The sequence below is a fragment of the Arachidicoccus rhizosphaerae genome, assembly GCF_900107765.1.
GTDB lineage: Bacteria > Bacteroidota > Bacteroidia > Chitinophagales > Chitinophagaceae > Arachidicoccus > Arachidicoccus rhizosphaerae.
In genome coordinates, this window is sequence record NZ_FNQY01000002.1 from 57,672 (window position 1) to 172,265 (window position 114,594).

Genomic DNA, 114,594 nt, shown 5'->3' on the forward strand with positions numbered 1-114,594 from the left:
TTAATCTCCTGTCCTTAATAATTTAATTCCTTAAAAATCAACTGGCTTACCGCCAGATATTGTACCTTTAACTGCATAATCTTTTCGGTTTTTTAATTGGATGATGATTAAAATTTTATTCCTATGATTCAACGTATTCAGTCTTTTTGGCTGTTAGTGGTTGTGATACTGGCAGCGCTTTCCCTGAAATTTGGTTTTTATGTAGGCACCTGGTTAAATGAAGGTGTGCAGCATCCGCAGATCGTGTTAAACGGGCATAACCCTTCTATTTTGGTGTTTGCGGCCACGGTGGTGATCATTGTGGTGAGTCTGATTACCATCTTTATGTATAAGAACCGAAAACAGCAGATGTTGCTGTCGGTGGTGGATCTGATCTTAAGCCTGGGGTTATATTATTTTTACTACCAGGAGATTCAGGCGCATTATCTGCCGGGCAGCGGGACCCTGGCTTTGACCTCCGTATTTGTCTTTCTGATCCCGGTCTTTATCATTATGGCTATCCGGGGCATCAGCCGGGATATGAAACTACTTAAAAGTGCAGACAGGCTCAGAGGATAGTCGTCATTATCCTGTTGTTGTAATATTATTGTAATTAGCATTGATGCGGTCTTACAGGTCTCTGTTTTTGCATTTAATTAAAAGGAGCGCTCCAAAATTGTTTAAAAGTCTTTATTCATGAAACGTATTTTTATTTATTTAATACTTGCCACCGGTCTTATGATCGGCACCAATAGTGCTGCCATGGCCTGGGGGCTTACCGGGCACCGGATCATTGCTGAAATCGCACAGCGTCATTTAAGTAAAAAGGCCCGGAAAAATCTGGAGAAACTTATTGGCAAAGCGCCCCTAGCGTTCTGGGCCAACTGGCCTGATTATATTAAAAGTGATACCACCGATAAGTGGACGCAGACCGGAAACTGGCATTACGTAGACCTACCCGGGCATCTGGATAAAGAGGAATTTACCCATGATTTGGAAGCCCTACAGGGAAAAAACCTGTATACACAGATTCAGCAGATGGAAAGCCTTTTAAAAAATAAGGAGCTGCCACTGGAACAAAGACAGATAGCCCTTCGTTTTTTAATTCATTTTATCGGGGATTTGCATCAGCCCCTGCATGTGGGCAGAGATGAAGACGCCGGAGGCAATAAGATCAAAGTTACCTGGTTCGGCAAACCCAGTAATCTGCATACCGTATGGGATAGCGAGTTAATTGATTATCAAAAATGGAGTTATACGGAATATGCCACCAATATTGATACGGTTAACAAGGATGAAATCATGCAGATCCAGGCAGGTAGCCTGGAGGACTGGTTTTACCAGTCTCATGAGCTGTCTGATGTGATCTATGATAAAACCCCTGATGGCTCCAGGCTAAGTTATAGTTATAATTATTTGTTTTTCGACCGGTTGAATGCCCAGTTATTGGATGGCGGGTTAAGACTGGCCAGAATACTGAACCAGATTTTGGATTAATCAGCCCGGTTGATTCAGCGCTGAGTTGGATGCTGCGCAGTTTGTGCGGGATTATTAATGTGGAATATTAAAAAGGGGTAAACGTTAAAAGCTTACCCCTTTTTAATATTTTAAGTTTACAGAGCGTAATACTTTATTAACGGTCAAATTCATTATTCCAGTCAAAGGATAATTTATTGATTTTTTCCTGAACGGAATCTTTCAGACTTTCTTTAAAAGCCTTGTATTTATCTGCAAAATCATCATCTCCCGTCCCCAGGATCTGAGTGGCTAATAACCCTGCATTTTTGGAAGCGTTCAATGCGACGGTAGCCACAGGCACTCCATTGGGCATTTGTAAAATTGACAGTACGGAATCCCAGCCATCAATGGAGTTGGAGGATTTAATGGGCACTCCTATGACCGGCAGATGGGTCAAAGAAGCAATCATGCCTGGTAAATGGGCGGCTCCGCCCGCTCCGGCAATGATGACTTTTATCCCTCTGTCCGCCGCAGTCTTGGCATACTGGAACATTCTTTCCGGAGTCCGGTGCGCAGAGACAACCGTTAACTCATAAGGCACTTCAAAATGTTTTAAGATCTGCGCTGCATCCTGCATAAACTTCAGATCGCTGTCACTGCCCATGATTATGCCTACCAGCGCAGTAGGTTGTAAGTTATATTCTGCTGCCATGTTGTTTATTAAAAAGTTTAAGTTTTAATATATTGAAAATGAGGTATTTAATTAATTTCTTTTAGGCTTCTCGTCCTCATCTTCATCCTCATCGTCATCTTCGTCCTCATCATCTTCTTCATCTTCATCTTCATCTTCGTCCTCATCATCATCTTCATCATCATCTTCATCATCATCTTCATCGTCCTCCTCATCATCATCTTCATCTTCTTCGTCATCGTCATCGTCATCGTCCTCATCGTCCTCATCGTCATCCTCATCGTCCTCATCTTCCTCTTCTTCGTCATCCTCGTCATCGTCATCGTCTAGCTCCTCATCGTCCTCTTCTTCGTCTAGGTCTTCCACTTCTTCCTCTTCGGAATTTAATGCCTTTTCTGCTGTTGTTGATTGGGCTTCATCCTGTTCCAGATCTGCCAGTTCTTCTTCCTGGAGATTGTCGTCTTCCGGATTGTCATATGTCAATGCTGCGTCGGTTGCCTCTGGCTGCAGATGACTCAAATCAGGGTGCAGTTCGGCGTCTAAGTCTGAGGTCGCCTCCTGAAGGGCTTCCCGGCGTTCATCATCAGCCAGCTCCAGATCTCCGGTAGCATCCAAAGAAGAGGGATTGTCCGTATCCGGCCCTTCATCGAATTTACGGAATATGCCAAAATCGGCATTTTCTTCCGTAACTCTTTGTTGCTGGGTGGGTTCGATTTGTTCTGCCAGTACTTCTTTGATTTTTGGCAAATCGGAAGTGGTATTCAGCCCGAAATAATCCATGAAGCTTTTGGAGGTTTCATAGATGAGTGGTTTACCTGGTAATTCTTCATTTCTTCCGGAAATCACAATCAGTTCTTTTTCCAGGAGTTTTTGTACACTATAATCACTGTTCACCCCACGGATACTTTCTATTTCTCCTTTGGTAATGGGTTGTTTATAGGCAATGATGGATAAGGTTTCCATGGCAGCATTGGAGAGCTTTTTTAAGAATTTACCTCCGTTAAGCTGGGCGATCGTGGTATGGAAAGCCGGTTTACTTAAAAACTGCCAGCCTCCGCCACTTTGAAAAACTTCAAAGGGATAAAAATCTGAACTGTATTTTTCCCGTATTCCTTCCAGCGCGGTCTCTACCTGATCCAGGGTGATCTGTTCTTCCATAAACCCGAACGCGTTATTAATCAGATCGACCAGATCCAGATTCGTCAGCGGCCGGTCACTGGCAAAAATCAATGCTTCAATGTGGGGTATGATTTCACTTAACTCCATAACTTATCGTAAACTAAAACTGCAAGTCTAAAACTTGCAGTCTATAAAAGATTATAAATTGTCTATAACTAAAGATAAGGAGAAGATTTGATTTGAACGTTTTAAATCTTGCAATTCTGCTCCTTGCGTCCCGGAATTCCCCCCGCGCCTTTCTTATTGATTAACCCTGAAGGGCGGCTGCACCACTTACGATTTCGGTAAGTTCGGTGGTGATGGCGGCCTGACGGGCACGGTTATAAGAGATTTTCAGATTACGTAAAATCTCATTGGCGTTTTCGCTGGCCTTATCCATAGCGGTCATACGGGCACCATGCTCACTTGCCTGGGCGTCCAGTACGGCTTTATATAACTGAGTATTCAGGATTTTAGGCATTAACTGGGCGACCAGCTCTTCTTTTTCAGGATCGAAAATAAAATCTACGTTTTTCTTTCCGGCCTTTGCCTCAATTTTAGGAATCGGCAAGAACTGCTCTACGGCGTAGCGTTGAACGGCTGCATTGACAAATTCACTGTAAACAATATCTATTGCATCAAAAGTCCTGTCTTCAAAAGCCTTGATCGCTGCCTGTGCGGCCTGCTGTACATTTTCAAAGCTCAGGTTGATAAACAGATCCTTATAAGTAGCATCGGTTTGGTAACCGGCTTTGCTGAGTGCTTCAAAACCTTTTTTACCAATATTCCAGATCGTAACGTTGCCCTTATCCAGTGCTGCTTTATATTTGGTGGCAGCTGCATTTTTGGCGGCTTTTACAATATTGGCGTTGTAGGCACCAGCCAGACCGCGGTCGCTGGTAATAACAATCAACAATACTTTTTCCACTTCCCTGTGTTCAGCTAACTGAATATTTGATTCACCACTCAGGCTGCTGACAATATTACTCAGCACTTCCTGCAGTTTCTGGGCGTAAGGTCTCATTTGTGTAATGGCTTCCTGCGCACGGCGTAATTTAGCCGCACTAACCATCTTCATGGCTTTAGTAATTTGCTGTGTGGATTGCACAGACTGGATCCTAATACGTACTTCTTTTAATTGGCCTGACATGGACTTTGAATTTGGCTGCAAAAGTAACCAAATACAATCAATAAGACAAAATTTGAACCCATTTTCAGGGGGAGGGGCCGGCAATTTTTTCCACAAAGCCCATATTAATGTGTAATTTCTCTGATTATCTGTCTGTTTGAGCGGTATTTTGGTTCGTTTATTTGCCCTAAGACTACCTCTTTTTAGCTGATTACAAACAAACGACTGCTATTTTAGCAGCTAATACCGCTCAATAACCGTTAAAATGGCTGCCGCTTTTATGGGGTTGACTCCTTGGTCCGGCATTTATCCGGACCGTGGACAGGGTGGGGCTTTCCCCTGAAATCCCCTTTACAGCCCGGGTTTTATTCCCGAATTATTCCCTACATTTGCATCCCTGAAAACTGTCAATTTGGCCTGAAGGGGCAATCTGCATTGTTTTTGACTACCTTTTGGTAAGAAATGTATATTTTGGCACTTTCGGGCCTATAAAAAATCGAGATCTAAACATTTATAAAAAAAAATTAATGAAAGGCATATTAAGCAAGCTGCTCGGTGGCAATAAATCTGAAAAGGATGTAAAGAAGATTCAGCCCCTGGTAGCAGATATCAATAAGCAATACGAGCAACTTAGCGCCTTGTCCAATGATGAGTTACGTGCGAAGACCACAGAATTTAAAGCCAGGATCAAGGATTACCTGAATGATATTGATCAGACCATTCAATCCAAAAAGGAAGCCGCCGAGGCTTTACCTTCCGCTGATATGGTAGGCAGGGATAACCTGTACCGGGAAATCGACGAACACAAGAAAGATCGCGACAAGAAAATTGAAGAAATCTTAAATAATATATTACCCGAGGCTTTTGCAGTGGTAAAAGAAACGGCCAGACGCTTTAAAGAAAGCGAGGAGGTCGTTTCCAAGGCTACGGATCTGGACAGACAGCTGGCCGTTAAAAAAAGCTATATGCGTATTGACGGTGAAAATGTCACCTATAATACCAGCTGGGAAGCAGCCGGCGTGCCGGTGAGCTGGAATATGCTGCACTATGATGTACAGTTAATCGGTGGTATCGTGCTGCACCAGGGGAAAATCGCAGAAATGGCCACCGGTGAAGGTAAAACCCTGGTTTCTACCTTGCCGGCCTATTTAAATGCGCTGGCCGGAGAGGGGGTTCATATTGTAACGGTCAATGACTACCTGTCTCGTCGTGACAGTGAGTGGAACGGCCCCATTTACGAATGGCTGGGTCTGACAGTAGACTGTATCGACAAACATCAGCCCAATACACCTGCCAGAAGAAATGCCTATCTGTGTGATATTACCTATGGTACCAACAATGAATTTGGTTTTGATTATTTAAGGGATAACATGGTGCACAATCCTGATGAAATGGTACAACGCAAGCACCATTACGCCATGATCGATGAGGTGGACAGCGTCCTGATTGACGATGCCCGTACACCCTTGATTATCTCTGGACCTGTAGGCAAGGACAATTCTACCCAGCTGTTTTTTGAATATAAAGACCGGGTTTCTCAACTGGTCGCCCGTCAAAGACAGATCTGTAATAATTTTTTAATCGAAGCCAAAAAGAAAATTGCGGAAGGCAACGATGATGTAAAAGAAGGCGGTGGAGGTCTGGCGCTGTTCAGGGCCCACAGAGGTTTACCCAAAACCAGCAGCCTGATTAAATATCTGAGTGAACCCGGTATCCGTCAGAAATTACAAAAAGTAGAGAACTATCATCTGGCAGACCAGCAAAGAGAAATGCCTAAGGCAGATGCGGAACTCTTATTTTATATCGATGAGAAGAACAACACCGTTGAACTGACCGATAAAGGCATTAAAGCCATGACCGGTCTGAATGAAGATCCTACCTTTTTCGTATTACCTGATATCGCCACCGAACTGGCGCATGTGGAAAAGGATGAAAATCTTGCTGCAGAGGATAAAATGATTCGTAAAGAACAGCTCTATAATGAATATAGTGCCAAGACAGAACGGATCCACACGGTTCAGCAGTTACTGAAAGCCTATACATTATTTGAAAAAGACGATGAGTACGTCGTCATGGACGGTCAGGTGAAGATCGTGGACGAGCAGACAGGGCGTATAATGGAGGGCCGTCGTTATTCTGACGGGCTGCACCAGGCGCTGGAAGCCAAGGAAAACGTAAAGATTGAAGCCTCTACCCAGACTTATGCCACGGTTACCTTGCAGAACTATTTCAGGATGTACCATAAACTCAGTGGTATGACCGGTACCGCGGAGACGGAAGCAGCTGAGCTTTGGGAAATCTATAAACTGGACGTGGTCTCTATCCCCACCAATGTGCCGGTTATCAGACAAGACCAGCATGATTTGGTGTACAAGACGAAACGTGAAAAATATGGGGCTGTGATCAATAAGATCGTAGAATACCGTGAGGCCGGTCGTCCGGTGCTGGTAGGTACGACCTCTGTTGAAATCAGTGAATTATTAAGCCGTATGTTACGGCAAAAACAAATCCCACACAATGTACTGAACGCCAAGCAGCACGGAAAGGAAGCGCAGGTCGTAGCCGAAGCCGGTCTGCAGGGCGCTGTAACCATCGCCACCAATATGGCCGGTCGTGGTACGGATATTAAACTTGGTGAAGGCGTTAAAGATGCGGGTGGTCTGGCTATCATTGGTACGGAAAGACATGACAGCCGACGCGTGGACCTGCAGTTACGCGGCCGTGCCGGTCGTCAGGGTGACCCCGGTTCTTCCCTGTTCTATGTTTCTTTGGAAGATGACCTGATGCGTATGTTTGGTAGCGAACGTATTGCTAAAGTAATGGACTTTGCCGGTTATAAAGAAGGGGAAGCCATTGAAAGCGGTATGATTACCAAATCCATTGAAAGAGCGCAGAAGAAAGTAGAGGAAAATAACTTTGGTATCCGTAAGCACCTGCTGGAATATGATGATGTCATGAATAAACAGCGTACGGTGATTTATACCAAACGTAATCACGCGCTGTTCGGGGAAAGACTGGCCCTGGATATTGACAGTGCCTTTTACTATGTGGCAGAAATGCTGGTCGTCAATCATAAAGAGACCAATGATTATGAAGGTTTCCGTTTAAGCGCCATTGTTCACTTTGCGCTGGATACAAGGATTACGGAGGCCGCCTTTGGTAAAAGCAATATCAGTGAGCTGACCGAAGACCTGTATCAGGAAGCTTTTGAAAATTACCAGAAACACCGCGAAGAGATCGCTAAAACAGCGCATCCTGTCTTTGAAAACATCCGTAAAATTCAGGGAGACCGTATTGAAAATGTGGTGGTTCCTTTTGCCGACGGCAGAAAAGCCTTACAGGTTCTGGCGCCGATGCAGAAAACCCTGGATTCAAATGGAGAAGAGCTGGTCAACGCGCTGGAGAAAACCCTGATGCTGGGTTTTATTGATGACGCCTGGAAAGAGCATCTGCGTTCCATGGATGATCTGAAACAAAGTGTGAGAACAGTACAATACGAACAGAAAGATCCGTTGGTTATTTATAAGCAGGAAGCCTTTGGCCTGTTCTCTAAAATGAACAGCCAGGTGAATGTGGAAATCGTTACTTTCCTGTCTCATTCCAATATCCCGGTGGAAGTGCAGCAGGGTAATAGCAATCAAATTCATGAAGGTCATGAACAGAAAACAGATTTAAGCAAACTGAATGCGAATAAAGAGGCCGTAGATGCGGCTGGCAGTGATTACGCAGCGAATGAAAATGACTATTTCGATCCCAGCAGTCCGGAAAAGCAGCAGCCGGTAGTGGCCGCTCCTAAAATCGGACGCAATGATCCATGTCCATGCGGCAGCGGTAAAAAATACAAGAACTGTCATGGTAAGGATGCTTAAGGAGTTATTGTAAGCACATAAAGCCTGAAGCGCTTTTGAGCAGTTATAAAAAAGTGTTGTGTATTGTTTTTAATCGTTTAAGAACAATACACAACACTTTTTTTTGGGGCAGTGCGTAGGAGGTATTCATAAATTAAGCAATTCTTTTTGTAAATAATATTTGATATAATGTAAAGTTTATTTTACTTTTGTGGAAAATAAAGGATACATGAAAACACAATTATTGCCTTACCGATATAAAAAGCTGGGCTGGATTTTACTGGTTCCTTCCCTGGTACTGGGTCTGCTGAAATGGTATATCATCAATGACAAGCAGACGCTTACTTTTGTGGTGAATTTGTATTATAAAAATGTATTTTTTGATATCATTTCCACTGTGCTGATAGCCGGTATACTGGCAGGGGCTTTACTTGTTGTATTTTCCAAGGAAAAAACAGAGGATGAATTTATTGATCAATTAAGACTTTCTTCCGCCCTGTGGGCCATACTGATCAATTACCTGATCTTGTTTTTATGCAATTTGATTTTTTATGGTTGGAGTTTTTTAAATATTATTGCAATCAATATGTTTACGACCTTGTTGTTTTATATCATCCGGTTCCATTATTTGCTGATTCGCAGCAAGCACGCTTAAAGATGACCAATACCTTAAAAGTACAGCGGGCCATTAAGGACATTACCCAGGAGCAGCTGGCCCAGATCATTGGTGTCAGCCGCCAGACCATTAATGCCATCGAAAAGAAAAAATACGTACCGTCTACCGTGCTGGCGCTTAAAATCGCCCGGTATTTTGAAAAGCCGGTGGAGCACATTTTTAAACTGGACGCGGAGGATGAATAAAAAGGGAGGTCCTGCTCTTTTAATATGTCCAACATATTTTTCCTTTTTCTCTGCCAAAGTCCCGGATTTTTTGTCTATTTTGTTGCCGCAATTGTAAAGCACCATACTTTAAAGCATGACACAGATGACAAAAAAAGGGTTCTCAAAAACATGCCTGCTGCTGGCCACCATACTGCTGGCGCTTACAGGGATAACGCCCGGTTTGCAGGCCCAGGTGGCCAGGCGTCCCAATATTATTTTTATTATGGCAGACGACCTGGGCTATGGCTCACTGGGCTGCTACGGACAAACGAAGATTAAAACGCCCAATATTGACCGGCTGGCCGCCTCCGGCCTGAAATTCACCCAGTATTATGCAGACCCGATTTGCAGTCCTTCCAGATGCGGTCTGCTCACGGGAAAAGATATGGCCCATGCTTATATCCGGGATAACTATGAAATAGGCGGCTTTGATTTTACCGACGCCGGAGAAAGAGGACAGATGCCTTTGCCGGATAATACGGTGACCTTTCCGGGACTCTTAAGGCAGGGAGGTTATACAACGGCCCTGATTGGTAAATGGGGGCTGGGAGGACCTAATACTTCCGGTGTGCCGACCAGGCAGGGATTTAATTACTTCTTCGGTTATCTGGGACAGCGTCAGGCGCATAATTATTATCCGACGCATTTATGGCGAAATGACCAGAAAGTAATGCTGGGCAATACTTATTTTTCACCGCATCAGTCCTTTGCTAAGGGAGCTGATCCCAATGATATAAAAAACTACGCCAGGTACAGCGGCCGGGTTTATTCCTGCGATACCATGGCAGCCGATGTCCTTCGCTTTATCAGGGAACATACCTCCCGTCCTTTCTTTTTGGAGTTTTCCCCGACCATTCCTCATGTGGCTTTACAGGTGACTCAGAAAGCATTAGAAAGATATGAAGGACAGTTTGATGATCAGCCGATGCCGAATACGGGCTACCTGCCTTCTTTTCGTCCAAGGCAGACTTATGCCGCCATGATCTCCTTGCTGGATGATTACGTCGGGCAGATAGTAGCCACTTTAAAAGAACAGGGGTTACTGGATAATACCCTGATTATTTTTACCAGTGACAATGGCGCTCCGGACGGGGAAGGCGGCACACCGGCACGTTATTTTGAAGCCAATGGACCGTGGCGCGGGTATAAAGGCGATGTTTTTGAAGGAGGTATCCGGGTACCGCTGATTGCCTGCTGGCCGGGTGTTATTCAGGCGGGCAGCCAAACGGATCATCCAACAACGATTTGGGATATGTTTGCGACCTTTTGCGATTTATCCGGAACCAAGATTCCAGAAAACAGCTTTGCCGGCAGGGTGGAAACACAAGGGATTTCCATTGCGCCTTTACTCACGGGAAAGGGACAGCAAAGCACTCATGCGTATCTGTACTGGGAGCTGGCCAGCCGTCACAACGGGGAACAGGCGGTCAGGCTGGGGGACTGGAAGGGGATTCGCCTAAATGCCAAAGAGGATCCCAGTGGCCCTGTTTTACTCTATAACCTGAAAACAGATCCGGCAGAGAAAATTGATCAGGCGGCCGCTCATCCGGATATTGTGCAAAAAATAGAGCAGCTGATGAAAAAAAGAACTTTATCCCACTTGAATGAATGGAACTTTGAATATAAAACGCCCGGTTAGGCCGTACACTGCAGCATTGTATTTAAAGGACTTTACTGCTGCTTATTTAAGAGGATACAACTAAAGAACCAGGGCTACTTACATCTTCATGGCAGGAGGTAAGTAGCCCTGGTTCTTTAGGTTATGGCCTGGTTTTAAACTCCGGCTATAAAGTACTTTGGTCAGCGCTCGGGCCATAACTGGGAGGAAGCGGGATATTATTTAGTCTTAAATACACCCCTAACTGAGCCCTATGGTGGACAATCTGACAAAAACACATGCGCAGGGTGGCCAGTTTGGTATCTTCTGCAAGCGTTATATCGCCGTTGCTTAAAGTCCAGGTATCAATAAGTATGTCTTCGGTAGCCGACTGAATGGCCTCGTGCCCTTGCTGATAGGATTTGTCATATAAGGCCAGTACATCCTGGGTGGTGACTGCGTGAGTGGGCTCATAGGGGCTCGCTGCAAAGTCCAGTCCGCTGGTGTGAAGGACCATCGCCGCCCAGGCGGGCAGCTCTGCCAGGTGATTGGCCAGTTGCTTTACCGTCATGCTTTTGGGATGGGGTTGCCAATCATAAATAGTATCCGGGATACGGGAGAGCATTTCCCGGGTCGTCCGGTTTTCTTTTTCCATTTCTTTTAAAAGGACCGGGATATGGTCCAGGCTCGAAGGGCGGGTGGTGTTTTGCGCTGTTGATGCGGATTCGTTGGTAGCAAGGTTTGTCGCAATGTTTGTGCTGCTCATTTTTTTTAGGTTTAAAAGTGTTTAAATATCAGAAAGCCGGTCACCGGCTTTCTGATAACAAAATAAAACAGGCCAACTGACAACCCTATGGCAGTCTGATATCCTAAAAAAAATAAAAAAGGGCAGATTATAAAAAATCTGCCCTTTTTACAGCATGAGGCTGGATGCTTAGTTACATAAATGACCGGTTTAGTAATTTACCGGCAGGTTTTCCATAAAATGACTGATGGGCAGATGGTCGGTTTTTTCAAAGCCGGTGCCGGGCTCCAGTACCTGCAGGATGCGGTTAAGTTTAAAATCCCGGTAGTCCTGCCTTAAGTGACACCAGGCAAAAATATGCCAGCTGAAGGCATAGAAAATAAGGCCGACAGGTTCAATTAAGCGCAGGCTTTGCTGCTCTGACTTGTCTTTATATTGAATCTGCAGTTGCTGTTTATGGGCAATGGCGTTTTGCACTTTGGGGATAAAATTTTCCTGGAGCAGCCAGTTGGCACTGAACTGGAGCTGCGTATTTTCATCCAAGATGTCCAGCAGGTCCTGCTGGCTGCTTTTCATGACCGAGCGGATCTTGGTCATGGCACGACTGTACTGGTCTGCTGTTGCCTTGTCTGCCAGTGCGCGTACCATTTTTTCCATCAGTAGCAAGGCGCTGGACTCTTCCATGCTGAATGCCACCGGAGAGAGGAAAAAACCGGCAACAATAAAATAACCCCTGGGCGCTTCATAACTGATGGGTATGCCGGAGGCGCCCAGGGCCTTGATGTCCCGGTAAACGGTTCTCAGACTGATATCAAAACGCTCACTGATGGATTCTGCGGTCACGTATTTTTTGGACTGCAGTAAAACCAGTATAGCAAAAAGGCGATCTAATCTGTTCACGCAATCAGAGTTTTCCGGTTAATAAAAATCAGGTTTAGTTTTTACGGAAGGCCCATTTAAATAGCTCCTTCCAGGTGGGCTTTTTACCATACATTAAAATGCCGGTTCGGTAAATCTTGCCGGCAAACCAGGTGGTAATGATAAAAGAGCCGAATAGCAGCACGATACTCAGGGCCAGTTCCCACCAGGAGACCGCATCCGGTACGCCTTGTGTAACACGGGCCATCATTACGATAGGAGAGGTAAGCGGGAATAAACTCCCGAATACCGCAAGTCCGCTGGTCGGATCATTGACCGCCTGCATCATAATGACAAAACCGATAATAATCGGTAAGGTGACCGGCAGTGTGAGCCCCTGAGCATCCTGCTGTCCGTCACTGACAGAACAGCCGATAGCCGCAAATAAGGAAGCATAAATAAAGTAACCGCCCAGAAAATAAACAAAGAACATGGTAATGATGAGTGGATAATTAATGGAGCTGAGTGCCTGCATGACGCCTGCCATATCCGCTGCAGAACCGCCGGCGCCCATGGCTCCCGTGGCCACCATATGGGAAGCCTCGGGAAATAAAATAGGAATTAAGATGAGCCTGAGTCCGACACCCAGCACAATCCAGATGACAAACTGTAACAGGCCGACAGCGCCGATTCCCAGAATTTTCCCCATCATCAGCTGGAAAGGCTTGATACTGCTGACGACGATTTCTGCGATCCTGGAGACTTTCTCCTCCATGACACCGCGCATAACGGAAGTGCCGTACAGTAATAACACCATATAAATCAAAATACCGCAGAACACGCCAACGCCGTAGCTGACACCGGCGCGCATCCCCGAATCATTTTTATCGTTGATATTGACAAAATCAACCTTGTTTTCTGCTTTAGCTTTTTTCAGCAGATCCTGAGAGACAGGCAGGGCGTCCATTTTCAGCTTTTCCAGTCTGGCCTGGATCGCATCGGTGATGGTGCCGCGGGTCATAATGCCGATCTTGGTGCCGGTAACCAGATTGATCTTGTCATCCAGGCTGGCTCCTTTGGGCACCACGATATAGCCGTCTATTTCCTTGCTTTTCGCTTTTTGTTCAAGCTCAGAGCTGGCTACGCCGTTGGTAAATACATAAGTGACATCCTTGGAACTGGCCGCGATGGTATCTTTAAATAACCCCGCATCGTCCACTACCATAATTTTGGTTTTGGAACTGCTGTTCACGCTAAAGTAGAAAATAGCGGCATAAATGCCGAAAATCAACACCGGCAGGCCAATGGTGACTAACAGGAACGTCTTTTTCTGCACCCGGCTTAAAAATTCTCTTTTTAATACTAAAAATATCTTATTCATGATCACTAGAAGGTTTAGATGTTGTGGAAACTGCGGGTTACGGCATTGGTTCCGTGCACCAGGCGGATGAAAATTTCATTGAGTGAGGGCAGGATCTCTCCAAAATGCTGCACTTCAATGTTCTGATCCAGGAAGTATCTGAGGATATCATTACCGGTGCGGCCTTCGTTTATGCGGACAATCATTTTATTGCCGGCCTGGTTGACTGTTTCAAAAACCGAGGAAGTGGCACCGGCTGCTATTTCCCGGTCCAGTTTGATTTCATAAAGATGCTCCTTATACTGCTGACGGATATCCTCTACCTTTCCATCAAGTACTTTCTTACCCAGATTGATCAGGGCAATCTGATCGCAGATCTCTTCTACCTGTTCCATACGGTGGGTAGAGAAAATAATCGTGCTGCCTTTTTGGGCCAGCTCAAATATCTGGTCTTTGATCAGGTTGGCATTGACCGGATCCAGCCCGCTGAAGGGCTCGTCCAGGATAATCAGCTTAGGTTCATGTAAAACAGTAATGACAAACTGCAGTTTCTGGCTCATGCCCTTGCTGAGGTCTTCTACTTTTTTATCCCACCAGGATTGCATTTCCAGTCGTTCAAACCAGTATTTTATTTTAGCCATGGCCTCGGGCTGCGAAAGTCCTTTGAGCCGGGCCAGAAACATGGCCTGATCGCCGATTTTCATTTTCTTATACAGCCCTCTTTCTTCGGGCATATAACCGATGCGCTGAATGTCATTTTCCGGATCAAATTTTTTCCCGTCAAAAGTAATAGTGCCTTCATCCGGATAGAAGATACCCGTAATCATGCGCAGTAACGTCGTTTTGCCTGCCCCGTTTGGCCCTAAAAGGCCGAAAATCTGTCCCGGTTCTATGGAAAAACTGACATCATCGACTGCCTTTTGTGTCGCATAGTATTTTTTGAGGTGCGAAAGTTCAAGTATTGCCATTGTTTTTTAATTAGTTGAGGGGTTATAGGTAACGAAAATACCACAGTTTTTTGGCAAATTGTTAATAAATTGCTACACACCGTCATTTTTTTGTGATAAAGGTTGATTTTAAGGGATAAATGGTCAGTTTATGGACAGCAGCCGGGTTGTACGGTGGATATCAAAAAGAGACTTCCTTTACCGGTGGATGTTAAAAACACAAAAGGGCCGGATTTTAATCAAAAATCCGGCCCCATTTTTCCAATTATTAGTATGTCGTGTTCTCTAATTTCCACTATTGTCGCTATCCTCATTATCCAGTCTTAAAGGATAACCGTAAATGGCATCGCCATCCGGATAAATACCTCTTAACTGAATCAGTCCGGTGCTTTCCTTTAAGATCTTGCGGGCATCTTCTGCTTTATGAACGGTTTGTCCATCGATGCTGATGATGATAAAGCCGTTTTGAATCTTGGCTTTCTTAAAGGCCCCGTCTTTCAGATTGGTGACCTGCACACCGCCGTTAATGCCATATTTGCTGGCCTGTTCCGGAGTCAGGGTGACCAGGTCTGCGCCTAATTTGGAAGAGGAAGCTTCCTCGGCAGTCATTTGTTTATAAGTACCCAGGCTGTTTTTAAGGGTCAGTGTGCCCTGTAGTTGCTTGCCGTCACGCATATACGTAACATTTAATTTATCGCCTGGTTTTTTCTCGCCCATGATGGCGGACATCTGACCTGAATTATTAACAGGTCTGTCGTTGATGGCCGTGATGACATCGCCTTTTTTCAGGCCGGCTGCCTGAGCTGCCCCGTCTTCACTGACATCGCCTACATAAAGACCGGTGTTGTAATTGTCAATCTTGAGTTCTTTTTTCTGTTCATCGCTAAGGGTGGTAATATCTAAGAAAGTGATACCGATATAACCTCTTTGTACCGCACCATATTTGATAATGTCGTTGACGACTTTTTTGGCGATGTTGACAGGAATGGCAAAGGAATAACCGGTAAAGCTACCTGTCGGAGAGGCGATGGCACTATTAATGCCGATTAACTGACCATCCGTATTGATTAAGGCACCACCACTGTTACCGGGGTTGACGGCTGCATCTGTCTGGATATAGGACTCTATGGTCGTAGCACTGCCGTTGCTTTTGGATCTTCCAAGACCGATATCTCTGGCCTTGGCGCTGACAATACCGGCCGTAACCGTTACATCCAGCGTAAAGGGATAACCGATGGCAATCACCCATTGGCCTAATTTTAAATCATCACTGTTGCCATATACTAAATAAGGCAGATGACTGGCTTCAATTTTTACCACCGCCAGATCACTGCTGGGGTCTGTCCCGATGACGCGGGCTTTATAGGTTTTTTTATCACTGGTGGTCACGGTAATTTTATCCGCATTGGCTACCACGTGATTGTTGGTAACGATATATCCGTCGTCACTGATGATCACACCACTGCCGCTGGCTCTTTCGCCAGGGATGGTCTGTACTCTGGGCCCACCGAAGAAATCACCGAAAGGACTGTCATCCCCGAACAGATCCCCGAAAGGGCTGCTGGGCAGGTTATTGGTGACTTTTCTGGATTTGGTTTCTACTTTAATATGTACAACGGCAGGGGTAGCGGAAGCGCTGGCTGCCGTAAAGTCAATGGCGCTGGATGGCGCGCTTGATTTATCAAAAAAACTTGCATAGTTAGCAGGAAGCTTACCGGGCTCCTGGGTGCCGGCTGTTTGCATGCGCTGGTATTTGCTAAACCCCCATACACTTCCTATAGCAGTGGCTGCGCTGATAAAGACGACAAACAGTACATTTTTCCATTTCATCTGTTTATTATATTTTAATAGTTAATAAATCCCTTGACGCAGCATAAGTGAACCATTAACAGTTGACTTAACTGCAGCATCGAAGGGGCGGTTGCTTTTTCAATATTTAGTTTTGAACCTTTCATGGCAACTATCTGATCGTTGCTTGTAATGTTCATTGGACGATAAATTTACAGTCCAGTTCAATACTTGGCTAAGTGGGTTTTATTTATTAACAAAATATTTAATTGGTTCTCAATACTGTTAAAGAAAAATTCCTCGCTGAAACTTTCTGAAACCAATGATCATCCCAAAATCGGACAGGATTTGGTGTTAAAATAAATTAACCCTAAAAGCCACTTTATTAGCAAAGTTTTTATCCGCGCATATAAACATCCTACTGGTAATGTATATCTTGACACTTATCAGTAACCACGGTAGTTTCAGTCTATGAGATACTTTCAAATCTGAGCTAAAACTGAATAAATTTTGAAGATGTTTTCCCGGCCCATATTTATAAGCAGCTGTCAGCTGCTTTTTTACCAGAGGGTTGGGCAACTGTACAAATCTGGAAAATAAAAATTTTATCCATAAGTTTACACTATTATAAAAGATACCAAACCATTGTCTATCACCCTCAGGGATTTATGACGATGTGTTATCCGAACCGACAAAAGACAATTCAAGCAGATGAAAGGAAAAGTTATACGTAGGAAAAAGATTATTTATTTAGATAGTCCCAAAAAAGGAATCTGGGAGATTGGATTCGCCCTGAAAGTAGCCTGGCAGTTAATGTATAATATGCGTAAACTGCATAATATAGGTCCCGGCATCACGGTCTTCGGTTCAGCCAGGCTGGAAGAAGGGACTCCTTACTATGAAGCGGCGGTAGAATTTGGCAGAAGGATAGCGGCTATGAAGTTTACCACGATCACCGGTGGCGGCCCCGGTATTATGGAAGCCGCTAATAAAGGGGCCTTTGAAGCAGGCGGTATGTCTGTTGGGATGAATATTGTGTTACCGCATGAACAGCATGAGAATCCTTATCTGACCACTTCTGTTGTGTTTGAGCATTTTTTTACCAGAAAAGTATTGTTAGTCAAGCACTCTTATGCCTTTGTGGTCATGCCTGGCGGTTTTGGCACCATGGACGAATTTTATGAAATCCTGACCCTGGTACAGACAAAATCAGTAGACCGGTATCCCATTGTATTATTCGGGTCGGACTTCTATCAGCCTATCGTGGAACTGATGAAAGGATTTGCAGGGGCGGGGACCATTGCACCCATCGATATGGATCTGGTATTTATTACCGATAGCATTGATGACGGGATGGATTATATCCGCAAATTTATTAATAGTCATTACAATATCCTGCCACAAAGGCCCCGGTGGCGGTGGCTGGAAAGAAAAGAACCCAAATAAAACGGATGCACGGATACATAGATGCATGAGTACAAAAGCGTCCTGTCCTTTTAAAGGCCGCGCAGCTTTTAAAAGGACAGGACGCTTTAAGTTTTTTATCTAACGAAGCGTCTTAGATTAACTTTTCTGCCATTAAGTATTCCGCGATCTGAACGGCATTGGTGGCCGCACCCTTGCGCAGGTTATCGCTGACTACCCACAGGTTCAATGTTTTAGGCTGGGTTTCATCTCTGCGTAAACGGCCTACAAATACCTCATCTTTTTCATGAGCATTCAGGGGCATGGGATACTGGCCTTCAGCCACATTATCCTGCAAAATAACGCCCGGAGCTTCACTTAGAATCCTGCGAACCTCATCCAGTTCGAATTCATTTTCAAACTCCACATTGATGCTCTCGCTATGACCGCCGATTACCGGAATACGAATGGCCGTAGCGGTCAGACGAATGGAGTCGTCTCCCAGGATTTTCACGGTTTCATTGGTCATTTTCATTTCTTCCTTGGTGTAACCATTGTCTGTAAAGACGTCAATCTGTGGAATTACATTCAGATCTATAGGATGAGCATAGGCTTTTTCGCCGTCTTTGCCACTTCTTTCGTTAAAGAGCTGATCTACGGCTTTTTTACCGGTCCCGGTGACACTCTGGTAAGTGCTTACAATCACTCTTTTCATCTTATAGGCCTTGTGCAGCGGGTTGAGCGCTACCACCATCTGAATGGTAGAACAGTTGGGGTTGGCGATGATTTTATCTTCGCTGGTCAAAACGGAAGCGTTGATTTCCGGAACGACCAGTTTTTTGGTGGGATCCATTCTCCAGGCAGAGGAGTTGTCAATGACCGTAATGCCGGCTGCCGCAAATTTGGGTGCCCACTCTAAAGAAGTGCCGCCGCCCGCTGAAAAAATAGCCACTTCGGGCTTTTCGTCAATAGCCTGCTGCATGGAAATGACCTTATAGGTCTTGCCTTTAAAGCTGACTTCTTTACCCACACTTCTTTCAGAGGCTACAGGTAATAATTCTGTTACCGGAAAATTTCTTTCTTCCAGCACCTGCATCATTTTTGTTCCTACCAGACCGGTAGCACCGACTACGGCTACTTTCATTGTTTATTTTTTTTGTTATATAATGAGCGATTCTAAAATCGACAGGTAAAGAAACAGGGAATTATTCGATAGGGCACTTATGAAAAAAGCCTTCCTGATTCAGGAAGGCTTTTTTTATATTGTGACACATACCAAGTTCACCCTTCCTGTTTAGATGGTTTAATCTTCTTAGTATGTTTCTTTATGCTGTTCATTTGTGAGGCCAAAATTAAATGGATATCATCAAATTTTCAAATAAATTTTTAAGAAAATATAAATTCCTCCTGCCTTTTAATAATACCGCCGCCGATAACGGTGTCTCCTTCATAGAAGACGGCGCTCTGACCGGGGGCGATGCCTGCTGCCGGAGCCAGTAATTCTACCCGAACCTGATCGCCATCCATATATAAGTGCCCCATGGTGCCTTTATCCTTATACCTGATTTTTACCAGCACTTCCATGCCGTCTTGGACTGCCTGGTATTTTTGCCAGTTCAGTTTGCCTACGGTAAGTTCTGATTTGTCCAGATCGGACAGATCACCGAGTACAACGGTATTGGTGGCCGGGTCAATATGGGTGACATATACCGGATGTCCCATGGCTATCAGGCCTTTACGCTGGCCGATGGTATAAAACGGATAGCCACTATGCTGTCCTAGCTTTTTACCGGTCTTATCCACAAACCAACCGCCCTGTACGCGCTGCTCCAGCCCGTCCACCCGGCGCTTTAAAAAGCCGCGGTAGTCATTGTCCGGTACGAAGCAGATTTCATAGCTCTCGCTTTTTTTGGCCAGTTCCGGATAACCGTAATCGGCCGCCAGCTGACGAATCTCTGTTTTATGATAACCACCCAAGGGAAGCAGGGTTCTACTGAGTAAATCCTGCTCGAGTCCCCAAAGGACATAACTCTGATCCTTGGTCTCATCCAGGCCTTTGCTTAAATAATAGCGGCCATCCTCGCCTTTATGGATATTGGCATAATGTCCCGTCGCAATATAATCACAGCCTAGTGCGTTGGCTCTTTTGAGTAAGGCCCGCCACTTAATGTGGGTGTTACACATCACACAGGGATTAGGGGTACGACCGGCAATATATTCCTCCACAAAATTGTCGATGACAAAATCCCCGAACTCATCTCTGATATCTAATATAAAATGCGGAAATCCGTGTTGTACTGCTGCCTGACGGGCATCATTAAAGCTGTCCACATTGCAGCACCCTGTTTCCTTGGAACCGGAGCCGCTGCTGGCATAATCCCAGGTTTTCATGGTGATCCCGATCACTTCATAACCTTGTTTGTGGAGCATGAGGGCTACGACAGTACTGTCAATACCACCACTCATTGCCACCAAAACCTTTCCCTTACTCACTGTTTAAAATTTTTGCAAAGGTAAGATTATTGCCACAATTGTTGTTTGAATACCCGTCACAGCCTTGTCATAAAACTGATTTATGATATTTTTTGGATATGGGGATTTTATTATTCCGCGAGAAAAGATATCTTTGCATCATGGTAAAATGCTGACAAATAAGGAATTGTGATTTCATTATTTTTTACATTTTTCGCGTTTTGAGTGCTTTTGGCACGAATTTTTAGCTTAGAACAGATACATTGGATTATACAAGGGACGTGGGTATTTACATTCCAAACAAACTAAATTGTAAAACATGAAAAAATTACTTTTTTTAACAGTAGCGGGACTTTTTGGTGCCCTGACTGTGACTAATGCTCAAATCCAGAAAGGCAATCTGATGCTGGGCACTGACCTGGGAAGCGGGGTTGCTAATGCTGGCAACGGAAGCCTGTTTGGTCTTAATTTCGGATTAAACAGCGGTGCAGGATATAATGTCGGAATCAGCCCTAAAGTAGGCTATTTTGTCAAGGATAATTTAATGGTCGGTGGTGTTGTTAATCTTGGTTTCGACAAAGATGGTAAAGGCGATGGCGCCATTAAAACCACTACTTACGGTATCCAGGCATTAGGTCGTTATTATTTATCTCCAGGTGAGAAAGGCGTGGACAACCTGTTACAGCATGGCCGTTTCTTTGCGGAAGCCAATGCCGGTTTTGCAGGTAGCAATACCAAACCAGGTGTAACCACCAATGGTTTCGCCTTTGGCTTTGGTCCCGGCTATTCTTATTTTTTAACGCCTAATGTTGCCTTGGAAGGTCTGGTGAAATATAATGCAATTGTAGGCGGCGGTAATACGAATTACCTGCATTCTCTGGGGGTAAACTTTGGTGTACAGGTCTTTTTGCCTAGCGCCAAAGTGCGTTCCATGGTCAAAGACCCTTCTCAGCTCTAACAACAGACAAAACAAACCCTATACCTTGTACTGCTTAAGTTAAGGTATCTGGGATAAGCTGACTATAAACCAAAATCAATCAGGATACAGACCATCATTTTGATCGTCTGTTCCTGATTTTTTTTTGCTCAGAAGTGCATTCTGGCATAAAACTGGCGTTTTCTCAATTTTTACGGCGATTTGTACATTTTGTAGCAAAAAAATGTATATTGCTGCAAACATATTTGCCTCCAAATTTTAATTGACATTTTATGATTAAATTGCAAGTGATTGGAAATCTGGGTCGGGACTGTACCGTAAATAATGTAAACGGACGTACGGTGATTAATTTCAGCGTCGCCCATACTGAAAGGTACCGCGACAGCACGACCGGTGAAATGAAACCTAAAACCATTTGGGTGGAATGTGCTTACTGGACGGAGAAGACGGCCATTGCTCCTTATCTTAAAAAAGGAACGCAGGTATATGCGGAAGGAACGCCCGATACCCGTTCTTATACCACCCAAAGCGGAGAGAATAAAATATCACTTACCCTAAGAATTCATAATGTTCAACTACTGGGTTCCAGACCCAGTGATAATTATGGTCAGGAAGGGTCAATGGGACCTTCAGAGGGCTCAGGAGCCTCAGGATATAATCAGCCAGATAGCGGCGGGTCTTCCGGTGCCCAGAGCGGCAGCGGTATAGATTCAGCGGATGGCGATGATCTGCCTTTTTAAGTGACGGACAATATACGAAGTAAAAAACCTTAATGCCGACCTTGGCAAACGAACCTGTCCCGTTTTGTCGGTCCCTCAGGACCGGTTAAAGCCGGGCAGGTTCGTTGTTGTATCCGGGAGGAAACAACGCTTAGATGGCTGCCCCTGCTGCCAGTCTATTTTTTCTGCTCAAACTGCTCCACCAGGGCATTGATTTCTGCCTCCGTCACATTCTTTTTCTGATTATCCAGATTGATTACTTCCAGCAGCCCCAGTCCGCCAGGCGTTGCATGAAAGGTATTGACCAGCTCTAACTGATCACTGTGGTCAATGCCGCCTGTGGTGCTGTCCCAGCTCTCCAGTGTAGACAGGCAGCCGTCTGTGGGTGAATTGGGGTAAAAAGACCAGCCTTCAAAGAAGCTGCCATCCAGCGTGGAACCGTGAATGACAATATAGCGTCTGCCTATGGCTCCCGCCCAGAAGCTTTCCTGCATGGGGGCATAGGATTGCCAGGAAGGCGGTAATAACAATTTATAATTGTCTAGTTTGGTGCCGGTACTGTCATAAGGCAGGTTTCTGAAAAACACCGAATCTGCCTGGAAGGGTAAAATGGACTGCAGGGTCGGGGTGGGGCCGATGAGTTTATCGATGGACACCCGGGAGCCTGCAATTCTGTATACACCTTGCGGGGTGTTGCCATTCGTAATAAAGGAAGGCAGACCGCTGCCGGATCTGGCCAGTTGCCTGAATATTTTAAGGCGGCCATTTTTGTCTCTGGCAAAATGCCCGTCTTCATACTGGACGATGCATAGCCCGCTATAATTTCGGTCCCACCGCTGAAAGCTATAGACCGTTTTTTGGTGCCAGAGCTGCTGATATCTGAATAATTCAAGCACGGAGGGCGTAGGAGTGTGCTGGTCCGCCTGGTGATGCAGCAGATAACCGCGCAGCTGAATAAACAGGGGACTTTGGTTACTCTGTGCAAATTGTTTGTTGATCTGACCCAGTAAACGGTTGCGGTTACTAAGCGTGCTGTCGGCTCTGTAAGCGTACAGTGCGGCGATGGCAAATAATTTGGGGTCTCTTTCATAAGGCAGTACCTGTGATACCTGGTCTTTGAAGCCGGTCGGATAGATGCCATAGACGGCTGTCAGCAGCGCCTGCCGGGTAGAAGCGTCCAGCCGGTAATACTGTTCAAACATTTTCTCAAAGCCTCTCTGACTGTATTGATTTTTGATTAAAAACTGGGTAGCGGATAAACAGGCATTCTCAAATTTATAATCGGTATATTGATTCAGGGGACCGGAAAAAGTTTCTCTGATCGTTTTATCCATCAGGTAATTTTTAAAACTGTTTCTTCTGGCTGTCAGCACAAAATCGCTGTGGATGCCGGCCTTTTCATAATGGATAATACGGGGTACATACACCTGAGGGCTGTCTGTGGCCATTATAGGGCTGCTTACAGGAACCGTGGTCTGGGGGCGATTAATTCGGTTTGCGGGCGCCTGATTTACGGTGTCTGTGACGGGTGGCCGGGTGGTACTGTCACTCACCTGCGCCCTGGTAGCTAAAGGCAGCAGCAGGCAGGCGCTGACGATATAGATACAAATCCGGACAGAACAGCGCTGTAAGGCATGGCCGCTGGAATAAATGGTTTGTTTAAAAGGAAAAGAAGCTGTTATCTGTGAATCCATTACACGGTATAAATTAAGTGATGTTTTATTATTTGTCTAAGCGGTAAACTTGCTTTTAGACGGCTACATTTTTATCAAAATTTGTCGCTATTGGCACTCATCATCCAAAAATGCAGCCACAAAAGTACTATATTCAGCCGCCGGATGTGAAAGCAGGTTAAAATAAGGTGTAAAGCGTCGTAAAAAATACTGCACTTAGAAAGCGGTCTGCTTATCCTATCTTTGCTACTCAATTTATTATATATGCAAAGTTCTTATAGTTATCAGCAGCTGTCCATATTTACAAAGGCTGTATTTTTAAAAATAGGCTGTAATGATTCAGATGCTGATATTGCCACAAGGGTCCTGCTTAGCGCAGATATGCGGGGAGTGGACAGTCATGGTATTGCCAGGTTAAGCGGATATGTCCGCCTATGGGAGGCAGGCCGTGTCAACACGACTCCCGATATACGGATTGTGCATCAGACACCCTCCACAGCCGTGGTAGATGGAGACAGGGGATTGGGGCTGGTCGTTGCCCATGAGGCGATGAAAATTGCCATGGAGAAAGCAGAAAAGGTAGGTACGGGATGGGTGAGTGTAAAAAACAGTAATCATTTCGGGATTGCAGGCATTCATGCCATGATGGCCCTTGAAAAGGATATGATCGGCATGGCCATGACCAATGCCAGTGCCCTGGTGGCGCCCACTTTTTCTCAGGAAAGGATGCTGGGAACCAACCCGATAGCCGTAGCGATTCCGGCGGGTAAAGAGGCGCCTTTTGTTGCGGATCTGGCCACGACGACCGTGGCCAATGGTAAGCTGGAGGTCGCCTCCCGTAAAAAAACGTCCATTCCTGCCGGGTGGGCACAGGATAAGGAGGGACTGGCCAGCGAAGATCCTGACTGCGTCAAACAAGGCGGCGCATTATTGCCGCTGGGGGGAGACAGGACGCATGGCAGCCATAAAGGGTATGCTTTGAGCAGTGTGGTAGATATATTTTCCGCTGTACTTAGCGGGGCATCCTATGGCCCCTGGGCACCGCCCTTTCCGGCGTATATCCCCATGCCTGAAAATATGCCGGGCGAGGGGCTCGGGCATTTTCTGGGCGCCATGCGGGTGGATGCCTTTCGCAGCAAGGAAAGCTTCTTTGAAAATATGGATAACTGGATTAACCGGTTTAAAAATGCCAAACCGGCTAAAGGCCAGCAAAGAGTCCTGATACCAGGGATGCCGGAAGCTGAAAAAGAGGCAGCGTACCGTATAACCGGCGTGCCATTGATTGGGCCGGTGGTCGATGATCTGAACAACCTGGCTGGGAAGCTGGGGCTGCCCGCTTTGGATCAATAGCCGCTTTGCTCCGCTACCTGTCGGGACCTATAATCTGGCCATGATCAGAGGGCAGCCTGCGTAGGGGTGTGGGCTGTGGCATAATGTTTGTTTTGAATATGTACAAGCAATAAAACTGAAAATCAAACTGTTCTATTATGAAAATAAAAAAATATGTTCTTCTTGGCATGGGCGCCTTAGTGGCGGTTGCCAGCCAGGCTCAAAATTCCGATTATAGTATTCCAAGAGTGACGCCTTTTTCCGGCGTGAGTGATTACAGAACCTGGTCACTGGGTGCCTTTGGCGGCGTATCCCTGCCGGTTACCCCTTTTGGGAATGATTTTAAAAGACTGGGTATGGATCAGCTGAGTGCCATTTACGGCCTCAGCCTTAAAAAACAGATTTACCACGGGTTTGGCCTGCAACTGGATGTAATGCGGGGCCAGGTAAAGGGGCATAATAAGTCCGACCAGTACGCCTGGATTCTCCAGGATATGGGTGACGTGGTAAGAACTGCAGATAATTTTAAAACAGATATAGATCTGGCCACTTCCTTAAGCGGTGTTTTTACACTGGGAACGATTAACTGGCTCAATAAACAGGCTACGGTATTGCCTTATATCAGCGCGGGTGGAGGCTACATGCGCTTTCACACAAAAGTGGGAGCAGGCGATGATGCCTATACCTATGTGTCAAATAAGGGTGTTACGACCCAGACAAAACCCGATGCCAGCACGGCTTTTTATATTCCCGTGGGTGTAGGTGCTAAATTTAATGTGGCGACCGGTATTAATCTGGACGTTAGCTACCACGCTAATTTTGTAAACAGCAAGTACTTTGACGGCGTGGGAGCCAGCGGTCACAATGACCGTTTTTCCGGCGTGCGCATAGGAATCGAATTTGCGCTCGGCAACCGAAATAAACCGCAGCTTGCGGTCGTGAATGCGCCGGCGCAGCTAGCCATGGATTTATATGAACGCAATCAGGATCTTAAACGACAGCTGGATCAGGCAAATGAAGATAATAAACAGGCCGTTGAAGGGCTGCGTGGTCAGCTGGAAAACGCTAAAAAAGACAGTGATGGCGATGGTGTGGCTGATATTTTTGACAAATGCCCCAATACTGAAAACGGGGTAAGGGTGGATGGGGCCGGCTGTCCGCTGCCGCAACCCAAACAGATCATTAAACAGGAAAAAGTAGTGGTTACCCAGCAGGATCGTAAAATTGTGGATGAAGCCATTAAGGATCTGGAATTTGATTTAGGAAAAGCGACCATCCGTCCCAGCTCTTTCCCTAGTCTGGACAGAGTGTCTGAACTGCTCATCAATAAGAATTTTAGTCTGAAACTCGCCGGTCATACGGACAATACCGGCAGTAATGCCCTGAATATGCGTCTTTCCAAAGAAAGAGCGGAAGCCGTAAAAGCTTATCTGGTATCTAAAGGAGCGAACGCCTCCCGTATCGAGGCAGTAGGATATGGCAGCAGCCAGCCCATCGCCACCAATGATACTGCTGAAGGCAGACAGCAGAACAGAAGAGTAGAATTTACCCTTTACTAGACGTATAAGGTGTATTAGGGGATAAAAAAACAGGCATGGCGCCTTCCGGCTTTTTACCCGGCTAAGACAAATCAATTAAGACTGAGTGGCCGGAAACTTCCCCAAAAAGGGCAGCAGCATTCCAGTAGTAAACGCTGGCAGTGACTGCTGCCCTTTTTTGGGTAGCCGTCTACTTTAGGGCTAAACAGGCGTGTGCTGGACGGTGGCCTTCGGATCCTGGACGTAGATTTACATTAAGATTTAGGTCCTGGTGAGCATCGTTTTATAAACTGCTGCCTTTTGTTCTAAAGACAACCGTGCATATCTGGGAGAGGGAGAAGGCAATAACTCCGTGTTGGTAAAGGTAGGGAAACAACGTTTGAACTGTTTTTCTACAAAACGACTGGTAAAACAAATGCGTACCTGGGGGTGCTCTTGAAGGATTTTTGCAATAGCCTGATCATTATAGCGGATGATTTGTAAATCCTGATCCGCATTGCTGTCTTTTAACCGGTTGATTTGTAGTAGGATATCGGCAATCCCGATTCCTTGACGGGTGAGCAGCTCCCTTTTTGCTTTTGTATCCGGCAAGGGCTGGTTAAAGGCGATCTCCAGGATTTTCCAGAGCTGATTGCGTTTGGCACTATAAAACCACTGATTGTCCGGGTCCTTATGTAAGGTGTCAGCTCTGCCCGGAAAACTGCCCATCAATAAAATCTTTAAGGGATGCGGTACAAAAGGGGCATGTGGATGAGTCTCTATCTGCATCCCTTAAAGGTAGTTATTAAACAGGTTTTCGGAAGCGGTAATTTTTATTCATGTATGCTCCCTGTGGCAATTTTTTTTTTCAACAAGCGGCAAAAGCAGCTGTAATCTTTTTATATTTATTCTATGGAAAAACATCAACCTCATCTATTTATGTGCCTGATCGGCTGTAAGCCCGAGGGCAGGCATATTGAACAGCATGATATTTTTTTTGGCATCGCAGCGGACGCTGAGGGGCTTACCCGTCAGATGGAAGCTTTCTGGCCTGAGGGGGGTAAACTGCATCTGGACGCCTGGCGCCGGGTGACCCGGGTCGGCGATGTAGCCGTGACAGTTGAGCCAAGAACGCTGTCGCCGGACAAGGGAGGCAAGGCGAATGAACCGCAGGCCGCTGACCTACGCCAATTATATTTTATCAACATGGGAGGCTATCAGCCGGCGGTATTTGAAGAGTATCATTATAAGTTGCTGACGGTGCAAAAAGATAAGCCGGGGGCTATCCGGGCGGCTAAGCAGTCTGAGTTTTATAAACAGGCAGCAGGCTCTCATATTGACGATCAGTACGGCGTGGATATCGATGATCTTTACAACGTGGAGGACATTCTGGCCCCGGAGCTAAAGGAAAAATTTTATTTAAGTTTTCAGGATTTGCCAAAGGAGCAGCAGGAGGGTGACCTTCAGGATGACTGGCATATCGGATATACCAAGTTAAGTCAGCTGCAGAAAATTATTTGATTTTCAGGGTTTAATAAGAAAAACCTTTTGGTTGTAAACCGTAAGGAGGATGGAGGATTGTGCTAAATATTTTATTCACACCTGGGCAATTTACCAAAAAGCATGTTATATTTGCGGGCGGTTGATATTAAAAAATAATGCATCCATATAGCGCAAAAGCGAATAATTCCGTTAAATTGCCCTTACCGGGAGCAGGGCGCTTCATGGATATAAAATGAATTACAACAGGATTTAACCATACATGGCAAAAGAAGTAAAGAAAGAAGTAAAAAGAGAATTAGACCTGAGCATTAATACCGGTGTTCAGGGGCAATATAAAAACTGGTTTTTAGATTACGCCTCCTATGTAATTTTGGAGCGTGCCGTTCCTGCAATTGAAGACGGGTTAAAGCCCGTTCAGCGCAGGATCCTGCATGCCATGAAAGAAATGGATGATGGCAGATACAATAAGGTAGCCAATATTATCGGGCAATCCATGCAATATCATCCCCATGGGGACATGAGTATCGGAGATGCGCTGGTCAATATGGGACAAAAAGACCTGCTGATCGATTGTCAGGGTAACTGGGGAGATGTCAGGACCGGAGATCCCGCAGCGGCCTCCCGTTATATCGAGGCCAGGTTGTCCAAACTGGCCCTGGAAATTGCTTTTAATCCCAAAACCACGCATTGGCAGCTTAGTTACGATGGTCGTAAAAACGAACCCATCACGCTGCCCATGAAATTTCCGCTGGTGCTGGCCCAAGGGGCCGATGGTATTGCCGTAGGTCTTTCCACCAAAATATTACCGCATAACTTTATTGAACTCTGTGATGCATCCATCAAATATCTGAAGGGTAGAAAATTTGAGTTGTATCCTGATTTTCTGACCGGTGGCATGGTGGATGTCTCTCATTATAATAAAGGGAAAAGAGGAGGTAAGGTAAAAGTCAGAGCCATTATTGAGGAGCAGGACAAAAAAACGCTGGTGATTAAAAGTGTACCTTATGGCGTAACCACTTCTTCCCTGGTAGATAGCATTGTAAAAGCCAATGATAATGGTAAGATTAAAATTAAAAAAGTTACGGACGGTACCGCCCAGGAGGTAGCCATATACGTAGAGCTGGCTGCCGGTATTTCTCCTGATATTACCATTGATGCCTTGTATGCTTTTACGGATTGTGAAATCAGTATTTCTCCCAATGCCTGTGTCATTGTTGAAAATAAACCGCGTTTTATTACGGTCAATGAACTGCTGGAGACCTCTACGGAAAACACCAAAGGACTCCTGAAAAGAGAACTGGAAATCAAACTGGCAGAACTGGAGGAGAAATGGCATTATACTTCCCTTGAAAAAATCTTCTTTGAAGAGAAAATATATAAGGAACTGGAACAAAAGCATAAGAGCTGGGAGGTCGTTATCGATGCCATTGACAAGGCTTTTGATCCTTTTAAGAAGAAACTCAAAAGGCCTATTGAAAGAGAGGATCTGCTCAAACTGACAGAGAAACCGGTTCGTCGTATCTATAGACTGGACATCAATGACTTGATCGAACAGATCAAAACCATTGATGAAGAAATCAATCAGGTACAGTTTAACCTGGATCACCTGACAGATTTTTCCATCGCCTATTTTGAGAACCTGATTAAAAAATTCGGAAAAGGCCGGGAAAGAAAAACAGAGATCAAGGTGTTTGATTCCATTGAAGCCAAGCATGTGGTGATCGCTAATACCAAACTTTATATCAATGCCGCCGAAGGCTTTATCGGAACCAGTCTGAAGAAAAATGATTTTCTATGTGAATGTTCTGATCTGGATGATATTATCTGCTTTACCAAGGCCGGTGTGATGAAAGTCGTCCGGGTGGCGGATAAAGTTTTTATCGGTAAGGATATATTACATGCAGCCGTTTTCCAGAAAGGAGATGAAAGGACCACTTATAATATGATTTATGTGGATGGTCAGTCGGGTGTCAGTTATGCGAAGCGCTTTAATGTTACAGGCATCACCCGTGACAAGGATTACGATCTGACCAAAGGCTCCGACAAAAGCAAGGTGCACTATTTTACGGCCAACCCGAACGGAGAAGCAGAGGTCGTCCGTATCCTGTTAAGTCCTAACTGTTCAGCCAAGAAAAAAGAGCTGGATTTTGATTTCAGCACCCTTGAAATCAAAGGCCGGGGCAGTAACGGTAATCAGATCGTGAAATACCCGGTCAGATCCATTAAGCTGAAAGAGAAAGGTAAATCGACCTTGGAAGGCAGGAAGCTTTGGTTTGATGATAAATTCGGGCGCTTAAATACCGAAGAGAAAGGGCAGCTGCTGGGCACCTTTGATGATGAAAATATACTGGTTATTTATAATGATGGTAATTATGAGATTGTAGATACCGAACTCAACCAGCGCTTTGATGTGGAAAAAGTCCTGATGATTGAAAAATTTGATCCCGAGAAAATCATTACGGCTGTTTATCTGGATAATGATAAAAAGCAGTTTAATGTGAAACGGTTTAAAATTGAGACCTCGACGCTTAAATCAAGATTCAGCTTTATCAAAGACGGGGAGGGGAATTATGTGGAAGCCGTGACCATGGATGAGGAGCCGGTATTACAAGTGCAGATAGGACGTGGTTCTGCCGTGAGGGCGACCAAGTTTAGGATTGCCAATCTGGTGGAAGTCATGGGCTGGAAAGCCGTAGGCGCGAAACTCATGGATTTTAGTAAATCAGTGGCCATGGAATGGATCAGCCCCAAAAAATCAACGCAGGGCGGTGATGATCAGCCCAGCCTTTTCTGATAAAAGATAACGCCACCGATCCATTGCTGGCGTCAGCATAAAAAAGTCCGTTTCTGTAACAGAAACGGACTTTTTTATGCTGGACAGTTCTTGAAGCTGCGCCGCACCTAAGCATCTGTTTTGGGCGGCAGATCGTTTTGGGTGGGGGTTGCTTTGACCGGAATCAGCAAGGAGGCGGCAATGCTGACACCCACACAAAGGACGATTACGCCCAGGGAAATACCGATGGGTATATGGATATGGAAAAATTCAATCAGCATTTTAACACCGATAAAGATTAGGATAAAGGCGATTCCCTGTTGGAGGAAGCGGAACTTGTTGGCGGCGCCTCTAAGCAGGAAAAACAGGCTTCTAAGCCCCAGGATGGCAAAAATGTTACTGGAATAAATCACCAGTACATCGCTGCTGGAGAATTTGGCATTGGCACCGTCTTTCACCAGCGATACCACGGTCGGTATGCTGTCCAGGGCAAAGGCAATATCAGTCACCGCCAGCACGATAACGACCAGTGTTAAGGAGGTGAATAGCTTCTTGCCGTTTTTTTTGAGGGTATATTTTCCATTCGGATCCTCGTCGGTGAAAGGCAGCGTTCTTTTTACCCATTGGAAGAATTTGGAATCCATCATATTAAATTCATGAGATTCCTTCTGGATAAAGAGCTTTATGCCGGTATACAGTAAAAACGCCCCGAAAATGTACATGATCCAGTGAAAGCGGTCAATAAGGCCGATGCCTACGGCTATAAATATAATTCTAAATACGATGGCCAAAAGAATACCAACCAGTAAGGCCCGACCCATATCGGTTTCTTTTATTTTGAAAGCGGCAAATATGAGGATAAAGACAAAAATATTGTCAATACTCAGGCTCCATTCCATCAGGTAAGCTGAAATGTATTTAGTAGCTGCATTGGAGCCGTTTTCATACCAGATAAAACCCCAGAATATCAGCGAAAGACCGATCCAGAAAATGGTTTGCAGGGTCGCCTGTTTAATGGTCACCTCCTTGCCTTTTTTGCTCATGAGCCCCAGATCCAGCAGCAAGGCCAGGATCAGGACAACAGCGAAACAGCCGTAAATGATTTCCGTATGGGTAATGGTCATGGCAAATACGGTACTGATATGCGTTGACAAAGAGGATAGGGGTAAAGGGTTCATGTGGTAAAAATAGCTGTTTTATAAAAAAGTGGTAGAAAAAAATTGTCCTGCAAAAATTACCGATCGGAGGGATTTTACAAGTCAGGATGTGCGCCTCAGGTCCTCAGCGGCCGAGGTAATGATGCTGATTGCCTGTCGGATCTGCTGTGCCGTGGTAAATCTTCCCAGACTAAAGCGGATACTGCTTTGTGCCTGGGCCTCGGTCAGCCCCATGGCCAGCAGCACATGACTCGGTTCCTTGCTTTCGGTGCTGCAGGCAGAACCGCTGGAAACCGCCAGCTGCTCATTTAATCTGCCCAGTAATTGTTTGCCGGTGATCTGCTCAAATCTCAGATTGGCCACATGGCTCATTCTCTTGGTATGGCCGGGGATATTACTAAAGACGCCTGGAAGCCTCAGAAGTTCCGCTTCCAGCTGGTCCCTGAGCGCTTGAATGCCGGCCTCAACCTGCCGCTGTTCCGGCAGGGAAAACAGCCGCAGCGCTTCGGCCATCCCTACAATGCCAGGGACATTTAAAGTGCCGCTGCGCATACCCTTTTCATGACCGCCGCCCTGCATTTGTTCGGCGAGCCGGACACGGGGTGCTTTTCTGCGGACATACAAACCGCCGACGCCTTTAGGCGCGTAGATCTTATGCCCTGAAAAGGCCATCAGGTCTATTTGATCTTTTTGAACGTCGATGGGCAGCTTGCCCAGGGCTTGGGTGGCATCCGTGAAGAAAATAACGTCTCTTTGGTGACACAGCTGGCCAATGGCTCTTATTGGCTGAATAACGCCCGATTCATTATTGGCGGTCATGACGGCCACCATAATGGTATCGCTTCTGATGGCTTGTCCAAGCGCTTCCAGATCGATAAGGCCACTGCTTTGAACAGGCAGATAGGTGATTTCTGCTCCTCTCGTCTTTAGATAACGGCAACTGTCCAGCACGGCGGCGTGCTCGGTGGCAACGGTGATAATGTGCCGGCCTTTGCCGGCGTAGGATTCAAAGCATCCTTTGAGGGCCAGGTTACAGCTCTCGGTCGCGCCCGAGGTAAAAATGATTTCGGAGGAGTCTGCACCGATATGGCGGGCAATGCTCCCGCGGGCAGCCTCCACCGCCTCATGGGCTTTACGTCCATAAGGATGCGCACTGGCGGCATTACCAAAATCAACAGAAAAAAAGGGTAAAATCCTAGATATTACCCTTTCATCCACTGGTGTGGTTGCATTATAATCCAGATAGATCATCTATATTAAAGATTAGACTATGTTGGACAAATCAGTTTTATCCTTTTTTGACCTTGAATTCAATATTCCAATGGCTCCATTTGAGATTCACAACACCTGATTTTTGAAGTGAAATGGTAAATTCCTCTACCGAATCAGGATTTTTTTTCATCGGAACATCGACCCGCAGAAAATCATTGGACTGGTCGTAATTGGTACCCCATTGGTTCCAGAGTTTATTGAATATTAAAGTGGTGGTGGTTTCCCCTGGGATGGTATACAGGCTGTATTTACCGGCGGGCAGGCTTTTGCCTTCAATGGTAACATCCTGATTGATTTCAAAAACGGTTGCCTCGTTGGCACCGGTACGCCATACCTTACCATAAGGTACAATGGAGGTGATCTCACGTCCTTTTAAAAAGGGTCTTCCATAGACGATCTTAATGTCTACGCCAGATTTAGTGGTAATGGCTACACTGTCTTTCGGGCTGACTCTCTTTTTGGGTCCCTGAGCACTGGCTACCAGGCCGATACCAATGGCAAACAGGCATAACAACATTAATTTTTTCATTTGTAATATTTTTTTGTTTTAAAATGGCATCCTGAAAGCAGCTCCATTCTCCGGTTAGAAAGAATATTCGCCCACTTCAGGCAGTGAAGTTACTCAGTGAAATTACGGCAAAGATCTTAATGAAAGCTATAATGCAGCCTACTTTAAAAATATTTTAATGCAAGCAGGCCAGAGGCCGGCTCCTTATTTGAGATAACGCTTGATTTCCCGGTCCGTGTCCCGTTTTTTCAGCGTTTCCCGCTTGTCATGGAGTTTTTTACCCTTGGCAACACCTATTTCCACCTTCACCAGGTTCTTTTCATTAATGAAAATCTGTAAAGGTATGATTGTCAATCCTTTTTCTTTAATACTGGCTTGCAGCCTTTTTAGTTCTCTTTTGGTCAGCAGCAGCTTTCTGTCGTGAACCGGTAAATGATTATTGGAAGTTCCTAAATCATATTGCCCGATAAACAGTCCTCTGAGCCATAGTTCTCCTTTGTCAAACAGGCAGAAGCTGTCATTGAAACTTACCTTACCGCTTCGAATACTCTTGACCTCGGTGCCTAACAAAACAATGCCTGCAACATATTTATTTTCAATGTTGTAATGGAAATAGGCCTGTCTGTTTGCATGTGATGCCCCCATGGCTTTGAAAGTGGTTGTTGTCGAAAATAATATAAATATCGGAACTGTGACGTTGCTTAGAACCTTTGCCGGAGCAACTGGCCTGAGTCGGGTCACAGTTCTTAAGATATCTGGCTTAAAAATGTCTGGTAAAACCTGATAATTTGTACTTGTTAGTGCTGCATTCAGTGGGCGGCTGAGCCTATACTTTAAAATGACGCAACATAATGCTTAGTTTGTCCTTTAAGGAGATTCTGTCCGCAATAAAATCTAAAAAACCATGATCCAGCAAGAATTCACTTCGCTGAAAGCCTTTGGGCAGATCTTTACGGATGGTTTCCTTAATAATGCGCGGACCGGCAAAGCCGATCAGGGCACCCGGTTCAGCAATATTGATATCACCAAGCATGGCAAAGCTGGCCGAGACGCCACCAAAGGTCGGGTCTGTCAGTAAGGAGACATAAGGCAACTGGGCATCACTTAACTGGGAAAGCTTAGCACTGGTCTTTGCCATCTGCATGAGAGAAAAAGCGCTTTCCATCATTCTGGCACCCCCGGATTTACTGATGACCATAAACGGTATTTTCTGATTGATGGCATAGTCTACGGCCCGGCTGAATTTTTCACCCATGACACTGCCTAAAGAGCCGCCGATAAATGCAAAATCCATACAGGCAATAATAATGGGCGCTCCGTTCAGTTGACCGGAGGCTACCCGCATACTGTCTTTCAAATCGGTTTTGCTATAAATATCATCCAGGCGTTTCTGATAAGATTTTAAATCTGTGAATCCTAAAAAGTCCACACTTTTTATACCCGCAAAATGTTCTTTAAATTCTTTATTGTCAAATAATATCTTGAAATAATCCTCACTGCCGATTCTGTGATGATAGCCGCATTTAGGACAAACAAACAGATTCTCTTCCAGTTCTGAGGAGGTACAGATATAGTTACATTCCGGACATTTGCTCCAAAGTCCCTCCGGCACTTCCTTTTTCTCTGAAGTTGTCGTTTGGATATTTTTGCGTAATCTTTGAAACCACCGTTGTTTAGACTCTCCTTCCGATTTTTTATCGTCTTCCGGTATATAACTATTTTCTGATTTCAGTTCTTCTTCGCTCATATTTACTTTTAGATATGTTTCAGACTGACAAAATTAAGGAGTTTCCCCCTTTATTGGGCAAATTAAGGCTATTTGTTTTAATGGATAGCTACGAACAATTGTTATTTTTGGCCGGCCTGCTAAATGTGTAGATTTATTTACCCAGTTTTTTAAAATCAACGGCCTGCAGCGAACCGAACACGGTGGCAGCCTCTGACAGAACCGCTTTTGGAATGGCAATAACCATTTTACAAAATAGCTGTGATTCCTGCGTCTTTATAACCGCATTAAAGGTTTTAATCCACCGCATGACTTCTCCCAGACGGGTATAATCAAAATCCAGCTGGCAATCCACCAGTATTTGTTTCTTTATGATAGGTACCATTTGCAGCGAAAGGGCAGCCGCGGTTTTATAGGCATTGATGAGTCCAGGGACTCCCAGTAAGGTGCCGCCAAAATAACGTACCACGATAATGGCTACATCCGTTAGCCCTTTGCTGGTGATCTGGCCTAAAATAGGTTTACCGGCGCTGCCGGCGGGCTCGCCGTCATCGCTGCTTCTGAAAACCAGATTGTCCGGTCCCAGTTTATAGGCAAAGCAAAAGTGAACGGCCTTGCCGTGCTCTTTTTTCAGCGCTGCCTGTCTGTTTTTAAAGTCTTCCGGGCTTTTTACGGGAAAGGCATATGCCAGAAACTTACTGCCTCTGTCTTTAAATTCTGCAGTCGCCTCCTGGTCAATAGTGTAGAATGTCGTATCGGATGTCGTCATGAAGCTTCTAATGGATAAACGTTGTCCTTTGTTGTTTTTACGGGCACAAAATAGCTTATTTTATCCGCTCCCAGATAAATATCCCGGCGCAGTTCATAGTCAGTGAAGGTGGGTGCCGGGAGCCCCTGCCCGGTCGCCAGTCGGGTATTTGTAATTATCCGGCACTCATCCCACAGCCGGCTGTCCAAAAATGTTTGCAGCACACGCTGGCCGCCTTCAATAAACAGGCTTTGTATTTGTGCTTTATAACAATAAGACGTGATTTGATGAGCCAGATTTTTCTCAGGCTCCAGCTGCACATATTCAATAGGAGCGGAGCGGACCTCTGACCGGGCTAGGTTACCCGATTTGACAAAATTAAAAACGATAACCCGTTCAGTTCCTTTAAACAGGTTTGCCTGCTGGGGAACCTGAAGATGAGGATCCAGCACCATTTTAATGGGACTGGGGCCAGCATAGAGCCGGTTGTTTAAAAACGGATCATCTTTTAAGGCGGTATTTTTGCCGATTAAAATAGCGGCCGCTTCACTGCGCCATTTATGGACCCACCTGTTAGCCGTAGCACCGGAGATCAGCAAACGCGCTGAGGCGCCTGGCTGCAGGTTGGGCGCAATAAAATTGTCGGCCGTAGTGGCCCATTTAAGGATGATATACGGCCTTTTATTCGCATGAAAATTAAAAAAGGCCCGGTTGAGGTGGATACAGTCCGGATTCCAGGGGCCGTCCACCAGTACCTCAATGCCGGCATTTTTCAGTTTTTCTATGCCTTTACCAGCTACCTGGGCGAAGATATCTACGCATCCCACCACGACTTTGGGAATCCGGTGTCGGATGATCAGATCCGCACAGGGTGGTGTCTTGCCATGATGTGCACAGGGCTCCAGTGAAACATAAAGGGTTGATTGACTGATGAAGGGCTGATCCTCTTTTTTTACGCCTTCCAGACAATTCACCTCGGCGTGGGCCTGACCATAACATTGATGCCAGCCTTCGGACAGGATTCTGCCATTATGGACTAAAACGGCACCTACCATAGGATTGGGTGCTACATACCCGCGGCCCTTTTTAGCCAGCGAAATACAACGCTGCATATAAAGCAAATGATCAGAGGTGTCCGCTAACTTTGTCATAATTGCAAAGGTATTAATTGTTGGCTGATATTGCCAATAAACCAATGGCCCGCTGTCTTTTTGGGGCAACGGGCCATTAGTGTATAAAAAATGCAGGTCTGCCTGATTGGGAGGCCGCTTTATAATTTATAAAGCAGACCCACTCCTAAGATCGACTGTGTCTGTAATTTAGGTCCTTTCCCTACTACAGGTCTGTACAGGTCATCGTAGGCCAGGTTGAAATTCCAGGTGACGGCGATGGCCTTCGTCAGCTTGGCGGCAAAGGTATTGGTCATGAAAATATAAATATTTTGCGGGTCCTGCAGGTAATTGCTGTACAGTTCCAGATTACCCGTATAGGAGATGGTTTTGGTAATGTCCGCTGTATAACCCGCGTTCAGTAAAAAACCCAACTGGAATTTCATGGTTTTGCCAGTATCCACACCAAAGGCTCCCTGATCGGATAAGAAGTGGTCTGCTACGATCAGTGCTCTGGCTGCAACCGGTGATAAAAACAGATTGAAATTTTTAAAAGGTTTATAGGTAATACCCGGAGCCAGGGTCAGATAGGCCGGTGCAAATAAATTAGAACTTAAGGTCTTGGTCTCATTACCGTTTTCATCCTCCCCATAGGTATAGCCTTTAAATCCCTGCGTTCTCAGCCGAAATAAAGCGGAAACATCCAGTTTTGGATTTAAAGAATGACCATAGAGGGATACGAAGTCAATCAGGTCAGCACTTTTACGGCCATCCAATCCCGATGTTTTCAAATAACCATATTGTACATTTAAATTATTGGACCAACTGTTTTTGCCTTTCAGGTAGTCGGCGTACAGATTGACAAATGCGTTTGCGGAAAGCGCATCCGTACCACCGCCGGACCAGTTACCCAGGGAAGTCTGAGCGACATTGACGGACAGAGAACCGCCTTTATTCCAGTTTTTAGTAGAATCAAAGGTTCTGCCTGTTTTATCGATTTTGTTAGCCAGATCTGATTTAATATCCGTTCTGCCGTTATCCTGTGCCTGTGCCGCTGCAGCAGCCAGTAAAAAAGCGCCGATAAATAATTTTTTCATGAGTATGGATTTTGTTTTTCTAAGATTCAATGTTTATAATAACCAATAGCTAAAGCGTGCTGATTGCCGGGTTTCGCTATTGTAATACGGTCCTGAGTATCTGGTAGCTTCTTGCTTCCCGATAGTTTTCAAGATGCAAAGAAAAGAACTGTTGGTAATATTTCAAAAGAGATCGGCGGTTTATATTGCTGATTTGTACATCTTTAGCATGCGCCAGGTCTTTTATTTGCATTAACTGACTGTTGATTGCGGCAGCTTCTCCTTCCAGGTAGAAGCCGTGCTGGGGGGCACGGGCGACATATAATCCTTCCTGTAAGTCCAGCACGGGCGTACTGGCCTGATATCGGCCATGGAACCTGAATCCCAGCAGGGAGGCTAATTGCAGGCTGAATATCAAGGGGATATTTAAAATGTCCGCTGCCTCGTGCTGATCAATATATTCTAGGGTTTGCTCAATGGTATCAAATAAGGAGGTGCCTGATTCCTCTTCCTTAATGGTTTGGACGATCATCTCGATTAAATAGGTGGCGACCGCATTTTTCAAGACATCATAATAGAGGCTTTTATAGATATAAGCCCATTGGTATTCTTTGATGAACTGCAGGTGTTTAAGCGGATTCAGGTAGGCCTCCAGCTCCAAAATAGCGGCCGGCTGAAAGAAACTGATTTTGCCACCGGCTGATTTGCCGGCTGTTCTGACACCTTTTACCATATAACTCTGTAAACCAAAAAGTGCTGTGAACATGGTCACAATCAGACTGGATTCTCCATATTTAACGGTTCTCAGAACGACGGCCTTTGTTTTATGAGTCATTGTTCTGCAAAAATAGGCAATTTATTGATATGTCATATAAATTGAATATATAAGTAGGTATTTTCCTTTGGTTATTTATTGACCTGATAATCAGAAGACTTGTTTTTAACCGGGATGGAGGATAATATAAATTGACGGATATCCTCATTGCCTTTAATCATACTTTCTTTATCCATATAAATCATATGACCACAGGGGTATCCCTTCCAGGTGGTTCTGGCTTTAAGGCTGGGGGTAGTGGTGATTTGCCAGATGGTATATTGGGTATTGAAAAAATTACAGATGGAACCGTCATAATAGCCATTTTGTACGAATAGGTGCAAGGAAGGGTTTTCCTCCATGGCTTCGCGCAGTTGGTCGCCTGTCTGATTGCGATCAGAATCCCAGGGATAGACATGATCGGATAAAATCCAGTAAGGTACGTCTGTTTTAAAATTAAGATCATTACGCATATAATCATTGGCTGCGGGTGCGAATGACCTTGCCCAGGCCGGAATCTCTGCATTAAAGTCCGGACGATCGCCGGCATTTTTCTCATCAATGCCCAGATATCTGGAATCCAGTCTGCCAATGGTATAACCTTTATCCCGGAGCAGCTCTTTCCAGAAAAGACTTGTTCGGACATCCAGATTATTCTGGTCCCATACTTTTTTGGAGATACCCGTGTACCGTTCCAGCTGGGTCTCTATTGTCTGTTTTTCCTCATTTGAAATAGAACTGCCTTTGGCAATGGCAGGTAAGAGTTTATTTAGGGTGAAATCTTCCACTTCCGGTAGCATATCCGTTAAGGTCTTTTGCTGCAGATCGGCAGGTAGTTTTTTGAAATACCAGGCGGTGGCAGCATAGTAAGGGATATTCAGCGCTTCACTTACTGCGCCCTGGCGGTCAATACCCAGTTCAGTGGGGGAGACTAGTACGACGCCGTTTAAAAATACGCCTCTGGAAGGTTCCTGCAGCGCTTTTGAAAGACCGGATACCCGGGTCGTCCCATAACTTTCCCCGATCAGAAATTTAGGGGAAAGCCAACGGCTGTTGCGGGTTAAGAAAGTGGTAATCCAGTCGGCCAGGTAATCAATATCCTGATTGACACCAAAAAACTCACTGCCTTTGGCATCTTTATCTAAAATTCTGGAATAGCCTGTATTGACGGGGTCTACATACACAATATCAGTAGCGTCTAAGATGCTGTAAGGGTTCTGGCTCAGGCCATAAGGCTGAATGGCCCGGCCTTCCTCATCCAGATTGACCCGTACCGGTCCGGTATAGCCCAGCTCCATCCATAAAGAGGCAGAGCCCGGTCCTCCGTTAAAGGATATGCTTAAAGGCCGGTTGCTTTTATCTTTAATACCTTCTCTTTCGTAATAAGTATAACTTAAGGTAGCCACTATTTTACCGTCTTTATTCCAGACAGGCTGCGTCCCTTTATATACACTGTAAGTAAAACTCTGGCCATTGATGGTGGCCTGATGGTGCGTCAGAACAGCGGTGTCTTTTGGAATATTAGACTGTGCCCGGACGCTTGTTATCAGTAACAGGGCACCTGCCAGAAGCGTAGTAAGTTTATACATATTGAAAGGATTGAAAATAATCTTATGATATTGTTTGTACTGTTTTTGGAAAAAGTCGGTTATTACGGTTCAATGACTATGTAAATAGGCCGCCATACAAAGCCTCAGGCCCCTGAACTTAGCCATTGAAGACGGAAGGTATACAATTTTAGCTATACGCCGGGTATGATTTTTTTGATGAGCAGAGGACTTGCCAATGGATTACTTAGGAACACAAAAGAAGGACGGGCATGAGGCAGGGGGCAGCCGCTGGTTTTGCCGGTGGTTATTCTGAATGGTGGCAGCAAGGAATTTCAGGGGCCAGATACCGGTTCAGGCCCTGGATACAAACGATTGGCCGTTATTTAAAAAGGTTATATTTTATCGGGTTAGAATCAAAATGGAAGTTATCTTTACGTGCCTGAAAAAGGTACTTAAATTGATAACCCGGAAATAGGGATGTGGTTAGCCCTTTTCCATTTGACCATTAAAAGAAAAATAAAATTTCAGATGAAAGTAATGAAATTCGGTGGAACGAGTGTAGGACAACCTGACAGAATGCACCAGGTGGCCGCTACCGTTACCGAACAGAAAGAACCCAAAATTGTAGTGCTGAGTGCCTTAAGCGGTACGACCAACGCACTGGTGAGTATTAGTGACGCCCTTTCTGCAGGTGATAAGCCAGCTGCCAAAAAGATTATCGATGGCCTGGATAAACATTACCAAACTTTCATAAAGGGGCTTTTAAAAGATGCTGACTATCAGCAAAAGGCTAAAGCAGCCATTGCGGAGCATTTTGAATTTCTGAATATCATTCTGAAAATATCCTTTAGCGATGCCTTAAATAAAGATATTCTGGCGCAAGGTGAACTGATGAGCACCAAACTGTTCGCCATTTATCTGGAAGAACAAGGAGTGCCGCATCTTTGGTTGCCGGCACTTGAGTTTATGCGCATTGACGCCAATGAGGAACCTGATCTGAAGGCGATTAAAACCGACTTATCCAAGATCCTTAAAAAGCATTCAAAAGTCGATCTGTTTGTGACGCAGGGATATATCTGTAAGAACATCAGGGGCGAAGTCGATAATTTGAAACGGGGCGGTAGCGATTATACGGCTTCCTTGATCGCTTCTGCCATCAAGGCCAGTGTCTGTGAAATATGGACGGATATCGATGGTATGCATAATAATGATCCGCGCATCGTCAAAAAGACACGTCCTATTGAAGTTTTAAGTTTTGAAGAGGCAGCGGAGCTGGCTTATTTTGGCGCCAAAATCCTGCACCCGACCTGTATCTGGCCGGCGCAGCAGGCGCATGTTCCGGTCAAGTTACTGAACACCATGGCGCCTAAGGCAAAAGGGACGACCATTCAGGATAATGAAGACGGTATCGGTGCCAAGGCTGTTGCGGCCAAAGATGGCATCATCGCCATTAAGATTAAAAGCAGCCGTATGCTGCTCGCCTACGGGTTCTTAAGAAAAGTATTTGAAGTGTTTGAGAAATACCGTACGCCCATTGATATGATCACGACCTCTGAGGTAGCTGTATCGCTGACCATTGACAGCGATCAGCATCTGAAAGCCATCGTGAAGGAACTGGAACCTTTTGGAACGGTGTCCATCGATAAAGACCAGGCGATTGTCTCCATTGTCGGCAATGCGATTGTCGAGGAAAAGGCCGTTTTGCTCAATATATTTGAGACCATTAATCATATCCCCGTCAGAATGATCAGTTATGGCGGAAGCAGGCATAATATTTCCTTTTTAGTGCCGGCCTCCAGTAAAAATGAAATGCTGCAGGTTATCAATAAGGGGGTATTCGGGCTGGATTAATTCTGTATAAATATTGAATTTAATTATAGTAAAAAAGCGCCATCTATTATTAAATGTTGGCGCTTTTTTTATGGGAATATCCTAACTTCGCGCCCGATATGGTGGTCGGACCATATTGGTCCGGTTTAATTTATTCGAAAACTTAATGCATAGATGATGCGTTCTATCTTTTTTAAAGTCATTTTAGGTGGTGTGATCGCACTGGGAATCCAAACAACCACCCAGGCGCAGTATCAAAAGGAACAAAAGCACAAACATAATTTTCATCTCTCAGACGAGGGGAATTCAGTAGGGAAAAAAGGGGAATTATACCTGTCCTGGGGGTATAATAAAGAATGGTATTTGCCCAGCAATATCCATATTCATCAACCCGGCCTGGGCAATGATTATGTATTGTCCAATACCCTGGCCTCTGATCACCCTGGCTGGAATGAAGGCCTTTTCAACCGGGCATTTACCATCCCGCAGTACAATTACCGTTTGGGCTACTTTTTCAAAGATAACTGGGCGATTGAAGCCAATTTTGACCATACTAAATTTGTGGTTGCTGAAAATCAGTTATTGCATGCCAAAGGGATGATGAACGGGCAGCCGGTGGACACTTTTATTAATAATCGTTCCGGTTTCATGAAATACCAGCTGAACAATGGGGCGAACTTTCTGTTGATCAATTTAGTGCATAGAAAACATCTGACCAGTTTTGGTAAAAAATGGTTTGATGCGGCCTTATTGGTAAAGGGTGGGGCAGGTATCGTTATCCCACATGTACAAAATGAAATTGATGGTCATGCTAATAAAAAGGGATTTCAGTTCGGTGGATTTGATCTGGGCTTTGAAGCAGGCGTCAGAGCGACCTTCTTTAAGTATGCCTATCTGGAATTTACCGATAAAGTACTGGCAGCCCAGTATTATAATCTGAGACTTTATGAAGGAAGGGCCAAACAGTTTATTGCGACTGATGAAATGATTCTTTCCATTGGTGCCAGTATTCCGCTGAAAAAAGAGCACAGCAACTAAGGGGTTTATAAAATTTGCCTGACCGCCTTCCACCTGCTTTCCTTGTCCAAATGCTTATAGCGGCGCGGACGTAAAGGAAGAACGCTGGTTCAAGGCGGTTTTGTATTTATCCGTTCCCTTAACACCTGAAAAGCTTATATTTGTTAGGACGGGTATAGTCGCACTCGACTCTTTTTAATCCTAAGTGCATTTAATATGGGAGGATCAGACAATTCAAATATTTCCTGGGTGAACCGCCAGCAACCTGTTAGATGGGTGTATGATTTTGAACTGGCCGGGCGGGATCAGAAAAATGATCTACTGATGCTGACTTCCGGTGTTTTTCAGTTGCTGTTGCATAAAGGCAGTCTGCTGTTGACCGAAGAAGGTATTATCCTGCAAAATAAAGCAGGTCAGCCGGAGGCGCAAATCACTTTTGATCAGATGGCGACCATTTTTATGGGTTATGATGAGCTATATCCCGCCAGACTCACCAAAAACTTTGGTTTTTTTTGGGCCCCTATTCGCATTACGCTTACGAACCATCAACAGATTTATCTGATTATTTACGGAAGTATGGGGCTAATCATCAGAAATAAGTGGTGGTTTGAAAAATTGAAACAGCTGCTGGATACAGCGCGGTAACTGTAAGAAATCCTTGCTTTAGCCTGAAGAGTTTCCCGAATTCGTAACAGATTTGCTTTCTTATGTAGGAATTTTGCAGCCAAAATTATTCAACGTATGAAGCTAATCAATTGCTCCAGGATTGTTACGGCCACCCTTTTTTTGTTTTTTTCAGCATCTGTCTTTGCCTTTGAGGAGACTCCGGTAGGTTCCCTGAAAGGCCATGTCATTACAAAAGATGGTCAGCCGGCGGCTTATATTTCTGTGACTATAGAAGCCTTGCATAAAGGGACGATGACGGATGAAAATGGTAATTACAGTTTGCGCAGTGTGCAGGTGGGTGCCTGGACGGTTAAAGCCAGTGCCGTCGGTATTAAAGCACAAGCGATTACTGTAACCATTACGAAGGGTAAGACCAGTATTGTTGATTTTGCAATGGATGAGACCTCTGAACAGTTACAACAGGTAACCGTAAGTACGTTATCCAGGCAGCGCAGCACATCTTCAGCCCTGAGGATCAGTGAGCCGATTATAGAAGCCCCCCAGAATATTCAGGTTATCTCCTCTGAATTACTCAATAATCAGATACTGACGAATATGGCAGATGGGGTGTATAAGAATGTGAGCGGAATGACCAGAATAGAACATTTTGCGGATTTATATACCCGTATTAATACCAGAGGCTGGCGTGCCACCGCCTTAAGAAACGGTATGAATATTACAGGGGACTGGGGCCCGCTTAGTGAAGACATGGGTATTGTTGACCGTATCGAGTTTGTAAAAGGCCCGGCCGGATTTTTAATGTCGGTAGGGGATCCTGGAGGAACTTATAATGTGGTGACTAAAAAACCGACCGGCAAAGATTTTAACGGGTCTGCCAATCTGGTATATGGCAGTTATGATTTCTACAGAGCCGGTCTTGACCTGGATGGAAAATTAAATAAGAGCGGGAGCTTACTTTACCGTTTGAACCTGGTCGGGCAAAACAAGAATTCCTTCCGCAAATATGAATACAATGACAGATATGTGGTGGCGCCTGTCATTACTTATAAAATTGATGACAAGACAAGTCTGACAGCAGAGTATCTTTATCAAAAAGCCAAAATGTCTGACCTGGGAGCTGATTATGCTTTCTCCTTAGATGGATTCGGTACCTTACCCAGAGATTTTACAACCTCTGATCCGGGCCTGGACCCAACCAGCATTAATGATCAGAGCCTAACGCTTAATTTTCAAAGACAATTAAATGTGGACTGGAAATTTACGGCGCAGACCGGATATTTCTATTTCAGACAAAAAGGAGCGAACCTATGGCCCGCTTCTATCAATGAAAATGGAGATTTACTGCGTCAGGTGGGCATCTGGGATGCCAAGAGTATCAATAAATACGGACAGGCTTATTTTAACGGGGATGTACAGACCGGACAGGTGCATCACCGCGTGTTAATCGGTCTGGACTTAACGGACAAGGAATATATGGCTGACTGGAATCAGTATCATGATCTGGATGACGGGGATCATTTATTTGATGTTCATTCGACCGACTATCAGCCGCCTGTGAATGGTTATGCCAGCTTTGATTATACAACACCTTTAGAACAAAGAAGTATCGGTAGTGTGTATAATGAGTCCTATACCGGTTTGTATGTACAGGATGAACTGGGCTTTTTCAATAACACCTTAAGGCTTACGCTGGCAGGACGCTATACACATGCAGCCATTAATAATTACGGCGACTTTTTAACCAAAAACAGGTTTACACCCCGCATTGGCCTGGGATACTCGTTTACAGATGATTTTAGTGCCTATGCCTTATTTGATCAGTCATTCATGCCGCAAAGCGGTCAGCTGCGCACCGGCGCAGGCGTCCCTCCGATTCTGGCAAGCGACGCGGAATTTGGTCTTAAGAAAAACTGGGCGAGTGATAAGTTTGTTACCTCGGTTTCTGTGTATAGAACCAGCAGGGACCACGTTACGGCCAGTGATCCTACCGATCCCACTGGCGTGTATATGGTGGCCATCGGCAAGACCTTATCTCAGGGTGTGGAGTTTGATGCGAAAGGAGAATTATTGCCAGGATTATCTGCTGTTGTCAATTATGCTTATACAGACTCTAAGGTGACTAAGACCAGTGAAGGTGCCGGACTTAGCGTAGGTGATAAAGTACCTGGATTTGCTAAACACAATATCAATACCTGGTTGACTTACAAAGTAAAAAATGGCGTATTGAAAGGTCTGGGCTTTTCCGGTGGGTTTAGTTATCAGGCAGACCGGACTTCCTGGACCTGGACCAGTGATGCGGATACGGAAAGCTTACCGGATTATTTTAGGCTGGATGGCGGCATCAACTATGACCTGGGTAATCTGGGCTTTACGTTGAACGTATATAATATCCTGGATAAATACCTTTATTCCGGTGATGTTGGATTTTGGGAAGTTGGCGGCGTTGATAAAAATGTCTATTCCTGGCAGTCAGAACCGCCCAGAAACTTTAAGTTTAGCATCAATTACCGGTTTTGATATAACCTAGGTGCAAGTAGTTATTAAAAAGGGATGAATAAATGGTCGACCGGCGATTTATTCATCCCTTTTTTTATCGTAGTTTGGTAAAAGCTGCTCCTTTCTAATCAGGGGAAATAATGCAGATGAACCCTGCATCAGCTTATTTTCCGATGCCGATGCTCAGCTGAATACTGGGAGTCACCCCTTTTAATAAGTTGTGGAAATAAATAAATGGTTTAAGGGTGGCATTGCCGTATTTTACACCAAACATATTAAAACCAAAGCTGTTTTTCTCCAGAAAGTTGCCCTTTCTGTGTATCAGATAGCCAAGCGAAACAGGTAGATAAAAATCAAATGTAGGATTGATTGCTTTTTTATCCGTTACCGCAATGTAGGTGGCAAATAAAAAGTCATTCCGGTAGGTATTTGTTTTGCCATCTGCGTCTTTATCAAAGAAAAAATATGGAGTCCAGTATAACCCGAGGCCGTTATAGCTGTTGGCTTGATTGCGGTAGTGAAAATATATTGAAAGACCGGCAGAAGCAGAAGGCACAAAACTGTTTTTGATATTCTGGATGTCGGCAGATAATCCAAGAGTAATGGAGCTGGTTGCATTAGGCATTGTTTTAAGGTGACCAGAGAAATGTTGTGCATCGTCCAGACGGTAATGTCCATAGACATTATAGCGCCATCTGAGATGATTGGCTACTTTTTCAGGGATGGCGGCATCGATGCTGTCAATGAACCTGTCTACCAGGTCGGCTGAAACTATTTTATTTAAATCACTGACTGAGTTTAGTTTGAAAATCAACACTGCGGCTTTGAAGTCTTTACTGGTAGAATCAACCTTTGCAATAGTGATGGTGTCCATGTCGGGTTTAACCAGCGAGGTCTGACCATCCATTCTGTAATAGGTCTGTTCTCCGGAAGCAGGCTTCTGGTGGACCAGGATTTTGATGTTGCCGTTAAAGTCCAGATACTGGATCTTTTTTATGGTCAGAGGATTGTTTAAAGAGTCTTTTAGTGCCTCGTATGCTTTTTCCACCTGTTCAAATAATGGCCGGGTAGGCCCCAGTATTTTCAGCCCGGATTTTGAGCCGGGGTAGCTGTCCATCCTGGGAATAAAGAGCTGATTGCCATGTCCCAGGTCCAGTGTATAACCTTCCTTCTCTATCGCCTTATGGGGGAGAGCTAAGGGCTGTCTGCCTGTTAAAAGGTCTGTGTGGGGATCGAAGTATTGGGCCTGAAGTTGGGAGCAGGACATCAAAAGCAGGCAGGTGATAAATAATGGAACACTTTTCATTGTCTTTGAGTTTGGTGTTGAAATTTGATGGGTACTTAACTTTTATAAAAGCCGTTTAAAAGCGGATACTCACAGGGGAACTTCCAGAAGCGCCCTGATGACCGCTGATTACCTGGTACATATTGGACTGACTTTTTTTAGCAGATCCCATAGGGTACGGCTTACCAGGAAGGGCCAGGTCCGGAGCATTCATATTGATTTCTGCAATACTGATCACAGGCAATGGTTTGGGTTGCGGCTCTTGTTTTTTATGGTGATCAGCTTCATTTAAGCTAGTAAATGCAATAGGGTTTTTCCTGTTGTTCATTTCAGGGGTTGTGTTTAGTTGTAAGGGCTGGTTGGCGGCGGGTGAGCTGCTGTTAGCATTAACCGGAATCTGCCCTGTGTTTTCTTTTCGCACTTTTGTTAAAGCGAGGAGCCCTTGATCGTTTATCTGTTTTGATGCCGGGGCTTTATTTTCTTTCATTTTTGTTTTTTTGCTTTTGACCAGGGCCTTGAATGATGCTGCCTGTGTGGCCGCACTTGTTAGCCTTGCCCTATTGGAAGCAGATGCGGTTAAACTTTGTGGCAAATTGGCAGATCCTGCCATAGGCCTGGTTTTATGGACGGACGGTGTCTGAGCTGTACCTTTAGGTTGCGACTGCATGGTTAGCCGGGGAGAATTTTGAAGATGCTGCCCGGAAAACTCAGTCGTTAACCTGCCGGCAAGAAAGCCTGCCGCTAACAGTACTACGGCTGCAGCTGCCATTTTCCAGACAGGCAATAAGGACTGTTTATTGCGTTTTGAAGAGACGATGTCCTTACTAGGGCTATCCTTGTCATTTTCGACTGTTACTATTTCTCCTGGAAGTCTTTTTGAGAGTTTATCCCAACCTCCTTTGCTGTTATAGTCAGGATCTGATAATTCTGCCATTTTACGGCGGATCTTTTGATCCTTTTCTGACCAATCATTCGCCTGGTGATTACTATTTTGTCTGAATGCCATGATTTTCCATTTTAGTGATCATTTGTTGCAAGAGGCGCCTGGCCTTGCTTAACTGGGATTTTGAAGTCCCTTCTTTTATCTGAAGCAGTTCAGCAATCTGCTGATGCGACAGCCCTTCAATAACAAAGAGATTGAACACGACCCTGTATCCGGTGGGAAGTGCTGTTATCAGTCGCATGATTTCCTGGGCGGATAATTCATCTAGCGCGTCCTGAGATTCACTGATGAAGTTTTCCTGAAGATCTGCATAAACCATGGTCTGATGCTTTCTTAAAAACATCAGAGACTGGTTGACCATAATGCGTCCCAGATAGGCTTGAATGCTGCCTTCTCCCCGATATTCAAAAAGCTTTATTTTTTCAAAAAACTGCATAAAACCTGAAAGCATCACTTCTTCGGAGTCGTGATGATTGCCGATATATCGCCTGCAGACATTCATCATGACAGGAGCAAACCTTTCAAACAGGGCTTTCTGAGCCCATGGCTGATTGTTTTTACATTCCTGAATAATGGTAGTTGCTTCCAAGCGTTGTGTGTTTACAATAGATAAAATGCTGAAATCAAATAAAAGGTTGCCTGCGATTAAAAAAATTATTGCTGCATGGCATATTTTTTTGGTTTAAGTCCGATATGCTGTTCGAAGAGTCTGGAAAAATGGCTTAAATTACTGAAGCCAAGAGCATATCCTACTTCAGAGACGGAAAGGCGCCTGGCGCGCAGCAGACGGGCTGCTTCCTGGATTCTTAGCGTATTGTAATAAGCGTATATAGGCTTACCAAAAATTTGTCTGAACAATGATTTTAGTTTGGATACGCTCATGCCGGCGTTTATGGCCAGTTCCGAGAGATTCGGCGGCTGGTCAAGATGCAGGGTTAATTGATGCCTGATCTGATATATTATCTGGATGTCAGACTGATGAAGACGCTGCAGTTCAGCAGCCGTTCTGTTTTCAAGAACACTAAGCAGGCGGCATACTAATTCCTCAGCTTTGAGCTGCATAAAATAGCTACGAAACGGATCTGAGTGCTGATGATCTGTCACTTCTTTAATCACGGGTAATAGTTCCGGAAAAATCATTTCCTCAAAGATTAATGGCTCTTCATTTTCCAGCAGACGCTGTATAATCCTTGAATGCCCGGAGGATTTCAGTCGGTCAGAAAGATACGCGGTGTCTATTTCAATGTTGATGGTTCCGGTATGGGTGTGAACAGGTAAGAAAACGTCTGTCGCTACTTTTCTGGTCGCAATAAGAAAAGAAGGAGGCGTAAAATGACTGGAAAGGTCAGGGGTGGAACCAGGGGGTGGAAATACCTGTTGCAACTTAAATAGTAGCATTTTACCCGAAATGTCAATGTCGGCGTTTTCAATAAGCATATCACGCTTCAGACTGTAATTGAGGATCAGCATCCTTAGGTGGGAGTCCCAGTTATATCCTGTACAAAATCCCTGGCCGTATGCTTCAGGTATATTTAACCTGTTATCAATGACCTGGGAATTCATTTGGGCGGCTAACCGGCGCAGTACTTCAGGGATATTTGGACTTTTATTGTTTAAGTGGACCATTTTGAGTGTTTATTCCCGGCCGGATTTTTTATTCATTGATTCTGCTGATAGCTATCCACGGCCGGGCATTGGTGGATTGAAAATTGTCTTTTAGGACTATTAATTAACCAAATATAGCTATTTTGTTCTTAAAAGTGGGAATACCTTTGTGCTATAATTTTAAAATAGCTACTATGTTATTACTAGAAAATAAACAAATCGCCATTGTGGGAGCGGGGCCTGTAGGACTTACCATGGCACGGTTATTACAAAACGGCGGCCTTCAGGTAAACGTATACGAGCGGGACTTGGATGCGGACGCCAGGATCTGGGGAGGAACACTGGATCTGCACCTGGATTCGGGCCAGAAGGCTCTGGCGGCAGCTGGGCTGCTGGAACATTATTATCAACTTGCGCGACCGATGGGCGTTAAATTTGCAGGCTTCCAAGGTGATATCATTGCCACCAAAAGTATCAGTCCTGAGCATTATAAAGATAATCCTGAAATCAACAGAAATATCTTGCGGACGATGCTTTTAGAGAGCCTGCAGCCCGGTACGGTAAGATGGAATCATAAGGTGATAGCTGCAGATGAATACCAGGGACAGTGGAGGCTGGCCTTTAGTAACGGTCATACCACCGAGGCTGATTTAATTATCATTGCAGGTGGCGGAAGTAGTAAGATCCGGAGTCTGGTGACGGATGAAGCTGTCCTTGAAACGGGCAGTTTTATCATACAAGGAGATATTTGCAGCCCTGCAACTAATTTACCTTCATTTTATCAGCTATGTGACGGGCACCGCCTGATGGTCGCTAAAGATGGTCAGTTGCTGGTCGTAAATCCACTGAATAATAAAAGCCTGACCTATGGGTTCATTTTTCAACCACCTGCCAGTTGGCAAGCCGGCAAGGGTCTTGATTTTGCAAATACGAAGGCTGTCTCGGATTTTATCATCAACAGCCTTGAAGGTTGGTCTGAAATATTCCATAATCTTATTCGGAAAACTTTCAATTTTGTGGGCCTGCCCACCAGGGTATTGCCTTTAGAAAAACCCTGGAAAATAAATAGACCGTTACCGGTCACTCTAATTGGAGACACTGCCCATCTGATGCCGCCTTTTGCAGGAATGGGTGTGAATACCGGTCTTATGGATGCCATGATTCTTTCTGAGAATTTATTAAACCCTGAGTATAGGTCACTGGAGGCAGCCATCTCTGATTATGAAGAAAAAATGCTGCAATATGCCAGAGAGGCCATCCGGGAATCCAGAGAAAACGAATTAGAAATGCGAAACCCTGAATTTGATTTTAGGGATTTATTGTTTTAATAGCGTTTTGCTGACCCCTATAATCGTGGATGAGTGCCAGTAATTTAATGGGATACAACAAGGCGAAAGAAATGAGAAAACAATATTCATGAGCATAATTGAGATTATTAATTCAAATGAATGAATAAGGAGGTAAGGAATTGAAACTTCATTCGATATTGAAATTGCTTTTATCGCTTTTCTATTTTCGTCATGTGACTTAAGATGAGAAAAATTCTTAAAACCAATGGGGATAAAGCTTTTGTAGTGAATCTACTGATACAAAAGTCGAACTCTTTTTACAAGAATTTGGAATCCGAGGATAGGACAAAAGTCATTTTTGAATTATTCATTGGATACCGATGCTACCACTATAGGTTTACCTGTAACATTTTGATGCTTGGCGCAATTGCGACACCTAGGCTAAAAAAAACAATAGAAGTATCCTACTTGGGTAATTATACAAGCATAGAAGCATCTCATCTAACGGTTGTCAACCATAATTGTTCGTCGAGGTTTATATTCAATTCAATTTGTTCACAGTTAATTCTTATTAATTGTCCATTTTCAAAAAAATAGAGAATGTCGTCTCCATCATTCGGTTTGGATTGTGGCGCAATACTGTTATTTATTTCTCTTGCTGTTGAAGGGAAAAATGTAATTTCTGCTAAACAAGTATCATCGTTATAATGACTTCTTTCGTCTTGCTCAAAAACTTTAAAAAATGTCACAGTTTTATGTATTAAAATTAAGCTTGAAAAATCATTTTTGTTAATATGTTCTCTACTTGACTTTTTCCAATATAATTTTATTTCTCTGTTAGGAACATTGTATTCAAAACCAATGAAGTCAAAATCATTATGTAGGTCAAGATGCAGTCCTGCGATTTCTATGGCGTGATTGTCTTTTATGTCAAAATTAACTTTCATTGGAATATATTCTTTAAGTGATGTGTAATTTACTTTTTCTCTCTGTCATTGTGTGCATATTATTTTCTTTGCAATAGTCAAACAATTTTCAATTGAACCACTCATTGCCATATTTTCTGTTTCAAATTTATGAAGCCTATTTGCAATTTCCTGTTTGCCGGCTTTCGCTTTTATAAGGCTAAAAATTTCAGGAACGTAACTTCGATATTCGTCTCTTGGAGCAATATCGTTGATGCCAATTGGATCCCAGTCATACCAAAGTATATCGTCAATTTTTTTGTATAGTAAAACGTCTTTGGTGTCCTCTAAATTGTCTTTTAATCGCTTGTTGCGACTAAATAAAAGAATGACAGATTCTACTTCTTCTTCAAGTCTGCTGTCATCAAAATATTCTGTCGCTTTAAGCGCTAAACTTGCTATGTAGTGTCCGCTATCATAGTCAAATGGGTCTACTTGTCCAGAAGCATTGTAAGTTACTTTAGCAACAAGCTCCGCAAGTCTTAAATAATTTTCAGGCTTGTAGTTTTTGTTGTCAAGTCCATATACTCTAATTCTAGTAAACTGTACGTGTGCTTCCTTCCAACGGTCTTTGTTTTCAATAATTTGATAAAGTTCAAGAATTGAGGCTGGAATGTCTTTTATGTAATGGTTAAAACAGGATAGAATAAGTCCGGCCCAACCTGGTTTAATGTCGTGGGGTAGGTTCTCAAAAATCTGTTGTCCGATTTTGATGTTCGTTTTTATGTTATGATTCTCTGTCGTCATAAAATGATCGTTAACTCATTTATTCATAATAAAGATACACAAATGCTCTATATTTAGATACCTGGGTTTTCTTTCTTGATATACATCATGAAACGGACTTCTTGTATTTTGTAATGGTTAGTGTTTGCGTGCCTGCAAATTTCGCTAGTTTTACCAACCATGTGTCTTGACAGTTGAGTGACGAAGTACAAATCCGGTATCATTTTCCAGTCGACCAAATTCCTCTATACGCTTCTTGAAATGCTTATCAAGAAAATAGAGAAATGGAAGAAAAGTAAGGTTTAATGTAGCAGCAATAACTCTACAATGGACTTTGGAGGGTGTCTTTATTTCTCTGCAAATGGTAAGCAGTTTTGATGCACAGAACATATTTCAAGTGCCTCACAACCTAACTTGCTGTGTTCTGGTGAAACAATAGGCTGTTGTTTTACATTAAATCTCCAGAACTGCAATATAGAAAGCCAGTGTACAGACAAGAAAGTAGTAAGGCCGGCCAACTGCCCACTTCTAACTGTCCTTATTAAACCTTTTTTCGAATGTCGGTATATTCTATGTTTCGTTTCACGGGGGCAAAAGGTCAGTCTTTCGCTGAAACAAGATTTATAACCTCTCTTTCATTGAGGGTGGCATAACGATTCATTCCTTTGATGACTCTCTGATTTTTTTTCTTTAGTGTATCCTCAATAGAACCAATAAACAATCCGCCATTCAAAATTGATTTTAGCTTTATCGCTTTGCCAGTTTCTTGGATGAACTGAAATATTAACGATTCGGCAATTGTTTTGAAGTTGTAACATAGCATTTCATTTTTTTTGTTATCGAATACTAGAAATGCCAGAGATTGAAAAGAGAAAAAGGCTTTAACTTGTTGAAATTAAAGCCTTTGTGAAGTGACCCGGATTGAATCAATATCTCCGTTATAATTTAACAATTTGAGTCGTAAGGCGAGGCGGGAAGGACTATTCTTTATAGTTATTTATGTCTTCTTCTATTTGTTTTTTCAGATCGTCGGGCATCGGATCTGACACTAATTTCCCGGGAAGTTCGCCGTTTGGACTAAATTCATATCTCACATTATACTTTTCTTTGACGCCCGGGTATTTGTCCAATATTTTATCATAAATCCCTATTGCTTTCTCTTTTGCCGAGTTCTTCATTTCGGATTTCGCTTTTTCTATAGCCTTTTCAAGGTCTCCTAAACCTGTAATTTTTGCTTTAAACATTCCCATAATTTAAGTTTTAAGTTGTTAGAAAACTATTTACCAGGTGTCATCATTCTTTTTTAATTTAAAGGTTTCATACAGGAATTTTTCAAGAGAGGTATTCTCTCTAATTGCCTTACCGGATGTTCTATAATCCATCTTCCTGTTTCGACATAATAAATCATCTAGTGTAAAGTCGCTTGATGTTGCGGCGGCCAATATACCAGGAGTGCCGGACATTGCGTCTTTAAAATCCTGCATGTCAAAATACAATCCAGTTATAGTCACCTTATACTTATCCTGCTTAGTATTAATTTTAAAATTAAACTTCATTGGGAATTTAAGGGCTGCATTCATATTCATACCCCCTAGTCCGTATTTCTTGTATGGAAAATACATGTGAGTTATCAACCCGGTTATAATCCCGTCTGAATTCTTTACATCTTTCACAGACGACATCCCATTACAGATATCAAACAGGCGCTTTGATAAATCATTTGCCGAGTTGCCGGGAGCGCTATAAACCGCCTCAAACAATGACACATTATCCCTAATTTCAAAATACTGATATGGGCTTTTTTGCGCATTAACAATTAATGGAATAAGAAATAAAAAGAATAATATTTTTCTCATTGTGCAAAAAGTTTTTTGTTTTTGTTTAATATTTATTTTAGGTTTGTTAGCTAAATAGATTAGCTATGAGTAAAAAGAATGTTAAACCAAAATCCATAAAGAAAGTAAATAAAAAGAAAAGATCTATTTCTTCATATTGTCTATCTGCGCAATACGGCTCAATAATGCTTCTTTTTCATCAGAATAAAAAGTCCCCTTCATAGAGGATTTTATTTCGGCTATTTCGTTTAAAATGAACCCAATAACAACGTCTTTGGTGTCCATTGACTTTATTGCTTCTTTCCCCTCAAGCATTTCCCCCTCGCCCTTGATAAGCCAATCCATATTGAGTTCCGGAAATTCATTTTGTATTTTCGCTTGAGTTTTGGCGGTCATATTGTCGCCTAATTTATTGACATATCCCCTGGATAGGCCGCATTTTTTCTCGAATTTATCTTGACCATAAGGCAAAGATTCGATAAACTCTAAAATCCTTGATTTTATATTTTCCATTTTTTACGGGATATATCCCTTATTTTTGTTGAAAATTTATTTTATGTTCAGATTGATTAAATGGTTTTCCAAAAAATATGATACACTTAGTAAATCAGAAGCGTTTTGGATGGGGTGGTATACAGCCTCGGTATTTATTGTTATCCTAACAACCATCCTATATTTATTGCACCACTTTCTGCCTCCAAAATATTAGATCCATCCCATTTTTTTTGTTATGTACGCTACGATTAAAAGCGAGAGAATCCCTAATACCCATTTTGTAAGTTCGTGATCCCATAACTTCCCCCAAAAAGATTTAGGCTTATCTAATCGTTTTTTTTAGAATTATCCTGGTTAATATCTCCTTTAACGTCGCCCTCTGTATATATAGTAGGGCCTTCAAACTTGTTATGTCTGCTCATGTCTATATTTATTTGATTGGATGAAAAACTATTGTTGTTAAGCGCAATATGCCCCTTGTCGGATATCTCATAAATTTCGCTAACCTTATTAAGCGTAATGGGCTTAATAAGGTCGTTTCCTTTTAATAATTTTATTATTTTTCGCAACCTAAAATATGGGTATCTCATATCTGCAACAGATACGGATATCCTATCGTTATTGTCTTGCATTTTACTCAATATCGACATCAACTCTTCCTGCTCAATTTTCTTACTATATTCTTGTTCAGAAAATCCGCCATTATCTAAAAACGATTGAACATCTTCCCTGTCCGGTTTCAGTGATATAATTTTTCCGCCAAAAGTTGAATCTAAAATATACCAATCTTTTTCCTTTTGGATTGCCACTGCTGCATCCCAAATTTCAGTTTTGGGAACATTGAGAACCTCCGACATCTTAACATCGGTATTGATACCGGCTATGCTGAGCTTTAGAACCCTATCCCTTAAGTCCTCAAGCTTGTTAATTTCAATGTTATTCATCTTTAAATCAATTAGTTATAAATAGTTGCAACGTTGTTGTGAAAATATACCGTATTTTTATTTTAATTTACGGTATATATCCCGTATCTTTGCTATGCAATACAAAAATACGAAGGATTATGCTAGAAACAATAAATAAGCCAAAAACGAAGAAATCAAGAAAGAGCGTGCCTCTTACTGATACCCAGCTGGCGAAATTAAGAACATTCGTTATCAGGTACTCTACTCAAACAGAAGCGGCTTTAATGCTAGGAGTGGACAGAAATGTATTGAACAGGGTTTTGGCCTACGGATCTGGACACGAGACATCTATTAAAACGATTCTTAAAAACCTACCATCATGACCAGTACAGCAATAGCCAGAGAGATCCGGGAGATGAAAGCGCTTTTAGAAGCAAAGGATATGATCTCCGAAAAGGAAGCCGCCGACTTATTGGGAATGAAACTAAGCTCCTTAAGATCAAGAGTTTCCGAAAAGAAGTTTGAAGGGTTTTATATCGTCGGCGCCCATAAAAAGAAATTCTTCTATAAAAGCAAGCTATTAGGACTTAATCTATAAAAAATGGGGTACGTGCTACGAACACAATACCCCACAAAAACAAAGTTTATGGAAACAAAGATAGCAAAAAAACGAGAAATAGTCATTAATGACCGTGTTATTACATGGCAATCCGGGAAATGGACAATAGGAACCGATTACTTTACAATCGGAGACGAAAGTGTAAAGGTAGGCATCTCCGGTCAGGGTAACTGTATTCTGCGCCAAGGTTTAGAAAACGAAGCTGAGTATGAAGAGTTCGACAAAGAGATAGAATACTCCTTTGAGGATCTGGGGGTTTATTCTGAAATCTTCGAGGAAATGAGTAGAGAGGATGCCATCAGTGAAATTATTTCTTTAACCGTTGAAACCCTGAAAAATGCGTACTAAAACAGTTTTCACCCCTGAGCAGATGATTGAGTTTTACATAGAGGAGGCTAAACCAGTGTTCTGGATTCAGGATATAAGAATAGAGAATGAAAAAGCCGTCTTGGAGGTTGAAATGGAGTACCTAGGGATTAAACAGGGCTTAGTATTTATAAAGCCAGTACAGGAAGTTTTCACATATCCGATTTACACGGAGGAGGATTACTCCGACATGGAGTTTGAAGCCTACCGGTGGCTTGATAAAAAAGCCGAGGACTTTAAAAATCAAATCAGTAAAAAACTTTCCGAAACATTTAAAATCGAAATAGCAAAATGGAACAAATAATATCCAATTACGGCATGTTTGCGCTCCTTTTAATCATTGTAGCGATCGTTTATATCGAAGCCAGACACAATCCTAAAATGATGCAGCGGACTGCTGAAATCACAGCAGCCGACCGTACAAGTGTGTTAATCGCCAATATCAAGTCTCAAAAGAGAATGATTGACCTTAAAAATATGCTTGTAGAGATTCGGGCAACTTGTCTTTACAATAAGGCCACTACCAGACACGCAGAGGAATTGAATCGGAAAATCTGGGATGAATACCACGGACAAAGGTATTACCTCATTTGTACCGAACACCCGGAGGTCCCGCAATCACTTTTGCCTTTTTTAACCAACTAAAAAATATAAAATGTCAAACGAAAACAGACAATTAACGACAAAATCGCTCTTTGAAAGAGTGGACGTCAAGCAGAAATTCAAGGATTTATTAGGCAATCGTGCCAGTTCATTCATGACAAGCGTTTTACAGATTACGGCTCAAAATTCACTACTTGCAAAAGCCGATCCAATGAGCGTTTATCAGAGTGCAGCCGTTGCGGCTACTTTAGATCTTCCTTTGAATCAGAACTTAGGATTTGCTTATATTTTGGCCTATAACACCAAGCAGCCAGACGGTTCATACAAGGTTGTTGCTCAGTTTCAAATGGGTTATAAGGGATTCATCCAGTTAGCACAGAGAAGCGGACAGTTTAAGACCATATCCGCTGCCCCAATATATGAAGGCCAGCTGGTGGAACAAAATCCCCTTACAGGTTTCTTATTTGATTTCACAGCGAAAACATCAGATAAAATAATCGGTTATGCCGCTCACTTCGCCCTTTTAAACGGTTTTGAGAAAACCTTATACATGACTGTAGAGGAGCTGCAAAAGCATGGAATGAGATTCAGCCAGACGCTCAAAAAGGGTTACGGCCTATGGAAAGATGATTTCGATTCAATGGCTCAAAAGACAGTTTTAAAATTACTCCTTTCCAAGTTTGCGCCGCTTTCTATTGAGATGCAAAAGGCGGTTATCACAGACCAGTCAGTAGTAAATGACGCAGACACGGAGGATGTCACCTATGTTGATAATGACACTGTTACAATCGACAAGGAAGCAGAAAGAATCAGATTGTTAATCGAAGATGCCAAAACAATTGAGGACCTGGATAATGTTTTTGAGTTCGTTTCCGACGATCAAATGGATCTATTCCTGAGTAAGAAAGAGGAATTATCAAAGTTGTTAACTAACAAAAAATCAAAATAATGGACTTTTCAAATTTATTATTCCGTGCTTCCGGGGTGGGTTATTTAATGACCAGTCCTAAATTAAAAGCCGACAAAGAAGCCGGTAACTTGTCAGAATCGGCAAAAACAAACTGTATTGACGTCTATGTAAGCGCAAAGTACGGACGTAACACCGATATTCAGACCAAGTACATGACTAAAGGCAATCAGGTTGAGGAAGATTCAATTACCCTTTATTCCAGACTTCATAAAAAGTTCTACAAAAAGAACGAAGAACATCTGAAAAACGACTTCGTTATGGGTACACCAGACCTTTTTACCGGTGAATCCATCCATAACGCTCAAACTGTCATAGATATTAAGAGTTCCTGGGACTTATTTACGTTCCACCGAACCAACTCAAAGGATATCAATCCTATCTACTGGTGGCAATTACAAACTTACATGTGGCTCACAGGGGCAAAAAAAGCCTATTTGGCCTACTGCCTGGTAAATACACCTGTAGCCATGATTGAAGAAGAAAAAAGGCGCCTATTCTATAAAATGAACGTGGCTACTACGGAAGATCCCCTATATCTGGATGCCTGTGAAGCTTTGGAGCTTTCTATGACTTACGACGATATCCCCATTCAGGAAAGGTTAATTGAATACGAGATTCCCAGAGATCAGGATGCGATTAATTGTCTGGCCGGAAAGGTCATAAAGGCAAGGGCGTTTATACAGAAATATGAGGATCAAATGACGGCGTATATCAAACCTGATCTTAATTCATTACTTAAGAAAGTATCATAATTTTTTCACATAAGCAGTTTTGGTAACGCCCTTCCAGTCTTGGCGGGGCAAACCAAACTACAAAATTTTACCAAATGCAAACAATTGAAATCGTAGAAACCGGAAACGAACTGGTATTAGCCCAGGAAAAAGTAAACACCGGATTAGTGGCTTTTAACAACAAAAAATCAGAATTGGAAGCCCTGGCACAGTCTGCAGCCGAAATTACTATTAACGGTGTAGGCGATAAAGAGGGCTACAAATTAGCCGATGCCAAGCGTAAGGAACTCAAAAAAGAGCGTGTCTCTATCTCTAGTCAGGGTAAGGAAATGAGAGATACTATTAATAAGGTATCAAAAGATATAATTGAAAAAGAAAAGGAACTAATCGCCATCATCGAAAAGGAAGAAAAAAGACTTGTTGAGGAACAGGATAAAGTAGACGCTGAAAAAGAAAGAATCCGCCTTGAAGAAATCAGAAAAGAAGAAGAAAGGATTCAAAAAAGAGTAGATGGTCTCCGCCAGTACGGTTATGAAATCGACCTGTCCGCTTTAAAGTCTCTTTCTGACGAGGATTACAATCAACTCCAGGAAACCGCAAAAGCCAATTACGAGGCCGAGCAAGCCCGGTTGGAAGCTGAAAGATTGGAAGCTGAGAAAAAGGCCGAGGAAGAGAGGCTGGCAAGGGAAGCAGAGGCTAAAAAACTAGCTGATGAACGCAAAGAACTGGAAGAATTAAGAAAAAAGCAGGAAGAGGCTCAAAAGTTGATCGATGAACAAAACGCCAGAATTGAGGAAGAGGCCCTTAAGGTACAGCAGGAGAAAGAAAACGTCAGGACACGGCTAATTGCTTCATTGGGCATCCCATTCAATTATGTAGAAAACGCCTACATAGAGCAAGATATTAACGTTCGGGTTAGTGATATCAAAAGCCTGAACGATACCGAATGGGATGCCCTGGTAAATTCCGTAACCGAAAGAAAGATCATTATCGACCAGGAAAGAAAGGCTATGGAGGCAGAAATAATGGAACAAGCTAAAAAGAAAGCCGCCGCCGATGCATTGCAGGCCGAAAAAGACCGCAAAGCCGCCGAGGAACAGGAACGGCTAAGAAAAGAGGAAGAAGCCAGAATTAAAGCTGAACAGGCCCCGGATCGAACCAAGATTAACGAATACATAAAGTCAATCAAAGATCTGGAAGTTCCTGTAATGAAATCGGCCAACGGGAAAAAGATCATGGCTTCAATTCAGGAACTGGTAGGCAAGTTAACCTCTTATTCAACTGAAAAGGCTAATACGCTTTGACCCTGACAAAAGATATTATCGACCCATGGCGCCGGTTATTAGGCAAGAAAGGCGAACAGGTAAAGCTTATTTCTGACCATTCAGGGGTCTTAATTGTAGAAAACGATAAAGGGCAGCGGTTCGCAGTAAATTCAAAATACATCAAAAATGAAAATTAGTTTAAAAATAATGATTGGTCTGGCTTGTATTATAGCTGACATGTTCGCTACAAACTTCCTGACTTCATTAGTTACTTACCCGTCGGACATAACGGTCATTTTGGGGATTATAGGGCTTGCGGCTCTTATTTTAATAAATATTTTTTTAATCAAACTTTTAACAAAAACAAAATGAGAAAGACAATTTTCACATTGATTGCGGCTATTGCGCTGCTTGCATCATGCACCCGAATTGATGCCGGGTATGAAGGGATTTTAGTAAACCAGTATGGTACAGAGAAAGGGGTGTCAAATGTTCAGATCAAAACGGGTCGTGTGTGGTATAATCCATTCACTCAGGACGTGGTAGAATTCCCTTTGTTCGTAAAAACGATTGATTATTCAGCGTTTACCGTGAACGCCAAAGACGGATCTGTTTTCACTATCGATCCTACACTCAGCTATGCCGTTGTTCAGGGGAAAGCTCCTTTCATCTATGTAAAGTACAGAAAGGACTTAGACGAGATTACAACTACAACAATGTTCAACTACGTGAAAAACGCCTTTAGAATCCAGATGAACAAGTACACCACAGAGCAATTAATAAGCAATAGGCAGCAATTTGAGGACAGTGTAGAGGCAAACTTAGGAAAAACGCTAGAATCAGATGGGTTCAGACTTGAATCCCTCACATCTGGGCTACAATATCCAAAATCTATTGTCGAGGCGGTGGATGCAAAAAACAGAGCGGTTCAGGAATCCATGCAGGCGCAAAACCAACTAGTCAGGGATTCCATCAATGCCAGAAGGGAGGTGATTGTGGCGGAAGGAGAAAGACAGGCAAACCTACTCAGGCAATCATCCCTTACAAACCTGCTCATACAACAACAGTTTATTGAGAAATGGGACGGGAGGACGCCTTTATATGGAAACAGCCCGGTAGTATTCAAGAACGTTCAATAAGGTATTATAACTCCAGCAGCATGAAACATTGCCCGGGTCGCTTAATTGCGGCCATAGGGCGTACAAAGAATTGGTCAACCTAAAATTTGTCACTCATGTAACACACAGATCACTAATCCCCTATTTAATGCAACAATGAACAAGGGGGCGGAAAATTATTAACAAGTTGTGGTGAATATGTTTTTCAAACCCTGCCCTTTATTCCCTAACAATTCAATCTTTCCAAAATGAACCAATCATTACCACCGCCAAACTCGATTAAGTCCTTTCTGCTCAGTGAATTAATAAAAGGACACACTATTTCAGAAAAAACACAAAACTGGAATAGCTTCAGATCTAGACTATCCGAATTGAATCAGAAAATCACAATTTCCTTCAAATGGGTTGAATTTAAGAACTCATTCGGACACCCTGGAAGGTATAGAGTTCATTTCCTGGAAGAAACGGAAAAAGAAAAAGCAATTGAACTATATAAAAAGCTAGTAGAAACACCTGTAAAATTATAAAGATGGCAATAGTAATACACGAAAAGCAACTTGAAGATCTAATTTTTGAAGACATTGAAGAAACATTAGGGTCTACAATTGAATTAAAGGGTTTGCATCTTAATCTTGGATATTATATTTCAGCATTTAGGCAATTAAGGTTTGGCGAATACGGAATATCGGATATCATAACTATTGGTTTTGAAGAAGGGTCGATAATTGTAAATGTTATTGAGCTAAAAATAGTCCCCTTCAGCTTTGATCATCTATCGCAATTAGCACGATATGTCAAGGCAGTAAAGGAGATGATTAATAATTCTCCAATAAGGCGGACTGTAAAGATTTACGGAACATTAATAGTAGAGCAATTTCCTGTTAACGACAGCCTATATCTACCTTATATATTGTCTGACAACATAGCAATATATTCTACAGAATATGGACTAAGCGGAGTGAAGTTTAGTAAACTCCATAGTAATTGGGTTAGAGGTGAAGGCAAATTATCCATAAATGACACACTAAAAGAAGAGGATAAGAAGGAATTAAAAAAGATGCTTCAATGGTTTTACGCTCAATCCATTTACCAGATACCAGAATTCTCCAAAAGCGAATCAAACAACAAAGAAGGCCCATTTTAGAATTTTACCAATATGCCTAATAGAGTTTTAAGAGACTGGACAGATTCAGAAAGGATAAATGAACTAAGCGTAAATGCCGAATGCTTATTTGTTCGATTAATGATGAAAGCAGATGATTACGGAAATTTTAATGCTAATTCAAAATTAGTCAAGTCCTTATGTTTTCCGCTGAAAGATTTTAGAGAAGCCGACATTACCCGATGGATCCAAGAGTTGGAGACTTCCGGTCTGATCGCCTTATATGAAGCCGATAACAAAAAGTACTTACATATTATAAATTTTGGTCAAAGATTAAGAACAATGAATCCAAAATTTCCGCAATATATTGACAATCAACAAACAGGTAATCCATGTCCGCAACCCGCTGTCATTTGTCCGCAACCTGCTGTCATTTGTCCGCCTGAAACGAAACGAAACGAAGTAGAAACGAATATAGATACTAAAGTATCTATGTCGACTGTAGTCGACGAGAAAGCGCCCCTTCCATACGACTCTGTTGAAAAAACAAAAACCGGTATCTGGGAGTATCTAAAAACCGGACCAAAAGAAGCAGAGCCTTATGTCGACTTCTGGAATCTATTTGCCGCGGAAAAGGGAGTGCCTAAGGTCAGGGATATCACGAGGAAACGACGGCAAAAGTTAAAAGTCAGGCTTGGTGAGAAAAGCTTCAATTTCTGCAACATCCTGAAAATGGCCGGTAATTCAGAATTCCTGTTGAGTCATGGCTGGTTCGCTTTTGACTGGATCATCGAAAACGATTCAAACTATTTAAAAATCCTTGAAGGCAATTACCAACCAAAAGAAAAAAACGATCAGAAAGAACCCGTTAAATCCCCTAAAATCGTAAAAATCTAATGAAAGAACTGGAACAATTCGTACCGCTGCACTCGCAGGAAGTTGAGGAATCCGTCATTGGCATAATGATACAATCCCCCAATTTGGCAGCTGAGGCCTTCGATACGCTCGTTTCTGATTATTTCTATACAGATAGCTGCAAAAGATTTTTTAAGGGCTTAAAATGGCTGTATGACAGCTTAAACACAATCGACGTTATTTCGCTTGTAACGGCTTTAAAAAAACAGGGAACTATCCAGGAAGGTGATGTTTTTAATCTTTCCCAGATTGTCGGCAAAACAACGCCGCTTCAAAGCATATTCGATACTCATTCAAAAATGCTGATTGAGTACTACATGAAACGTAAGGTTGGCGATCTGGGAATAGATTTTTTAACAAAAGCTAAAGACGAGACTGCGGACGCTTTCGATGTTTTAAATGGTGCTTCGGTGGATTTAATGAAAGTCCAGGAGCAGGTAAGTAAAGGCGATGAGATTACGATTTCTCAATTGGTAGACCAGGTTTTTGATCAGATTGAACAGGCAAAATCAACCGGTAAAATCGGATTAGATACCAAATTTACCGCCCTGAACAAAAAAATAATGGGATGGGTTGCACCGGATTTGATCATTTTGGCAGCACGTCCAGGGATGGGGAAAACGGCGCTCATGTTATCAGCTGCTAAAAAACTGGCAATAGACCAAGGTATACCGGTAGCTATTTTCTCAATCGAAATGAGTTCCGGCCAGTTAGTTACCCGGTTACTTTCTATCGAAACTCAAATCTCTCATGAAAAAATAAGACTGGGCGACCTGAACGAACAGGAAGAAGATCTTTTGAACGAATCAGGCATAAGAATCTCAAACGCGCCTTTGCATATCATTGACAACGCAATGACAATCAGCGAGATTAGGACAAAATCAGTCATTCTCAAAAGAAAATACGGTATCAAAATGATTTTCATTGACTACCTGCAAATCATGTCAGGTATGAATGAAAAGAATAAAAACCGTGAAGCCATCGTATCGGAGATAAGCAGAGGCTGTAAGAGACTGGCAAAAGAACTTGAAGTTCCTGTAATGGCCCTTAGTCAGCTATCCAGGGGTGTAGAATCCAGAGAAAATAAAATGCCGATGCTGTCGGACTTAAGAGAATCCGGTGCTATTGAACAGGATGCAGATGAGGTTATTTTCCTGATGAGACCGGAATATTACGAAATAAACGAGGTAGAAATGGAGGGCGAAGTTTTACCTGCCAATGGTCTTGTAGTAGCTAATGTAGCCAAAAACAGGCACGGGTCACCCGGAAAAGTGGTTTTAGGGTTTACACCTCACTGTATGACATTCAAAGATCACGAAAAGAATATTCAGCCAATGGGTCAGTACGAAGGCTGGACACCAATACCACAAGAAGAAAACCCCTTTTAAAATGGAATTAGAAATACCAAAGAGATACAAAAATAAATCAGTAGCCCAACTCCTTCCGATCGCTCAAGACTGGTTCAATAAAATGATCAGGCTTCGGGACAAAAATAAGCCCTGTATTTCATGCGGAAGCTGGAATACGTCAGACGCAAGCCATTTTTATTCCAGAGGGAATTACCCCGGGATGCGATTCGTAGAGGACAATGTTCATCTTTCATGTGCGAAATGCAATAGGTTTTTACATGGGAACTTATTGGAATATCGGCGCCTTTTGATACGAAAAATAGGTATTGAAAGGGTTGAAAAACTGGAATGGATGTCAATAAGCAACCGAAGTAAAAAATGGACACGATGGGAATTGATAGTAATTATTCTGGAGTGCCAATCGAAATGCAAGATTTATGAACTATCTAATAATTAATTGTGACCATTGAGCTACACATGAACAATGAACTGGTCAGAACTTTTAAGCACCCCAAAAGATCAGAATGCCAAAAAGTTCGCAATCAGTGGCTTAAAGAAATCAAAAACTTAACAGGAATATTTTACATAATTATCAAACCATGAACACAACATTTTCATTCGCCAAAAGCATTGTTTACATCCGGAATGCAAAACTATTTCTGGAAGTGGCTTTAAAAGACAGAATCAATCCTATTGTCAAAATCATGATCAGGGCCTGGATAAAAAAGTTGGACTGGATATTAAATGACTTCACTTCTCGAATCAGCTATGAATCCAGTAAGGAATTAAAAGAATCGATGTTTAACGAAGATTCCAGTTTACAGGTTCAGGAAATCATGGATCAGGTATTTGACACCACACCTGAACAACGGGAAATTATCGAACAATTCATAATTGATTTAAAAGCAAATAAAGTACAAGTAGCATGAACTACACAGAATTGAAACTATCCTTTTAACCCTTAACTACAATTAAAAATGACACATGGATCACTCTTTTCAGGTATAGGTGGCGCCGAATTAGCAGCCGAGTGGGCAGGATGGGAAAATGTATTCCACTGTGAAATAAACCCATTCGGACGTAAAATATTAGACTATTACTGGCCAAAAGCAAAATCATATGCAGACATTAAACAAACAGACTTCACTATTTGGAGAAACAGAATTGATGTACTCTCAGGCGGATTTCCTTGCCAGCCCTTCAGTACAGCCGGGAAGCGAAAAGGCACAGAAGATGACCGCCATCTCTGGCCGGAAATGCTTAGAGCAATTAGAGAAATTCAGCCGCGCTACGTCGTGGGTGAAAACGTTCGTGGGTTTACTAATTGGCAGTCAGGATTGGTTTTCGACGAGGTGCTATCTGACCTGGAAAATGAGGGCTACGAAGTCGCACCGTTTTTACTTCCAGCTTGCGGTGTCAATGCCCCCCACAGAAGAGATAGAATCTGGATTGTTGCTTACGCCCCGGGCATCGGAAAACGACCAGGGCAGCAAGGCGAACGGGATGAAAGACGGGCAGAGCAGTTGGAAGTCACAAGGGCGGGGTGCGACATTGACAACCGTAATGAAGCAGGGTCTGTTACCCACGCCAGTAGTGATGGACACAAACCAAGGGGATTTAAAAAAGATAGATGCAAGGCGCGAGAAAGCGAAAGCGAAAGGCACAAACGGGAATGGATTTGGGATGACGGTCGGGGAATTAGCCAATCGGGGGATGCTCCCGACTCCGACAGCCCAAGATTTCAAACGGAGAGGCCCGAACAGCAAGCAACAAGGTTTGAGCAATACGGAGAACTGGACGGGCATGTTACCTACCCCGACAGCCCAAAATTGGAAAGGCGGCCGAACAAAAGAGGGATTAGAAGCAGCGGGGCGGAACTCCACCAACAGCCTGCCGGATTTCTTCGCCCAGACTGGCAAGACTTCCCAGCTGTCAGCCCGATTCGTTGCAAGTATGATGGGATTTCCCAAATCATGGTTAGAAATATAAAATCAGAAGTATATGCCACAATTAGAAAAGATTACACCGACAAAGATTTGCAAGAAGTGTGGGAAGCCTTTCAATCGGAGGAGATTCAATGGAAGATTGGAAGATTATACAAGATTCATGAGCCGACTATATTGCTCCAAACAGTGCAGCTATGTCAGACCCCCGATAACGCACAAGGGAAGTTTTCACCATTTGGCGAGAAAGCATCGCAAAGACTCATGCGAAAATTGCGGAGCCTTGGATCATTTGGATGTTCACCACGTGGACGGGAACTGGAAAAACAATTCAGTTTGGAATTTAATGACTCTCTGCCACACTTGTCACATGAAATTGCATTGGCGGCAATGGAGATCCAGGAAGAATCGGAAAGGTTCGCAACATGGCTCCGAAACGAATCAATAAAAGGTTTCGGCAACGCATGGGTGCCACAAGTTGCCTATGAGATATTCAAAGTTATTAATCAAATGGAATCACAAATAAACGTAGCGTAAAATGAAACTGAACATAACAACAACAGAAGGAATTAAGCAGGTAGATGCAATAAGGGTATTTGAACACCAGGGTAATAAATGGTTTTATCACATGGACGGGGCATTAATTGCGATCAGTAACTATGATTCAGGAATGCTGGCGGTATCTGGTGAACCAACAATGAAAGCAGCAAGATATCAGCTTAAAATAAATTTATCTATGGCAAAGCCCGGCTTTATAGAAAACGCGAAAAGGACGTTGGCTTTATTAAACATTTCTTACCCAGTAAATAATTAACCATGAATCAAAAACTAATCAACGACCTCAGAGAAGGCCGGATAGTCTTACACAACGAGCCAAAGAATCCGGAAGCGGTATGGAGGATTATAAAGGAAGCGTTTCCTACAAGCACAGCCGTTTTGGTCGGAGCGATAGGATTGGCTATTCTTATTTTTTTAAATATTTTAATTATCAAAAAATCAACAAAATGAAAAGAGTTCTAGTAATTATTGGCCTTATTTTGGCCGCAGCATCCTGCACCCGAATTGATGCAGGCTATGAGGGTATTTTAGTCAATCAGTACGGCTCAGAGAAAGGCGTATCAAATGTAGAAATCCGCACCGGACGTGTCTGGTATAATCCAATTACGCAGGATGTTATTGAATTCCCCTTGTTTGTCAAGACAATTGACTATTCAGCATTTACGGTTAACGCCAAAGATGGCAGCGTTTTCACCATTGACCCTACCTTAAGTTATGCAGTTATCCAGGGTAAAGCACCCTTTATATACGTGAAATACCGTAAAGATCTGGACGAGATTACACAGACCACCATGTTTAACTACGTTAAAAACGCATTCCGTATTCAGATGAATAAATACACCACCGAACAACTGATAAGCAATAGGCAGCAGTTTGAGGATAGCGTGGAGACAAACTTAGGCAAGTTACTGGCAGATGATGGATTCCATTTAGAAAGCCTTACATCCGGCCTTGTTTACCCTAAAAGTATAGTTGAAGCGGTGGACTCTAAAAATAGAGCCGTACAGGAAGCCATGCAGGCGCAGAACCAACTGGTAAGAGATAGCATTAACGCCCGCAGAGAGGTTATTGTAGCTGAAGGAGAAAGGCAGGCCAACCTATTAAGACAATCCTCTCTTACAAACCTTTTGATTCAGCAACAATTCATTGAGAAATGGGATGGTAGAACGCCTCTTTATGGCAGTATCCCGACAATTCTAAAAAGTAATTAATTCACGGGGGAGCAATCCCCCTTTAACCCCACAAACTTAAAACTATGGCAAAAGGAATCGAAATAAGAGTAACCCTCCGCAGTGGTGACTTAAGATACCATACCCTTCCGTTTGGCCTTAGAGATGCCGAAATATCTGGATGGCTGGACGATACTTATGGAGGTTGCGGGTGGACAAGTTATACAGAAATTATTAAATATTAATCGGCCACGGCCACAAAGCAAGAGAAATGAACGAAATAAAAGCAAAGGTATATACACTTTATACCGAAAATGGAAACTGGTTAGGCAAAGTGGTTTTAACCAGTGATGGGATGTTTGCAGGAGATACAGACTGGGGCAGCCTGTGCAATACATGGCCACGAACTGGCTGTGATGATTTTAGAGAGTTCATTTGCAGACTTAATGTTGACTACTTCGCAACAAAGCTTTACACAGGAATGTCTTTTATTCTTAATGGTAAAAAGTGCGAGCAGGCCTGTAAAAGATTTGCAGAAAAAATACTTCCACCGCTTCAAAAAGTATTGAAACAAGAATTAGAAAACGGAATTGATTGGTAACCGCCTCCGGCAAAACAAGTAAAATGCAAAAAGGAAAATACAAAATTTCTTTTGATCGGATATGGTTTGATAACAGGTGGGCCAGACCTTATTATAGCAGGCCGGATTCGTGGGTATTTATCGGAGTTGAGAAATGGTGGGCTTCACCAGAACACTTTATGTATCGCATATCTTTTTTCGGTTTTGCGTTGCACATATGGTTTAAAAGGGAATTTATCGTTGACCAGGCTCCGGCCACAAAATAGAGAGTATGAAGCTCAATAAAAAAGACCAACAAAATAGAGAGTATGACAACAAAAGAGACATTAATCGAAAAGATTAAAGAATGGCAATCAATCGAGGGATTAAAGCCGGTAAACGACAAAGGCTTAATTGCTTCATTTATTGACTTCATGTGGCCCAAAGATGAAAAGGAGTTTACTGATATGTGGATTGAATTTAATGGGGACGGATCATATTTTGGAAAGCAACTGACTATGACAGAAGATGCCCGGTACGTACGCCCTGACCCTCTTCTAAACTTTGAAATAAGTTATTCCACCGAACAGATATCAATTTATGATGGGAATCATAATGGCTTCTGGACTCCCGAATATATCAAACTGAAAAGAGGGGACGATAGTTTTTTACAACTCAGGGAAGCTATTTATAAAAGGATTGGAGACTTTACTGGTCTGAAATTAGATTTTAATATCACACATTAACCGTCCGCCATGACGTAAACTGGCATGCAAGATTATGGAACAAATTAAATGTAAATCATATCAGCTAAGGGATGAAAATGGCGGATGGTTAGGTCAAATAGTATTAACCGAGGATGGGATGTTTTCCAGTGTAACGGATTATGGTAATCTATCAAATGTGTGGCGACACGCAGGAGGTAAAGATTTCAGGGAGTTTATTATTAGTCTAAATGTCCACTATTTCGGCTCAAAATTATATACCGGGATGGCTTACATCCTGTATGGTAAAAAGTGCGAACAGGCTTGTCAAAAGTTTGCCGAAAAGATACTACCTCCTTTGCAAAAAGCATTGAAAGAGGACTTAATTAATAACCCAAATTGGTAACCACAAAACCTAAACAGATGACAAAAGAACATATAGTAAAAATACTCAATGACTATTCCCAGCGTGAGTACATTGATACAGGAATTGAAAGGGTTGTTTGCGAAATGTATTTTGAAGAAATAGCAGACAAAATACTAAAGATCCAATCCATGCCCAAAAAGGATCAAGAATCTATCGACAGAGTAGAAAGGTCGTTTTGGGCTAAACAAATGAGGGAGGGCGGATTATGACCGTTATCGAAATCCACTACGAAGCAAAGTGCAAGCAGTGCAAAGAATGCTATACCCTAAGAAGGAAAACATTTTGCGCTTACGGCCTTGAAAGTAAGAACTACTACGATATCCTGAAAAAAGGCAAGCCAATCCGGCAAAACGACAAAGCGTGTAAACATTTTAAATTGTAAAGTATGAACGACCCAAAAGACTATCTGGAAATGTTTGAGCCAGAACTAAAAAAGAAGCTCGAATCTCATGCTTTACGTGGCGAGGTATGCAGGGTAATGGAGGATTATTTAAAGCTACACATGCTTCAAGATGTCACAGAAAGACATGAATTTTTAAAAACACATTTAAAAAACAACAAATGCAATTAAAATCAATCGATCAATGCAAAGTGGGAATGACTGTGTACAGCCCTATTTATGGTGTCGGAAAAATAGAGAACGTTGAAACTGATTTTATATTCGTTTCGTTCCAAGAAAGCCGATACTATAACGAAAAGGATTACGGGCTTCCATTTTTCAACAATAATAAAAGCAGTTTGCTAATTCAACACCTATACATGGAGCCTGTGTTTTTATGTACCCGAGTTGGTGCAAAGCAAATAGGATATGTATACAAACCCATAAATCCAGAAAATGAAAAATTTACCAAAGAAAATATACCTACAATTGGGTGAGTTCAGAGACGATACTGATTTTCTCGATACTGATTTTGGAGAATTGACGGGCGTAACATGGGCCGATTCCGATATCGACGAGTACGACCAAGAGTATATCCATGAAGATGAGGTTAATAAGCTCCGCTCCCTCGTTCAGGCGCAAAAGGAGTTGATAGGGTTTTTGGACATATCAATTGTAAGGGGCTTTTTACTTGAAGAAAGTTTGAAAAAGGTAAAGGAATTACGTAACCAAATAAAAGAACTAGAGAAATGATGATAGGAAAATACACCAAGGCTTGCGACGTATTCAAACCAACTTACATTATTCAGGCGTTTAGTATGAGACTTTGCAGCAAAGAAAGGCCAAATGCAGGGGCATATCCATTAAGAGGGAAACTAAACCGATCTGTAAAAGTTCGACCTATCCGTAACGGATACAGAGAAGCCGCAAAGATTATTCAATATTACAAACACCCAAAAAAATACGGATACCAATGAGACAAATAAAATTCAGGGCAAAACGCCTAGACAACGGACAATGGGTAACAGGAGATTTAATTAACTTATAAATATTTATAACGATGAAAATATTAACACACAATCAAACAAAGCACGGAATGCGCAATCACCCATTATACAATATATGGGGTGGCATGATAGCTAGGTGCGAGATAAAAAGTAAAGGTAATTTCAAATACTATGGTGGAAGGGGTATAAAAGTATGTGAAGAGTGGAGGCTTAATCCAAAATCGTTTTTCGATTGGGCTTTAAATAATGGCTACAAAAAAGGTCTAGAAATAGATCGTATTGATGTAAATGGGGACTATGCCCCAAATAATTGCCAGTTTGTAACTCATAGAACTAATTGTCAAAAGAATAAAAGGAGACTAAGAGTAACGAATAAAAGCGGTGAGAGAAATATCTGCATATCAAAAAGCGGAACGTATGAGTCGTATGCATCCGTTGCTGGAATGCAAATTTATATTAAGTCATTTAAAACCATTGAGGAGGCTATTATCGCCAGAGACTCCGCCGAAAAGATAGGTAGCGTTTTCGATAACCCTAAATTATAAGCAATGACAGTAAACCCAAACGACCCCGTATTTCCATGTACAGAATATGGAGATACTGACATTAGTATCAGCACAGGCGTACCAATCAAACTGGAGATAGCAGCCAGATTCCATGCGGCGCTCCTTACCGATACTAATTACGGATACCAAGACCCAGAAGACAGGGCAAGGGTAGCGATGAGAGAAGCCGATGCCCTTATTAATGAATACAATAAACAGGAGGGGAAATGACCGAACAAGAACAAGCAATAGGCGAACTGGCACAACAGCATTACGAGCAGGAGCATATAAAGGCACAAATACTTGAATTACAGGACAAAGCAACAGCAGCATCCCGGGAGTGCATACACTACATGAGCGTTGACCATCAGGACAACAAAAAATACTTAGCAGCACTCCGGGAACATACAGAAGCAACAAAAGAGATTAACAAGTTAAAAAGCCTTTTAAAAGAGCAAAAATGAAAATATACATTGTAACAGACGGGTGTTATTCAGATTATAGCATCAGAGGCGTATTTACCACTAAAGAAAACGCAGAAAAGTTTATTAGAGCATATTCGTTTGATGAGCCAAGTATCGAGGAATATGAATCCGATAACCTTAATGAAGAGATCCAAAATGGAAATACCTGTTTTGTCGTTTTCATTGATAAGGACGGGAATAACGCCAAAGCAGAAAAATCAAACACAGATTATGGAGATTACAGAGACTATGTGGGAAAGGCATATATTGACGAAAAAAAATTCTTTGGCAACGACTATAGCCATAATGCAAGAATACGCAACACCGTTTGGGCCAAAGATGAAAAACATGCCATAAAGATAGCCAATGAACGCAGGATAAGGGTATTGGCAGAAGGTAGATGGAATGAGAAATAAGGTCACCCTGAAATAGGGTACCCTTAACCAGAAATTACATAAATTCACATCATGAAAAGGCATATATTAAAAGGAATAATAAAGGCGGAGGATAAGGTATTTTGCGAAGGGGATTATCTTACAATTGGTGACAATTCTCTTTCTGAATACTTTGAAGACAACCTGAACGGCAGAATTGTATCTGCAAGGTACTGGATTGCCGACAAAGAGATGCCGTATAATGATTTGCTAAAAACTCATATAAAGCAATTATACGGGAGTACAGATTATAGCCACGGCGTAGCATATTCAGAACATACCGGGTATCTGTGGACGGATGATGAAGCTAAAATTGGCGGCCATGATCTTGTTGAGGAACTGACCAGTCATGATACAAAATACTGCTATCTGGAAATTGATGAATATGAGGTAGGGGATGATACGCCAGATTAAAAAAGCCCCCTATTTGCGTAGTGGGCTTACTCATGTGACTTTGAGAGTTTGTTTCGAGCCGCCCAGGCATAGTCGTACTAAGGCCGAACAGCAATCAAAGATAAGGAATTATAAACGTTTGCCCCACCCATTCGTAAAATCCTCAAACTTAGGATTCTTTTTAGCCAGATCCTTATAATATTCACCCTGAAACGAGTTCATGTATTTTGCAACCGCTTCGGGGTTTTTATTTTTCAGTACAGCGTTCATCGTATTAGGCCCAAATATGCCATCTTCAATAAGATCGGGGTAATCCTTGCCTTGATGGTTTAAGATGTTCAGAGCGATTTGTAAATTACGAATAGCCCTACCTTTGCCCATATTTACGGACTGGTCAAATACTTCGTAGGCCACCGATTCAGGGAGCTTATCCAATTGAGCATAGTCCCAGTATTTTGCCTTGTAGTACGGCGCTGCCATTGCCCTAAGTACGTCATAGGGAAGGTTTTTAGGGAAGCCAGACTTTGTACGGTATTGATTTACAATTGCCCATCCCTGCCAATCGGGGTCCGCAACCCTGGTTAGGCCGAAAACAGTTTCTCCGCCCGGGTCGTTTTTGTCATTTGAGTAAAAGCCTTCTGTTTCTACTACTAGCTGCTGAAAAATTTCGTTGTAGGTCATCACACAAACATTTTAAAGATTAATTTTCTGAAATTCCAGCCCAGAGAAAGGATAAGCGCCACAATAAGCCATATAATCCATTTCCCCCGCTTTTCTGCTTTGGCCTGCCAGTTATCCCGGTCGGCGGTTATCTTTGAAATTTGCCCATCCCTGACAGCGATAGCGGCAAGATCTGGCACGGTGTCTGTCTTTTCGAGCCGTATTGTGTCCGGGGCGCATGGCTTATAGTTTCTTTGTAGCTGCTCAATCTTTTTTCGGTATGCATCTAACTGATCTTTTAACCCCTTGATGATGTTCTGACATGAAGTGTCGCCGGAAGCAGCAATAAGGGCATTTTCGTACTGCTGGTATAGGTCAAAATATGATTGCCGTAATCCGTTCAGGCTATCTGTAAGGTCAGGATTGTTTGCCTGCCTGTACACGGTGTCTGTTTTACCCTCTTTTGCTGTTACCGGGAACTTTTCAGCACACGCCCCGGCAAATAGTTGCGGGTTCCTGCCCTGTATCTGCGCCAGATGATTCTGGTCTTTTTTCAAGGTGCTGCAGCTGGTCAGCACCATTAAGGCCATAATACACCATCCTATGCCATCTCTTAACTTTCTCATTTCTTACTCTTTTTAGGCCTGATTCCAAATAATTTCCTGATAAACCCCCTTTCTTTCCATGCCTTATCAATCGAATCCCTTTTAGCCTGTGCCAGTGAGTCCGTATACTCTCTTTGCCGCTTCCAATAATCCGCTTTGTCGGGAACAGGGATGTATTTGGTTTTTACTTTCACCACGGCCACTGTGTCTGGCTGTTTATTAATCAGCTTATCAACGTTGTTTTTCAGGGCTTTTACTTTGCCCGGCAAGTCATTAGCCACGTTTTCCAGATTAGAGACAACACGGGCGTTTAATTCAGCCAGCGAATCCGCCACACAGTTAACCGAATCAACGGCTTTTAAAACAGAATCCGTTCTTAACGAATCCACCGCTTTTTTAATGGTCTCTTTAGTTCCCTGTCCTGTGCTGCTCAGGTGGGGCTGAAAACAGAATACTATACCTAAAAGCAGCCCGGGTATCTTTAGATTACTGTATTTCATTTTGAACTTTTTTATTAAGGTTATCAATAGTTTTTTTTGTCTGGTTAACGGTCATCATTGCATCCTCATACTTTTTTCTTCGTTCCCGTTCGGCTTTTTCACGCTCTAAACTTTCCTTTAGGCGGTCGGAGGTCATTTTATTGATTACTCCTTGCAGGGAATCTATCTTTATATCCTTCATTGCGCCTGAATTTCGGCAGGTAACAAGGTCGTTGGTCAATAACTCAATTTGCGCCTTTTTGGCCGCTTCCCCGCCGTTGTAAATGGCAGGGATAACGAACTTTACGAGTAACCACAATGCAGCCCCCAACATCAGCACAATAAAGAATGCCTTGCTTTTTTTGAAAACCTCGAATAGCCATTGTAGTTTTTCCATTCATGTTATATTGTGTTGGTTAGGGCATAAGTGTTAGGTTTAAAGCGGCCACCGGAGCAGGCGCCGGATTAATAGGAATTAAAGTTCTTTCTATAAATCAACTCATTAACTAACTCCATTGAGGTTCTATTAATCTGATAAGTAACAGCGTTATATATTTTATCGGTCAATAGTGGTGACAGATCTTGCATTCCAATAACAAGCTTTGTGCTGACAATGGTCTCATATGCCACTATTAATTTATTGTTGTAGCAGGTGAGTTCTGCATATCCGTAACCTCTATTCAAATCAATTACATATACGCGCACCCATTTGAGCATATCTGTTGATGCCCATAGCGTTAAATTATAACGGGAATTGTTTGGATCTGGAGCATTAACGTCTGATTTATCGCAGAATGCTTTTAGGTAAATTGTTTTACCATTAACTGTTATCCGTTCAATATCGAACTTACATGGTAGGTACCCATTAAACGTTCTATCAGTCGAGTGGCTGACAAAACTATTCGTTGAGATATTGAATTTATAGACCGAATGTAAATATGATCCGCCATCAAACCGGCAGGATAATAATATATCACCATTGAACTCAGTAACAACACATTCACTATCTCCAGTACGAGGTGTAAGACCTGAATAAGTCCAGTCTCCTGTAGGTGTTTTGTATAACAGGCCGGCTTCCCAATTCCCGGAACCTATTGCGGCCATACATGGGAGATAAAATGTGCCGTCATCGGTCTGAATACCATTGTTAGGAGCAACACCTATCAAATTATACCCAGATGCTGCCCATTTTGATTTTAGTGAAACTGGTGAACTCCAGGTTACGCCATCATCGTCAGAATAGATATATAAATGGTCGGATTCTGCTTTTGGAGATACATTTGCCGTTTTAGTAGGGTCAAGAATAGTCATTACATGCATATATATTCGACCAACAACCCCGTGCGCCCCAGTCCTGTCTACCACAAATGAAGGATTCATGGCCCTACCATAAGTTGAGGAATCGTAAGGGAATACCGGTATTACATCGTAGCCAGAACCGCCGGAAACCTTTCTTTTAATAAATACGTCAAATTCTCCTAAATCTCCTCCTCCCTGTGCATCTGTTCTGTATTCAGCAGCGACTAAAAGAGTGCTGTTATTTGTAAGGATGGCTGTAGGAATGCGTATATATGATTTCCCTGGAATATCGTCGGCTGCAAATACAATTTCAGAGCTGATGGGCGTGGAAGGATTTGCGGTGTTAAAAGTCGCTAGGCTATCCATTTTACTATTTGCGATTCTTGTCTCCTGCCCAGAAGTCAAAGACCCGGAAGAAGATGCTCCAGTATCTCCGATGCTTAAAATTCTGAAGTTCAGAGGGGGAAATGTGTCATTCCAGGAATACCCATAATATTTTGCGGTCGGGAAACTTTCTCTTGAAATGAAAGACTCCATATAATTTACATTGCTCGGCATGGACGCCATGCCTATTACGTTCATATTTGCGTCCCAAAATATTACTCCAGACGATGATGATGGAAAAGTAGAATATTTAATTTTGCTCCAGCCGCTGGGTAAAGCAATTATTGGGGTGCTTCTGTAATTAGGAAATGATGTATTTAGAGTTCCGTCGATTTTATAGAAACCGGCTAAACTAAATTGTTCCGTCGTGTATCCAATTCTGGCAACGGCATAGCCATTAGCCCTATGGATAGCATCTTCCGTATTTATGCCATCCTGGTAGGAAACAACCGGGTAATAAATATGACATTCAAAATCATTTTTCCGTGAAGTTACTTCGCTCATCACTGCATAAACTGCGGTGGGATAGTCAGTTGCCTTTACTTCGGTAAATGTTCTTTTACGCAGATTTGAATCCCCAGTAACGTATTTTAATAGCGTCAGGCTAGCATCATATAACGCTATTCCCGTAAAGGAGCTATAAGGAATCATTGCCCTTATAGTGTCAAATCCGGATATGTTAAGGAATACCGAACAACTGAACAAAGCATTTGCAGCAATTGCCCCACTTGATGTAACAGTTTTTCCATTTTGAGAAAGCACCTCTGAACTATAAACCATCTTACGCAACTTACCAGCGACCTTTGTTTTGTCATAGGTGTTGTTATCAAACATATCCTGAACCATATAGTAGTTCTTGGATAGGTCAACTCTGGTTTTAATATTCAATTTGAAATTATATGAATCTGCTGCTGTTTTGTTGAAGCTAAACCGAACATACACCGCATTTGGGTATTGGGTTTTTGTAACAGATTTCATGCCCACTGTACCATCGGTTGCAGCAGGAGAAATGAATACTTTTGATAAATCGTATAAAGCCAAACCATAAAATGCTGATGCTTGTTGATACCAGTCTATACTATCCCAATTTACGGGCAGCTCATAAAAGTCTAAAGCAGACGAATCAGCTTGTGACACAATTTCACCGGTCGCAAATTTTATTGCTGACCCAGACACTGTTAAGTCATCTGGAGCTAGAGATACTATGTCATATCCCTTATGGCTACTTTTTACGTCAAGGTTTACTTGCGGAGTGAAATCTTCGTTTTTTCTTGTTAACAAGGGTCCTTGGTCAGCGCCTAAAGCAGCTTCACTATCTGTGCTATCGAGGGAATTTACAATTTTGGTTGAGTTAGCGTTTGGCACAAACTCCCAGCTTCCGCCGCTTTTTCTGATAACGCCGCTTTTGCCGTCGGGAAGTGCGATCGGATCACCGTTACTGTCGAGGAAGTTCGTAAACGTCTGTTCCGCTCCGCTGGTATTGCTCACATCATACCCCTGCCCGTTTGCTTCTGTTCCTGTAGGAGAATCCGTTGGATGCGCTACGCCTAGGATGTTGGTAGCGGAATTAGCTTGTAAGGTTTCCAGCCTTATGCTTATAGGACTTCCTGACTGGCTGTCATAGCCGAGAATGGTGTCATTTGAGCTTGGCGTTTCTTTTACGGGGAAATCTGCATCCCACTGGTCTACTACAATTTTATCCCCTGGCTGTAATGTTATTTCAGTTGCCATATTTTAATCTTTAATTGGTGGTAATCCACCTGTTACATATTTAATTACTAGTGCTAATTTTCCTTGATCCATAACCCCTAAAACTGATTTAGGGTCGTTTATTCCTGTCTGGAATAGGTGTATTTCGTAGGGGTTGGTTGTGATCAACCCGCCGTCTCCGGTACAAGAAATGGAATACATCTGTACATTGTCGTAATTCTTATCCAAGGAAACGGAGTTCACTATAACATGACCTGCGTAAAACTCATCATGATTATCAAGATCTTTGCCTACCCAAAACATTGGCTGTCTGTTAATTTGCAAATTCATTATATCCCGATGGGTGAAACTATCACTCAGGTTGCATATACCTGTTGCTGTAAGCGTATAAGACAATTCCCCATAATAATTGCTAGCCCAGAAGGTATTTGGCGGTTTTGTGGCCTTTTTAACCTCTGCTGCTGTAGTCAAATTGAAATTCTGGCTGCCACACATTTTTTGCATGGCGCCCTCCTTACTTCCGTAAAGCATAAATCTGCTGCCTATCAAATAATTATCATCCATTATGCTGTATTATAGTGTTCGTAAAGATCATTTTCTGAATCCGGGTCATCCGCCGTCTGATCAGGCAAAAAGACCGGGTTTAATTCAATTGCCGTAATAGACTGTTCGCACTCTTTCACTTTGTATTTATTCACAAGCTGCATATACACGTTCGGTAATGCGTCCTGGTCGAATTTTAAAAGGTCGCCAAATCGTATAGTGTTTGACAGAACAGAAAACAAGACATGCGTTTGAGCGGACCGGTACAGCGACATATAATTTCTGACAACGTAATGAGTTAAAGACCTTGGAATTCCATCATCCTTGTAAATTCCTTCAGTAGGCATAAGAGAGCCGGACGGAATAAGCGTCCCTGTGCCAGATTGCGTAAAATCTATGCTGTTGAATAAAGCACCTGAGACAGATTCTTGTAATCCGCAATCCATGTAAACCTGCTGTTTATCCTTTTTTAGGGAAAAGTTTTTGCTTTGGCTTAAATAATTTGTCTCCCCGCTATCAGCGATACTGGTACTTAATACAACACTTTTATAAATAACCCCAGTTCTTTCTTTTACATTTGCGGATGTTATCCCGAAATCAGCCTTAGATAAGCAAACAGAATAAATAGGTATTCTAAGGGTGCCTTCATTTGGCATGGCGGGTATATCTACTGATATGCTCTGGGCTTTATTTGTTGACTGCAGCTGCATCCATATTGGGTTATATGTTCCGCCAAAAAACCAATTATTCCCTCCATTTGACGTGCCTATATCGTATGTCTTACCTGTTAAATCAGTAAATTTCATAATGCCGGAGAATCCTAGCGCTGGCGGTTCATCTGTAGAGCTTCCCCATCCGCTATAATCGGCATAAACTAAATTGTAGGTTACTTTGTATGACCACCCTTTATATACTTTTATCTCTTGCCACGTACCAAAAGATTGAAGACCGTAGTCCGTAGATGCATTCCAAGTTGCCGAAACGAGCGCACCGGAATTGCTTTCTGTTCTCTGGTTATTGCCTACTCTTTCTATCTCGTAGCCACCTGAGCCGACATAATCCCACTCAAGCGGACTCCACGGGTACATGTACGGCGGACCCGGAGTCCAACCTAAAAAGAATGGATTTTTTAATAGTCCGTTTTCTGTATTAAAACTGATATATGCGCTAACCTCCTTTGCTCCACGAAGGGATGATATTTGCTCATCGTCGGCAATCAGAAATTCAGATTGGGTGTCGGATGTCTTAAAATAGAGCGTCTTGAAAACAGATAGATCTCTATCGGATGGGCAGATTATATTAACCTCTGATCCGTCAATAAAACAATAAGCCGATAGTGAGGATATTATTTTTTCCGCAATATTATAAGCGGTATCTGGCCTCCCTTCGCTGGTATTAAACCCCTCTGCCGTTGCGGCTATTTGATCCAGAAATTCTACTCCTGTTAATTCCGGCGCCGATGGGTCTAATGTGTAGGGGGCGATTATGTTATACGTCAAGTCCGTTAATCCCGACGTTCCGGACGTTAACTGCTTTTTAATGTAAGGGCCTAATGTTTGCTGTCCGAATAATAATTGCGTAGAGGATGCATATACATTCGTTCCTTTCATTTGAGAGAAGAAATCCTGAGCGGTAATGCTTATTTCTGTTTTGAATGTACCAAAGCTCCTTGCCACCTGGTCGGGTACCACAAATCCCCAGAATCTGTCTATACCCGCTACCGAAATCCTTATACCCATTGTGGTATCGTCAATGACCTGCATATCCTGGACAAACAGTTGACTGTTTTCGTCACTTATGATATTCACAGTGGCTTTTGTTGCTCTGATTGGGTCAAACGGGTTGCTTTCGTCTCCCTGGGCAGAAATACTTACAGGAGACTCAGCGCCTATTAAATCTATAACATCACCTTCGTAGTCAGACAGAAATATATCGACTATACACGCTGCGCCCAGCATGTCATTAAAGGATATTTTATATTTAATATTATACATTATCTGTCGTAATCGTTTTGCGCCTTTATATTGGCCAGGCGAATTACATTATTTTCTATTTTACCGTCTACGGTTACGTTAACGGGTATTTCTTTTATCTGATTGGCTAGTCCTCCAGATACACTGTCGCCGCCGCTGTAAGACGCTGATGTTCCTGAATAAGACGGGCTGGATGGAGCGTAGAAATTATTTTGCGGGGTTATATTAGAGCCTACCGAAGAACTACCGCCAGAAGCGCCGCCAAGACCTTTATGCGCGAAAGACTGCAACGCTGCGCCTACCGCTATCATTGCTACGCCAATGCCTACCGCCGCCCAGGGATTTATGCTTTTAATTGCTGCTTCAAACGCTTCTTTTAGTGTAGCAAATACAGTCGCCTGAGCTACCAGCTCCTTACCAAAGCTTTCTATGGCGTTACCAAGACCTGCAAGGAATTCTGCGCCCAATCCTTTCCAGTCGCCGGACCCTAGCGCCTGCCCAACGCTTTCTACCAGGTTTATGCCCAGTTCTTTTGTGATTTCTGTTGCGGCGGTGGAAAGGTTATCTAATCGTTCCCTGTATTCGTCGAGTGCTTTTTTTAGATCCGCTTCCGGCACGTCAAGGCTGACGGGTACTTTAATATGTTGGCTCATGACAGAATTAACGCCTACCTGACGCAACTGCTGCACTAAATTTGCTTTGTCGGTACCAAGTAAATCCGCTATGTCTCCACCCTTACCTGATTTATACTGTCTGTATTCTTTTATAGCCAACTCGTTCGCGTCTTTATATACCGCGGCCATCTGTTCGCTTAAATTCTTTGCCTCTGGGTTGCCCTTAAATGATATAAGACTTACAGGCACTGTAGATTGAGCAATGTATAATTGCTTTTGCAGGTCCTTAATAGCCGTGGAGTCAAAAGGCTGCTTAAATCTTATATGCAGGGTTGATATTGCGTTTGATAATAATGACACCTGTTTAGTAGAGTATTCAATATTATCAATAACGCCGCCCTGAAATTGCCTGTCTAGGTCCTCTTTTGACCTGGATATTTTATCAAGCTCATCAGATAGCTTTTCTGTGTCTGTTTTTTTAGCTTTTGGAGTATTTGCCACCCGGTCGTTATATACCTTTAGCTTGTCATTAAGGCCATCGATTATTTTTTGTTGCTTCTGGAATGCAGGAGATGAAGAGTCTTCTATATTATCCCTTACCGCCCTTGCTTCTTTTAACTGTTCCTCTAATTTTTGCTTGTAAGTCTGTGAGCCTAATATAGATTTGTCTACTTCATTTCGATACTTAATTTGAGACTTAAAAAGACCGTCTATGCCAAGCTCCATCTTTTTCGCCTCTTTTACATTGTCTGAATATGCCTTCGTGGCATCATCTGATGCCTTTTTAAGGAGGTGTAGGTCTTTGTCGGTTTTCCCATTAAAGTAATTGTACACATCCTGCACATTATCACCTGTTCCGCCAGCTTTCAGATATTCTTTTTTGGCTGCTACTGCCTTTCTGAACAATTCCGGCTGCTGCGCTATCAGTTCAGCCTCTTTAGATGCCTGTTGTTGCGCCTGAGCTGCGAATCCCTCAGCAATAGCCTGATTCCTTAGAGCCGGGATTAAATCGTGGTTTATAACATCAGCCAGAGATCTGATTTTATCCTTTTGACCGTCCAGGTTTTTAGCCAATTGGGGATATAGAGTTATAAGCTGATTATACTTGCTTAATCTTACATCTTGCGCCACGCTCTCGTCTGTCATTGCGGCAACTAGCGCCCTTACAGTAGCTATATTATCGGTAACAGAACTTGCGCCCCTTTTGAATGCACTATCAAGGCTTTCCTGTTCTTTTTTTAGAGCTTCGGCTTTTTTCTTCGCTTCTTCCGCACCGGTTGCCCAGTTGTAAATTTCCCCGCCGTACTTGATAAGAACGGCAATGCCCAATCCTATAGCAAGATTGAGCGGATCAAAAGCTGCTTTTAATATCGAGGCGGACGATGCCGCCTTGCCTCCGCTAGCTGCGATTTCTTTATTTGCTGCCGAAAGCTCTCTATATCTGTTTATTAGTTGTGGTAAGTCATTGGCAAGTATCAGCGCTGCACGTCCGGGAGATATAAAAAGCTCCGCAACACCGTGAAGATTTCTATTCATCAGCTGTGATAGCGCCTTAGACCCGTTGCCGACATTAGTCATGCCTTGAGTCAGACCTTCTGTTGCTGTAGCGGCATCCTTGATAGGAGCGGCTATCCCGGATACACCACCCTTACCGCTCAATACATTGAAGTTTCTTTGCAGGTTAGCCAGCTTCGCACTTAGCCTGTCTACAGATGTGCCGTCTGTAGCCTCGCCAATAGCTTTCTGTGTTTTGACCATTTCAGCCTGAATAGCCTGTAATGAACTGACAGCCTTACTAGCACCGGCGGTTACACCGGTGACATTAACCTCTAAATCTGCACTTATTCTATTGTCGGCCATAATATCAGTTCATTTTCATCAGAAACCTTTTTAACTGTTCGGGTGTTAGCTTGCGTCCGCCATTTATTCGGTCAGGCTTACATATATCGTCTATGTCAAGATGCCACCAGCTTTGCGGGCTTTTGGGTATTTTTTTGGGGTCCGCAAAGGAGTTCATTATAAGCCATCCCAATTGTCTGAAATTAGCATCTAAGGTTTTTTGCACCCTCAGTTGATAGCCCTCCCATGCTGCCATAGCGGCGTTATACGGCATTCTTATATAGTCAGCCCACGACATCCCCATTTCGCCTAAAAAACACCTCCTTGCGGTTCCTATGGGATCATCGCTTTTTTTTTGATATTGTCGGCTGTCTTAATAAACTCCTTGTACACAAACATATTTGACAGGGCTTCGTCTACTTTGCGCATGGCTTTATACCCCTCCTCTGTTACACCTGATGAAATAACCCACCTGAAAACCTCATCATACGTGAAACCCTGTTCCTGGCCGGTTATCTCTTCCTCATTAGCTATTGCTGCCATGATGAGATTGGATATATTTCTGCTGTTAGCGGTACGATTGCGCTTTACCTTTTGTTCGTCACTCAATCCTTCGCTAACAGCAGACTCTTGCAGCAGATATGCCTGCACCTGCTCCCAGCATATCATACCAAAACTGAGTACCGCTTCTTTTTTGCCGATTTTAATTTTCATACTTAGGTTGTTTCGGGGTTTTCTACAATGGGTTCACCTATGCCCTCGAAAGTGGCGTTATAGGTCATATGCCCGTCAACGGGTGCGGCCTCCTGGTAGGACGTCAGTCTGCAATTACCTTCACGGTAAATGCTTCCGTCTTCGTTAGCCATCTTGACGGAGAAGATTTCGCCCGTAATAGATAGTTTCAAAAGCTGCTGGAAGCTAAACCGGGATGGTGCTGGGTTGCCTTCTTCATCTACGATAATAGCCTCGCCTGTTTGGGTAACCTCCCATGTTGCTGACCCTTTAGAGGTGCTGCTCCATCCATAATTACACTTATTGGCTGTTTTGGTAGTGGTACGGGATACATTGAAATTATCTCCAGTGGAGCATCCTACAACCGTATATCCAGTATCACCGGCTCTTTTAATTGACGTTACAACGGTGTCGCCGTCAATGTATACTTCTTCATCCATCGCTCAATTGTTTAATGGTGTGTGAAATTTGAATTACTTTTCTATAAACTTTTTTTGTGTCGCTTTCTTCTGTTAATGACTGGGAATTAACCCTCTTTGCTGAAATGCTTTGGAAATCAGGGAATAGATTAAAGTTTGATCCGCATGCCACTTTTGGCAGCAATATTTTTGTCACTTCCCCAGAAATCATATCGCATTGATACCTGCTATCTGTTGACCCTTTATCGAATTCAGTTACTATATCAACGGTAACCGTCAGATTATGCCCGAAATGCACCTTATCGGTACCGTCATTCCCGTTTATTCCAGCTATAACTACGTAGGGAGCGGGAGTAGATATATTAGCGTAATCGTCAAATACAGGGACGTTATTAGAGAGATACTTAACATTCCCGTTAAGTAGCCTGTAATATTCTGTCCTTAATTTGTAATCAGCATCTATCATAATCTATCTTTAAACCATCCACCAATCCTTTTTAATAGCGTATTTCTGAGTATCTTGTTTAACTCCTTTTCAAAATCTTTGGTGTTCTTAAACCATGCAGGAAAGAAAAAAGGCTTGGGTTTTATCCCGTGCAGATAAATCGATCTGGCAATCAAATAAGCCACCCTTTCATCCTCGGCGTCGTTGTTGTACTTTTTACCCGTTAACCTTTTTCTGGTCTTTACCGAATACACACCGGTTATGCCTTTCTTTTTAACCCAGTCCAGAACAGACGCCAAAAACTCTTCCCATGTACCCGTTGGCTTTCCTTTAAATTGGCTGGCGTATGCTTCTAATCCGTAATCAACCCTCACCTGACCCTTGGTTCCCCATTCGACCGACGGGGCGTATTCAACACCTACAAATACATCCTGGCTTAGCCCGTTCTTTTTGGGTATTGCCGTTATTCTTTGCATCAAGGTGCCATAATTGGTAGACCCGTTCGCCCTTACGTTATTTACAGCATCCCTTACAACGCCCTGCGCGGTATCTTCAACCAGCTCTTTAACTGATTGCTCCAATTCTTTTGGGATCTTTTTGATATTTAGAATCAAATCCGGCATCCCTTTAAATCCGCCTTTCTTCATCGCCGTCTCGTTAGGTATAACTTATAATCTCTTAACCCGACCTCTAAAACCTGCTGTATTACATATTCTTCTGAATCGATGTATGCTTTGTGTATTAATGCCTGGGGGATAAAAGAGGCTCTTTTCCTTATAATAACCTTGAATACATCGTTTGTTCCGAACTGCATTGCCTGTAGTACAATCTGTGACCTTTCCTGCTCATACGAACACCGGGTAGTCAAAACCTCCTGTTCACCTCCGGTTCCTGGTATAGTACCGCCGGTTCCGTCCGGATCTCCAGGAATTAAGATTTTGAATGTGATTTTTTTATATCCTGATCCAGCTTGCATACTTCTTTGTTTTTAACCAGGTCTTTAATGCAGTTCCAGCAAACGGTGTTTATTTTTTCTCCCTTCTTAACAGGCTTTCCGCAAAAAATAGTGTCCTTTAGCGCTAGGTAGATCATAACAACACCCTCCGTCTGAATTTTGCCAGCAAGTCACCGGAATTAAAAATCACCTCATGAAGGCTATCAATCGACTGATCTTCTCTTTTCCAGTAAGCCTGAGCCACCATCTTACAAATAGCCAGTTTTAAACCGTATGGAAGAGTGCTTGAATCAAACCCTACCTCCATGTCAATTCCCGGGTTTTCGTTCTTTGTGGCTTTAAACCTGTTGGCGCCTATTTTTTCAATATCACCGTCAATTACCGGAGTTAAAGGAAGCCATCCCTCGCCGTTGCCATCGGAATAAACCGTAATCGTTTTTAGTCCAATACCAAATCCTGTTTCTATTTCGGCGAACTCTTCGGCTGCCCGGCCCAGATCTTCTATTAACTCGTCATCGTCCGGGAAATCTACCAGGCAATGCCTTTTCAGATCCTCCAGACTTACTACGGGGTTTTGATTTGGCGTCTTTACCTCGTAGGTCACGATCGGCTCCTTTGTTTTTGTATATCGGCTTAACATCTTTTGTATGATAGGTCTTGCTGTACATAATTAAAATAAGGGGGCCGTAGCCCCCATTTTGTTAGGTAGTCTCGTCAAAAGTTACTTTAACGATGGCCTGGGTATCAGTAACCAACATACCGATTCTTTCCTCAGCACGGACCGTGATTAAGTTCTTAATGAAGTTGTCTCTTTCCTCGTATGACATCCTGATTTCAGGACTCATGCGGCTAATGAACTGAATGGCGCTTCTGTCGAATGCCAGGGCAGATCCTTTAGCCACATTGGGCGCACCGATAACAGGTACACCAGACAAGTACAGCTGTCCGCCGATGATGGAAACCGTACCGTTTGGCAGGTCATATTCACCGGAACCGTTAGCCTTGTTAAAGGCAATCAGGTTGATAACATCCCTGTGATTCATCAAGAATGCGGAAGGATTGAAATAGTTGTCACGAAGCTGACCGAAACCTGCATCGTATAACATTTCTACCGGGATTGTCTTATCGCCGTCATATGCCGTTGCATTTGCATTCAGCTTGTTGGTGATAAAGGTGTTTTCTGCCACGAAAAGGCCACGTTTGCCAGTGGTTAACTGCTGTGTGATGTAAGCGTATAGCCAAGGGATATCGTCAAACATTTCACGTGGAATACGGGTAATACCGGCAATCCATTCAATGTTTTCGGTCTCTTTGGTGAACTTGTAAGATACGCCAGGTTTTTCTGGACGGTCTGCGATTTCACCAGATCCATCCCACGGACCAACTGCGCCCAGTCCGCCATCTTCTTTCAGATAGCGAATAGAATCACTGGTAGTGGTGGAGTTAGGGAATAGGGTTCTTAGCCAGATAGGAGCAAATGGCGCCTGATACAATCCTCTACGTTCAGTAGTCAGGTCTGCATAGGTATCATCTGCGAAATTGGTAAACTCCATGTTTTCATCACCGGCCGCTTTGATATCCATGCGGAAATCATTAACGCTACCTGCTTTGATCTGGGATAATTTACCTTTGTTTTCTTTCAAGGCTGATTTTACCAGCGTATTGAAATTCTGGCCTTTTTCAGAGCCGCCGCCGAACATTTCGGATTTAGCGAACTTAACGCCCAGGTCCTCAATGTCCTTGTTTAGCTTTGTTAGCTTAGTTTCCAAATCGGTTTTTTCAGTAGCGGACTTGGTCTCGTTTTCGCCTACTTTTGTTTTCAGGGCTTCTACCTGATCGGTAAGAGCTTTCTTCTCGGCCTCAAAGACTTCTTTAGCCTTGGCTGCCATGCTTTCCGTAGCGAAGGATTTCACCTTCTCGGTTACATTCTCCAGCTGTTTTTCGATTGATAATTCTTCTGCCATGATTAATGGTTTAAAAAGTTTGTAATGGATTGTTTATCACACCATGCTTTCAGCTGAGCGGCTTGGTCAGAAGTGGAATTAACCGGCTCCTTGGCGTCAAGTGCTTTTAAAGCAGCTTCAATCTGCTTTAACCTACCGTCCGAGTATTTGGCGTTATACATCATAACCAGCTCTTTCATGTGAGCTGTGATCTGATTGTCTGTGAGTGATTGAAGGGATTTGGCGTCCTGCACCACGGCAAGAGGATTGGCCCCTAAAAAGGTGAGAAAAGAGTATTCGTGTAGCTTATACTCCGTGATGATCCGGCGGTCCTTCTGGTCTCTCTTTACCACATCGTAACCGATGGATAAGTCGGAATCCTGACCCTTTTCCTGCTCAAGCATTATATCAGTGAACATGTCATGCGATACCTGCTTATTCAGATTGAATTGAGTAACCGTAAATAACCCGATGGGGTCAGCAGCGTTAATCTCTAAGGGAACGCCTAGCTTGATATCCCAGAAGTGATCTTTAAGTACACGTATCTTTTTTCTATTGTCAGCAACTGTTTTGGTGAAGGATCCGGGAGCGGAAATATCAGAAGCATAATCAACGTTATTGTAAACATTTGCATAAGCTTCTACGACGCCTTTTTTCTCGTCGATTCCCTTAACGGATATTGAAAAATCTTTCTGGTTCCACTTCATTTTTCAGTGCTTTACACAAAAGTAAATACGCTGAAAGGCTTACCAGTAAAGGGTTTTGAACGATAGCTAACAATCGTAACGATAGCAAACATTAATTTTCATATGGACATAAAAAAGCCCCTCGATTATAAAAAAGAGGGGCTAAAACCTGCCAAAATCAACATCAATCATCTAAAAACTTAAACCTTTCTTCGGGTGCATCTTCATTTCTTAGTTTACCCTGCAACCTCAATACTTGCTTAGGAGTGAGTTTAATATTATTCTCCTTTACGTGGTACAAAATAGATCCGTCCTCCCTGGACTCCTTTATCATTCCCTTTTTAACACGCCTAATGATAGACATGCATGTACACCGCCTGTACTCGGCCAGTTCCGCCCTGGTAATAAATGGTGACACATAGGTCACATGATTTCCCTTTACCTCTATGCTATTGTTTTCTGTTGGTTGCTGTATGTGGGTCATGGGTGGTTAATTTTGTTGTATTCTGAAATAGCTTCTTTTACGCTGTCTATTCCCCAATCGTTGCTATCATACCATTCTACTGATTTAAAAACAGGCGATAGCTTGCCTAATATATCCTCTGCTTTGCGAAGCATATTAATAGCCTTTTTTGCGTCCTTTGCGGGCTTTTCGCCACCCAACTGTTTCAAGCGAGCTATCATATCTTTTATGTCTCCATATCCCGGATAACAAACATCTTGGTCGCATAGATAATTGTAACTTCCTCCGCTCATAGCCTTACGTCTTTACTGTTTAATTTGGTTGTAATCCCGCCACCAGCAAAGGCTCTATTCAGCCCCTCTGCTCTTGCCAGGGCGGCTTCAAGCTCTCTGATGCGGGATGCCCGCTGCTTTACATCATCTTCCGCATTTCTTATTATTTTAAAATACATGTCCCTGCTATCAGAAAGCCCCTTCAATTGATTGTTTAGGTCTTTGATTTTCTCCTTTAAATTATTGTTTTCGTATTGAATTACTGTGATGGATGAATTCGCGCTTATCATTTTCTTTTGATGATCATCCCGGCTATCCATCATATCGTAGTATCTCTTTTTGAAAGATTTTTTCAGCCTTGATTCAGATTCGAGACTCTCCTTCAATGACCGCTTTTCCTTAATGTATGCCCTGAATTCAGCATAAGCCCCCAGAAAAAAGAAAATAATACACAAGAGCGCTGTAATCAAAATTGTTGTCATGGTTTATAATTTAGGTTTAAAATTTTGTTGAATCAAGGCTATAAACTTGGCCTATACTGCATTTAAGAATATACTTCCGACCATCAACATACGCCGCCTTTCCGTCTAAATGGGCTTTATCTTTATGTTTGTCTATCCAATAATGTAAAGCAGGAACAATCAAAAAATTACCTATAGAAGCACCGATAATGCCTCCCATTGACGCATATAATACTATCTTGAATAATAATTTCATGTCTATAATTTGGGTTTGTGGTTAAATAATTCCATATCCGATTCTCTCAACTCCTTAATAGCAATTTGGATAAACCTATCAATCTGATCTGCCGTTAATTAATTTATACCAGTTACGTTGTAAAAGGCTACAATTTCTGCGGTTACTTCATTTATTATAACCTCTTTATCCCTAAGTATCTGGCTGTTTAAATATTCTGCCTCAACTCCAATAAAAGCCCTAGGCGTTTCTGTATCAACTTTGCCAGGGTGTGGCATGCCATGTAGAAAGTAGTTAATATGATTGCTGCTCATATCTACCTTATAATGTGGCCCACCTTTTCTATCCAGATCTTTGGGCCTGCGCAACCGCACCCCGTCTGCTATTACAACCAGTGCCAGTACGGTTATGATGAGAATGTTTAGCATGTACTTCATTTAATCTTCGAAAAAATGCTTTTCCACTAGCGACGCAACAAGGATTACTCCGCCGATAAAAGCCAATAAAAAACTTATACAACCTAGTATACAATCTGATATACTAAGGCCTCTTGATATGTGTCCCATCGTGAATCCACCTACCACTACCAAGATATAGGCTAAAACTTTCATTAAGGAGCTTTTTTTCATGTGCTTCATTTTAAATGTGACGTTTCATTAATGGGATCATCAGAAAGAATCCGGTAACAATGGAACATGTAAAGTCCTTTTGCTAAACCTATTTTGCCGCCATTCTTTCGGACGTCGTTGTTGAATTCTGTGTCAAACTTGATGGAATCTTTAAACTTAGCCTTATCCCATACTTTTTTAGGGAACATCATGCAAAATCCCGCTACTCCCGTTGTTGGTTCGACCTGCGCCCAGTATTTATCTTCCAGGTCCTTAGCCAGGCTTGCATGCTTCCTGATATCGTATTCCTCGAACATCCCTTTTACTTTCTGGTGTTCTGCTCTGATTCTGTTAGTCATGCAGCCTATCAGGTCGTACTTATCCCGATTCCTTATAATAAGTTCAGAAATATGCCTGCCATAGTCTGGCGTTAAGAACATGGCGTCGTAATCCATTAATACAATCCAGTCGTTTGAATCAGCATTCAGCCTTTCAATAGCCTGATTGATTGCCTGCCCGAACTGTTTATTGATGGAATATGGCTGTATGTAGTGAATGATTACCGGCTCCCGGTTAATGTGCGGGTGCGTTCTGAAATTCTGTTGGTAGTAACTGTACGGTATGGCATCTATTCTTATGCCGGATATCTCCCTGGCCTGTACGATGCTCATCTGATCTCTATGAGAGCCTTTTGTTATCAGAGCCCACCAGATAGAGCAAATTCTATTGACTTCCCCCGTATTGCTCCGGATAATAACATTTGTCTCGTACATTCCGGCTCCGGGTTGAATGCCCATATCTAATGCAACTTTCATTTGCCCCTTGAGTAGTTCGGGATCTGCTTTTTTCTTTTCAATACAGGCAAATCCTTCCTGGTACACGCAATTCCTTTTAGGATGCTTTTTTAGGCTTATTCCGCCTTTGTGGCAACGGAGATAAGTACTGGCTGGTCGGATTATATCAACGTTGGCGTCAATGTAAATTACGGTGTCGTAATCTTTGAGGGCGTCAGGGATGATTATTTTTAATTTTCGCTGAATCAGGACCGGATCTATTGGGTTTCCCGTTTCATCAAGTGATTGCGGTATTACCACCATCTGCCAGCCCTTACACGTCATATTTACATCATCCGTGAACATAAAGCAATCAATTCCCTGAACGTATGCAGGGTTTAAAGGAATCGGATTATCATATCCGCCAACATTTACTGTATAAAGGGCTGTTTTCATATTTATACAAACCTAACTATTAGCACGCACCGTATTTATGATTTTATAAACATTAATAATTTATTGGGTACTATTTGTTACTAATCTTTACAGCTGCCTGTTTAACATCCTTTCAGACAGATAAACCGCCCTGCACCTACAATTAGCCGTCTCTTCAATCGGGGCATTGGGGTCACCTGGGGCGTCCATTCCGTTGCCGCCGACATTAAACTTTTCTTCTGCCGGAATAGGCGGTTGCTCGTCCATGTCTTTATGGTCCGGCCTTGTTCTGTTGTCTATTATGGGAATCCATTGCTTATACTGTCTGGAGCCGGTTTCTTTTGACCACGATTCACTAGCTAATTTATGACCCTTGCTGGCCGCCCTGGTCCCTTCTGTGCGGGTAATAAGCAAAGCCCTGCGCTTGCCTAACTCCCCTGCCAGTTCCTTATCCATGAGCCGGGCCGCCTTCTCTGCTCCATAACCCTCCTGAATATACCGGTTAAGTTCTTTTTTTATGACATTCAGGGTGTTTTGGTTGATATCCTGAATCATATTGCCCAGGTTGTAATAAACATACATCTGGAGGTCTTTGAGCCAGGACCGGGCAAATTTGGCTATACTGCCGCCTAGTGACTTGTAGCCCTCATATAATTTGCGGTACTGCCATTTAGCATGAATAAGCCCTGCTTCTGAGTAAAACTGGATCATAGCCTTTTGCATCTCATCCGCCTGTATAAGCATAGGCAAGGCCTGGACGGTATTCTCTAACCCGTGCTGACGGACAAAGCTTGCCACATCCTTATATTGCTTTTTGAGTACCGGATAAAAGATATTAAAGCCCTTAAGCTCAGTTTTCTTCGTCAGGTACTCCAGCTCCTTGATTATTTTCGTCTTGTCCATCGTCTATTTCTGTATCAAATCCGATCCCGGTAACATCTAAACTTAAGTCCTCGATTGGTTTTAAATTGGCGGGGGCGTAAATCTTATCCATGTTGGGGTCTCCGTCTGTTGCAAAGTCCATTTCTTTTCTCTTTTCGTTGGGGTTAATCCACCATGCATCCTTAAGCCATTTAACCTTTTCTGTCATGTCTGGCTGGCATTCGGGATAAACGGATCTGTCAAAGGCGATATACCATGAATCATCATTAAACCATCCGGGTACTAACCATTCGGTCAGGCAGTCCTCAATCATGGTCTGAACAGGGAAAACACCATCAGTGATACATGCCTTTCTGGCTTCCTTCATGTTGTTGTATGTAGACCCTTCTTTATCGTTTAGTACGACCTCGCTTTTCAGGTGTACGACATTCGCTATTTTGCGGCTTGAATTTAGACCGGCTTCCACCACATTGAGGTCTACGATTGATTGCCCGAATTCTAGCCAATCCATAGGGGCAGACGCCGCAACAATAGATTTATAATTCTCGACACCTTTTATTCGTTGGTTGACATTCTTTTGCAGTTCCTGCATTTGCTCTGGTGTTATCTTAGACCCGTTCGCCGGAGATAACATACCCATTGCACCACCGTTATCAAATGCACGAGACAGCGCATTAGCGCCCTTGTTGCTCGAATCTATCTGCATTGCTGCAGCCGTAAAGGGAGACATACCCATGATGTAGGGATTCTCAGTGGTAAAGTCTGGATTAAAGTACCTGACGTGTAGAACATCCTCAACCGGAATGGTCTTTTCGAGCAGTAAGGTAAATTTCCATCCCTTCACCTCGCCTAATTGAGAAGCGGCAACCGGTCGCATCTTACGGGGATCCTGCAAGTATATCTCTTTGAACTTACCCGGTGATGTTGGGGGCGCAATACCTACTGCGAAGCCGTTGCCCATCGTCAGTAAGTTGATGGTAAGCCCCTTCATGAATAAAGATCCCGTCATGGTCTTGTTTGGCCGCTTATTCAGGATAGTTAATAGTTCATGTTCCGGTATTTCCTCAACCTCACTACCGACCATCCGGGCCGCTTTGACGTGGTCTCTGCTGTCGTGTGACTTCCTGAGCCGTTGAAAGTTCTGCCATTGCTTTTCCTTGCCGGGGATCTTGTGGTATAGGGTAAGGGGCGCTTCTGATACTTTCTGGGCTATCCAGTCGATACAGGTGAAGGCATCAGCATTTAGCTTATACACTTCCTCAATCAGCTTAAAGCAATCCATATCGAACGTGTACAGGCCAATCATAATTGAATTGGATAGGCTGTTTGTCCGGTCCAGACCTATAATCGACCCCAGCTTACTTAAAAATTTATTCATTTTATTTCATTTAAAATGTGAAAGTCACATACGTTTCAAGGGTGAAGTACATGCGCATCATTATCATATCTGAGTAGTCCGGGGACCGCCCTATAAGTTCTTTTACCTGCTCTTTCGGAATGATTGCCTTTTTACCGTCCTTATCCATATCCTTTTGTTTGATCTGGCCTAATTCCTCTTTAATATGGTCCTGGACGTCTCCATCCGGGATATCCAAGAATATTTCATCGGCGCACATCTTTTGAGCCAGTTTGTAGGAGCATTGAGATTTCAGATTGTTGAAATTCTCTTTGTCGCCATCAACTACAATAGGGGCCGAATTATTGACAAAACCGGTGCAGTTTAAAATATCGGTCACTCCACCGCCTACGCCATCATCATCAACAAGGACGTTAGAAATTGGTACATGATACTCCAGCATCAGGTCTTTAATAGCGTCGGCGGCCTCGGTAACGCTGTTTTTATCAAAATCCACGATCTTAACCAGCCTGAAACCATCCCATACCCCTATAACGGTTTTATCCCTGCCATAACGGGCAATATCGGCTGTGATATACTTTTCCCCGCCATCTACAAATCTGTTTGAAAAGGCGTTTACTATCTTCTCAAATGGGATAAGGGCTGCCGGGTCATTGTCATAATCCCAGTTACCCAAAAGGAGTCTTTGTTTGCTCGCCTCTGAGGTCATGGACCTAAGGCTGTCAATGTAATGCCTACTGATATATCGGTTGTCGGTTGCCAAGGACTGAACAAATGCCCTCCCTTTTGGCATATTGCCGTCTCTATTTGGTTTATAGAATCGATTGTAGACCCAGTTCTTTGACGGATTGCAGCTCCCCATTATCTTTGGGATAAGGCCGTTTTCATCAAGTTTATATCTGATACGGGATTTTAAAACCTCCCACGCCTTCATGACAATCTGGTTGCACTCATCCACGAAAGCCCCGGTAATTTCAAGCGATCCCAGCTCGTCAAACTCTTTATCGCTCGGATATTGGAAAAGGTCTTTCAATAATATCTGGGAGCCGTTGAACAGATTTATTATGTTGGATTGGGCGTTGTAGGAATAGTGGGTGCCGGATTTTAGTCCTTGCCCTTTAGCGACCTCATAAAAGCTGTTAAGGGTAGTTTCTTTTAAGGTCTTGAGAACCGCACGGCCCATTACCCATCTGGTACCGGGATATTTAAGGCACATTTTAAGCAGCCAATAGCAACCGAGGGCCGATTTACCCCCGCCCGCGCCACCTCCAAAGACTAACTCCGTTGTTACATCATCTTCGAGGAAATCAAGCGCCTTCGTCTGTTTTATCGTCAGATTCATACGTCTTTGTTTCCTCCCATTTTATCTGGATGCCACCGGAGTGGTTAATATCTGTCTTCTCTGTCAGTCCGTTAAGTCGTTGGGTAATAGATGGATTGTACACCCCTAATAAGCCGCCGGTGATCTGGTCTTCTCTGATTTCCTCTTTTATCCGTGAACAGATAGCACAGAAGTCGTCATAATACCCATCGGTATTGTCAAAATAATGCTGAGCTTCCCCATGATTTTCACGGCAATAGCGCTTAAATCCCTCTAGGGTATAGGGTACTTTCAAGGGGTCTTCCTTTCGTTCCGCAAACTTACCTACATATTGTACCCTGGTCCACCGGTTACCCTCGGACTTTATCCAGTCCTTATATCCGTTCCAGGCTTCTTGTAGTTCTTCCGGTGATTTAAATATGCGTGTAGGATGCATCTGTTTACTCTTTCTACAAAAGTAAACAGGGTGTATGCCGTATCAATAGTGGATAAATAACGAATCGTTACAAACAGAACGCTTGTAAACTTTTATTTTGTTTTTGGCTTAATCAGGGAAAGCATTTCTTTCTGGAGGTCTACATTTTCAATTCTGGCATATATTTTAGCGATCTCTGGGCTATCGCCCAGGAGTTCGGCAACTCTATCAATGGATAATCCCTTTTTAATCCACATCATGGCAAAGGAATGCCTCCCTGAGTGGAACTTTACTTTTTTGGGGTTTGGAATCCCGGCATCTTCGCAAATGGCCTTTACCGTTTCCCGGGCGTCCTGTTCGTATTCTATAAATGGGTGGTCCTTGCAGTAGTTTAGTATCTCGTCTAAGGGATGGTAAATGGGAGAGGATACAATATTTCCGTTCTTTTTCGCCCTTAAAACTACAGTTTTGCCCTTTACTGAGGTATTATAGTCAAATGCCTTGCAATCGCTGATTCTGTACCCGGTATAGCAGGATAGTAGGAAGTAATACCCAGTGGATTTCTTGGCTTCGTTTTTAAGCGGCTTTACAATATTGTAAAAGTCGTTTATCTGGTCTTCATTGAGGTAAACCGGTATCTTTTGCTTTGCGGAGGGTCTTTTATAGCCGGAATACTGTTTTTTATCGATAAGCCCTTTCCTTTCAGCTGCATTAATAAAAGACAGGACCATGGATATTTTACTCACTATGGTGGCATCCTCCCGCCCGGGGCGGATATGCTTCTCAAAACCTTGCAGGAATTCTATATTAATGTCGCTGAATTTTATTTTAGGCTTATAGGCAAGCACAAATTCCAATGCGCTTTCCAGGTGTCTTATCCGGTTGTCTGAAAACTTGCCCTTATGCAAATCGATGTGTTTATTCACAAAAGCCTCGAAATCGGAGCCGCCTTTTTCTTCAAACAGATCTTTGGTGATAGGCGCCCCTTTTTGGATAGCCTCTAATATTTTAGCCTCAACGTCGTGCTTTTTACCCGAAAGGACGGAATTGTACTGTCTGGCTTTGGTGTTGGTTATGACTTTCTGGTCTCCCCAATGCTTATCTGGTATTCTTACCGCCGTCGGGATCTTTATATTCTGAGGCAATACCCGTACATAAATACGGACGTCACCTTTTTTATCCTTATTGCCCTTGAAATAGGAGAGGTGGTACTTTTGAGTCATACTAAAGTCGTTATTTGAGTCGTAAATTAGTAAAAAATAGTGAAGATTAGTAAACTTTAGTAACCTAAAATAAGGAAGCCCCCTGTTTATAAGGAGGCTTTGTGACCCGGATTGGATTCGAACCAATGGCCTACTGCTTAGAAGGCAGTTGCTCTATCCAGCTGAGCTACCGAGCCGGTTGTTATTTAACGGCTGCAAAAATATAGGTTTCAATCAGAAATCCCAAAAAAGATTTATCTTATTTAATTCTGTTAGCCGGTTGGTATATTTAGAGCACCGCTTTGGATCAACTGTCCCATAACAAGATAAGCAGTTACAAAGTATATGATAATACCGGTAACATCCACCAGTGTTGCTACAAATGGGGCAGAGGATGTGGCCGGATCCGCACCCAGTTTTTTTAATAAGATGGGCAGCATGGAACCGGTCAGAGAACCCCAGAGAATTATGCCTACCAGCGCAGATCCGACAGTTAGGGCAATCATTAACCAGTGTTCACCATAAGTGATATCCCAGACTCCTAGATTGTGTAACAGTTCCCAAAGTGAAATTCTTAAAAATCCAATGATGCCTAGAATTAGTCCTAAGGTTAGGCCGCTAAGGATTTCTCTACGCATAATGCGCCACCAATCTTTGATGGTTACTTCCCCGACTGCCATGGCCTGAATAATCAAGGTGGAAGCCTGAGAACCGCTATTTCCGCCACTGGACATAATCAGTGGGATAAAAAGCGCCAGGACGGTCGCATTCTGTAATTCATCAGAATAATGTGTCATCGCTGAAGTTGTCAGCATTTCACTTAAAAAAAGAATAATGAGCCAGGGCGCTCTTTTTCGAATCAGTTTAAAAAATGGCGTGTCCAGATAGGGCTCATCCAAAGCCTCGGTACCCCCCATTTTTTGCATATCCTCGCTATATTCTTCATTGGTCACCCACAGGATATCGTCAATGGTTACAATACCTAATAGTATATTATTGTCATCCACAACGGGAAGGGCCACTCTGTTATTCATTCTGAATATATGACCGGCTTTTTCCTGATCGTCGTTGACATTTAAGGCAATGATTCTGCCATCCATTAACTCGCTGATTTTCATGTCGGATGAGGCCAGAATCAAATCCCTTATTCTGAAGTCATCCACCAGCTCTCCTTTCTTATTGATGACATAAATCACATCAATGGTTTCAGAATTCTTACCGTTTTTGCGAATAATCCTGAATGCTTCTGCCACCGTATCTGTTTCATAGACATAGATATAGTCAGGTGTCATCAGACGACCAACGCTGTCCTCCGGATAACCCAGCATGCGAAGCGTAATCTTAACTTCTTCAGGGTTTAAGAGCTTTATGAGGTCTCTTAAGGCACTCTTTGGTAATTCTTCCAGAAAGTCAGTACGGTCATCCGGAGATAACTGATTGAGTAACTCTGCTGTTTTAAAGGGTGGTAGCTCTTTAATAATTGATTTCTGGGTGGAAATGTCCAGCAATTTAAATACCCTGGAAGCTCTGTGTACCGCCATATTGGAAATGATAGCGGCTTCATTTTCTGGATAACGGTCAATTAAGGCCACCACGTCGCTAATCCCCTGGTCATTCAGGAATTCCTGGAGCTTAGCAGCATCTTTATCGAATAACAACAGTTCAAACTGTGCGTCGATCAGGTTTTGTTCTAATTCCTCACTCATCGGCCAAAATTTTTGCAAAACTACAATTTCAAATCTAGTTTAAAGATAGTTGATATAATTTATTGCCCATAGTTACGTTTTTTAAAGATATTTGTTTAATATTTAATTAATTAAGTCATTGTCATGATTTTACGGGCCAGGCATATAATATTTTTATTAACGGCGTTATTTGTGAACGGGCTTCTTGTGGCTCAAACCAGGTTAAATAGGGAAAATCATGACTTATTACCATTTTATTTTGGGATAAGTATCGGCTATAATAATAGTAATATACAATCTACCAGGGCTGCCGCATTTGAAGGACAGTCCACCTTTTCAAGGGTGGAGCCGCATAGCAGCAATGGTCTGGCCTTAGGATTTGTGGCCACTAAAAGATTGTCTGACCGGTTTGAGATCAGAACGGTTCCTAAATTAATCCTGGGGGGCTCTAAATATCTATCTTATTATTATACAACAGATTATTTGCAAGAACACCCTGATAAGAAAGCCATAGAAGATATAAAACTACCGGCCAATATTTTCAGTATTCCACTTCAATTAAAACTGAATTCTGATAGAATCAACAATTTCAGGGTATTTATGTTTGCCGGTATGAAATATGACATCAATCTAAGCGCTAATTCTGCAGAATATAAGGCCGCAATGCAGTTAGACCAGAATCCCCCTCCTTTATTTAGAAAAGGAGATGTAGGGTATGAAGGAGGTATAGGCTTTAATTTTTATCTGCCATTTACTGTTATATCTCCACAGATAAAATTATCTAATACTTTGGGAAACAGCCATGTAAGAGATGTTGAGAATCCATATTCCAATGTTATGCAGCGGTTTAGAACGCAGATGGTTGTGTTTTCTGTAACATTTGAACAGTAAAGTTCTAATGCGTATTCCAGGCAGTTTTTATACAGGATGTCAGGTTTTTAGGGCAAAATTGATAGCTTCGCTGCTGAAACAGTAAAATAGTAATGCATTATCCTCTTGTTGCAATTGTTATTCTGAATTTTAATGGCCGGAAATTCTTGGAGAAATTTCTGCCATCTGTTTTAGCGTCTACTTATCCGAATTATAAAGTGGTTGTGGCCGATAACGGGTCAACGGATGATTCCGCAGCCTTTATGAAGGCTGCATATCCGGACATAGAGCTTGATTTACTGGGAATGAATTATGGTTTTGCCGAAGGGTACAATCAGGCCCTGCTTAAAAGACAGGAAGATTATTTTATTTTGCTCAATTCTGATGTAGAAGTAGTACCTGGATGGATGGAGCCGGTTATTGCACTGATGGAAGCGAATGAAAAATTAGCCATTTGTCAACCCAAGATACTTTCTTACAAGCAAAAAGATCAATTTGAATACGCCGGAGCTGCAGGAGGCTTTATTGACGTCCTGGGGTATCCTTTTGCTAGGGGCCGGGTATTCGATACTATTGAACAAGACCGTCATCAATTTAAAACCAGTGTAAATGTGTTTTGGGCCTCCGGATGTGCACTTTTTGCCAAAGCAGCCGTGTACAAGCAGTTAGGGGGGCTTTACGGCGTTTTCTTTGCTCATCAGGAAGAAATAGACTTTTGTTGGCGTGCTCAGAACGCGGGGTTTAAAATTGGCTGTTGCACCGAATCTGTTGTATATCATGTAGGAGGGGGGACCTTACCCAAAGGTTACAGAAAGACTTTTTTGAATTTTAGAAATAGTCTGATGATGTTGTCAAGGAATTTAAGTAAGCGGGAAAAATGGTGGAAAATTCCGGTAAGGCTTGTGCTGGATGGTGTTTTTGCCATAAAAAGTTTGTTCTCAGGAGATTTTACTTCTTTAAAAGCCATCTGGAATGCGCATATGGCATTTTATAAATGGTGCTTTTCGAAACCGAAGGTAAAAGATGCCCCAAATAAGCCTATGTCAATGCTTTCAGGTATTTATGAAGGTTCAGTAGTTGCTGGTTATTTTATTAAAGAGAAAAAAAAGTTTGAAGATTTTTCTAAATAATATTGTGAGTTTTCACTTTGATACTTACATTTGCAAAGTAATTTTAAAACGAAGGATATGAGTCACGAAAATCATGAATATCAGCAGGAATTAGAGAAAATGAAGAACATGGACTATGGCTATAATAAAGTCTCTTCTTCCAGATTCTTATTTTATGTTCAGGTAATCGGATTTGTTCTTTTTATGTTCACTGTTTTCTATGAACTTTGGGCAAACCGTTATCAGGGTAAACCAGATATCGAAATTCAAAGCAGCACTTTATACACGCCACAGTATAAATAAATTTGAAAAAAAATTTGGAAGTGTAAAATTAAATATTATCTTTGCACTCCAATTACGAAACAAGGTAATTAGTTCTTTAACAAGCACTTATAAAGTAAAAAGCGGAAGTAGCTCATTTGGTAGAGCACAACCTTGCCAAGGTTGGGGTGGCCGGTTCGAGCCCGGTCTTCCGCTCTAAAAATCCCGCATGTCGCGGGATTTTTTTTCACTGCCCTGGTGGTGGAATTGGTAGACACGCAGGACTTAAAATCCTGTGATCAGCAATGGTCGTGCGGGTTCAAGTCCCGCCCGGGGCACAATTAACCCTTGTAATCGTTCGGTTTACAAGGGTTTTTTAATTTCGGAGGTGTCGTATTTTACCCCTTTTTGAAGCTTTTTCCCTCATTTTTTGACACCTAAAAGACACTCAAAAATGAGCGAATGACACACGGGTGTGCAGCCCACACGCGAAAAAAGAAAAATTTTCTTTCCTTGCCGGCCCGCTTGCTTTTCTGGGGAAATCGACACTAAAATAGTCACTCTTGCCTGTCGGCACTGAACGGTAACGATACAGGCACAGAAAAGGCACGGCATTTCAAAGCGTACGGTAAAAAGGAGGATGGTGCATTTTGTCATTGTCCGTACTTCATGCAGCGCCTAGTTTCGAAGATCTTAGCAAAATTTTATTTAAATTGTTTCACCTAACTATTTTACGTTTTTCCGGTGCGCAGAAAAGCCAATCATTGCTTAGAAGCACGGAAGCCTTTGCGGAAGAGACGGCATAGGTTTTATACTCCTAGGGGATTTTACGCTTTTTCGCTGGCTGCCATATAGCCTTTGTTCATTGGAAGGTGCTTCAATACCAAAATGCTGCGCTCGATATTTTGGGCTGTGAAAATGCCGGTTTTGGAAGTGCTGACAGGATGCTGTTGATTTCCTTTAATTGCTGTCGCAGTATATCATACAGCAGCACATTAGTAGTTTTGCCGCCTTTAAGCCTTTCGGCTTCTGTCGGATTCAGGCCTGCATGTTTTGTAGTTTTTTGTATACTCACTTCTACTTCATTTCTGAGTTCCGCCAGAATAATATCCATGTTGAACAAATCAGCTTGATATACTTTGTAAGTTCCATAGATATATAGGTAGCCTTTCCAAATAGCTTTTGGCTAATTGGGTTATTGTTGCATGAATGCCTAAAATTTCCTGTATGTATTCTATTGTTTTCTTCATTTGATACTCCATAATAATTCTATTTATGCTTAATAAAGTGAGAAGCTTTATTAAGCAGATTTTGAGTTATTAATTTGATTTACAAATAATTGAATTTATTTCAAATAGTCTGTGCTCATTTTGCTAAACAAAACCCAACTTCTTGGTAATAATAAGGTTGTATTTTCGATGCTAAATTCCGCAGTGTAGTTGTGATGATGCCCTTATGCTCAAAAGCCAATGCCCGATGCTTCAATCAGGTCATATAGCTCTACTGCAAAAGCCCCGTTCAACACATCGCCTTTATATACATCGGAGTAGTTTAAGAAAGTGGAAAATGATGGCGGAAAACAGTCGTCTTATCCCTTCCAAAGTTTTTAATTCCTTTCGAATACCGGTTAAACTTTCTTCATGCAACTGATTGTATTATTCGGCTGAAAAGCGATAATTCTTGTACTTGATGAGCTAAAAATCATTCAGGCTTTTTTCAATCTGCTACTGATGTGCGAAACTGATTTTGCTCCAAAATGTAGAGGAAATCAGTTTGACATTGTTATGTACGACTGAGGTATTGTTTACTAAAAGTATATTACTAATGATTTTTTCATGTAATACACCACTTTTTGCAACCATATCGAAATGGTAATACTCATGATTGCCAGGTAGCCAGTATGTAGTTTTAACATGGTTAGCCTCATAAGCAAAAAATCCTTGTGCTGGCTCATTACGGAAAAAGGCATGATATCACCTGCCTGCACCATAATTTTGCCTTCATGCGGCAACGAATGCCGCATTACAAATCCCTTGTTAGCAGGCAATTCTAAGTGAAGATCGGTGCCAAATTGAAGTTTGAATGGCAAATTCTATTTTATTGTGAGTTTTGCCATAATAGATTAGCCGCCTTAGGCATATTAAATAGATAGGATAAAATTGCGAATCTGCATTCTTCTTCGAAATAATAACTGTATATGCCGGGTTTGCAATTCCTTCTAATCTCGATAAGGTACTTCTTCCTTGCCACATTCGAATCGTATTATAACTAATGATAATATTGGCAACTCAGCATGCTTTATATAAGCTTGGCAATGATGATTTTACTATAGCACAGATTATCTATTTATCAACCACAAATTTTTATCCATTCGTGAAGCTCGGACGAGAAAGTATCAAAAAGATTAATTAATACTCTACCTGGTTTTTAAATAAATGCCTGGTGTCATTACCGATAGTTCACTTGTTTTATAGTCCTTGATGTTTCTTGTGATTATTATAGAGACATCCTTCTCATTGTCAGCGGCGAAATTTTGAAGGGCATCTTCAAAATCCTTAAACCCTGAGTGTAGCGCATTTAAAACAGTTTGCTTGTTTATTTGGGCAACTTCTATAATATTCAATAACTTTTTTAAGCTCTCTATTACCTTTTCATGCCTGGCAGTTTTCCTCAATATATAATAGACATTGCTAATCATTACAGGTGTTACAAACCCTTGTATCTCCCCCTTTTCGCATAGGCTGAGTAACTGGGTAGCATCGTTAGAAAAGGGCTTCCTGTCAAAGAAAAAATCAAGCACGACATCTGTGTCAATTAGTACTTTCTGCGCCATTATAAGTATTTTTCTAATAAGGAATCTGTAAGCTCTTTTTTGTAGTCGAAATTTTTGGGGAGTTTATAGGAGCCTCTTAGCGCTTTGACAATAGGTGTATTGTCATTACTGTTGATTGAGCTTCCTGTCAGCGCCTTAAGATAACTTTCCACTAAATCCGACAGGCTCCTTTCCTTTTTATTCGCGTATCTTTTTGCCCGTTCAATAACAGATTTTTCTATCGTCAATGTGAGTTTCGTATTCATAATTCCTCTTTTTACAAAGATAAGGTTTATTTTATTATACGTGCTATTTGGTTAAATAAAACACGTGTTTGAGGGGTGTTTATTTATTTCTGGAATTCGGCCTATTCAAGTCACTGAGGAAGATTATTTAATATTATGGCTATTTCTTTGAATGTAATTGTAAATCAATTTATTAAAGCTGAAAGGTTAATGAAGGAATGAATTATCTAATTGACGGTGAATGGGAAGTCACGGAATCATATAATTTTTAAGGATTAAAATAGGAATTACCTATCTGAGGAATGCTCAAACAATCGTGATTTAAACAATGCATGCTCCTCTAAAAATAATTAATCTGGATAATTAATTAATGATCTGTTCGGTTAGGTTCATCTTGCCCTACATATTCAAAGGATAAGTCAATACAATTCATATTGTCCGAATTGTATCAAAAGCGTACAATTTATAAATTATTATTGAATAATATATTAATTGGTTTTCAGTTAGATATAAGTGTGGCATATTAATAGGTGAGATTATAGAACAATACAAATATTGATAATGTTTAAAGTTCTAATTGGCTATGCTTAGACACTATTTACGAATTTCATGGAGAAATTTATTGCGTAATAGAAGTTTTACTTTTATTAATATTGGAGGCTTGGCAATAGGAATGACGGTTGCATTACTAATAGGTCTTTGGATTTTTAGTGAATATCAGTTTGATAAAGAATTTAAAAATTACGATAGCATTGTACAGGTAATGAGACAAGATACGATAGAAGGAAACATTGAAGTATCATCAGCAATTCCAATCCCATTAGTCAAGTTATTAAAAAATAAATATAACCAGTATTTTAAACATATCATTATAGGTAGTCTGGACGAGGATCATATTTTAAGCTATCATAATAAGCCTTTGGCAATTAGTGGTATGTATATGGATGAAGGTGTTGAAGATATGCTCTCTCTTAAAATGATTTATGGGAATTATGACAATTTTTCTGATCCTGAATCCATTTTAATTTCTCAGTCTGCATCTAAAGCATTCTTTGGAAATAGAAATCCTATAGGACAAAATTTAATGATTGATAACGAATATCCGGTTGAGGTAGCTGGAGTATATGAAGACTTTAAAAAGGATAATAGTTTTAATGGAAAAAACTTTATTGCAACTTGGAACCAATTTCTCAAATCAAATAATTGGGCAAAGGAAGCGGAGGATGATTGGGGAAATAATTCGTTTCAACTCTTTGCAGAGCTCGCCGGAAATCAATCTAGTCAATATGATAAAGTAATTACCCAAATAATTCAAAATGGCTTTGGAAAAGAAAATATACCAAATCTAAGAGCGGCACATTCAACTTTTCGCTTACTACCAATGAGAGACTGGCATTTAAGAAATCGATTTGAAAATGGTGTTCAGGATGGAGGTCTTATAACTCAGATTAGGTTATATTCCTTTATTGGCATGTTGGTATTATTGATTGCTTGTATTAATTTTATGAACCTTTATACCGCCAGAAGTGAAAGGAAATCCAAGGAGGTCGGTATCAGAAAGGCTCTCGGCTCAATTAGAAATCAACTCATTCTTCAATTTTATTTTGAGACGCTTTTAATTAGTGTGATAGCTTCAATTATTGCTATGATAATTGTTTGTATGGGTTTGCAATGGTTTAATAATTTTTATGAAACTGTTGTTATTATTCCTTGGCACAACCTTCTGTTTTGGGGAAGTTTCTTGCTATTTATTTTAATTACAACATTATTTGCAGGCAGTTATCCAGCATTTTATTTGTCTTCAATAAATGCTATTGTCGCATTAAAAGGTAAATTTAGAGTGGGAAAGAATACTGTAAATTCAAGGAAAGTTTTAATCGTTGGACAATTTTCAATTTCTTTAATTTTAATTATTGCCACCTGTGTGATATATGGTCAAATAAAATTTGCTGAAAAAAGGAATCCGGGATATAATAAAGATCAATTGATAACGATAAGAATGAAATCTAAAGATTTTTATGGGAAATACGATTTAATACGAAATGAGTTATTAAAAAAACGCTCTATAATTGAAATGTCAGAATCTTCCAGCCCTATGACTGAGGTATGGACATACAATGATGCATTTGATTGGGAAGGAAAAGATCCACGACTTGCTCAACGTTACGGCACAGTTTGGGTGACACCTAATTATGGGAAAACAGTTAACTGGAAAATAATTGATGGTAGAGATTTTTCTAATAAGGGTTTATCTGATAGTACAAGTATCATTTTAAATGAGGCTGCTGTTAAATATATGGGATTGAAAGATCCTATAGGCAAGCGAATTAAATGGGGTGATGGACCGGAGGCAAAATTTTATGAAGTTATTGGGGTTGTGAAAAATCTAATTACCCAATCCCCTTATCATGCTGCCTTGCAAACTGTTTACTTTTGGGACAATGAACAGAATTGCAATTGGATGATTTTAAAATTGAATAATTGGAAGGGCGGGCAAGAAGCAATTTCAAATATAGAAAGTGTTTTTAAAAAATATATTCCTGAAGCCCCTTTTGCCTATAACTTTGTAGACCAAAATTATAAACAAAAATTTGCTTCCGAAGATCGTGTTGGTACTTTGGCTGCATTATTTGCCACGTTGGCAATTTTCATTTGTTTTATTGGGCTTTTTGGTCTCGCTTCATTTATGGCAGAACAACGTATTAAAGAAATCGGAATTAGAAAAGTACTAGGAGCATCTGTGGTGCAACTTTGGTTGATGCTGTCAAAAAATTTCATTTACCTGGTTATAATTTCTATTGTTATTTCCATACCTTTTGGATGGTATATTATGAATCTTTGGCTCCAAAATTATAATTACAGGATTCCCATAAATGGATGGCTACTTGTTTTACCTGCATTATTATCTTTAATTATAGCACTTCTTACTGTTAGCTGGCATACAATTCGTGCTGCAAAAGTTAATCCGGTAAAAAGTATTGAAACAGAATAATTTGTAATTTAGGAAACTTTGAAATTGGTAGAACAGACTAAAATTATGTCTGGCTAAATTGTCTATCCTATCCCAAGGCGTATTTATAGGCAATATGAAATTTTAAATAGTATTTTCATTTGAGAATTTAAATGCGATTATGAATGAATTGTTAGGGCTTACTTCTATTATTCAGCCGCTATAGCCACTGGAAACTAAATTACTTATTAATTCCTTAAGCTAGGTTAAGATTTGCGTCATATGCTTATTTATCAAACCACTAACTATCTACATCGATTATCAACCAATGTCGATAGTTAGTGGTGTAAATTAAGTGAAAAATAAAGGCAATATTTAAGTTAGTGGGATTAAAACAGAATTTGCTTAACTGGCATCCATGGTCATAATATCCCTATCAAAGAGATAAAGACCGCTTCTGTCCTCGCCAATCATCTCTAATTTATCATTGCATTCTCTGGCCAGTCTTTCTTCTTCCATTTGTTCATTGACATACCATTGCAGGAAGTTATGGGTGGCATAATCTTTTTCCTGTAAGGCCAAATCGACCAGATTGTTAATACTGTTACTGACCTTTATTTCATGGTCAAGCAGGATTTCAAAAGCTTTTTTCAAGGAAACAAAAGTTAGTGTTGGCTGTTCCAGTTTTGGGATTATAGCAAACCCACCTCTTTCATTAATATAATGAATCAGTTTCAGCATATGCATGCGCTCTTCTTCACTATGGCGAAAGAAAAATTGAGTCACGCCTTTTAGACCTGGTTGAATTTCGCCCCAGCTACCCATCGCAAGATAGGCCTGAGATGATTGCGCCTCCATTAATACTTGCTGGTTTAGCGCATCCTTCATTGTTTGTGATAACATTCTTTATGGGTTTATCGGGTTAAATAATATGCGTTCTTTAATATCAAATTTAGGGTTTTCCATTCTAATAACGACTGATTAACAATAAGATTTTCTTTTGTTTTTATTGTCAATGTCTGCAAAATATTGAACTAGAACTGAAGGGTTTTTCGAAATTCGGAATATTTAAGAAAAAATGGCTTGTTAGGTTTTATGGTGACAAATTTGTCTTTTAAACTATTGATTATAAGCTAGTAAGATGTGTTGGATGAACGGTATATCTAAATTGCGGAAATAGAATTAAATTTAATTGATATTAAGGGCCAGGGATTTTGAAATTTTTATTTTCCATAAAGTTAAATGGCAAACTATGAGCTCAACTAATCATTATGTTTCCTTGAGTACTGATTTTGATAATAATCCATCTTCTATTGCTGGAAAACAGGTACATTTTTCAGATAAAATTTTACTCTATTTACTGGCGCTTCTCATCGTATTTATTCCGTTTTTACTATTAAACGGTTATTATGAACCGCACAGAGATGAATTTTTATATTTGGCCGAGGGCAATCACCTTTCCTGGGGATTTATGGAAGTACCCCCCATGCTTTCTCTAATTTCATCCATGATTCATTGGATGGGAGGATCTATGTTTTGGATTAGATTTTGGCCCGGATTGTTTGGAGGAGCTACATTTCTTTTAGCTGGATCTATTTTGCTTTCTTTAGGTGGGAGAAAACTGGGCTTATTATTGCTTTATTTGCCTTTTCTGTGTGGTGTGTACCTAAGGCTCTTTTTGCTGTTTCAGCCCAATTCTCTGGAAGTTTTCTTTGATACATTGTGTGCATTTTCCATTATCCGGTTTATACAGACAAGGGGTATAAAATGGCTTTATTTATTCGGAGTCAGTGCAGGACTTGGCATGCTCAGTAAATATTCCGTTGGGGTATTTATAATAAGTCTGGTGATAGGTTTATTACTAGGGAAACAGCGGCATGTTATTTTCAACCGACATTTTTGGTATGCTACTTTGATTGGTATTATTATATTTTTACCGAATTTACTCTGGCAATTTCATCACGGCTTACCGGTGGTTCATCATATGGAACTACTTAATAAATATCAGCTGCAGTATATTGATAGAATGGGATTTCTGAAAGACCAGTTATTGATGAATCTGGCTACGGTGTATATTTGGGTTGCAGGGTTGCTATATTTGTTGTGGGGCCATAAATTTCGTCCATATCAATTTATAGCCATTGCTTATTTATCTGTACTGACTATTTTAATGATGCTGCATGGTAAAAATTATTATGCATTAGGTGCTTATCCTTTTTTATTTTCCTTTGGAGCTCTGGCTATTGAAAATTGGTTTCGGAAAGGGAAAAAAGTGGTTGTCGCCTTACTGATATGTTTTTCTGTAGTACTGGGATTCTGGCTGGTTCCCTTAATGATTCCTGTTTTTGAGCCGGTAAAATTAGCTGCGTATTATCAGAAAATGGGGGTAGCAAAAACGGGGGCCTTAAAATGGGAGGATTTAAAGGATCATGCTTTGCCACAGGATTTTGCAGACATGCAGGGCTGGAGGGAGATGGCCGCCAAAGTTCAAAAGGCCTATAACCTGTTAACGCCTCAGCAAAAACAGCATACAATCATCTTCTGTGATAATTATGGACAGGCCGGAGCGGTCGATTATTATCGAAAGTTGTTTGATCTGCCCGAGCCTCTAAGTACCAATGCGAGTTATTTATACTGGATACCAGATCACCTATCCATGAATCTGCAGAATATCGTTCTTGTTACAGATGATCAACAGGAAATGAGCCATCCTTTTATTAAACAATGCCGGGAAGCGGTTTTGGTGGATAGTATTACGACGCCTTATGCAAAAGAGAGAGGTAGCCTGATTATTTTATTCAAAGACATAAATGATACATTTAAAGCCATGATCAAGACGAAAATTGAGAATGAAAAGTCCGTTTTTAAAAAGAAGTAGTCTTTTTAAATGCCATCGGAATATTTATTTGAATTATTAAAGGACGGTAGCTTCCAGTGATACCTGAGCGCTAGTATTCTAAGTACAAAGCATAAGGCGAATCCCAGTGGGAATGTCCAGCCATTGGGAATGGAAAAATAATCGCCGGCGACTACCACCAAGGCGCCCAACAGTGCAGCTGAGGCGTAGATCTCATTTTCAAAAATTACAGGGATGCGGTTTAGGAATATATCTCTGATAACGCCGCCGCCAACAGCCGTAAGTATTCCCAGCATAACGGCCACTTCATAATTATGCCCATATCCCAGGGCTTTTTCGGCTCCGGAAACAGCAAAAAGCGATAACCCCAGCGCATCAAATAATATGACTGGCCTGTTCAATAATTTTAACATTGGGCCAAAGCCTAAAGCGACTCCCACAGCAATGAGGGAGGTTAAAAGATATCGCCAGTCAGAAATTCCTGCGGGAGGAATGGCGCCTATACTGATATCTCTTAATATGCCTCCGCCGCAGGCTACGGTAAAGGCGACGACAATGATCCCAAATATATCCAGCCCTTTGACTTTGGCCGCTATTGCGCCACTGATAGCAAATGCAAAAGTGCCTCCCAGGTCAATGACTGTATAAAAGGTGTGTAAATGATCCATGAATTATTCAGGCTGATTTAACCAGGTTGCTGCTGCACTAATCATTGCCTGCAAGCCTGTTTTTAGGGTAGGGTGAATGACCGGGTAGAATTTTGGGGAATGATTACTGGGTATGGTATTTAACTTATTGTTTTGTTTGGCTGTCCGGTAAAGGACAGGGTCTGTACCTCCTACAAACCAAAACACATAAGGGACATTCCAGTTGCGGCCAAAAATGCTAAAATCTTCACTGGCAGTGGCCGGGGCTGTTTCAAAAGACTTGTCCCCAAATTGAGCATCAAAACTGGCTGCGAGTTTTGAAGTTGCCTGGACATCGTTTTCTGTAACCGGATAACTGTCTAATGTCGTAAATTCAGGGTCTTTTGGTGCGTTGGATGCCAGGCACTCTGCTTTACAGATTCTGTGAACGGCAGATAAAATATGGTCCTTGACGCTGTCATCAAAGGTTCGGATATTCAATTTAAGAGTCGCATCATCCGGAATGATGTTTTCTTTGATACCTGCCTGCAATGCGCCAATAGTCAGTACCGCCATTTTATTTGGATCGATTTCCCTGGAGACGATGGTTTGCAAGCGCATGGCGGTCGAGGCTGCCATGATTACCGGATCTATAGAAGTCTGAGGGGAGGAGCCGTGGGCGCCCTGACCAAATAATTTTACTTTAAGACTATTGCCCGCCGTCAGAATTTTTCCTGGTCTGTGACCAACTGTTCCTGCTTCTCCCACCATAACGTGCTGGCCAAGGATAATATCCGGTTTAGGGAACCTGTCCATCATACCATCATCTATCATGGATTGGGCACCTTTTCCCACTTCTTCCCCTGGCTGGAAAACCACCATGAGGGTGCCCTGCCAAAGGCTTTTGTGAGTGGCAAATAGTTTGGCGACACCTATCATCCAGGTGACATGGATATCATGACCACAGACATGGGATACACCGACTTCGTTGCCTTCCTCATCTTTGCCTTTTACGGTGCTCGCATAGGGCAGGCCGGTGGCTTCCGTTACAGGCAGGGCGTCCATATCGGCTCTGACCATTACAACAGCGCCCGGCCCGTTTTCCATTAAGCCGACAACACCTGTAATGCCCACGGGTGCAGTGACTGTATATCCATATTGTTTTAAATGATCTGCCGCCAGCTTTGATGTTCTGAATTCCTGCATGGAAAGTTCAGGATGACTGTGAATGTCTTTGTAAATTGCTTCCAGCTCAGGAAGTAATTGTTCTATGTCCTTATCCAGGATGCTATTTAGGGAAATTATTTGTTGCGGAGTCATTGTCCTTGATTTTAGATAAAGTAAGGTACGAAACTTTGACCACAGAAAGGCGCTGCTTTTTACCCTAGATTGCTTTTGGCCATAATTTAAGATTCCTTTTCAAGCACTTCAGGATTGGCAATACCTGTGGGCGTTCCCTTTATATAATTTAAAATGTTTTCAAAGGCTTTGCTGAAATATAACTCATAACCCGCCTTTTCCACATACCCGATATGGGGCGTACAGACATTATTAGGGAATTGCAATAGGGGATAGTCTTTATCATATATGGGTTCCTGCTCATAAACATCCAAGCCGACATTTATTTTTTTGCCAGCCTGAAGTACTTCAAGAAGGGCCCCGGCTTCAATGAGTTCCGCTCTGGAGGTATTTATCAGGGTCGCATTCTCTTTCATTGTTAAAAGATCTGCTTTGCGCAGTATGCCCAGGGTATCTTTATTTAGTCTAAGGTGCAGGGTGATAATATCTGCAGATTGGAAAAAGGTGGCTTTACTGTCTGCTGCAAGGAAGCCGTCTAGTATGGCCTTTTGCCGGGAGCTGTCACTTCCCCAAACTAAAACGGAGGCGCCGAACACTTTGGCATATTGGGCAATTTTTTTGCCTATTTTTCCATACCCCCAGATGCCAATGGTTTTGCCGTAAATACAATCTCCGATGCCGATCTGCCAGTTGCCGTTTTTCATGCCTTCGATGGCCTGAGGAATTTTTCTAACCGTATTCATCAGCAGGGCCCAGGTGAGTTCAGCAGGAGCGGTGGGTGAACCGACGCCTTCGGCCACAGCTACCTTATGGCTGGTACAGTCGGCAAGGTTTAGATGATTGGAGATTTTACCGGTTTGGCTGATAAGTTTCAGATTGGGAAGCCGGTGAAGCAGTGCTGCATTTATTAAGGTGCGCTCCCGGATAAGCACCAGCGCTTCTGTCTGTAGTAACCGTTTTGCCAAAATCTCAGGGTCTTTCTGCGTGGTGTTATAAATTTCAACATCCTGATGCTGAAGTAACTTAAAACAGGATAAAGTGCGGACAACATCCTGATAGTCATCTAATATTGTGATTTTCATATTCTTTTTTAGTAGGTGAACCGAATGCTATTCATGGTACTGTCTCAGGATATAAAAAAATATAGAGAAACCGTACTGGATGATCAAAATTAATGAATAAAGTGGGAACACTTTTGTTTTTCAAAGGGTTAGGCGCATAAAAGGATTTTGGAGGGCCAACAGATACCTTATATGGATTTTAACCTCCAAATCCTTGGTTTTGCGTTATTTTTGCCCACATAAATATATTCATATGCGCCCAATACAAATGGTCGATTTAAAGACCCAATATCAAAAAATAAAACCTCAAATTGATAAAGCAGTCATAGATGTACTGGAAAGTGCTGCCTTTATTGGTGGCAAACCGGTCACTGAGTTGGCAGAGAAATTAGCTAACTATTTGAATGTTAAGCATGTAGTTCCTTGCGCCAATGGTACCGATGCGTTGCAGATTGCCTTGATGGCACTCGATTTGCAACCTGGGGATGAAGTTATTACACCATCTTTTACTTTTATTGCCACCACTGAAGTAGTGGCCCTATTAAAAATAAAGCCTGTATTTGTGGATGTGGATCCGGGCACCTTCTGTATGGATATTGAATCTGTCAAAAATGCCATTACGGACAAAACCAAGGCCATCGTTCCAGTTCATTTATATGGTCAGGCAACCGATATGGAACCTTTAATGCAATTGGCAAAGGCGCATAATATTGCAGTCATCGAAGATAATGCCCAAGCCATTGG

General features: G+C 42.3%; 124 protein-coding genes and 3 tRNA genes (1 of these 127 cut by a window edge). 57 read left to right on the plus strand and 70 right to left on the minus strand.

Features of this window, described 5'->3' with window-relative positions:
- The first annotated feature begins 123 nt into the window (after window positions 1-123).
- The gene (locus BLU80_RS02425; protein WP_091392875.1) at window positions 124-558 is read left to right on the plus strand and encodes a DUF4293 domain-containing protein; all 435 of its coding nucleotides are present in this window, start codon (window positions 124-126) and stop codon (window positions 556-558) included.
- A gap of 117 nt (window positions 559-675) precedes the next feature.
- Complete coding sequence (locus BLU80_RS02430; RefSeq protein ID WP_091392877.1) at window positions 676-1,476, plus strand: S1/P1 nuclease; 801 nt, start codon at window positions 676-678, stop codon at window positions 1,474-1,476.
- 136 nt (window positions 1,477-1,612) lie between these two features.
- On the opposite strand, the gene purE is transcribed toward BLU80_RS02430, so the two are convergent.
- The 3 genes from purE to atpG form a co-directional block, all read right to left on the minus strand.
- Window positions 1,613-2,149, minus strand: a complete 537-nt coding sequence (gene purE, locus BLU80_RS02435; protein ID WP_091392879.1) for a 5-(carboxyamino)imidazole ribonucleotide mutase — start codon at window positions 2,147-2,149, stop codon at window positions 1,613-1,615.
- 51 nt (window positions 2,150-2,200) lie between these two features.
- Window positions 2,201-3,394 carry an SMC-Scp complex subunit ScpB gene (gene scpB, locus BLU80_RS02440; RefSeq protein ID WP_091392881.1) on the minus strand — a complete coding sequence of 398 codons (1,194 nt, stop codon included), beginning with the start codon at window positions 3,392-3,394 and terminating at the stop codon, window positions 2,201-2,203.
- A gap of 160 nt (window positions 3,395-3,554) precedes the next feature.
- A complete protein-coding gene (gene atpG, locus BLU80_RS02445; RefSeq protein ID WP_091392883.1) occupies window positions 3,555-4,436 on the minus strand; it encodes an ATP synthase F1 subunit gamma in 882 nt (293 codons plus the stop codon).
- 506 nt (window positions 4,437-4,942) lie between these two features.
- Between atpG and secA the strand changes: the two genes are divergently transcribed.
- The 4 genes from secA to BLU80_RS02465 all read left to right on the plus strand — a co-directional run bounded on the left by secA (window position 4,943) and on the right by BLU80_RS02465 (window position 10,784).
- Window positions 4,943-8,284: a preprotein translocase subunit SecA gene (secA, locus tag BLU80_RS02450; RefSeq protein WP_091392885.1), complete on the plus strand. Its 3,342-nt coding sequence runs from the start codon at window positions 4,943-4,945 to the stop codon at window positions 8,282-8,284.
- Between the two features lie 208 nt (window positions 8,285-8,492).
- Window positions 8,493-8,918: a hypothetical protein gene (locus BLU80_RS02455; protein ID WP_091392887.1), complete on the plus strand. Its 426-nt coding sequence runs from the start codon at window positions 8,493-8,495 to the stop codon at window positions 8,916-8,918.
- Between the two features lie 2 nt (window positions 8,919-8,920).
- Entirely contained in the window at window positions 8,921-9,124 is a 204-nt protein-coding gene (locus BLU80_RS02460; RefSeq protein ID WP_091392889.1) for a helix-turn-helix transcriptional regulator, read from the plus strand.
- 115 nt (window positions 9,125-9,239) lie between these two features.
- Window positions 9,240-10,784: an arylsulfatase gene (locus BLU80_RS02465; protein ID WP_091392891.1), complete on the plus strand. Its 1,545-nt coding sequence runs from the start codon at window positions 9,240-9,242 to the stop codon at window positions 10,782-10,784.
- 145 nt (window positions 10,785-10,929) lie between these two features.
- Here the strand turns inward: BLU80_RS02465 and BLU80_RS02470 are convergent, their stop codons facing one another.
- From BLU80_RS02470 to BLU80_RS19670, 6 genes are all read right to left on the minus strand, one after another.
- Window positions 10,930-11,508 (minus strand): DinB family protein, encoded by a 579-nt coding sequence (locus BLU80_RS02470; protein WP_244518690.1) that lies wholly within the window; start codon window positions 11,506-11,508, stop codon window positions 10,930-10,932.
- Between the two features lie 189 nt (window positions 11,509-11,697).
- Window positions 11,698-12,387 (minus strand): helix-turn-helix transcriptional regulator, encoded by a 690-nt coding sequence (locus tag BLU80_RS02475; RefSeq protein ID WP_091392894.1) that lies wholly within the window; start codon window positions 12,385-12,387, stop codon window positions 11,698-11,700.
- A gap of 34 nt (window positions 12,388-12,421) precedes the next feature.
- Window positions 12,422-13,726: an ABC transporter permease gene (locus tag BLU80_RS02480; protein ID WP_091392896.1), complete on the minus strand. Its 1,305-nt coding sequence runs from the start codon at window positions 13,724-13,726 to the stop codon at window positions 12,422-12,424.
- A gap of 14 nt (window positions 13,727-13,740) precedes the next feature.
- Window positions 13,741-14,673, minus strand: coding sequence for an ABC transporter ATP-binding protein (locus BLU80_RS02485; protein WP_091392899.1), 933 nt, complete (start codon window positions 14,671-14,673; stop codon window positions 13,741-13,743).
- A gap of 264 nt (window positions 14,674-14,937) precedes the next feature.
- Window positions 14,938-16,482, minus strand: a complete 1,545-nt coding sequence (locus BLU80_RS02490; RefSeq protein ID WP_091392903.1) for a trypsin-like peptidase domain-containing protein — start codon at window positions 16,480-16,482, stop codon at window positions 14,938-14,940.
- A 14-nt stretch (window positions 16,483-16,496) separates the two neighbouring features.
- Window positions 16,497-16,640: a hypothetical protein gene (locus BLU80_RS19670; RefSeq protein WP_211481728.1), complete on the minus strand. Its 144-nt coding sequence runs from the start codon at window positions 16,638-16,640 to the stop codon at window positions 16,497-16,499.
- A 511-nt stretch (window positions 16,641-17,151) separates the two neighbouring features.
- Between BLU80_RS19670 and BLU80_RS02500 the strand changes: the two genes are divergently transcribed.
- Window positions 17,152-17,886: an LOG family protein gene (locus tag BLU80_RS02500; RefSeq protein WP_091392908.1), complete on the plus strand. Its 735-nt coding sequence runs from the start codon at window positions 17,152-17,154 to the stop codon at window positions 17,884-17,886.
- A 112-nt stretch (window positions 17,887-17,998) separates the two neighbouring features.
- Here BLU80_RS02500 and BLU80_RS02505 read toward each other — a convergent pair whose 3' ends face one another.
- On the minus strand, window positions 17,999-18,988 hold the full coding sequence (locus BLU80_RS02505; RefSeq protein ID WP_091392911.1) for an aspartate-semialdehyde dehydrogenase: 990 nt from the start codon (window positions 18,986-18,988) through the stop codon (window positions 17,999-18,001).
- A 242-nt stretch (window positions 18,989-19,230) separates the two neighbouring features.
- Window positions 19,231-20,337, minus strand: a complete 1,107-nt coding sequence (mnmA, locus tag BLU80_RS02510; RefSeq protein WP_139188065.1) for a tRNA 2-thiouridine(34) synthase MnmA — start codon at window positions 20,335-20,337, stop codon at window positions 19,231-19,233.
- 298 nt (window positions 20,338-20,635) lie between these two features.
- On the opposite strand from mnmA, the gene BLU80_RS02515 reads away from it, so the two are divergent.
- Window positions 20,636-21,274, plus strand: coding sequence for a hypothetical protein (locus BLU80_RS02515; RefSeq protein ID WP_091392917.1), 639 nt, complete (start codon window positions 20,636-20,638; stop codon window positions 21,272-21,274).
- A gap of 251 nt (window positions 21,275-21,525) precedes the next feature.
- Window positions 21,526-21,993, plus strand: a complete 468-nt coding sequence (locus BLU80_RS02520; RefSeq protein WP_091392920.1) for a single-stranded DNA-binding protein — start codon at window positions 21,526-21,528, stop codon at window positions 21,991-21,993.
- A gap of 155 nt (window positions 21,994-22,148) precedes the next feature.
- Here the strand turns inward: BLU80_RS02520 and BLU80_RS02525 are convergent, their stop codons facing one another.
- Window positions 22,149-23,666, minus strand: a complete 1,518-nt coding sequence (locus tag BLU80_RS02525) for a hypothetical protein (protein WP_091392922.1) — start codon at window positions 23,664-23,666, stop codon at window positions 22,149-22,151.
- Window positions 23,667-23,909: 243 nt separating this feature from the next.
- Here BLU80_RS02525 and BLU80_RS02530 point away from each other — a divergent pair, with 243 nt between their 5' ends.
- Complete coding sequence (locus BLU80_RS02530) at window positions 23,910-24,995, plus strand: Ldh family oxidoreductase (RefSeq protein WP_091392924.1); 1,086 nt, start codon at window positions 23,910-23,912, stop codon at window positions 24,993-24,995.
- A gap of 137 nt (window positions 24,996-25,132) precedes the next feature.
- The gene (locus tag BLU80_RS02535; RefSeq protein ID WP_091392926.1) at window positions 25,133-26,533 is read left to right on the plus strand and encodes an OmpA family protein; all 1,401 of its coding nucleotides are present in this window, start codon (window positions 25,133-25,135) and stop codon (window positions 26,531-26,533) included.
- A gap of 240 nt (window positions 26,534-26,773) precedes the next feature.
- Here the strand turns inward: BLU80_RS02535 and BLU80_RS02540 are convergent, their stop codons facing one another.
- On the minus strand, window positions 26,774-27,280 hold the full coding sequence (locus BLU80_RS02540; RefSeq protein ID WP_091392929.1) for a uracil-DNA glycosylase family protein: 507 nt from the start codon (window positions 27,278-27,280) through the stop codon (window positions 26,774-26,776).
- A gap of 123 nt (window positions 27,281-27,403) precedes the next feature.
- Here BLU80_RS02540 and BLU80_RS02545 point away from each other — a divergent pair, with 123 nt between their 5' ends.
- Complete coding sequence (locus BLU80_RS02545; protein ID WP_211481729.1) at window positions 27,404-28,012, plus strand: DUF1543 domain-containing protein; 609 nt, start codon at window positions 27,404-27,406, stop codon at window positions 28,010-28,012.
- A 241-nt stretch (window positions 28,013-28,253) separates the two neighbouring features.
- Window positions 28,254-30,788: a DNA gyrase/topoisomerase IV subunit A gene (locus BLU80_RS02550; RefSeq protein WP_091392930.1), complete on the plus strand. Its 2,535-nt coding sequence runs from the start codon at window positions 28,254-28,256 to the stop codon at window positions 30,786-30,788.
- A gap of 107 nt (window positions 30,789-30,895) precedes the next feature.
- Here the strand turns inward: BLU80_RS02550 and BLU80_RS02555 are convergent, their stop codons facing one another.
- From BLU80_RS02555 to BLU80_RS02600, 10 genes are all read right to left on the minus strand, one after another.
- Window positions 30,896-31,945, minus strand: a complete 1,050-nt coding sequence (locus tag BLU80_RS02555; RefSeq protein ID WP_244518692.1) for a TerC/Alx family metal homeostasis membrane protein — start codon at window positions 31,943-31,945, stop codon at window positions 30,896-30,898.
- 81 nt (window positions 31,946-32,026) lie between these two features.
- Window positions 32,027-33,175: a cysteine desulfurase family protein gene (locus BLU80_RS02560; protein WP_091392933.1), complete on the minus strand. Its 1,149-nt coding sequence runs from the start codon at window positions 33,173-33,175 to the stop codon at window positions 32,027-32,029.
- 37 nt (window positions 33,176-33,212) lie between these two features.
- The gene (locus BLU80_RS02565) at window positions 33,213-33,725 is read right to left on the minus strand and encodes a DUF2911 domain-containing protein (protein WP_091392936.1); all 513 of its coding nucleotides are present in this window, start codon (window positions 33,723-33,725) and stop codon (window positions 33,213-33,215) included.
- A gap of 183 nt (window positions 33,726-33,908) precedes the next feature.
- Complete coding sequence (smpB, locus tag BLU80_RS02570) at window positions 33,909-34,349, minus strand: SsrA-binding protein SmpB (RefSeq protein WP_091392939.1); 441 nt, start codon at window positions 34,347-34,349, stop codon at window positions 33,909-33,911.
- Between the two features lie 181 nt (window positions 34,350-34,530).
- Window positions 34,531-35,451, minus strand: a complete 921-nt coding sequence (gene accD, locus BLU80_RS02575) for an acetyl-CoA carboxylase, carboxyltransferase subunit beta (protein ID WP_091392941.1) — start codon at window positions 35,449-35,451, stop codon at window positions 34,531-34,533.
- 133 nt (window positions 35,452-35,584) lie between these two features.
- Window positions 35,585-36,199 carry an IMPACT family protein gene (locus BLU80_RS02580; protein WP_091392944.1) on the minus strand — a complete coding sequence of 205 codons (615 nt, stop codon included), beginning with the start codon at window positions 36,197-36,199 and terminating at the stop codon, window positions 35,585-35,587.
- Window positions 36,196-37,329 (minus strand): bifunctional diaminohydroxyphosphoribosylaminopyrimidine deaminase/5-amino-6-(5-phosphoribosylamino)uracil reductase RibD, encoded by a 1,134-nt coding sequence (gene ribD, locus BLU80_RS02585; RefSeq protein ID WP_244518694.1) that lies wholly within the window; start codon window positions 37,327-37,329, stop codon window positions 36,196-36,198. The genes BLU80_RS02580 and ribD overlap by 4 nt, the downstream gene beginning before the upstream one ends.
- Window positions 37,330-37,448: 119 nt before the next feature.
- Window positions 37,449-38,384 (minus strand): DUF3078 domain-containing protein, encoded by a 936-nt coding sequence (locus BLU80_RS02590; RefSeq protein WP_091392946.1) that lies wholly within the window; start codon window positions 38,382-38,384, stop codon window positions 37,449-37,451.
- Window positions 38,385-38,460: 76 nt separating this feature from the next.
- Window positions 38,461-39,198, minus strand: a complete 738-nt coding sequence (recO, locus tag BLU80_RS02595; RefSeq protein ID WP_091392948.1) for a DNA repair protein RecO — start codon at window positions 39,196-39,198, stop codon at window positions 38,461-38,463.
- Window positions 39,199-39,269: 71 nt separating this feature from the next.
- The gene (locus BLU80_RS02600; protein WP_091392950.1) at window positions 39,270-40,766 is read right to left on the minus strand and encodes a S10 family peptidase; all 1,497 of its coding nucleotides are present in this window, start codon (window positions 40,764-40,766) and stop codon (window positions 39,270-39,272) included.
- Window positions 40,767-40,996: 230 nt separating this feature from the next.
- Between BLU80_RS02600 and BLU80_RS19485 the strand changes: the two genes are divergently transcribed.
- The 5 genes from BLU80_RS19485 (at window position 40,997) to BLU80_RS02620 (ending at window position 46,718) form a co-directional block, all read left to right on the plus strand.
- Window positions 40,997-41,170, plus strand: coding sequence for a hypothetical protein (locus BLU80_RS19485; RefSeq protein ID WP_170831119.1), 174 nt, complete (start codon window positions 40,997-40,999; stop codon window positions 41,168-41,170).
- 85 nt (window positions 41,171-41,255) lie between these two features.
- The gene (locus tag BLU80_RS02605; protein ID WP_091393614.1) at window positions 41,256-42,578 is read left to right on the plus strand and encodes an aspartate kinase; all 1,323 of its coding nucleotides are present in this window, start codon (window positions 41,256-41,258) and stop codon (window positions 42,576-42,578) included.
- Window positions 42,579-42,731: 153 nt separating this feature from the next.
- Entirely contained in the window at window positions 42,732-43,595 is an 864-nt protein-coding gene (locus tag BLU80_RS02610) for a hypothetical protein (RefSeq protein WP_091392952.1), read from the plus strand.
- A 195-nt stretch (window positions 43,596-43,790) separates the two neighbouring features.
- Window positions 43,791-44,219 carry a hypothetical protein gene (locus BLU80_RS02615; RefSeq protein WP_091392954.1) on the plus strand — a complete coding sequence of 143 codons (429 nt, stop codon included), beginning with the start codon at window positions 43,791-43,793 and terminating at the stop codon, window positions 44,217-44,219.
- Window positions 44,220-44,315: 96 nt separating this feature from the next.
- On the plus strand, window positions 44,316-46,718 hold the full coding sequence (locus tag BLU80_RS02620) for a TonB-dependent receptor (protein WP_091392956.1): 2,403 nt from the start codon (window positions 44,316-44,318) through the stop codon (window positions 46,716-46,718).
- Window positions 46,719-46,860: 142 nt separating this feature from the next.
- Here the strand turns inward: BLU80_RS02620 and BLU80_RS02625 are convergent, their stop codons facing one another.
- The 4 genes from BLU80_RS02625 to BLU80_RS02640 form a co-directional block, all read right to left on the minus strand.
- A complete protein-coding gene (locus BLU80_RS02625) occupies window positions 46,861-48,003 on the minus strand; it encodes a hypothetical protein (protein WP_091392958.1) in 1,143 nt (380 codons plus the stop codon).
- 55 nt (window positions 48,004-48,058) lie between these two features.
- The gene (locus BLU80_RS02630; RefSeq protein ID WP_091392959.1) at window positions 48,059-48,988 is read right to left on the minus strand and encodes a hypothetical protein; all 930 of its coding nucleotides are present in this window, start codon (window positions 48,986-48,988) and stop codon (window positions 48,059-48,061) included.
- A complete protein-coding gene (locus BLU80_RS02635; RefSeq protein WP_091392961.1) occupies window positions 48,969-49,514 on the minus strand; it encodes an RNA polymerase sigma factor in 546 nt (181 codons plus the stop codon). The genes BLU80_RS02630 and BLU80_RS02635 overlap by 20 nt, the downstream gene beginning before the upstream one ends.
- Before the next feature lie 65 nt (window positions 49,515-49,579).
- Window positions 49,580-50,551, minus strand: coding sequence for a helix-turn-helix transcriptional regulator (locus BLU80_RS02640; protein WP_091392963.1), 972 nt, complete (start codon window positions 50,549-50,551; stop codon window positions 49,580-49,582).
- A gap of 173 nt (window positions 50,552-50,724) precedes the next feature.
- On the opposite strand from BLU80_RS02640, the gene BLU80_RS02645 reads away from it, so the two are divergent.
- Window positions 50,725-51,858, plus strand: coding sequence for an FAD-dependent oxidoreductase (locus tag BLU80_RS02645; protein ID WP_091392965.1), 1,134 nt, complete (start codon window positions 50,725-50,727; stop codon window positions 51,856-51,858).
- Between the two features lie 458 nt (window positions 51,859-52,316).
- Here BLU80_RS02645 and BLU80_RS02650 read toward each other — a convergent pair whose 3' ends face one another.
- The 6 genes from BLU80_RS02650 to BLU80_RS02680 all read right to left on the minus strand — a co-directional run bounded on the left by BLU80_RS02650 (window position 52,317) and on the right by BLU80_RS02680 (window position 56,784).
- Window positions 52,317-52,766 (minus strand): hypothetical protein, encoded by a 450-nt coding sequence (locus BLU80_RS02650; protein ID WP_091392967.1) that lies wholly within the window; start codon window positions 52,764-52,766, stop codon window positions 52,317-52,319.
- A 45-nt stretch (window positions 52,767-52,811) separates the two neighbouring features.
- Window positions 52,812-53,531 carry a hypothetical protein gene (locus tag BLU80_RS02655; protein ID WP_091392969.1) on the minus strand — a complete coding sequence of 240 codons (720 nt, stop codon included), beginning with the start codon at window positions 53,529-53,531 and terminating at the stop codon, window positions 52,812-52,814.
- A gap of 959 nt (window positions 53,532-54,490) precedes the next feature.
- Window positions 54,491-54,760 carry a hypothetical protein gene (locus BLU80_RS02665; protein ID WP_091392974.1) on the minus strand — a complete coding sequence of 90 codons (270 nt, stop codon included), beginning with the start codon at window positions 54,758-54,760 and terminating at the stop codon, window positions 54,491-54,493.
- Window positions 54,761-54,790: 30 nt separating this feature from the next.
- Complete coding sequence (locus tag BLU80_RS02670; protein ID WP_091392976.1) at window positions 54,791-55,366, minus strand: hypothetical protein; 576 nt, start codon at window positions 55,364-55,366, stop codon at window positions 54,791-54,793.
- Between the two features lie 123 nt (window positions 55,367-55,489).
- Window positions 55,490-55,858, minus strand: a complete 369-nt coding sequence (locus tag BLU80_RS02675) for a hypothetical protein (RefSeq protein ID WP_091392978.1) — start codon at window positions 55,856-55,858, stop codon at window positions 55,490-55,492.
- 308 nt (window positions 55,859-56,166) lie between these two features.
- A complete protein-coding gene (locus tag BLU80_RS02680) occupies window positions 56,167-56,784 on the minus strand; it encodes a hypothetical protein (protein ID WP_091392979.1) in 618 nt (205 codons plus the stop codon).
- 340 nt (window positions 56,785-57,124) lie between these two features.
- Between BLU80_RS02680 and BLU80_RS02690 the strand changes: the two genes are divergently transcribed.
- The 30 genes from BLU80_RS02690 (at window position 57,125) to BLU80_RS02845 (ending at window position 74,386) form a co-directional block, all read left to right on the plus strand.
- On the plus strand, window positions 57,125-57,343 hold the full coding sequence (locus tag BLU80_RS02690; protein ID WP_091392983.1) for a hypothetical protein: 219 nt from the start codon (window positions 57,125-57,127) through the stop codon (window positions 57,341-57,343).
- 48 nt (window positions 57,344-57,391) lie between these two features.
- Entirely contained in the window at window positions 57,392-57,712 is a 321-nt protein-coding gene (locus BLU80_RS02695) for a hypothetical protein (RefSeq protein WP_139188066.1), read from the plus strand.
- Window positions 57,702-58,034 (plus strand): hypothetical protein, encoded by a 333-nt coding sequence (locus BLU80_RS02700; RefSeq protein WP_091392986.1) that lies wholly within the window; start codon window positions 57,702-57,704, stop codon window positions 58,032-58,034. Before BLU80_RS02695 ends, BLU80_RS02700 begins: the two co-directional genes overlap by 11 nt.
- Window positions 58,022-58,375 (plus strand): hypothetical protein, encoded by a 354-nt coding sequence (locus BLU80_RS02705; protein WP_091392988.1) that lies wholly within the window; start codon window positions 58,022-58,024, stop codon window positions 58,373-58,375. Before BLU80_RS02700 ends, BLU80_RS02705 begins: the two co-directional genes overlap by 13 nt.
- Before the next feature lie 10 nt (window positions 58,376-58,385).
- Complete coding sequence (locus tag BLU80_RS02710) at window positions 58,386-59,282, plus strand: recombinase RecT (RefSeq protein WP_091392990.1); 897 nt, start codon at window positions 58,386-58,388, stop codon at window positions 59,280-59,282.
- A complete protein-coding gene (locus tag BLU80_RS02715) occupies window positions 59,282-60,055 on the plus strand; it encodes a hypothetical protein (RefSeq protein WP_091392992.1) in 774 nt (257 codons plus the stop codon). Before BLU80_RS02710 ends, BLU80_RS02715 begins: the two co-directional genes overlap by 1 nt.
- A 74-nt stretch (window positions 60,056-60,129) precedes the next feature.
- A complete protein-coding gene (locus tag BLU80_RS02720; RefSeq protein WP_091392993.1) occupies window positions 60,130-61,338 on the plus strand; it encodes a coiled-coil domain-containing protein in 1,209 nt (402 codons plus the stop codon).
- Between the two features lie 350 nt (window positions 61,339-61,688).
- A complete protein-coding gene (locus tag BLU80_RS02730) occupies window positions 61,689-62,438 on the plus strand; it encodes an SPFH domain-containing protein (RefSeq protein ID WP_170831120.1) in 750 nt (249 codons plus the stop codon).
- Window positions 62,439-62,665: 227 nt separating this feature from the next.
- Window positions 62,666-62,944 carry a hypothetical protein gene (locus BLU80_RS02735; protein ID WP_091393000.1) on the plus strand — a complete coding sequence of 93 codons (279 nt, stop codon included), beginning with the start codon at window positions 62,666-62,668 and terminating at the stop codon, window positions 62,942-62,944.
- Between the two features lie 2 nt (window positions 62,945-62,946).
- Window positions 62,947-63,561: a PDDEXK family nuclease gene (locus BLU80_RS02740; RefSeq protein ID WP_091393002.1), complete on the plus strand. Its 615-nt coding sequence runs from the start codon at window positions 62,947-62,949 to the stop codon at window positions 63,559-63,561.
- 12 nt (window positions 63,562-63,573) lie between these two features.
- Complete coding sequence (locus tag BLU80_RS02745; RefSeq protein WP_091393005.1) at window positions 63,574-64,416, plus strand: hypothetical protein; 843 nt, start codon at window positions 63,574-63,576, stop codon at window positions 64,414-64,416.
- Window positions 64,416-65,822 carry a replicative DNA helicase gene (dnaB, locus tag BLU80_RS02750; protein WP_091393007.1) on the plus strand — a complete coding sequence of 469 codons (1,407 nt, stop codon included), beginning with the start codon at window positions 64,416-64,418 and terminating at the stop codon, window positions 65,820-65,822. Before BLU80_RS02745 ends, dnaB begins: the two co-directional genes overlap by 1 nt.
- A gap of 1 nt (window position 65,823) precedes the next feature.
- A complete protein-coding gene (locus BLU80_RS20050) occupies window positions 65,824-66,240 on the plus strand; it encodes a recombination protein NinG (RefSeq protein ID WP_091393009.1) in 417 nt (138 codons plus the stop codon).
- A 142-nt stretch (window positions 66,241-66,382) separates the two neighbouring features.
- Window positions 66,383-66,712: a hypothetical protein gene (locus BLU80_RS02760; RefSeq protein WP_091393011.1), complete on the plus strand. Its 330-nt coding sequence runs from the start codon at window positions 66,383-66,385 to the stop codon at window positions 66,710-66,712.
- 48 nt (window positions 66,713-66,760) lie between these two features.
- Window positions 66,761-68,263, plus strand: coding sequence for a DNA cytosine methyltransferase (locus tag BLU80_RS19675; protein ID WP_211481730.1), 1,503 nt, complete (start codon window positions 66,761-66,763; stop codon window positions 68,261-68,263).
- 1 nt (window position 68,264) lies between these two features.
- A complete protein-coding gene (locus BLU80_RS02770) occupies window positions 68,265-68,540 on the plus strand; it encodes a hypothetical protein (RefSeq protein WP_091393014.1) in 276 nt (91 codons plus the stop codon).
- A gap of 2 nt (window positions 68,541-68,542) precedes the next feature.
- Window positions 68,543-68,734, plus strand: coding sequence for a hypothetical protein (locus BLU80_RS19490; RefSeq protein WP_170831121.1), 192 nt, complete (start codon window positions 68,543-68,545; stop codon window positions 68,732-68,734).
- The gene (locus BLU80_RS02775; RefSeq protein WP_170831122.1) at window positions 68,731-69,495 is read left to right on the plus strand and encodes an SPFH domain-containing protein; all 765 of its coding nucleotides are present in this window, start codon (window positions 68,731-68,733) and stop codon (window positions 69,493-69,495) included. The genes BLU80_RS19490 and BLU80_RS02775 overlap by 4 nt, the downstream gene beginning before the upstream one ends.
- A gap of 44 nt (window positions 69,496-69,539) precedes the next feature.
- Window positions 69,540-69,698 (plus strand): hypothetical protein, encoded by a 159-nt coding sequence (locus BLU80_RS19495; RefSeq protein ID WP_170831123.1) that lies wholly within the window; start codon window positions 69,540-69,542, stop codon window positions 69,696-69,698.
- Window positions 69,699-69,724: 26 nt separating this feature from the next.
- Complete coding sequence (locus tag BLU80_RS19680; RefSeq protein ID WP_211481731.1) at window positions 69,725-70,054, plus strand: phiTE_072 family protein; 330 nt, start codon at window positions 69,725-69,727, stop codon at window positions 70,052-70,054.
- A 287-nt stretch (window positions 70,055-70,341) separates the two neighbouring features.
- Window positions 70,342-70,758, plus strand: coding sequence for a hypothetical protein (locus BLU80_RS02790; protein WP_091393026.1), 417 nt, complete (start codon window positions 70,342-70,344; stop codon window positions 70,756-70,758).
- A gap of 34 nt (window positions 70,759-70,792) precedes the next feature.
- Window positions 70,793-71,122 carry a phiTE_072 family protein gene (locus tag BLU80_RS19685; RefSeq protein WP_211481732.1) on the plus strand — a complete coding sequence of 110 codons (330 nt, stop codon included), beginning with the start codon at window positions 70,793-70,795 and terminating at the stop codon, window positions 71,120-71,122.
- A gap of 17 nt (window positions 71,123-71,139) precedes the next feature.
- Window positions 71,140-71,352: a hypothetical protein gene (locus BLU80_RS02800; RefSeq protein ID WP_139188067.1), complete on the plus strand. Its 213-nt coding sequence runs from the start codon at window positions 71,140-71,142 to the stop codon at window positions 71,350-71,352.
- Window positions 71,353-71,528: 176 nt separating this feature from the next.
- Window positions 71,529-71,714: a hypothetical protein gene (locus BLU80_RS02805; protein WP_091393033.1), complete on the plus strand. Its 186-nt coding sequence runs from the start codon at window positions 71,529-71,531 to the stop codon at window positions 71,712-71,714.
- Between the two features lie 264 nt (window positions 71,715-71,978).
- Window positions 71,979-72,275: a hypothetical protein gene (locus tag BLU80_RS02815; protein ID WP_139188068.1), complete on the plus strand. Its 297-nt coding sequence runs from the start codon at window positions 71,979-71,981 to the stop codon at window positions 72,273-72,275.
- 307 nt (window positions 72,276-72,582) lie between these two features.
- Window positions 72,583-73,074, plus strand: coding sequence for a hypothetical protein (locus BLU80_RS02825; protein ID WP_091393049.1), 492 nt, complete (start codon window positions 72,583-72,585; stop codon window positions 73,072-73,074).
- Between the two features lie 3 nt (window positions 73,075-73,077).
- The gene (locus tag BLU80_RS02830; protein ID WP_091393053.1) at window positions 73,078-73,305 is read left to right on the plus strand and encodes a hypothetical protein; all 228 of its coding nucleotides are present in this window, start codon (window positions 73,078-73,080) and stop codon (window positions 73,303-73,305) included.
- On the plus strand, window positions 73,302-73,538 hold the full coding sequence (locus BLU80_RS02835; protein WP_091393057.1) for a hypothetical protein: 237 nt from the start codon (window positions 73,302-73,304) through the stop codon (window positions 73,536-73,538). Before BLU80_RS02830 ends, BLU80_RS02835 begins: the two co-directional genes overlap by 4 nt.
- The gene (locus BLU80_RS02840; protein ID WP_091393060.1) at window positions 73,535-73,954 is read left to right on the plus strand and encodes a DUF7336 domain-containing protein; all 420 of its coding nucleotides are present in this window, start codon (window positions 73,535-73,537) and stop codon (window positions 73,952-73,954) included. The genes BLU80_RS02835 and BLU80_RS02840 overlap by 4 nt, the downstream gene beginning before the upstream one ends.
- Before the next feature lie 51 nt (window positions 73,955-74,005).
- Window positions 74,006-74,386, plus strand: a complete 381-nt coding sequence (locus BLU80_RS02845) for a hypothetical protein (protein ID WP_091393064.1) — start codon at window positions 74,006-74,008, stop codon at window positions 74,384-74,386.
- A gap of 108 nt (window positions 74,387-74,494) precedes the next feature.
- On the opposite strand, the gene BLU80_RS02850 is transcribed toward BLU80_RS02845, so the two are convergent.
- From BLU80_RS02850 to mgtE, 30 genes are all read right to left on the minus strand, one after another.
- Window positions 74,495-75,046 (minus strand): glycoside hydrolase family 108 protein, encoded by a 552-nt coding sequence (locus tag BLU80_RS02850; RefSeq protein ID WP_091393068.1) that lies wholly within the window; start codon window positions 75,044-75,046, stop codon window positions 74,495-74,497.
- Window positions 75,046-75,651, minus strand: coding sequence for a hypothetical protein (locus tag BLU80_RS02855; RefSeq protein WP_091393072.1), 606 nt, complete (start codon window positions 75,649-75,651; stop codon window positions 75,046-75,048). The genes BLU80_RS02850 and BLU80_RS02855 overlap by 1 nt, the downstream gene beginning before the upstream one ends.
- Window positions 75,648-76,130, minus strand: coding sequence for a hypothetical protein (locus BLU80_RS02860; RefSeq protein ID WP_091393076.1), 483 nt, complete (start codon window positions 76,128-76,130; stop codon window positions 75,648-75,650). Before BLU80_RS02860 ends, BLU80_RS02855 begins: the two co-directional genes overlap by 4 nt.
- The gene (locus BLU80_RS02865; protein ID WP_091393080.1) at window positions 76,117-76,506 is read right to left on the minus strand and encodes a hypothetical protein; all 390 of its coding nucleotides are present in this window, start codon (window positions 76,504-76,506) and stop codon (window positions 76,117-76,119) included. The genes BLU80_RS02860 and BLU80_RS02865 overlap by 14 nt, the downstream gene beginning before the upstream one ends.
- 68 nt (window positions 76,507-76,574) lie before the next feature.
- Entirely contained in the window at window positions 76,575-79,523 is a 2,949-nt protein-coding gene (locus BLU80_RS02870) for a sialidase family protein (protein WP_091393083.1), read from the minus strand.
- Window positions 79,524-79,526: 3 nt separating this feature from the next.
- Window positions 79,527-80,066 (minus strand): phage tail tube protein, encoded by a 540-nt coding sequence (locus BLU80_RS02875; protein WP_091393086.1) that lies wholly within the window; start codon window positions 80,064-80,066, stop codon window positions 79,527-79,529.
- Window positions 80,066-82,039 carry a hypothetical protein gene (locus BLU80_RS02880; RefSeq protein ID WP_091393090.1) on the minus strand — a complete coding sequence of 658 codons (1,974 nt, stop codon included), beginning with the start codon at window positions 82,037-82,039 and terminating at the stop codon, window positions 80,066-80,068. Before BLU80_RS02880 ends, BLU80_RS02875 begins: the two co-directional genes overlap by 1 nt.
- Window positions 82,039-84,492, minus strand: coding sequence for a hypothetical protein (locus tag BLU80_RS02885; protein WP_091393094.1), 2,454 nt, complete (start codon window positions 84,490-84,492; stop codon window positions 82,039-82,041). The genes BLU80_RS02880 and BLU80_RS02885 overlap by 1 nt, the downstream gene beginning before the upstream one ends.
- Before the next feature lie 4 nt (window positions 84,493-84,496).
- Window positions 84,497-84,727, minus strand: coding sequence for a hypothetical protein (locus tag BLU80_RS02890; protein ID WP_139188069.1), 231 nt, complete (start codon window positions 84,725-84,727; stop codon window positions 84,497-84,499).
- Window positions 84,728-84,804: 77 nt separating this feature from the next.
- A complete protein-coding gene (locus BLU80_RS02895; RefSeq protein WP_091393101.1) occupies window positions 84,805-85,185 on the minus strand; it encodes a hypothetical protein in 381 nt (126 codons plus the stop codon).
- Between the two features lie 2 nt (window positions 85,186-85,187).
- A complete protein-coding gene (locus BLU80_RS02900) occupies window positions 85,188-85,643 on the minus strand; it encodes a phage tail tube protein (RefSeq protein WP_091393104.1) in 456 nt (151 codons plus the stop codon).
- The gene (locus BLU80_RS02905; protein ID WP_091393107.1) at window positions 85,636-86,088 is read right to left on the minus strand and encodes a hypothetical protein; all 453 of its coding nucleotides are present in this window, start codon (window positions 86,086-86,088) and stop codon (window positions 85,636-85,638) included. Before BLU80_RS02905 ends, BLU80_RS02900 begins: the two co-directional genes overlap by 8 nt.
- Window positions 86,085-86,714: a hypothetical protein gene (locus BLU80_RS02910; RefSeq protein WP_091393111.1), complete on the minus strand. Its 630-nt coding sequence runs from the start codon at window positions 86,712-86,714 to the stop codon at window positions 86,085-86,087. Before BLU80_RS02910 ends, BLU80_RS02905 begins: the two co-directional genes overlap by 4 nt.
- Window positions 86,711-87,043, minus strand: coding sequence for a hypothetical protein (locus BLU80_RS02915; protein ID WP_091393112.1), 333 nt, complete (start codon window positions 87,041-87,043; stop codon window positions 86,711-86,713). The genes BLU80_RS02910 and BLU80_RS02915 overlap by 4 nt, the downstream gene beginning before the upstream one ends.
- A 112-nt stretch (window positions 87,044-87,155) precedes the next feature.
- Entirely contained in the window at window positions 87,156-87,662 is a 507-nt protein-coding gene (locus BLU80_RS02920; RefSeq protein WP_091393115.1) for a head-tail connector protein, read from the minus strand.
- 61 nt (window positions 87,663-87,723) lie between these two features.
- A complete protein-coding gene (locus BLU80_RS02925; protein ID WP_091393116.1) occupies window positions 87,724-88,986 on the minus strand; it encodes a phage major capsid protein in 1,263 nt (420 codons plus the stop codon).
- A 2-nt stretch (window positions 88,987-88,988) separates the two neighbouring features.
- Window positions 88,989-89,672, minus strand: coding sequence for an HK97 family phage prohead protease (locus tag BLU80_RS02930; protein WP_091393119.1), 684 nt, complete (start codon window positions 89,670-89,672; stop codon window positions 88,989-88,991).
- Window positions 89,673-89,835: 163 nt separating this feature from the next.
- Window positions 89,836-90,135, minus strand: coding sequence for a hypothetical protein (locus tag BLU80_RS02935; RefSeq protein WP_091393122.1), 300 nt, complete (start codon window positions 90,133-90,135; stop codon window positions 89,836-89,838).
- Entirely contained in the window at window positions 90,132-90,407 is a 276-nt protein-coding gene (locus BLU80_RS02940; protein ID WP_091393124.1) for a hypothetical protein, read from the minus strand. The genes BLU80_RS02935 and BLU80_RS02940 overlap by 4 nt, the downstream gene beginning before the upstream one ends.
- Entirely contained in the window at window positions 90,404-90,868 is a 465-nt protein-coding gene (locus BLU80_RS02945; protein WP_091393127.1) for a coiled-coil domain-containing protein, read from the minus strand. Before BLU80_RS02945 ends, BLU80_RS02940 begins: the two co-directional genes overlap by 4 nt.
- A gap of 16 nt (window positions 90,869-90,884) precedes the next feature.
- The gene (locus tag BLU80_RS02950) at window positions 90,885-91,103 is read right to left on the minus strand and encodes a hypothetical protein (RefSeq protein WP_091393132.1); all 219 of its coding nucleotides are present in this window, start codon (window positions 91,101-91,103) and stop codon (window positions 90,885-90,887) included.
- Between the two features lie 98 nt (window positions 91,104-91,201).
- Window positions 91,202-91,510: a hypothetical protein gene (locus tag BLU80_RS02955; RefSeq protein ID WP_091393136.1), complete on the minus strand. Its 309-nt coding sequence runs from the start codon at window positions 91,508-91,510 to the stop codon at window positions 91,202-91,204.
- A gap of 206 nt (window positions 91,511-91,716) precedes the next feature.
- A complete protein-coding gene (locus BLU80_RS02965; RefSeq protein ID WP_091393141.1) occupies window positions 91,717-92,919 on the minus strand; it encodes a glycosyltransferase domain-containing protein in 1,203 nt (400 codons plus the stop codon).
- Between the two features lie 87 nt (window positions 92,920-93,006).
- The gene (locus BLU80_RS02970; RefSeq protein ID WP_091393144.1) at window positions 93,007-93,801 is read right to left on the minus strand and encodes a phage minor head protein; all 795 of its coding nucleotides are present in this window, start codon (window positions 93,799-93,801) and stop codon (window positions 93,007-93,009) included.
- A complete protein-coding gene (locus BLU80_RS02975) occupies window positions 93,749-95,158 on the minus strand; it encodes a phage portal protein (protein ID WP_091393148.1) in 1,410 nt (469 codons plus the stop codon). Before BLU80_RS02975 ends, BLU80_RS02970 begins: the two co-directional genes overlap by 53 nt.
- 10 nt (window positions 95,159-95,168) lie before the next feature.
- Window positions 95,169-96,479 carry a phage terminase large subunit gene (locus tag BLU80_RS02980; protein WP_091393151.1) on the minus strand — a complete coding sequence of 437 codons (1,311 nt, stop codon included), beginning with the start codon at window positions 96,477-96,479 and terminating at the stop codon, window positions 95,169-95,171.
- Window positions 96,445-96,894, minus strand: a complete 450-nt coding sequence (locus BLU80_RS02985) for a terminase small subunit (protein ID WP_091393152.1) — start codon at window positions 96,892-96,894, stop codon at window positions 96,445-96,447. The genes BLU80_RS02980 and BLU80_RS02985 overlap by 35 nt, the downstream gene beginning before the upstream one ends.
- Before the next feature lie 92 nt (window positions 96,895-96,986).
- On the minus strand, window positions 96,987-98,096 hold the full coding sequence (locus BLU80_RS02990; RefSeq protein ID WP_091393155.1) for a tyrosine-type recombinase/integrase: 1,110 nt from the start codon (window positions 98,094-98,096) through the stop codon (window positions 96,987-96,989).
- Between the two features lie 102 nt (window positions 98,097-98,198).
- Window positions 98,199-98,272 (minus strand) — tRNA-Arg (locus BLU80_RS02995).
- A 75-nt stretch (window positions 98,273-98,347) separates the two neighbouring features.
- A complete protein-coding gene (mgtE, locus tag BLU80_RS03000; protein WP_091393158.1) occupies window positions 98,348-99,781 on the minus strand; it encodes a magnesium transporter in 1,434 nt (477 codons plus the stop codon).
- Window positions 99,782-99,904: 123 nt separating this feature from the next.
- Between mgtE and porT the strand changes: the two genes are divergently transcribed.
- The 5 genes from porT (at window position 99,905) to BLU80_RS03025 (ending at window position 102,338) form a co-directional block, all read left to right on the plus strand.
- Complete coding sequence (gene porT, locus BLU80_RS03005) at window positions 99,905-100,651, plus strand: type IX secretion/gliding motility protein PorT/SprT (RefSeq protein ID WP_091393161.1); 747 nt, start codon at window positions 99,905-99,907, stop codon at window positions 100,649-100,651.
- 92 nt (window positions 100,652-100,743) lie between these two features.
- Entirely contained in the window at window positions 100,744-101,760 is a 1,017-nt protein-coding gene (locus BLU80_RS03010) for a glycosyltransferase family 2 protein (protein ID WP_091393164.1), read from the plus strand.
- Between the two features lie 57 nt (window positions 101,761-101,817).
- Window positions 101,818-102,042 (plus strand): hypothetical protein, encoded by a 225-nt coding sequence (locus BLU80_RS03015; protein WP_091393167.1) that lies wholly within the window; start codon window positions 101,818-101,820, stop codon window positions 102,040-102,042.
- A gap of 101 nt (window positions 102,043-102,143) precedes the next feature.
- Window positions 102,144-102,216 (plus strand) — tRNA-Gly (locus BLU80_RS03020).
- 36 nt (window positions 102,217-102,252) lie between these two features.
- A tRNA-Leu gene (locus BLU80_RS03025) sits at window positions 102,253-102,338 on the plus strand.
- Window positions 102,339-102,877: 539 nt separating this feature from the next.
- On the opposite strand, the gene BLU80_RS03030 is transcribed toward BLU80_RS03025, so the two are convergent.
- The 3 genes from BLU80_RS03030 to BLU80_RS03045 all read right to left on the minus strand — a co-directional run bounded on the left by BLU80_RS03030 (window position 102,878) and on the right by BLU80_RS03045 (window position 105,078).
- Window positions 102,878-103,114 (minus strand): hypothetical protein, encoded by a 237-nt coding sequence (locus tag BLU80_RS03030; protein WP_091393171.1) that lies wholly within the window; start codon window positions 103,112-103,114, stop codon window positions 102,878-102,880.
- Between the two features lie 1,302 nt (window positions 103,115-104,416).
- Entirely contained in the window at window positions 104,417-104,833 is a 417-nt protein-coding gene (locus BLU80_RS03040) for a PIN domain-containing protein (protein ID WP_091393177.1), read from the minus strand.
- Window positions 104,833-105,078, minus strand: coding sequence for a DUF6364 family protein (locus tag BLU80_RS03045; RefSeq protein WP_091393181.1), 246 nt, complete (start codon window positions 105,076-105,078; stop codon window positions 104,833-104,835). The genes BLU80_RS03040 and BLU80_RS03045 overlap by 1 nt, the downstream gene beginning before the upstream one ends.
- A 562-nt stretch (window positions 105,079-105,640) precedes the next feature.
- Between BLU80_RS03045 and BLU80_RS03050 the strand changes: the two genes are divergently transcribed.
- Window positions 105,641-108,049, plus strand: coding sequence for an ABC transporter permease (locus BLU80_RS03050; protein WP_091393186.1), 2,409 nt, complete (start codon window positions 105,641-105,643; stop codon window positions 108,047-108,049).
- Between the two features lie 363 nt (window positions 108,050-108,412).
- On the opposite strand, the gene BLU80_RS03055 is transcribed toward BLU80_RS03050, so the two are convergent.
- Window positions 108,413-108,910 carry a ferritin gene (locus BLU80_RS03055; protein ID WP_091393190.1) on the minus strand — a complete coding sequence of 166 codons (498 nt, stop codon included), beginning with the start codon at window positions 108,908-108,910 and terminating at the stop codon, window positions 108,413-108,415.
- A gap of 349 nt (window positions 108,911-109,259) precedes the next feature.
- On the opposite strand from BLU80_RS03055, the gene BLU80_RS03060 reads away from it, so the two are divergent.
- Window positions 109,260-110,885 (plus strand): glycosyltransferase family 39 protein, encoded by a 1,626-nt coding sequence (locus BLU80_RS03060; RefSeq protein WP_139188070.1) that lies wholly within the window; start codon window positions 109,260-109,262, stop codon window positions 110,883-110,885.
- Window positions 110,886-110,890: 5 nt separating this feature from the next.
- Here the strand turns inward: BLU80_RS03060 and BLU80_RS03065 are convergent, their stop codons facing one another.
- The 3 genes from BLU80_RS03065 to BLU80_RS03075 all read right to left on the minus strand — a co-directional run bounded on the left by BLU80_RS03065 (window position 110,891) and on the right by BLU80_RS03075 (window position 113,871).
- The gene (locus BLU80_RS03065; RefSeq protein ID WP_091393202.1) at window positions 110,891-111,532 is read right to left on the minus strand and encodes a trimeric intracellular cation channel family protein; all 642 of its coding nucleotides are present in this window, start codon (window positions 111,530-111,532) and stop codon (window positions 110,891-110,893) included.
- Window positions 111,533-111,535: 3 nt separating this feature from the next.
- A complete protein-coding gene (locus BLU80_RS03070) occupies window positions 111,536-112,810 on the minus strand; it encodes a M20 family metallopeptidase (protein ID WP_091393206.1) in 1,275 nt (424 codons plus the stop codon).
- Window positions 112,811-112,896: 86 nt separating this feature from the next.
- The gene (locus BLU80_RS03075) at window positions 112,897-113,871 is read right to left on the minus strand and encodes a D-2-hydroxyacid dehydrogenase family protein (RefSeq protein WP_091393209.1); all 975 of its coding nucleotides are present in this window, start codon (window positions 113,869-113,871) and stop codon (window positions 112,897-112,899) included.
- A 232-nt stretch (window positions 113,872-114,103) separates the two neighbouring features.
- Between BLU80_RS03075 and BLU80_RS03080 the strand changes: the two genes are divergently transcribed.
- A protein-coding gene (locus tag BLU80_RS03080; protein WP_091393213.1) for a DegT/DnrJ/EryC1/StrS family aminotransferase crosses the window boundary here: on the plus strand, window positions 114,104-114,594 show its 5' end (the start). Its footprint extends 637 nt past the window's final position; the window shows 491 of its 1,128 coding nt (coding positions 1-491); it begins with the start codon at window positions 114,104-114,106; its stop codon lies beyond the right edge, outside the window.

Coding starts and splice junctions, on each gene's coding strand:
- BLU80_RS02485 (WP_091392899.1), bottom strand. CDS start 14,673: ATGGCAATACTTGAACTTTCGCACCTCAAAAAATACTATGCGACACAA.
- BLU80_RS02470 (WP_244518690.1), bottom strand. CDS start 11,508: ATGAGCAGCACAAACATTGCGACAAACCTTGCTACCAACGAATCCGCA.
- BLU80_RS02680 (WP_091392979.1), bottom strand. CDS start 56,784: ATGAATAACATTGAAATTAACAAGCTTGAGGACTTAAGGGATAGGGTT.
- BLU80_RS02830 (WP_091393053.1), top strand. CDS start 73,078: ATGACAGTAAACCCAAACGACCCCGTATTTCCATGTACAGAATATGGA.
- BLU80_RS02650 (WP_091392967.1), bottom strand. CDS start 52,766: ATGAAAGTTAATTTTGACATAAAAGACAATCACGCCATAGAAATCGCA.
- BLU80_RS19490 (WP_170831121.1), top strand. CDS start 68,543: ATGAATCAAAAACTAATCAACGACCTCAGAGAAGGCCGGATAGTCTTA.
- BLU80_RS02720 (WP_091392993.1), top strand. CDS start 60,130: ATGCAAACAATTGAAATCGTAGAAACCGGAAACGAACTGGTATTAGCC.
- mgtE (WP_091393158.1), bottom strand. CDS start 99,781: ATGAGTGAGGAATTAGAACAAAACCTGATCGACGCACAGTTTGAACTG.
- accD (WP_091392941.1), bottom strand. CDS start 35,451: ATGAGCGAAGAAGAACTGAAATCAGAAAATAGTTATATACCGGAAGAC.
- BLU80_RS02905 (WP_091393107.1), bottom strand. CDS start 86,088: ATGATAGATGCTGATTACAAATTAAGGACAGAATATTACAGGCTACTT.
- BLU80_RS02565 (WP_091392936.1), bottom strand. CDS start 33,725: ATGAAAAAATTAATGTTGTTATGCCTGTTTGCCATTGGTATCGGCCTG.
- BLU80_RS03050 (WP_091393186.1), top strand. CDS start 105,641: ATGCTTAGACACTATTTACGAATTTCATGGAGAAATTTATTGCGTAAT.
- BLU80_RS02605 (WP_091393614.1), top strand. CDS start 41,256: ATGAAAGTAATGAAATTCGGTGGAACGAGTGTAGGACAACCTGACAGA.
- BLU80_RS02740 (WP_091393002.1), top strand. CDS start 62,947: ATGGCAATAGTAATACACGAAAAGCAACTTGAAGATCTAATTTTTGAA.
- BLU80_RS02900 (WP_091393104.1), bottom strand. CDS start 85,643: ATGGATGAAGAAGTATACATTGACGGCGACACCGTTGTAACGTCAATT.
- BLU80_RS02825 (WP_091393049.1), top strand. CDS start 72,583: ATGAAAATATTAACACACAATCAAACAAAGCACGGAATGCGCAATCAC.
- BLU80_RS02965 (WP_091393141.1), bottom strand. CDS start 92,919: ATGAAAACAGCCCTTTATACAGTAAATGTTGGCGGATATGATAATCCG.
- BLU80_RS02980 (WP_091393151.1), bottom strand. CDS start 96,479: ATGAATCTGACGATAAAACAGACGAAGGCGCTTGATTTCCTCGAAGAT.
- purE (WP_091392879.1), bottom strand. CDS start 2,149: ATGGCAGCAGAATATAACTTACAACCTACTGCGCTGGTAGGCATAATC.
- BLU80_RS02840 (WP_091393060.1), top strand. CDS start 73,535: ATGAAAATATACATTGTAACAGACGGGTGTTATTCAGATTATAGCATC.
- BLU80_RS02700 (WP_091392986.1), top strand. CDS start 57,702: ATGCGTACTAAAACAGTTTTCACCCCTGAGCAGATGATTGAGTTTTAC.
- BLU80_RS02540 (WP_091392929.1), bottom strand. CDS start 27,280: ATGCAGATAGAGACTCATCCACATGCCCCTTTTGTACCGCATCCCTTA.
- BLU80_RS03075 (WP_091393209.1), bottom strand. CDS start 113,871: ATGAAAATCACAATATTAGATGACTATCAGGATGTTGTCCGCACTTTA.
- BLU80_RS02760 (WP_091393011.1), top strand. CDS start 66,383: ATGAACACAACATTTTCATTCGCCAAAAGCATTGTTTACATCCGGAAT.
- BLU80_RS02520 (WP_091392920.1), top strand. CDS start 21,526: ATGATTAAATTGCAAGTGATTGGAAATCTGGGTCGGGACTGTACCGTA.
- BLU80_RS02465 (WP_091392891.1), top strand. CDS start 9,240: ATGACACAGATGACAAAAAAAGGGTTCTCAAAAACATGCCTGCTGCTG.
- BLU80_RS02800 (WP_139188067.1), top strand. CDS start 71,140: ATGACAAAAGAACATATAGTAAAAATACTCAATGACTATTCCCAGCGT.
- BLU80_RS03065 (WP_091393202.1), bottom strand. CDS start 111,532: ATGGATCATTTACACACCTTTTATACAGTCATTGACCTGGGAGGCACT.
- BLU80_RS03030 (WP_091393171.1), bottom strand. CDS start 103,114: ATGGATATTATTCTGGCGGAACTCAGAAATGAAGTAGAAGTGAGTATA.
- BLU80_RS02815 (WP_139188068.1), top strand. CDS start 71,979: ATGAAAAATTTACCAAAGAAAATATACCTACAATTGGGTGAGTTCAGA.
- BLU80_RS02715 (WP_091392992.1), top strand. CDS start 59,282: ATGGACTTTTCAAATTTATTATTCCGTGCTTCCGGGGTGGGTTATTTA.
- BLU80_RS02910 (WP_091393111.1), bottom strand. CDS start 86,714: ATGAAGAAAGGCGGATTTAAAGGGATGCCGGATTTGATTCTAAATATC.
- scpB (WP_091392881.1), bottom strand. CDS start 3,394: ATGGAGTTAAGTGAAATCATACCCCACATTGAAGCATTGATTTTTGCC.
- BLU80_RS02940 (WP_091393124.1), bottom strand. CDS start 90,407: ATGAGCGGAGGAAGTTACAATTATCTATGCGACCAAGATGTTTGTTAT.
- BLU80_RS02990 (WP_091393155.1), bottom strand. CDS start 98,096: ATGACTCAAAAGTACCACCTCTCCTATTTCAAGGGCAATAAGGATAAA.
- BLU80_RS02550 (WP_091392930.1), top strand. CDS start 28,254: ATGGCAAAAGAAGTAAAGAAAGAAGTAAAAAGAGAATTAGACCTGAGC.
- BLU80_RS02535 (WP_091392926.1), top strand. CDS start 25,133: ATGAAAATAAAAAAATATGTTCTTCTTGGCATGGGCGCCTTAGTGGCG.
- BLU80_RS02915 (WP_091393112.1), bottom strand. CDS start 87,043: ATGCAAGCTGGATCAGGATATAAAAAAATCACATTCAAAATCTTAATT.
- BLU80_RS02670 (WP_091392976.1), bottom strand. CDS start 55,366: ATGAGAAAAATATTATTCTTTTTATTTCTTATTCCATTAATTGTTAAT.
- BLU80_RS02975 (WP_091393148.1), bottom strand. CDS start 95,158: ATGAATAAATTTTTAAGTAAGCTGGGGTCGATTATAGGTCTGGACCGG.
- BLU80_RS02655 (WP_091392969.1), bottom strand. CDS start 53,531: ATGACGACAGAGAATCATAACATAAAAACGAACATCAAAATCGGACAA.
- BLU80_RS02875 (WP_091393086.1), bottom strand. CDS start 80,066: ATGGATGATAATTATTTGATAGGCAGCAGATTTATGCTTTACGGAAGT.
- BLU80_RS02665 (WP_091392974.1), bottom strand. CDS start 54,760: ATGGGAATGTTTAAAGCAAAAATTACAGGTTTAGGAGACCTTGAAAAG.
- BLU80_RS02860 (WP_091393076.1), bottom strand. CDS start 76,130: ATGAAATACAGTAATCTAAAGATACCCGGGCTGCTTTTAGGTATAGTA.
- BLU80_RS02545 (WP_211481729.1), top strand. CDS start 27,404: ATGGAAAAACATCAACCTCATCTATTTATGTGCCTGATCGGCTGTAAG.
- BLU80_RS02630 (WP_091392959.1), bottom strand. CDS start 48,988: ATGGCATTCAGACAAAATAGTAATCACCAGGCGAATGATTGGTCAGAA.
- BLU80_RS03045 (WP_091393181.1), bottom strand. CDS start 105,078: ATGAATACGAAACTCACATTGACGATAGAAAAATCTGTTATTGAACGG.
- BLU80_RS02880 (WP_091393090.1), bottom strand. CDS start 82,039: ATGTATAATATTAAATATAAAATATCCTTTAATGACATGCTGGGCGCA.
- secA (WP_091392885.1), top strand. CDS start 4,943: ATGAAAGGCATATTAAGCAAGCTGCTCGGTGGCAATAAATCTGAAAAG.
- BLU80_RS03055 (WP_091393190.1), bottom strand. CDS start 108,910: ATGTTATCACAAACAATGAAGGATGCGCTAAACCAGCAAGTATTAATG.
- BLU80_RS02985 (WP_091393152.1), bottom strand. CDS start 96,894: ATGCATCCTACACGCATATTTAAATCACCGGAAGAACTACAAGAAGCC.
- BLU80_RS02505 (WP_091392911.1), bottom strand. CDS start 18,988: ATGAAAGTAGCCGTAGTCGGTGCTACCGGTCTGGTAGGAACAAAAATG.
- BLU80_RS02845 (WP_091393064.1), top strand. CDS start 74,006: ATGAAAAGGCATATATTAAAAGGAATAATAAAGGCGGAGGATAAGGTA.
- BLU80_RS03070 (WP_091393206.1), bottom strand. CDS start 112,810: ATGACTCCGCAACAAATAATTTCCCTAAATAGCATCCTGGATAAGGAC.
- dnaB (WP_091393007.1), top strand. CDS start 64,416: ATGAAAGAACTGGAACAATTCGTACCGCTGCACTCGCAGGAAGTTGAG.
- BLU80_RS02600 (WP_091392950.1), bottom strand. CDS start 40,766: ATGTATAAACTTACTACGCTTCTGGCAGGTGCCCTGTTACTGATAACA.
- ribD (WP_244518694.1), bottom strand. CDS start 37,329: ATGACAAAGTTAGCGGACACCTCTGATCATTTGCTTTATATGCAGCGT.
- atpG (WP_091392883.1), bottom strand. CDS start 4,436: ATGTCAGGCCAATTAAAAGAAGTACGTATTAGGATCCAGTCTGTGCAA.
- BLU80_RS02790 (WP_091393026.1), top strand. CDS start 70,342: ATGACAACAAAAGAGACATTAATCGAAAAGATTAAAGAATGGCAATCA.
- BLU80_RS02525 (WP_091392922.1), bottom strand. CDS start 23,666: ATGGATTCACAGATAACAGCTTCTTTTCCTTTTAAACAAACCATTTAT.
- BLU80_RS02935 (WP_091393122.1), bottom strand. CDS start 90,135: ATGACCCACATACAGCAACCAACAGAAAACAATAGCATAGAGGTAAAG.
- BLU80_RS19680 (WP_211481731.1), top strand. CDS start 69,725: ATGAACGAAATAAAAGCAAAGGTATATACACTTTATACCGAAAATGGA.
- BLU80_RS02640 (WP_091392963.1), bottom strand. CDS start 50,551: ATGGTCCACTTAAACAATAAAAGTCCAAATATCCCTGAAGTACTGCGC.
- BLU80_RS02850 (WP_091393068.1), bottom strand. CDS start 75,046: ATGACCTACAACGAAATTTTTCAGCAGCTAGTAGTAGAAACAGAAGGC.
- BLU80_RS03010 (WP_091393164.1), top strand. CDS start 100,744: ATGCATTATCCTCTTGTTGCAATTGTTATTCTGAATTTTAATGGCCGG.
- BLU80_RS02870 (WP_091393083.1), bottom strand. CDS start 79,523: ATGGCAACTGAAATAACATTACAGCCAGGGGATAAAATTGTAGTAGAC.
- BLU80_RS02425 (WP_091392875.1), top strand. CDS start 124: ATGATTCAACGTATTCAGTCTTTTTGGCTGTTAGTGGTTGTGATACTG.
- BLU80_RS02455 (WP_091392887.1), top strand. CDS start 8,493: ATGAAAACACAATTATTGCCTTACCGATATAAAAAGCTGGGCTGGATT.
- BLU80_RS19485 (WP_170831119.1), top strand. CDS start 40,997: ATGAGGCAGGGGGCAGCCGCTGGTTTTGCCGGTGGTTATTCTGAATGG.
- porT (WP_091393161.1), top strand. CDS start 99,905: ATGATTTTACGGGCCAGGCATATAATATTTTTATTAACGGCGTTATTT.
- recO (WP_091392948.1), bottom strand. CDS start 39,198: ATGACTCATAAAACAAAGGCCGTCGTTCTGAGAACCGTTAAATATGGA.
- BLU80_RS03040 (WP_091393177.1), bottom strand. CDS start 104,833: ATGGCGCAGAAAGTACTAATTGACACAGATGTCGTGCTTGATTTTTTC.
- BLU80_RS02925 (WP_091393116.1), bottom strand. CDS start 88,986: ATGGCAGAAGAATTATCAATCGAAAAACAGCTGGAGAATGTAACCGAG.
- BLU80_RS02710 (WP_091392990.1), top strand. CDS start 58,386: ATGTCAAACGAAAACAGACAATTAACGACAAAATCGCTCTTTGAAAGA.
- BLU80_RS19685 (WP_211481732.1), top strand. CDS start 70,793: ATGGAACAAATTAAATGTAAATCATATCAGCTAAGGGATGAAAATGGC.
- BLU80_RS02805 (WP_091393033.1), top strand. CDS start 71,529: ATGAACGACCCAAAAGACTATCTGGAAATGTTTGAGCCAGAACTAAAA.
- BLU80_RS02675 (WP_091392978.1), bottom strand. CDS start 55,858: ATGGAAAATATAAAATCAAGGATTTTAGAGTTTATCGAATCTTTGCCT.
- BLU80_RS02945 (WP_091393127.1), bottom strand. CDS start 90,868: ATGACAACAATTTTGATTACAGCGCTCTTGTGTATTATTTTCTTTTTT.
- BLU80_RS02690 (WP_091392983.1), top strand. CDS start 57,125: ATGACCAGTACAGCAATAGCCAGAGAGATCCGGGAGATGAAAGCGCTT.
- BLU80_RS02530 (WP_091392924.1), top strand. CDS start 23,910: ATGCAAAGTTCTTATAGTTATCAGCAGCTGTCCATATTTACAAAGGCT.
- BLU80_RS02490 (WP_091392903.1), bottom strand. CDS start 16,482: ATGAAATGGAAAAATGTACTGTTTGTCGTCTTTATCAGCGCAGCCACT.
- BLU80_RS02645 (WP_091392965.1), top strand. CDS start 50,725: ATGTTATTACTAGAAAATAAACAAATCGCCATTGTGGGAGCGGGGCCT.
- BLU80_RS02930 (WP_091393119.1), bottom strand. CDS start 89,672: ATGAAGTGGAACCAGAAAGATTTTTCAATATCCGTTAAGGGAATCGAC.
- BLU80_RS02775 (WP_170831122.1), top strand. CDS start 68,731: ATGAAAAGAGTTCTAGTAATTATTGGCCTTATTTTGGCCGCAGCATCC.
- BLU80_RS19670 (WP_211481728.1), bottom strand. CDS start 16,640: ATGAACATTACAAGCAACGATCAGATAGTTGCCATGAAAGGTTCAAAA.
- BLU80_RS02430 (WP_091392877.1), top strand. CDS start 676: ATGAAACGTATTTTTATTTATTTAATACTTGCCACCGGTCTTATGATC.
- BLU80_RS02625 (WP_091392958.1), bottom strand. CDS start 48,003: ATGAAAAGTGTTCCATTATTTATCACCTGCCTGCTTTTGATGTCCTGC.
- BLU80_RS02920 (WP_091393115.1), bottom strand. CDS start 87,662: ATGTTAAGCCGATATACAAAAACAAAGGAGCCGATCGTGACCTACGAG.
- BLU80_RS02480 (WP_091392896.1), bottom strand. CDS start 13,726: ATGAATAAGATATTTTTAGTATTAAAAAGAGAATTTTTAAGCCGGGTG.
- BLU80_RS02615 (WP_091392954.1), top strand. CDS start 43,791: ATGGGAGGATCAGACAATTCAAATATTTCCTGGGTGAACCGCCAGCAA.
- BLU80_RS19495 (WP_170831123.1), top strand. CDS start 69,540: ATGGCAAAAGGAATCGAAATAAGAGTAACCCTCCGCAGTGGTGACTTA.
- BLU80_RS02735 (WP_091393000.1), top strand. CDS start 62,666: ATGAACCAATCATTACCACCGCCAAACTCGATTAAGTCCTTTCTGCTC.
- BLU80_RS19675 (WP_211481730.1), top strand. CDS start 66,761: ATGACACATGGATCACTCTTTTCAGGTATAGGTGGCGCCGAATTAGCA.
- BLU80_RS02590 (WP_091392946.1), bottom strand. CDS start 38,384: ATGAAAAAATTATTTATCGGCGCTTTTTTACTGGCTGCTGCAGCGGCA.
- smpB (WP_091392939.1), bottom strand. CDS start 34,349: ATGGGGGCATCACATGCAAACAGACAGGCCTATTTCCATTACAACATT.
- BLU80_RS03060 (WP_139188070.1), top strand. CDS start 109,260: ATGAGCTCAACTAATCATTATGTTTCCTTGAGTACTGATTTTGATAAT.
- BLU80_RS03015 (WP_091393167.1), top strand. CDS start 101,818: ATGAGTCACGAAAATCATGAATATCAGCAGGAATTAGAGAAAATGAAG.
- BLU80_RS02895 (WP_091393101.1), bottom strand. CDS start 85,185: ATGAAAATTAAAATCGGCAAAAAAGAAGCGGTACTCAGTTTTGGTATG.
- BLU80_RS02970 (WP_091393144.1), bottom strand. CDS start 93,801: ATGGACAAGACGAAAATAATCAAGGAGCTGGAGTACCTGACGAAGAAA.
- BLU80_RS20050 (WP_091393009.1), top strand. CDS start 65,824: ATGGAATTAGAAATACCAAAGAGATACAAAAATAAATCAGTAGCCCAA.
- BLU80_RS02955 (WP_091393136.1), bottom strand. CDS start 91,510: ATGCTAAACATTCTCATCATAACCGTACTGGCACTGGTTGTAATAGCA.
- BLU80_RS02555 (WP_244518692.1), bottom strand. CDS start 31,945: ATGAACCCTTTACCCCTATCCTCTTTGTCAACGCATATCAGTACCGTA.
- BLU80_RS02950 (WP_091393132.1), bottom strand. CDS start 91,103: ATGAAATTATTATTCAAGATAGTATTATATGCGTCAATGGGAGGCATT.
- BLU80_RS02835 (WP_091393057.1), top strand. CDS start 73,302: ATGACCGAACAAGAACAAGCAATAGGCGAACTGGCACAACAGCATTAC.
- BLU80_RS02580 (WP_091392944.1), bottom strand. CDS start 36,199: ATGACGACATCCGATACGACATTCTACACTATTGACCAGGAGGCGACT.
- BLU80_RS02460 (WP_091392889.1), top strand. CDS start 8,921: ATGACCAATACCTTAAAAGTACAGCGGGCCATTAAGGACATTACCCAG.
- BLU80_RS02885 (WP_091393094.1), bottom strand. CDS start 84,492: ATGGCCGACAATAGAATAAGTGCAGATTTAGAGGTTAATGTCACCGGT.
- BLU80_RS02695 (WP_139188066.1), top strand. CDS start 57,392: ATGGAAACAAAGATAGCAAAAAAACGAGAAATAGTCATTAATGACCGT.
- BLU80_RS02855 (WP_091393072.1), bottom strand. CDS start 75,651: ATGAGAAAGTTAAGAGATGGCATAGGATGGTGTATTATGGCCTTAATG.
- BLU80_RS02745 (WP_091393005.1), top strand. CDS start 63,574: ATGCCTAATAGAGTTTTAAGAGACTGGACAGATTCAGAAAGGATAAAT.
- BLU80_RS02620 (WP_091392956.1), top strand. CDS start 44,316: ATGAAGCTAATCAATTGCTCCAGGATTGTTACGGCCACCCTTTTTTTG.
- BLU80_RS02705 (WP_091392988.1), top strand. CDS start 58,022: ATGGAACAAATAATATCCAATTACGGCATGTTTGCGCTCCTTTTAATC.
- BLU80_RS02865 (WP_091393080.1), bottom strand. CDS start 76,506: ATGGAAAAACTACAATGGCTATTCGAGGTTTTCAAAAAAAGCAAGGCA.
- BLU80_RS02560 (WP_091392933.1), bottom strand. CDS start 33,175: ATGATCTATCTGGATTATAATGCAACCACACCAGTGGATGAAAGGGTA.
- BLU80_RS02500 (WP_091392908.1), top strand. CDS start 17,152: ATGAAAGGAAAAGTTATACGTAGGAAAAAGATTATTTATTTAGATAGT.
- BLU80_RS02890 (WP_139188069.1), bottom strand. CDS start 84,727: ATGGCAGCATGGGAGGGCTATCAACTGAGGGTGCAAAAAACCTTAGAT.
- BLU80_RS02515 (WP_091392917.1), top strand. CDS start 20,636: ATGAAAAAATTACTTTTTTTAACAGTAGCGGGACTTTTTGGTGCCCTG.
- BLU80_RS02610 (WP_091392952.1), top strand. CDS start 42,732: ATGATGCGTTCTATCTTTTTTAAAGTCATTTTAGGTGGTGTGATCGCA.
- BLU80_RS02770 (WP_091393014.1), top strand. CDS start 68,265: ATGAAACTGAACATAACAACAACAGAAGGAATTAAGCAGGTAGATGCA.